At 63.7% G+C, this 112,467-nt stretch carries 109 protein-coding genes, 3 tRNA genes and 2 pseudogenes; 45 read left to right on the top strand and 69 right to left on the bottom strand.

Annotation, left to right across the window (positions count from 1 at the left end; genetic code table 11):
- Positions 1-272: 272 nt before the first annotated feature.
- The 4 genes from CDQ92_RS06520 to CDQ92_RS06535 all read right to left on the bottom strand — a co-directional run bounded on the left by CDQ92_RS06520 (position 273) and on the right by CDQ92_RS06535 (position 2,250).
- A complete protein-coding gene (locus tag CDQ92_RS06520; RefSeq protein WP_088440631.1) occupies positions 273-581 on the bottom strand; it encodes a type II toxin -antitoxin system TacA 1-like antitoxin in 309 nt (102 codons plus the stop codon).
- A 425-nt stretch (positions 582-1,006) separates the two neighbouring features.
- On the bottom strand, positions 1,007-1,366 hold the full coding sequence (locus CDQ92_RS06525; RefSeq protein WP_088440632.1) for a VOC family protein: 360 nt from the start codon (positions 1,364-1,366) through the stop codon (positions 1,007-1,009).
- A complete protein-coding gene (locus tag CDQ92_RS06530; RefSeq protein WP_088440633.1) occupies positions 1,356-1,904 on the bottom strand; it encodes an XRE family transcriptional regulator in 549 nt (182 codons plus the stop codon). The genes CDQ92_RS06525 and CDQ92_RS06530 overlap by 11 nt, the downstream gene beginning before the upstream one ends.
- Before the next feature lie 142 nt (positions 1,905-2,046).
- Positions 2,047-2,250, bottom strand: coding sequence for a hypothetical protein (locus CDQ92_RS06535; RefSeq protein ID WP_144035692.1), 204 nt, complete (start codon positions 2,248-2,250; stop codon positions 2,047-2,049).
- Between the two features lie 287 nt (positions 2,251-2,537).
- On the opposite strand from CDQ92_RS06535, the gene CDQ92_RS20745 reads away from it, so the two are divergent.
- On the top strand, positions 2,538-2,792 hold the full coding sequence (locus CDQ92_RS20745; RefSeq protein ID WP_144035693.1) for a hypothetical protein: 255 nt from the start codon (positions 2,538-2,540) through the stop codon (positions 2,790-2,792).
- A gap of 368 nt (positions 2,793-3,160) precedes the next feature.
- Here the strand turns inward: CDQ92_RS20745 and CDQ92_RS06540 are convergent, their stop codons facing one another.
- The 6 genes from CDQ92_RS06540 to CDQ92_RS06565 all read right to left on the bottom strand — a co-directional run bounded on the left by CDQ92_RS06540 (position 3,161) and on the right by CDQ92_RS06565 (position 11,533).
- A complete protein-coding gene (locus CDQ92_RS06540) occupies positions 3,161-4,366 on the bottom strand; it encodes an acetyl-CoA acetyltransferase (protein ID WP_088440635.1) in 1,206 nt (401 codons plus the stop codon).
- Positions 4,367-4,379: 13 nt separating this feature from the next.
- A complete protein-coding gene (locus CDQ92_RS06545) occupies positions 4,380-5,819 on the bottom strand; it encodes a 3-oxoacyl-[acyl-carrier-protein] synthase III C-terminal domain-containing protein (RefSeq protein WP_088440636.1) in 1,440 nt (479 codons plus the stop codon).
- Entirely contained in the window at positions 5,816-6,652 is an 837-nt protein-coding gene (locus CDQ92_RS06550; protein ID WP_088440637.1) for a MaoC family dehydratase, read from the bottom strand. The genes CDQ92_RS06545 and CDQ92_RS06550 overlap by 4 nt, the downstream gene beginning before the upstream one ends.
- Positions 6,652-7,566 carry an SDR family NAD(P)-dependent oxidoreductase gene (locus CDQ92_RS06555; RefSeq protein ID WP_088440638.1) on the bottom strand — a complete coding sequence of 305 codons (915 nt, stop codon included), beginning with the start codon at positions 7,564-7,566 and terminating at the stop codon, positions 6,652-6,654. The genes CDQ92_RS06550 and CDQ92_RS06555 overlap by 1 nt, the downstream gene beginning before the upstream one ends.
- 81 nt (positions 7,567-7,647) lie before the next feature.
- Positions 7,648-8,958, bottom strand: a complete 1,311-nt coding sequence (locus CDQ92_RS06560; RefSeq protein ID WP_088440639.1) for an acyl-CoA dehydrogenase family protein — start codon at positions 8,956-8,958, stop codon at positions 7,648-7,650.
- A 91-nt stretch (positions 8,959-9,049) separates the two neighbouring features.
- Positions 9,050-11,533 (bottom strand): TonB-dependent receptor, encoded by a 2,484-nt coding sequence (locus CDQ92_RS06565; RefSeq protein ID WP_158213774.1) that lies wholly within the window; start codon positions 11,531-11,533, stop codon positions 9,050-9,052.
- 138 nt (positions 11,534-11,671) lie between these two features.
- On the opposite strand from CDQ92_RS06565, the gene CDQ92_RS06570 reads away from it, so the two are divergent.
- Positions 11,672-12,151, top strand: a complete 480-nt coding sequence (locus CDQ92_RS06570) for a DUF4286 family protein (protein ID WP_088440641.1) — start codon at positions 11,672-11,674, stop codon at positions 12,149-12,151.
- A 53-nt stretch (positions 12,152-12,204) separates the two neighbouring features.
- Here CDQ92_RS06570 and CDQ92_RS06575 read toward each other — a convergent pair whose 3' ends face one another.
- The 6 genes from CDQ92_RS06575 to CDQ92_RS06600 form a co-directional block, all read right to left on the bottom strand.
- Positions 12,205-13,299 carry a zinc-dependent alcohol dehydrogenase gene (locus CDQ92_RS06575; protein ID WP_088440642.1) on the bottom strand — a complete coding sequence of 365 codons (1,095 nt, stop codon included), beginning with the start codon at positions 13,297-13,299 and terminating at the stop codon, positions 12,205-12,207.
- Between the two features lie 31 nt (positions 13,300-13,330).
- Positions 13,331-14,944, bottom strand: a complete 1,614-nt coding sequence (locus CDQ92_RS06580) for an AMP-binding protein (RefSeq protein WP_088440643.1) — start codon at positions 14,942-14,944, stop codon at positions 13,331-13,333.
- Between the two features lie 174 nt (positions 14,945-15,118).
- Positions 15,119-16,414, bottom strand: coding sequence for an amidohydrolase family protein (locus tag CDQ92_RS06585; protein WP_088440644.1), 1,296 nt, complete (start codon positions 16,412-16,414; stop codon positions 15,119-15,121).
- Between the two features lie 32 nt (positions 16,415-16,446).
- Positions 16,447-17,217 (bottom strand): DUF2889 domain-containing protein, encoded by a 771-nt coding sequence (locus CDQ92_RS06590; RefSeq protein WP_158213775.1) that lies wholly within the window; start codon positions 17,215-17,217, stop codon positions 16,447-16,449.
- A 306-nt stretch (positions 17,218-17,523) separates the two neighbouring features.
- Complete coding sequence (locus CDQ92_RS06595) at positions 17,524-18,204, bottom strand: TetR/AcrR family transcriptional regulator (RefSeq protein ID WP_088440646.1); 681 nt, start codon at positions 18,202-18,204, stop codon at positions 17,524-17,526.
- A gap of 176 nt (positions 18,205-18,380) precedes the next feature.
- A complete protein-coding gene (locus tag CDQ92_RS06600) occupies positions 18,381-20,618 on the bottom strand; it encodes a CoA transferase (protein WP_088440647.1) in 2,238 nt (745 codons plus the stop codon).
- A 569-nt stretch (positions 20,619-21,187) separates the two neighbouring features.
- Here CDQ92_RS06600 and CDQ92_RS06605 point away from each other — a divergent pair.
- The 3 genes from CDQ92_RS06605 (at position 21,188) to CDQ92_RS06615 (ending at position 24,082) form a co-directional block, all read left to right on the top strand.
- Positions 21,188-22,117 (top strand): acyl-CoA thioesterase, encoded by a 930-nt coding sequence (locus CDQ92_RS06605; protein ID WP_158213776.1) that lies wholly within the window; start codon positions 21,188-21,190, stop codon positions 22,115-22,117.
- A gap of 24 nt (positions 22,118-22,141) precedes the next feature.
- Positions 22,142-22,981, top strand: a complete 840-nt coding sequence (locus tag CDQ92_RS06610; RefSeq protein WP_088440649.1) for an NAD(P)-dependent oxidoreductase — start codon at positions 22,142-22,144, stop codon at positions 22,979-22,981.
- Positions 22,982-23,101: 120 nt separating this feature from the next.
- Positions 23,102-24,082: an NAD(P)H-dependent flavin oxidoreductase gene (locus CDQ92_RS06615; RefSeq protein WP_088440650.1), complete on the top strand. Its 981-nt coding sequence runs from the start codon at positions 23,102-23,104 to the stop codon at positions 24,080-24,082.
- Positions 24,083-24,129: 47 nt separating this feature from the next.
- On the opposite strand, the gene CDQ92_RS06620 is transcribed toward CDQ92_RS06615, so the two are convergent.
- Both CDQ92_RS06620 and CDQ92_RS06625 read right to left on the bottom strand, forming a co-directional pair.
- Positions 24,130-24,990, bottom strand: coding sequence for an SDR family NAD(P)-dependent oxidoreductase (locus CDQ92_RS06620; protein ID WP_088440651.1), 861 nt, complete (start codon positions 24,988-24,990; stop codon positions 24,130-24,132).
- Positions 24,987-25,460, bottom strand: coding sequence for a nuclear transport factor 2 family protein (locus CDQ92_RS06625; RefSeq protein ID WP_158213777.1), 474 nt, complete (start codon positions 25,458-25,460; stop codon positions 24,987-24,989). Before CDQ92_RS06625 ends, CDQ92_RS06620 begins: the two co-directional genes overlap by 4 nt.
- A 178-nt stretch (positions 25,461-25,638) precedes the next feature.
- Here CDQ92_RS06625 and CDQ92_RS06630 point away from each other — a divergent pair, with 178 nt between their 5' ends.
- On the top strand, positions 25,639-26,478 hold the full coding sequence (locus CDQ92_RS06630; RefSeq protein ID WP_158213778.1) for an SDR family NAD(P)-dependent oxidoreductase: 840 nt from the start codon (positions 25,639-25,641) through the stop codon (positions 26,476-26,478).
- A gap of 62 nt (positions 26,479-26,540) precedes the next feature.
- Here CDQ92_RS06630 and CDQ92_RS06635 read toward each other — a convergent pair whose 3' ends face one another.
- Together CDQ92_RS06635 and CDQ92_RS06640 are read right to left on the bottom strand one after the other, a co-directional pair.
- Positions 26,541-27,569, bottom strand: coding sequence for an acyl-CoA dehydrogenase family protein (locus tag CDQ92_RS06635; protein WP_088440654.1), 1,029 nt, complete (start codon positions 27,567-27,569; stop codon positions 26,541-26,543).
- Positions 27,570-27,580: 11 nt separating this feature from the next.
- On the bottom strand, positions 27,581-28,735 hold the full coding sequence (locus tag CDQ92_RS06640) for an acyl-CoA dehydrogenase family protein (RefSeq protein WP_088440655.1): 1,155 nt from the start codon (positions 28,733-28,735) through the stop codon (positions 27,581-27,583).
- A gap of 166 nt (positions 28,736-28,901) precedes the next feature.
- Between CDQ92_RS06640 and CDQ92_RS06645 the strand changes: the two genes are divergently transcribed.
- Positions 28,902-29,783 carry an SDR family NAD(P)-dependent oxidoreductase gene (locus CDQ92_RS06645; protein WP_088441435.1) on the top strand — a complete coding sequence of 294 codons (882 nt, stop codon included), beginning with the start codon at positions 28,902-28,904 and terminating at the stop codon, positions 29,781-29,783.
- On the opposite strand, the gene CDQ92_RS06650 is transcribed toward CDQ92_RS06645, so the two are convergent.
- Positions 29,780-31,378, bottom strand: a complete 1,599-nt coding sequence (locus tag CDQ92_RS06650) for an AMP-binding protein (protein WP_088440656.1) — start codon at positions 31,376-31,378, stop codon at positions 29,780-29,782. The two genes, CDQ92_RS06645 and CDQ92_RS06650, sit on opposite strands and share 4 nt — an antisense overlap.
- Before the next feature lie 173 nt (positions 31,379-31,551).
- On the opposite strand from CDQ92_RS06650, the gene CDQ92_RS06655 reads away from it, so the two are divergent.
- Positions 31,552-33,207 carry an MFS transporter gene (locus CDQ92_RS06655; RefSeq protein ID WP_229667534.1) on the top strand — a complete coding sequence of 552 codons (1,656 nt, stop codon included), beginning with the start codon at positions 31,552-31,554 and terminating at the stop codon, positions 33,205-33,207.
- A gap of 15 nt (positions 33,208-33,222) precedes the next feature.
- On the opposite strand, the gene CDQ92_RS06660 is transcribed toward CDQ92_RS06655, so the two are convergent.
- The 7 genes from CDQ92_RS06660 to CDQ92_RS06690 are packed head-to-tail and all read right to left on the bottom strand — an operon-like array spanning position 33,223 to position 40,919.
- Positions 33,223-34,092, bottom strand: a complete 870-nt coding sequence (locus CDQ92_RS06660) for an SDR family oxidoreductase (RefSeq protein ID WP_088440658.1) — start codon at positions 34,090-34,092, stop codon at positions 33,223-33,225.
- A 4-nt stretch (positions 34,093-34,096) separates the two neighbouring features.
- On the bottom strand, positions 34,097-34,876 hold the full coding sequence (locus CDQ92_RS06665) for an enoyl-CoA hydratase/isomerase family protein (RefSeq protein ID WP_088440659.1): 780 nt from the start codon (positions 34,874-34,876) through the stop codon (positions 34,097-34,099).
- A gap of 21 nt (positions 34,877-34,897) precedes the next feature.
- Positions 34,898-35,797: an SDR family NAD(P)-dependent oxidoreductase gene (locus CDQ92_RS06670; RefSeq protein ID WP_088440660.1), complete on the bottom strand. Its 900-nt coding sequence runs from the start codon at positions 35,795-35,797 to the stop codon at positions 34,898-34,900.
- Positions 35,798-35,812: 15 nt separating this feature from the next.
- Complete coding sequence (locus CDQ92_RS06675) at positions 35,813-37,090, bottom strand: FAS1-like dehydratase domain-containing protein (protein ID WP_088440661.1); 1,278 nt, start codon at positions 37,088-37,090, stop codon at positions 35,813-35,815.
- Positions 37,091-37,140: 50 nt separating this feature from the next.
- The gene (locus CDQ92_RS06680) at positions 37,141-38,655 is read right to left on the bottom strand and encodes a class I adenylate-forming enzyme family protein (RefSeq protein WP_088440662.1); all 1,515 of its coding nucleotides are present in this window, start codon (positions 38,653-38,655) and stop codon (positions 37,141-37,143) included.
- A gap of 18 nt (positions 38,656-38,673) precedes the next feature.
- The gene (locus CDQ92_RS06685) at positions 38,674-39,726 is read right to left on the bottom strand and encodes an acyl-CoA dehydrogenase family protein (RefSeq protein ID WP_158213779.1); all 1,053 of its coding nucleotides are present in this window, start codon (positions 39,724-39,726) and stop codon (positions 38,674-38,676) included.
- A 5-nt stretch (positions 39,727-39,731) separates the two neighbouring features.
- Positions 39,732-40,919 (bottom strand): acyl-CoA dehydrogenase family protein, encoded by a 1,188-nt coding sequence (locus tag CDQ92_RS06690; RefSeq protein ID WP_088440664.1) that lies wholly within the window; start codon positions 40,917-40,919, stop codon positions 39,732-39,734.
- Between the two features lie 245 nt (positions 40,920-41,164).
- On the opposite strand from CDQ92_RS06690, the gene CDQ92_RS06695 reads away from it, so the two are divergent.
- The 3 genes from CDQ92_RS06695 to CDQ92_RS06705 are packed head-to-tail and all read left to right on the top strand — an operon-like array spanning position 41,165 to position 45,084.
- Positions 41,165-43,480 (top strand): acyl-CoA dehydrogenase family protein, encoded by a 2,316-nt coding sequence (locus CDQ92_RS06695; protein WP_088440665.1) that lies wholly within the window; start codon positions 41,165-41,167, stop codon positions 43,478-43,480.
- 17 nt (positions 43,481-43,497) lie between these two features.
- Positions 43,498-43,932, top strand: a complete 435-nt coding sequence (locus CDQ92_RS06700; RefSeq protein ID WP_088440666.1) for a Zn-ribbon domain-containing OB-fold protein — start codon at positions 43,498-43,500, stop codon at positions 43,930-43,932.
- A gap of 15 nt (positions 43,933-43,947) precedes the next feature.
- A complete protein-coding gene (locus tag CDQ92_RS06705) occupies positions 43,948-45,084 on the top strand; it encodes a thiolase family protein (RefSeq protein ID WP_088440667.1) in 1,137 nt (378 codons plus the stop codon).
- Positions 45,085-45,093: 9 nt separating this feature from the next.
- Here the strand turns inward: CDQ92_RS06705 and CDQ92_RS06710 are convergent, their stop codons facing one another.
- Positions 45,094-45,879 carry an enoyl-CoA hydratase/isomerase family protein gene (locus CDQ92_RS06710; RefSeq protein WP_088440668.1) on the bottom strand — a complete coding sequence of 262 codons (786 nt, stop codon included), beginning with the start codon at positions 45,877-45,879 and terminating at the stop codon, positions 45,094-45,096.
- 186 nt (positions 45,880-46,065) lie between these two features.
- On the opposite strand from CDQ92_RS06710, the gene CDQ92_RS06715 reads away from it, so the two are divergent.
- Genes CDQ92_RS06715 through CDQ92_RS06725 form a run of 3 tightly spaced genes read left to right on the top strand, consistent with a single transcriptional unit; the run spans position 46,066 to position 48,541 of the window.
- Complete coding sequence (locus tag CDQ92_RS06715; RefSeq protein WP_088440669.1) at positions 46,066-46,923, top strand: MaoC/PaaZ C-terminal domain-containing protein; 858 nt, start codon at positions 46,066-46,068, stop codon at positions 46,921-46,923.
- Positions 46,920-47,768: an SDR family oxidoreductase gene (locus CDQ92_RS06720; protein WP_088440670.1), complete on the top strand. Its 849-nt coding sequence runs from the start codon at positions 46,920-46,922 to the stop codon at positions 47,766-47,768. Before CDQ92_RS06715 ends, CDQ92_RS06720 begins: the two co-directional genes overlap by 4 nt.
- Positions 47,769-47,770: 2 nt before the next feature.
- Positions 47,771-48,541, top strand: coding sequence for an SDR family oxidoreductase (locus tag CDQ92_RS06725; protein ID WP_158213780.1), 771 nt, complete (start codon positions 47,771-47,773; stop codon positions 48,539-48,541).
- Here the strand turns inward: CDQ92_RS06725 and CDQ92_RS06730 are convergent.
- Both CDQ92_RS06730 and CDQ92_RS06735 read right to left on the bottom strand, forming a co-directional pair.
- Positions 48,504-49,430 (bottom strand): alpha/beta fold hydrolase, encoded by a 927-nt coding sequence (locus CDQ92_RS06730; RefSeq protein ID WP_158213781.1) that lies wholly within the window; start codon positions 49,428-49,430, stop codon positions 48,504-48,506. The two genes, CDQ92_RS06725 and CDQ92_RS06730, sit on opposite strands and share 38 nt — an antisense overlap.
- Positions 49,427-50,395, bottom strand: coding sequence for a LysR family transcriptional regulator (locus tag CDQ92_RS06735; RefSeq protein ID WP_158213782.1), 969 nt, complete (start codon positions 50,393-50,395; stop codon positions 49,427-49,429). The genes CDQ92_RS06730 and CDQ92_RS06735 overlap by 4 nt, the downstream gene beginning before the upstream one ends.
- 150 nt (positions 50,396-50,545) lie before the next feature.
- Between CDQ92_RS06735 and CDQ92_RS06740 the strand changes: the two genes are divergently transcribed.
- Positions 50,546-51,382 (top strand): enoyl-CoA hydratase/isomerase family protein, encoded by an 837-nt coding sequence (locus CDQ92_RS06740; RefSeq protein WP_201792035.1) that lies wholly within the window; start codon positions 50,546-50,548, stop codon positions 51,380-51,382.
- A 21-nt stretch (positions 51,383-51,403) separates the two neighbouring features.
- Here the strand turns inward: CDQ92_RS06740 and CDQ92_RS06745 are convergent, their stop codons facing one another.
- Together CDQ92_RS06745 and CDQ92_RS06750 are read right to left on the bottom strand one after the other, a co-directional pair.
- Positions 51,404-52,201 carry a crotonase/enoyl-CoA hydratase family protein gene (locus CDQ92_RS06745; protein ID WP_088440674.1) on the bottom strand — a complete coding sequence of 266 codons (798 nt, stop codon included), beginning with the start codon at positions 52,199-52,201 and terminating at the stop codon, positions 51,404-51,406.
- A 31-nt stretch (positions 52,202-52,232) separates the two neighbouring features.
- On the bottom strand, positions 52,233-53,027 hold the full coding sequence (locus CDQ92_RS06750) for an enoyl-CoA hydratase/isomerase family protein (protein ID WP_158213783.1): 795 nt from the start codon (positions 53,025-53,027) through the stop codon (positions 52,233-52,235).
- 188 nt (positions 53,028-53,215) lie between these two features.
- On the opposite strand from CDQ92_RS06750, the gene CDQ92_RS06755 reads away from it, so the two are divergent.
- The gene (locus CDQ92_RS06755; protein ID WP_088440676.1) at positions 53,216-54,316 is read left to right on the top strand and encodes an acyl-CoA dehydrogenase family protein; all 1,101 of its coding nucleotides are present in this window, start codon (positions 53,216-53,218) and stop codon (positions 54,314-54,316) included.
- A complete protein-coding gene (locus tag CDQ92_RS06760) occupies positions 54,313-55,521 on the top strand; it encodes an acyl-CoA dehydrogenase family protein (RefSeq protein WP_088440677.1) in 1,209 nt (402 codons plus the stop codon). The genes CDQ92_RS06755 and CDQ92_RS06760 overlap by 4 nt, the downstream gene beginning before the upstream one ends.
- A gap of 58 nt (positions 55,522-55,579) precedes the next feature.
- Here CDQ92_RS06760 and CDQ92_RS06765 read toward each other — a convergent pair whose 3' ends face one another.
- The 3 genes from CDQ92_RS06765 to CDQ92_RS06775 are packed head-to-tail and all read right to left on the bottom strand — an operon-like array spanning position 55,580 to position 58,495.
- Complete coding sequence (locus CDQ92_RS06765) at positions 55,580-56,908, bottom strand: MFS transporter (protein ID WP_158213784.1); 1,329 nt, start codon at positions 56,906-56,908, stop codon at positions 55,580-55,582.
- A gap of 20 nt (positions 56,909-56,928) precedes the next feature.
- Positions 56,929-58,107: a thiolase family protein gene (locus CDQ92_RS06770; RefSeq protein WP_088440679.1), complete on the bottom strand. Its 1,179-nt coding sequence runs from the start codon at positions 58,105-58,107 to the stop codon at positions 56,929-56,931.
- Between the two features lie 4 nt (positions 58,108-58,111).
- Positions 58,112-58,495, bottom strand: coding sequence for a Zn-ribbon domain-containing OB-fold protein (locus CDQ92_RS06775; protein ID WP_088440680.1), 384 nt, complete (start codon positions 58,493-58,495; stop codon positions 58,112-58,114).
- 585 nt (positions 58,496-59,080) lie between these two features.
- Between CDQ92_RS06775 and CDQ92_RS06785 the strand changes: the two genes are divergently transcribed.
- On the top strand, positions 59,081-59,692 hold the full coding sequence (locus tag CDQ92_RS06785) for an SOS response-associated peptidase family protein (protein WP_088440682.1): 612 nt from the start codon (positions 59,081-59,083) through the stop codon (positions 59,690-59,692).
- Positions 59,693-60,132: 440 nt separating this feature from the next.
- On the opposite strand, the gene CDQ92_RS21415 is transcribed toward CDQ92_RS06785, so the two are convergent.
- From CDQ92_RS21415 to CDQ92_RS06805, 4 genes are all read right to left on the bottom strand, one after another.
- Positions 60,133-60,381 carry a hypothetical protein gene (locus tag CDQ92_RS21415; RefSeq protein WP_088440683.1) on the bottom strand — a complete coding sequence of 83 codons (249 nt, stop codon included), beginning with the start codon at positions 60,379-60,381 and terminating at the stop codon, positions 60,133-60,135.
- A 261-nt stretch (positions 60,382-60,642) separates the two neighbouring features.
- Positions 60,643-61,887 (bottom strand): tyrosine-type recombinase/integrase, encoded by a 1,245-nt coding sequence (locus tag CDQ92_RS06795; RefSeq protein ID WP_088440684.1) that lies wholly within the window; start codon positions 61,885-61,887, stop codon positions 60,643-60,645.
- 201 nt (positions 61,888-62,088) lie between these two features.
- Positions 62,089-62,162, bottom strand: a tRNA-Gly gene (locus tag CDQ92_RS06800).
- Between the two features lie 120 nt (positions 62,163-62,282).
- Positions 62,283-63,533 (bottom strand): ISNCY family transposase, encoded by a 1,251-nt coding sequence (locus tag CDQ92_RS06805; RefSeq protein ID WP_201792036.1) that lies wholly within the window; start codon positions 63,531-63,533, stop codon positions 62,283-62,285.
- Positions 63,534-63,675: 142 nt separating this feature from the next.
- On the opposite strand from CDQ92_RS06805, the gene dinB reads away from it, so the two are divergent.
- Entirely contained in the window at positions 63,676-64,806 is a 1,131-nt protein-coding gene (gene dinB, locus CDQ92_RS06810) for a DNA polymerase IV (protein ID WP_088440685.1), read from the top strand.
- Here dinB and CDQ92_RS06815 read toward each other — a convergent pair.
- Both CDQ92_RS06815 and CDQ92_RS06820 read right to left on the bottom strand, forming a co-directional pair.
- On the bottom strand, positions 64,799-65,290 hold the full coding sequence (locus CDQ92_RS06815; protein WP_144035697.1) for a hypothetical protein: 492 nt from the start codon (positions 65,288-65,290) through the stop codon (positions 64,799-64,801). The two genes, dinB and CDQ92_RS06815, sit on opposite strands and share 8 nt — an antisense overlap.
- Positions 65,291-65,332: 42 nt before the next feature.
- Positions 65,333-66,931, bottom strand: a complete 1,599-nt coding sequence (locus CDQ92_RS06820) for a peptide chain release factor 3 (protein ID WP_088440687.1) — start codon at positions 66,929-66,931, stop codon at positions 65,333-65,335.
- Positions 66,932-67,008: 77 nt separating this feature from the next.
- On the opposite strand from CDQ92_RS06820, the gene CDQ92_RS06825 reads away from it, so the two are divergent.
- Positions 67,009-67,647: a hypothetical protein gene (locus tag CDQ92_RS06825; protein WP_144035698.1), complete on the top strand. Its 639-nt coding sequence runs from the start codon at positions 67,009-67,011 to the stop codon at positions 67,645-67,647.
- Positions 67,648-67,833: 186 nt separating this feature from the next.
- Here the strand turns inward: CDQ92_RS06825 and CDQ92_RS06830 are convergent, their stop codons facing one another.
- The 3 genes from CDQ92_RS06830 to serB are packed head-to-tail and all read right to left on the bottom strand — an operon-like array spanning position 67,834 to position 69,465.
- Entirely contained in the window at positions 67,834-68,184 is a 351-nt protein-coding gene (locus CDQ92_RS06830; protein ID WP_088440689.1) for a DUF2200 domain-containing protein, read from the bottom strand.
- Positions 68,185-68,233: 49 nt separating this feature from the next.
- Positions 68,234-68,560, bottom strand: a complete 327-nt coding sequence (locus CDQ92_RS06835) for a low molecular weight protein tyrosine phosphatase family protein (protein WP_088441437.1) — start codon at positions 68,558-68,560, stop codon at positions 68,234-68,236.
- Between the two features lie 20 nt (positions 68,561-68,580).
- Positions 68,581-69,465, bottom strand: coding sequence for a phosphoserine phosphatase SerB (gene serB, locus CDQ92_RS06840; RefSeq protein ID WP_088440690.1), 885 nt, complete (start codon positions 69,463-69,465; stop codon positions 68,581-68,583).
- On the opposite strand from serB, the gene miaA reads away from it, so the two are divergent.
- From miaA to CDQ92_RS06875, 7 genes are all read left to right on the top strand, one after another.
- Entirely contained in the window at positions 69,464-70,423 is a 960-nt protein-coding gene (gene miaA / locus CDQ92_RS06845; protein ID WP_088440691.1) for a tRNA (adenosine(37)-N6)-dimethylallyltransferase MiaA, read from the top strand. The two genes, serB and miaA, sit on opposite strands and share 2 nt — an antisense overlap.
- A 74-nt stretch (positions 70,424-70,497) precedes the next feature.
- Positions 70,498-72,252, top strand: coding sequence for an acetolactate synthase 3 large subunit (locus tag CDQ92_RS06850; RefSeq protein ID WP_169714548.1), 1,755 nt, complete (start codon positions 70,498-70,500; stop codon positions 72,250-72,252).
- A gap of 4 nt (positions 72,253-72,256) precedes the next feature.
- On the top strand, positions 72,257-72,772 hold the full coding sequence (gene ilvN / locus CDQ92_RS06855) for an acetolactate synthase small subunit (RefSeq protein WP_088440693.1): 516 nt from the start codon (positions 72,257-72,259) through the stop codon (positions 72,770-72,772).
- A 103-nt stretch (positions 72,773-72,875) separates the two neighbouring features.
- Entirely contained in the window at positions 72,876-73,910 is a 1,035-nt protein-coding gene (gene ilvC / locus CDQ92_RS06860) for a ketol-acid reductoisomerase (protein WP_088440694.1), read from the top strand.
- A 99-nt stretch (positions 73,911-74,009) separates the two neighbouring features.
- Entirely contained in the window at positions 74,010-75,143 is a 1,134-nt protein-coding gene (locus CDQ92_RS06865) for an 8-amino-7-oxononanoate synthase (RefSeq protein WP_088440695.1), read from the top strand.
- The gene (gene bioD, locus CDQ92_RS06870) at positions 75,140-75,937 is read left to right on the top strand and encodes an ATP-dependent dethiobiotin synthetase BioD (protein ID WP_088440696.1); all 798 of its coding nucleotides are present in this window, start codon (positions 75,140-75,142) and stop codon (positions 75,935-75,937) included. Before CDQ92_RS06865 ends, bioD begins: the two co-directional genes overlap by 4 nt.
- A gap of 169 nt (positions 75,938-76,106) precedes the next feature.
- A complete protein-coding gene (locus CDQ92_RS06875; protein ID WP_088440697.1) occupies positions 76,107-77,366 on the top strand; it encodes an adenosylmethionine--8-amino-7-oxononanoate transaminase in 1,260 nt (419 codons plus the stop codon).
- Here CDQ92_RS06875 and CDQ92_RS06880 read toward each other — a convergent pair.
- A complete protein-coding gene (locus CDQ92_RS06880) occupies positions 77,363-77,671 on the bottom strand; it encodes a polyhydroxyalkanoic acid system family protein (RefSeq protein WP_088440698.1) in 309 nt (102 codons plus the stop codon). The genes CDQ92_RS06875 and CDQ92_RS06880 overlap by 4 nt on opposite strands.
- A 138-nt stretch (positions 77,672-77,809) precedes the next feature.
- On the opposite strand from CDQ92_RS06880, the gene CDQ92_RS06885 reads away from it, so the two are divergent.
- From CDQ92_RS06885 to CDQ92_RS06900, 4 genes are all read left to right on the top strand, one after another.
- Positions 77,810-78,214: a hypothetical protein gene (locus CDQ92_RS06885; protein WP_088440699.1), complete on the top strand. Its 405-nt coding sequence runs from the start codon at positions 77,810-77,812 to the stop codon at positions 78,212-78,214.
- A gap of 97 nt (positions 78,215-78,311) precedes the next feature.
- A complete protein-coding gene (locus CDQ92_RS06890) occupies positions 78,312-78,956 on the top strand; it encodes a YceI family protein (RefSeq protein WP_088440700.1) in 645 nt (214 codons plus the stop codon).
- 97 nt (positions 78,957-79,053) lie between these two features.
- On the top strand, positions 79,054-79,422 hold the full coding sequence (locus CDQ92_RS06895) for a hypothetical protein (protein WP_088440701.1): 369 nt from the start codon (positions 79,054-79,056) through the stop codon (positions 79,420-79,422).
- Positions 79,423-79,558: 136 nt separating this feature from the next.
- Complete coding sequence (locus tag CDQ92_RS06900) at positions 79,559-80,044, top strand: rhodanese-like domain-containing protein (protein WP_088440702.1); 486 nt, start codon at positions 79,559-79,561, stop codon at positions 80,042-80,044.
- Between the two features lie 36 nt (positions 80,045-80,080).
- On the opposite strand, the gene CDQ92_RS06905 is transcribed toward CDQ92_RS06900, so the two are convergent.
- Positions 80,081-80,746: an ISAs1 family transposase gene (locus CDQ92_RS06905; RefSeq protein ID WP_201792047.1), complete on the bottom strand. Its 666-nt coding sequence runs from the start codon at positions 80,744-80,746 to the stop codon at positions 80,081-80,083.
- Positions 80,747-80,803: 57 nt separating this feature from the next.
- On the opposite strand from CDQ92_RS06905, the gene CDQ92_RS06910 reads away from it, so the two are divergent.
- On the top strand, positions 80,804-82,027 hold the full coding sequence (locus tag CDQ92_RS06910) for an IS256 family transposase (protein WP_088439555.1): 1,224 nt from the start codon (positions 80,804-80,806) through the stop codon (positions 82,025-82,027).
- A gap of 41 nt (positions 82,028-82,068) precedes the next feature.
- Here the strand turns inward: CDQ92_RS06910 and CDQ92_RS06915 are convergent.
- A pseudogene (locus tag CDQ92_RS06915) lies at positions 82,069-82,557 on the bottom strand (ISAs1 family transposase); the annotation flags it as partial.
- Positions 82,558-82,826: 269 nt separating this feature from the next.
- Here CDQ92_RS06915 and leuA point away from each other — a divergent pair.
- Both leuA and CDQ92_RS06925 read left to right on the top strand, forming a co-directional pair.
- Complete coding sequence (gene leuA / locus CDQ92_RS06920; protein WP_088440703.1) at positions 82,827-84,491, top strand: 2-isopropylmalate synthase; 1,665 nt, start codon at positions 82,827-82,829, stop codon at positions 84,489-84,491.
- Between the two features lie 7 nt (positions 84,492-84,498).
- Positions 84,499-85,038, top strand: coding sequence for a GNAT family N-acetyltransferase (locus CDQ92_RS06925; protein WP_088440704.1), 540 nt, complete (start codon positions 84,499-84,501; stop codon positions 85,036-85,038).
- Between the two features lie 203 nt (positions 85,039-85,241).
- Here the strand turns inward: CDQ92_RS06925 and CDQ92_RS06930 are convergent, their stop codons facing one another.
- Together CDQ92_RS06930 and CDQ92_RS06935 are read right to left on the bottom strand one after the other, a co-directional pair.
- Positions 85,242-85,817, bottom strand: coding sequence for a hypothetical protein (locus CDQ92_RS06930; RefSeq protein ID WP_088440705.1), 576 nt, complete (start codon positions 85,815-85,817; stop codon positions 85,242-85,244).
- A gap of 251 nt (positions 85,818-86,068) precedes the next feature.
- Positions 86,069-86,395 carry a hypothetical protein gene (locus CDQ92_RS06935; protein WP_144035699.1) on the bottom strand — a complete coding sequence of 109 codons (327 nt, stop codon included), beginning with the start codon at positions 86,393-86,395 and terminating at the stop codon, positions 86,069-86,071.
- A 406-nt stretch (positions 86,396-86,801) separates the two neighbouring features.
- Here CDQ92_RS06935 and CDQ92_RS21425 point away from each other — a divergent pair, with 406 nt between their 5' ends.
- On the top strand, positions 86,802-87,161 hold the full coding sequence (locus tag CDQ92_RS21425; RefSeq protein ID WP_088440708.1) for an antitoxin Xre/MbcA/ParS toxin-binding domain-containing protein: 360 nt from the start codon (positions 86,802-86,804) through the stop codon (positions 87,159-87,161).
- Positions 87,158-87,391 (top strand): hypothetical protein, encoded by a 234-nt coding sequence (locus tag CDQ92_RS06950; RefSeq protein ID WP_088440709.1) that lies wholly within the window; start codon positions 87,158-87,160, stop codon positions 87,389-87,391. The genes CDQ92_RS21425 and CDQ92_RS06950 overlap by 4 nt, the downstream gene beginning before the upstream one ends.
- Here CDQ92_RS06950 and CDQ92_RS06955 read toward each other — a convergent pair.
- The 3 genes and pseudogenes from CDQ92_RS06955 to CDQ92_RS06965 form a co-directional block, all read right to left on the bottom strand.
- The gene (locus CDQ92_RS06955; protein ID WP_088440710.1) at positions 87,388-88,644 is read right to left on the bottom strand and encodes an RNA polymerase sigma factor; all 1,257 of its coding nucleotides are present in this window, start codon (positions 88,642-88,644) and stop codon (positions 87,388-87,390) included. The genes CDQ92_RS06950 and CDQ92_RS06955 overlap by 4 nt on opposite strands.
- Before the next feature lie 112 nt (positions 88,645-88,756).
- Positions 88,757-89,116: pseudogene (locus tag CDQ92_RS06960) on the bottom strand (YciI family protein); the annotation flags it as partial.
- A 126-nt stretch (positions 89,117-89,242) separates the two neighbouring features.
- Positions 89,243-90,256: a GlxA family transcriptional regulator gene (locus CDQ92_RS06965; protein ID WP_229667189.1), complete on the bottom strand. Its 1,014-nt coding sequence runs from the start codon at positions 90,254-90,256 to the stop codon at positions 89,243-89,245.
- 126 nt (positions 90,257-90,382) lie between these two features.
- Between CDQ92_RS06965 and CDQ92_RS06970 the strand changes: the two genes are divergently transcribed.
- The 4 genes from CDQ92_RS06970 (at position 90,383) to CDQ92_RS06985 (ending at position 93,651) form a co-directional block, all read left to right on the top strand.
- Positions 90,383-91,210, top strand: coding sequence for an alpha/beta fold hydrolase (locus tag CDQ92_RS06970; RefSeq protein ID WP_088440712.1), 828 nt, complete (start codon positions 90,383-90,385; stop codon positions 91,208-91,210).
- Between the two features lie 57 nt (positions 91,211-91,267).
- Entirely contained in the window at positions 91,268-92,044 is a 777-nt protein-coding gene (locus CDQ92_RS06975) for an SDR family NAD(P)-dependent oxidoreductase (RefSeq protein WP_088440713.1), read from the top strand.
- Between the two features lie 12 nt (positions 92,045-92,056).
- Entirely contained in the window at positions 92,057-92,554 is a 498-nt protein-coding gene (locus tag CDQ92_RS06980) for a hypothetical protein (protein WP_088440714.1), read from the top strand.
- 125 nt (positions 92,555-92,679) lie between these two features.
- Positions 92,680-93,651, top strand: coding sequence for an NAD(P)H-dependent flavin oxidoreductase (locus tag CDQ92_RS06985; protein ID WP_088440715.1), 972 nt, complete (start codon positions 92,680-92,682; stop codon positions 93,649-93,651).
- 134 nt (positions 93,652-93,785) lie between these two features.
- Here CDQ92_RS06985 and CDQ92_RS06990 read toward each other — a convergent pair whose 3' ends face one another.
- The 11 genes from CDQ92_RS06990 to CDQ92_RS07035 form a co-directional block, all read right to left on the bottom strand.
- Entirely contained in the window at positions 93,786-95,747 is a 1,962-nt protein-coding gene (locus CDQ92_RS06990) for a potassium transporter Kup (RefSeq protein ID WP_088440716.1), read from the bottom strand.
- Positions 95,748-95,791: 44 nt separating this feature from the next.
- A complete protein-coding gene (locus CDQ92_RS06995) occupies positions 95,792-96,442 on the bottom strand; it encodes a tetratricopeptide repeat protein (RefSeq protein WP_088440717.1) in 651 nt (216 codons plus the stop codon).
- Complete coding sequence (locus tag CDQ92_RS07000; protein ID WP_088440718.1) at positions 96,439-96,864, bottom strand: cytochrome c-type biogenesis protein; 426 nt, start codon at positions 96,862-96,864, stop codon at positions 96,439-96,441. Before CDQ92_RS07000 ends, CDQ92_RS06995 begins: the two co-directional genes overlap by 4 nt.
- Before the next feature lie 5 nt (positions 96,865-96,869).
- Entirely contained in the window at positions 96,870-97,400 is a 531-nt protein-coding gene (locus CDQ92_RS07005) for a DsbE family thiol:disulfide interchange protein (protein WP_088440719.1), read from the bottom strand.
- Positions 97,397-99,367: a heme lyase CcmF/NrfE family subunit gene (locus tag CDQ92_RS07010; protein WP_088441439.1), complete on the bottom strand. Its 1,971-nt coding sequence runs from the start codon at positions 99,365-99,367 to the stop codon at positions 97,397-97,399. Before CDQ92_RS07010 ends, CDQ92_RS07005 begins: the two co-directional genes overlap by 4 nt.
- A gap of 97 nt (positions 99,368-99,464) precedes the next feature.
- Positions 99,465-99,899, bottom strand: coding sequence for a cytochrome c maturation protein CcmE (ccmE, locus tag CDQ92_RS07015; protein WP_088440720.1), 435 nt, complete (start codon positions 99,897-99,899; stop codon positions 99,465-99,467).
- Positions 99,896-100,051, bottom strand: a complete 156-nt coding sequence (locus CDQ92_RS21350; RefSeq protein WP_169714546.1) for a hypothetical protein — start codon at positions 100,049-100,051, stop codon at positions 99,896-99,898. Before CDQ92_RS21350 ends, ccmE begins: the two co-directional genes overlap by 4 nt.
- A gap of 2 nt (positions 100,052-100,053) precedes the next feature.
- Positions 100,054-100,800, bottom strand: a complete 747-nt coding sequence (gene ccmC, locus CDQ92_RS07020; RefSeq protein ID WP_088440721.1) for a heme ABC transporter permease CcmC — start codon at positions 100,798-100,800, stop codon at positions 100,054-100,056.
- Between the two features lie 120 nt (positions 100,801-100,920).
- Entirely contained in the window at positions 100,921-101,274 is a 354-nt protein-coding gene (locus CDQ92_RS07025; RefSeq protein WP_088440722.1) for a YbaN family protein, read from the bottom strand.
- A gap of 173 nt (positions 101,275-101,447) precedes the next feature.
- Complete coding sequence (locus tag CDQ92_RS07030) at positions 101,448-102,497, bottom strand: Glu/Leu/Phe/Val family dehydrogenase (protein ID WP_088440723.1); 1,050 nt, start codon at positions 102,495-102,497, stop codon at positions 101,448-101,450.
- 107 nt (positions 102,498-102,604) lie between these two features.
- Positions 102,605-102,681, bottom strand: a tRNA-His gene (locus tag CDQ92_RS07035).
- Positions 102,682-102,793: 112 nt separating this feature from the next.
- Here CDQ92_RS07035 and CDQ92_RS07040 point away from each other — a divergent pair.
- Positions 102,794-103,474: a 2OG-Fe(II) oxygenase gene (locus CDQ92_RS07040; RefSeq protein WP_229667188.1), complete on the top strand. Its 681-nt coding sequence runs from the start codon at positions 102,794-102,796 to the stop codon at positions 103,472-103,474.
- Positions 103,475-103,524: 50 nt separating this feature from the next.
- Here the strand turns inward: CDQ92_RS07040 and CDQ92_RS07045 are convergent, their stop codons facing one another.
- Positions 103,525-104,271 (bottom strand): SIMPL domain-containing protein, encoded by a 747-nt coding sequence (locus tag CDQ92_RS07045; RefSeq protein ID WP_088440724.1) that lies wholly within the window; start codon positions 104,269-104,271, stop codon positions 103,525-103,527.
- 135 nt (positions 104,272-104,406) lie between these two features.
- Here CDQ92_RS07045 and CDQ92_RS07050 point away from each other — a divergent pair, with 135 nt between their 5' ends.
- Positions 104,407-106,182, top strand: coding sequence for an ABC-F family ATP-binding cassette domain-containing protein (locus CDQ92_RS07050; RefSeq protein ID WP_088440725.1), 1,776 nt, complete (start codon positions 104,407-104,409; stop codon positions 106,180-106,182).
- A 118-nt stretch (positions 106,183-106,300) separates the two neighbouring features.
- Here CDQ92_RS07050 and CDQ92_RS21945 read toward each other — a convergent pair whose 3' ends face one another.
- The gene (locus CDQ92_RS21945) at positions 106,301-106,405 is read right to left on the bottom strand and encodes a DUF6456 domain-containing protein (RefSeq protein ID WP_308423599.1); all 105 of its coding nucleotides are present in this window, start codon (positions 106,403-106,405) and stop codon (positions 106,301-106,303) included.
- Between the two features lie 242 nt (positions 106,406-106,647).
- Here CDQ92_RS21945 and CDQ92_RS07060 point away from each other — a divergent pair, with 242 nt between their 5' ends.
- The gene (locus tag CDQ92_RS07060) at positions 106,648-107,208 is read left to right on the top strand and encodes a helix-turn-helix domain-containing protein (RefSeq protein ID WP_088440726.1); all 561 of its coding nucleotides are present in this window, start codon (positions 106,648-106,650) and stop codon (positions 107,206-107,208) included.
- 107 nt (positions 107,209-107,315) lie between these two features.
- Positions 107,316-108,482: a glycosyltransferase gene (locus tag CDQ92_RS07065; protein ID WP_088440727.1), complete on the top strand. Its 1,167-nt coding sequence runs from the start codon at positions 107,316-107,318 to the stop codon at positions 108,480-108,482.
- Here the strand turns inward: CDQ92_RS07065 and secF are convergent.
- From secF to yajC, 3 genes are read right to left on the bottom strand one after another with little or no spacing between them, the layout of a single operon-like run.
- Positions 108,479-109,459 carry a protein translocase subunit SecF gene (gene secF / locus CDQ92_RS07070; RefSeq protein WP_088440728.1) on the bottom strand — a complete coding sequence of 327 codons (981 nt, stop codon included), beginning with the start codon at positions 109,457-109,459 and terminating at the stop codon, positions 108,479-108,481. The two genes, CDQ92_RS07065 and secF, sit on opposite strands and share 4 nt — an antisense overlap.
- 15 nt (positions 109,460-109,474) lie before the next feature.
- Positions 109,475-111,088 carry a protein translocase subunit SecD gene (gene secD / locus CDQ92_RS07075; RefSeq protein WP_088440729.1) on the bottom strand — a complete coding sequence of 538 codons (1,614 nt, stop codon included), beginning with the start codon at positions 111,086-111,088 and terminating at the stop codon, positions 109,475-109,477.
- A gap of 54 nt (positions 111,089-111,142) precedes the next feature.
- Positions 111,143-111,454, bottom strand: a complete 312-nt coding sequence (yajC, locus tag CDQ92_RS07080) for a preprotein translocase subunit YajC (RefSeq protein ID WP_229667187.1) — start codon at positions 111,452-111,454, stop codon at positions 111,143-111,145.
- Between the two features lie 289 nt (positions 111,455-111,743).
- On the opposite strand from yajC, the gene CDQ92_RS07085 reads away from it, so the two are divergent.
- Positions 111,744-111,820, top strand: a tRNA-Pro gene (locus CDQ92_RS07085).
- Positions 111,821-112,467 lie beyond the last annotated feature (647 nt).

Genomic DNA, 112,467 nt, shown 5'->3' on the forward strand with positions numbered 1-112,467 from the left:
ATATCGGGCGTCCCGGTCCATGGCCCAGTTACCCCACCGCACCGGCCTCATATCCGGTTCCTGTTCGTCAGCTCCGAGCTTTGCCTCCGGCTTCCTCCCCACCTCGCCTCGCGACGACGCAGTTGCCCTTGGCTAGCGGTTCCGTTCAGCCGGCCCGCAGAGGACTTGCACCTCCAACATCAACGCCATGCCTGGCACACCAGGAACAGGCGCTGCGGTCACGCAACGCCTTTTCGAACTTGGCCATCGTAGTGGTCGGCAGATCGGCCGCCCTATTCGGCATCCCTGAAGATATCCTTCGTGACCTTCGCCGCACGCGTAAGATTGGGCACCTTCTTGCCCGGAGCCTCGATCGCAGCCCTGAAAGCCTCGAATGTCTCAACCGGCAAACTCGACAGGGTCATGCGCTGCTTGACTTCCTGCGCACGAATGATGGCAGCCTGGCGAATAAAGTCTGCCTCCTGAAGGCCAGTCGCTGCAGCAGCCGCCCTGATCCGCTCCTCGTCGGCGCGGTGCATCCGCACTTCCTTCCGCGCCTCCATCTTACCCGGCGTCGAGGCGACTGATTCCAGTGCAAACATGCCAATTCCATTCCGTTAATTATGGACGGTCAATCGCCGTACATATCAATTGGATTAGAGCGCCGGATACGCGATCCAAAATAGCTTTCACCAGGCATCCGTTTTCTTGAACTCTCCAGTGGTCAAATACTCACCGCGAGGCCGCTATTCGACGATGATAACTTGATCGACATTGCGGCTCGAAAAGCCGCTTCAGGCTGGCACAGCCAACGAAGGTCGACCGGACAACCTTCACCATATGGTTTCTTGGTCGGCGATACTTTCACAGGTTTACTTCATTCTCCCATCCTAGCGAGCATTTCGAACGCTTCGGCTGGCGCTACACTGAGGAAACGACCTTTTTTGATCCGCTCGACACAAGTTCGCGTTGTTCGATTACCCTTCACCCTGCTCGACATGGGCACAGCCGCATGGGCGCGTACTCGCTATCGAGCCGTCGACTCCAATTCGGTCAGATCGATGATATGGCCTTCGGGATCTTCGATGGTAGCGCAGCGACCCCATTGCGTCATTCGTGGTCCGCGCACTAGGCGGCCGGCTCCGCCGGCGAGCGCCCGGCAGTGTTCATCGAGCTCGGCAACGGCGAACCCGAGCCTGAGCCCTCCCGTATGCGCGCTCTTTTCACTGCATGGATAGATTTCCAGAACGGCGCGTCCCGTATCGGACGCCATGTGAACCGGACCCGAGCCATGTTTCTCCGCTACGAAGCGTAGTCCGAACTGGGCGTAAAAGGCCGCGAGACCTTTCGGATCATGCGCGCGAAGAACGAGAAGATTAAGCTGCATGCCGCACTCTCGCAATCCGGCGCACAGGATCGACTGGTTCGATCGGCGCTTCAAAGGATGCAAAACGGGCGCGCAATTCCAACGTCCCTCCCATTGCTGCGAGGAAGTCCATCAATGTGCTGATCTTCATGTCCGCGCCATTTTCGATCTTGGATATGCGCGCCTGATCGAGATTCAGTGCTTTGGCCACATCATCCTGGGTTTCGCCAAGAAGATGTCGGAGTTCTTTCAGTCCGAGCGCATGAAATTTCGCATCCTTCCGCCATTGCGCAGCCAATTGCAGAACCCGCGCCCCGGCCTCGGCCGCCTTTCGATAGATTTCCTGCGGCCGCCCGCCAAAGCCGTTCTCGCGAACATAAAGTCCAAAGCCTAGCGATTTCTGCCAAAGGACATTGCTATGCATTCCATCGATCTCGAGATCGATCCACCATTCGCCTTCCGGTTTTGAAGGAGCATCGACCTCAACCGCGGCAGCGGCCTCGGATCGAAGCGCGTCAATAAATTCGACAATGTCCTTGGGAAGAGCTGGGTGGGTCATAGCTCGATACTCCTCTGGCCGCTGTCAGCCTTGTCCAACAGAATGTTGTTCTTCAAATCGCAGATCAGGATCCCCCGCTGTCGCTGATGAAGCTATTATGCCCCTTGCTGCGATAGCGCCGCAGATCCGCCCGCCCAGGAACCTAGCGCTCGGCGTCCGTCCGCGGCGGATACATACGCCCGTCGTCAAAGGGGTAGCCGGCGTCGAATGCGATGCCCGAAAGTTCGTCCTCGACCTCGATCAGGACGCGGCCGAGAAGCGCAAAGGCCTCGTCCGCCGATCCGCACGCCGGTGCCGCCAGTAAGCGACGGAAAAATTCGTCAAGGCGTTGGGCTATCGATTTCATGTTAAAAACGACATATGTCATTTATGACATGCTTGCAAGGGCATTGAGACGTCCACTATACCGTGGTCAGGGGGATCAGAGGACTATATTTCATCTTAGCGTGGACTCTCGACAATATGATCGCCGAAACAACCGGGCACCTTTTTCATTTCTCCAAGTACGCGAAGCTGGCACGTTCGGTACGGCCTCGCTAGCGCGATTAGGCCGCTATCGTCGGGAAATTGAGAGGAAAACGATCGCAGTCCGCCCTTCTCCATGACTGCAATCGACGATTTGCAGAATTCCGATTGATCGCTAGCAACTGTGTCCATGCCAATTTTTCGGCAAATCGTCATGGACTTGGCTTCATTCCGCAACGCCCGGGCCTCTCTACAAATTTATCGGAGCAGTGTTTTATGAGGAGATTATGCGTCGCGGCTTCCGCAATGGCTTTGGCACTTCCTTGTGATGCGACCGCTCAGGCGTTCGGTGTCGATCTCGGCGAGAATATTCAAAAACTTGAAACCAAAGTTATAGCGCCGGATGCCATCGGAAAAAGATAGGCAATACACCGCATTTTTCTGCGGCTTTCAAAGACAATGTCGGACGATGTCGGATGAAATCTTGGAGCGGGTAGCGGGAATCCAAGGTTTTCGTTAGCCTTTGGGTTTATTTAGCTTTATTTTTCCTACCCGATGGCGTGGCCCCCAAACTGGCCCCCACCTGCTTTCGTGTCACGGGTTCGGTTCCCAAAGTGGGAATGCTTGACCGACGCAATTCGCAATCTGCCGCGCACAGCATCCTAGATTCTGTAAGGATTCTTATCAAGTTAGAATTCCAAAACCTTTCGCTCCTCAACAAACGCCGTCGGCTCGCGTAAGCGCCTTCCGCTCCATGCCCGCGAAGTCTTTTTTCCTTTTTGCCATCGCACCTAGGCGTCAGCCCGGCCGATGATCGCGATCGACGACACATTCTGGTTCGGCATCCCGCCGAGATTGTGGCTGAGCGCGAACACCGGGCTGTCCTGTCGCTGCCGCTCGCCGGCGCGGCCCAGTATTTGGAGGTAATTCTCGTAGATCATCCGCAGTCCCGACGCGCCGATCGGGTGGCCGAAGCATTTCAGCCCGCCGTCGATCTGGCATGGGATGGGGCCGTCGGCGTCGTAAAAGCCGTCGAGCACGTCGCGCCAGCCTTCGCCTTCCTTGGAGATGTGCAGATCCTCCATCGTCACCAACTCGGTGACCGAGAAACAGTCATGCACCTCGATCAGGCTCAGCTGCGCGCGCGGATCGGTGATCCCCGCCTCGTCATAGGCCTTGGTCGCGGCGACGCGCGTGGTGTGGAAATAGCTGCCGTTCCACCCCTGCGCCTGCATTTCCCAGCCGTTCGACGTCGCGAGCTGGAGTGCCTTGACCGTGACGATGTCGGTTTTGCCGAGCGCGCGCGCGATTTCGGGCGTGGTGACGATCGCGCACGCCGCGCCGTCGCTGACGCCGCAGCAGTCGAACAGCCCCAGCGGTTCGGCGATCATCGGCGCGTTCAGCACCTGATCCATCGTCACCGCCTTTTGCAGATGCGCCTTGGGATTTTTCGCGCCATTGGCGTGGCTCTTGACCGAAACATGCGCCATCGCGCGCTTCAGGTCGTCCTTGCCGACGCCGTGGACGCCGCGATAGGCGCTCGCAAGCTGGGCGAAATTGCCCGGCGCCGACCCCGTGATGCCGACCATGTCGTGCGTCGTCCCGCGCGTGCGGACCGGCAGCCCGCCATAGCCGGTGTCCTTGAGCTTCTCCGCCCCCATCGCGAGCGCGATATCGCACGCGCCCGAGGCGACCGCATAGACCGCGCCGCGAAAGCTCTCGGTCCCGCTCGCGCAATAATTCTCGACCTTGGTGACGCCGATGTCGGGCAGGCGCAGCGCCACCGCGAGCGGGATGCCGCTCGGCCCGATATTCTGCGCGTCGAATGCGGCGCCGAGCCACGCGGCGTCGATCTGGCTCGCCTCGATCCCGGCGTCGGCCATCGCCTCCTCATAGGCCTCGAGCATCAGCTGATCCTCGTCCTTGTCCCAGCGTTCGCCGAACTTGGCACAGCCCATGCCCAGAATGGCGACCTTGTCGCGGATACCCTTGGCCATCTTCAATCTCCTGTCAGAAAGCCGGCGCGGCCTTCCAGAAATACCGCCGGAAACCGCGATTCTCGTCGAACGCCTTGATGCGGAACATCATCCGCAGATCGGCGCCGACATCCAGCGCGTCACCCGCGAAATCGGTGAATTCGGTCATCATCCGTCCGCCGCCGACAAAGTCGATATTGCCATAATAGCTCGGCGGGTCTGGCGAATAGGTCAGCGCGTCGGCGGTCCAGGTCATCACCTTCGCCGGCACCTCGGCGAGTGGATAATCCTCCTGCGTGCCGACGGTATGGTCGTTGGCGTTGACGCTCACCTCGCTCTTCGGGAACTGCACCGTCCCGGTCTTGGCGCAGCGCCCGCCGACGAGGCCGAGCACCGCCTTGCGATTGCGCCACAATGCGGTCAGCGCGGTCTTGCTGTCATGCTCGGCGCGCGCGCCGCGCTCGAGCTGGAGCAACCCGCGATGGAAGAGATATTTGGCGTAATTGTTCGACTCGATCCGCCGCGCCAGCCAGCCCGACACGCCGAGCCGCGGCTTCACCGATCCAATCGCGGCGGTGACCTCGAACAACAGCAGGTCGCAGCCTTGGCCGAAGCTCGCGAGCAGGATGCGTTCGCCCGCCTGGGCGCTTTCGAGCGCCGCCGCCAGCATCACCAGCGCATGCGCCGCGCCGGCATGCCCCAGGGTCGCGCCGAGCGAATCGGCGACCGCTCCCTCGCCGATGCCGGCCTTCTTGGCGAGCATTTCGGGCACGCCCCTGACCGCGACGGGGACGAGGAAATCGTCGATCGCTCCGCCCTCGAGGCCGGCCTTCTCAAGCAGCGCCGCGATCGCGGGGTTCATGATCCGCGCGAAGCCCTCGTCGCGGACCCAGCGCGCTTCCCAGTCATAGTCGTGCGCCTCGCCCGTCTCGCGAAAATGGTCGACGAAGTCCATCGTGACGCTGTGGCTCGCGATCAGCGTCGCGATCGGCGTGCCGGTGCCGACGATCACCGCCGCGGCGGCATCGCCGCTCGTCATCTCGCGCTCGGACGCAGGCTTGGGCGTCGCGATTTCCGCCGCCGTCACCAGCGTCGTCTCGTTCCCGCCAAGCGCCGCGAGCAGCGCCGAGGTTGCCGCGCGCTGCGATCCCGCAATATCGATCGCGCCGACCGCGTCGGGCAGGTTCAGCGCCTCCTTGACGATGCCGGCATTCTGGCGGTCGGCAAACGGGAGCGTGGTCGAGGCGATGGCGACGCGCTGCACGCTCGCGCGGTCGATGCCCTGGAGCGCATCGCGCGCGGCCTCGAGCGCCATGGTGACGCTGTCCTCGTCCCAATTGGCAACCGCCTTTTCCCCCTTGGCAAGCCCGCGCAGGCCGCCGGCGAACCAGCTGTTCGTCGCATGGATCGCGCTGCGCTGCAGCCGGGTGATCGGCACATAGGCGCCGAAGGACAGGATTCCGAACTCGCTCATGCCGTCTCCGCATAGCCGTTAGTGAAGATAATCTTGTCGCGCTCGACGACGCGGGCGCGGAAGGCGAGCTTGCCATCCTGTTCGTCCCAGATCGAGGTCTCGATCGTCTCGCCGGGATAGACCGGCGACGAAAAACGACCGTCGAGCCGTTTGAGGCGCACCGGGTCATTGCCGCAGCGCGCGGCGAGCAGCGCCCGCCCGATCACGCCATAGGTCGCGAGTCCGTGCAGGATCGGCGCGTCGAAGCCGCCGGCTTTGGCGACATCGGGGTCGATGTGCAGCGGGTTCAGGTCGCCCGACAGCCGATAAATTTGCGCCTGGTTCGCCGCGGTGGTCAGCGTCACGACATCATCGGGTGTCCGGTCGGGAATGGCGTGCGGCACGGGCGCACCCTCCGCCGATCCGCCAAAGCCGCCGTCGCCGCGCAGGAAGGTCATCGCGCGCGATGTCGCCAGATGCACGCCCGCGCCGTCGTGGATCTCGCGCGTCACCATCGCGAGCGCACCCTTGTCGGCGCCCTTGTCATAGAGCGCTTCGATGCGGGTCGAGCCGACGATCTCGCCCGCGACCGGCAGGGCTGCGTGGAGGATCGTCGATTGCTCGCCGTGCAATATCTTCTGCCAGTTCGCGCCCAGCGCCGGGTCGCGCCAGATGAAGCCGGGATAACCGAGCGTCACCGCCATCGTCGGCAGCGCCTGCAGCCGTTCCTCGAACAGGAAGTCGAGTTCGCTCGCCCCGATGCCGAGCGCGTAGAGGATCGTATCGCGCGGGGTCAGCACCTGCCGCGTGACGATCGGCGGCATCGAGAGCAGCTTGTCGGGGTCGATCGCCATCAGATCGGGTCGTAGCCGAAGACGTCCCCCGACCGCTCGGCCGGGTTCGCAAAGCTCCCCCGGAACGCCGGCAGCATCTCCTCGGCGATCGCCTGCGCGGTCCAGCCCTCGTTCTTCTGCATCGAGCGGATCGGCCGCGGTTTCGAAAACAGGAAAATCTCGTTCTTGCGCACCCCGAAGACCTGGTTCGACACCTCCTGCGACGCGTCGCTCGCCAGGAAGGCCACGAGCGGCGCGATCTTGTCGGCGGTCATCGTCTTCATGCGCTCGATGCGCAGCGCCTCGGCCTCGTTGGTCGCGGGGATCGTCGCGATCAACCGGCTCCACGCGAAGGGCGCGATGCAGTTCGAGCGCACCCCGGCGCGCGCCATGTCGAGCGCGATCGACTGCGAAAGCCCGACGATGCCCAGCTTCGCCGCCGAATAATTTGCCTGGCCGAAATTGCCGATCAGCCCACTCGTCGAGGTAAAGTGGATGAAGCTGCCCGACTGCTGGTCGCGAAAGTACGGCGTCGCCGCCTTCGACACGTTGAAGCAGCCGTTGAGGTGGACGTCGATCACCGCGTTCCAATCCTCATGGCTCATCTTGTGCCAGATGCGGTCGCGCAGGATGCCGGCATTGTTCACCACCGCGTCGATGCGGCCGAAGCTCTGCACCGCATCCTCGATGATGCTCGCCGCGCCCTTGGGGTCCGAGACGCTGGCGCCGTTTGCCAGCGCCTTGCCGCCGGCGGCCTTGATGTCGTTCACGGTTTCCTGCGCGGGGGAGATGTCGGCGCCTTCGCCGTCGGCGCTGCCGCCTAGATCGTTGACGACGACCGATGCGCCTTCCTTGGCGCACAGCAGCGCGATCTCGCGGCCGACGCCGCGCCCCGCCCCGGTCACCGCGACCACCCGTTCGCTCAACAAACCCATCACTCATCGCTCCTTATTCGGACCATCGAAGACCAGCTCGCGATGATCAGGCCAAACTGGCGGGGTGCGTCGTCCCACCGTCTACTTCCAGAGATAATTTTCGGACGAGGGGTTAAGATGGGCAAACCGGCTTCGGACCTCGTTCAGCGGCAAGACGTCTGCCACGCCCCCGGTTCTCGAAGCGTCCACTTGGAGCTGCCGCTTAATTTCCAGGCGCGCGATTTGGTTGCGATGCACCTCGTCGGGCCCGTCCGCCAACCGCAGCAGACGCGCATTGGCATAGGCGGCCGTCAGCAAATGGTCATTACTCGTCCCACCGCCGCCAAACATCTGGATCGCCCAATCGACGATCGTGCAGGCCGCATTGGGCGCCGCAACCTTGATCATCGCGATTTCAGCTTTCGCTTCCTTGTTGCCGACCGTGTCCATCAGATGGGCCGCGCGCAAAGTCAGGAGCCGCGTCTGTTCGATCAGGATACGTGCGTCGGCGATCCTCTCGAGCGTCACGCCCTGCTGCGCCAGGGGCATCCCGAACGGCACGCGAACCGTAGCGCGCCGACACATGCGCTCCAATATGCGCTCGCACATTCCGATCAGGCGCATGCAGTGGTGAATACGGCCTGGCCCGAGCCGCCCTTGCGCGATCTCGAATCCTCGGCCTTCGCCAAGCAGAATATTGTCGGCAGGGACGCGGACATTGTCGAATACGACCTCGGCCGCGCGGTCGGGTACGCCGTAAAAGCCGAAAACCGGCAACGGACGAACGACATCTACGCCGGGCGCCGATTTGGGGACGAGGATCATCGATTGCTGGCGATGGCGGTCGGCGCCCTCGGGATCGGTCTTGCCCATGAAAATGATGATTTCGCAGCGCGGGTCGGTCGCGCCAGTCGTGTACCATTTACGCCCGTTTATTATATAATCATCGCCATCTCGTATGATCGAACTGCCGATATTGGTCGCGTCCGACGACGCGACTGCCGGTTCGGTCATCGCGAAGGAGGACCGGATTTCTCCGGCCATCAACGGCGCCAGCCAGCGCGCCTTTTGAGCCTCGGTTCCGTAGCGAAGGATCGTTTCCATGTTGCCCGTATCGGGGGCGGAGCAATTGAAAACTTCCGGCGCCATGAGCGAGCGCCCCATGACTTCACAAAGCGACGCATATTCGAGATTGCCGAGCGGGACGCCCGTATCCCCTGCCCCGTGCCAGAGATTCCATAAGCCTTGGCGGCGCGCGACGAGCTTGAGTTCCTCGATAATCGGAAAGACCGCCCACGGCCCCAGCGTCTCGGACTGCCGGTAAAATTCGGCCTCGCTGGGGTAGATGTGGGTGGCCATGAAATCCTCAAGATCGGATTTCAGCGCGCGGACACGGTCAGACATCTCGTACATTAAAATTCCTCAGCGGGGGCTCGTCGGGCGATATAAAAAAGGGCGGCTGCCCATCGCCAGCCGCCCTCAGTCAAGCCCCCTGGCTTAAAGCTTACTTGCCACCGAACGCGATCCGCACTTCGACCCCGACAGTCCGCGGCTCGCCGAGAAACGCGAGGTTGTATCCAAGGCTGCCATCGAAATCGAGCGCGTTGGTCCGATAGGTTTTGTCGAGAAGATTCTTGCCCCACAGCGCGATCTCCACGTTCGGCTCGCTGTTCAGCGAATAGGCGAGGCGTCCTTCGAGAAGGCCGTAGGCCTTCTGGCTTGTCGTCGCCTGATCCAAGGCCTGGCCGCGAAAAAACACATCGTCTTGCCACCGCCAAGCCGCGTAAAGGCTGAGATCTCCATTACCGAGCGGAGTACTGTATTTTCCGCTAACGGTATATTGCCACTCGGGCACCGGAAACGGCTCGTTGGAACGGTCGTTACCATTCGCCTCCACGAAGCGGGTATATTCGGTATGCGTCCAGGCGCCGCTCGCGTTGAGGGTCAACTCCGGGGTCGGCTGCCACGTGAGTTCGGCCTCGCCTCCGTAGATTTTTCCCTTGGCCGCGTTGTTGATCACGGTCACGATCGTGTTGTTGACGACGATCAGGCTGCTCTTTTGGATATCGCTGTAGTCAGTGTAATAGCCTGCCAGGTTGAGCCGCACCTTGCGGTCGAAGAGGTCTCCCTTGAAGCCGATTTCATAGTCAGTTGCGGTCTCGGGATCGAACGCAATATAGGGGTTGGCGCCGCCGCTGCTACCGCCGCGCACATTAAAGCCTCCGCCGCGGAAGCTGCTCGAGGTCTTGGCGTAAAGCAGAATGTCCGGCGTTGCCTGCCAGTCGATACTTGCAAGGTAGGAAGGCTTCTTCGAGCTAAGATCGAAGGGCGCAGAGCAAATCGCCGGGTCGGGCCGGACAACGATCGGCACCACGCATCCAAGCGCGTTGGCGCTGCGGATGTCTACGTCTTGGGTAACCTTGGTGTAGCGGAAACCACCGGTGACCTTGAGCGTGTCGGTGAGCGCGTAATTCGCTTGCGCAAATCCTGCATAGCTTTCGTTGGTGACGTAATAGTTCGCAAAGCTCGGGCTCGCAGGATTGATCAATCCGAGTTGCTTTGTCTGGCTTCCCTCCCACCCATGTTCGTGGCTGTAAAAACCGCCGGCGATGAGTTCGAGATTGCCGATGCTGGCAAGAAGCTGCACTTCCTGCGTGAACTGGTCCGAATAGACGAAATTACGCGGCCGCACGATTTCGAACCGCGACTGATCATAGTCCTGCTGGTCGTTTCGCGCCGTGTTGCGATAACCGGTGATTGAACGAAGCGTCACATCACCAAGGTCGAGGCTGACATCTCCCGAGAAGCCGTAAATTTCAAGATAAGCAAATACCCGCTCGACGCCTTTGGTGTCGTATCGATTTCCAGCCGGGAACATGTCAGCCTGGAGAAGATTATAAGCGGTTGTATAATTCGCTACGGTCCGGGTTAGCCCGAGTTGTGCGACCGCCTGATTAAGCGCCGAAGCAAGACCGTTGAGCGGCGCTCCCGATGGGCTGAACGCGAGCGGATTGAGGCGCGTTACGCGCGAAACCGAGCCGTTCGAGGTCAGCTTGCTATAATCGGCGGTCAAAAAGACACTGAGATTCTCGGTCGGCTCGGCGAGAACAGACAGCCGGGCGGCGCGGTCATATTGGTCGCCTAGCTTCTGGCCGATCGCATTGCGGCCATAGCCGTCCTTGGTGGCGATCTGGCCGGCAAAGCGGACACCGAGTACGCCATCGATGAGCGGCGCGCCCACCGCGGCCGTCAGTTGCATTGTGCCGAGATTGCCCGCCGAGCCCTGGAAATAACCACCAGCCTCCGACAAGTCGGGCCGTTTTGTCCGGAGCAATAGTGCGCCGCCGGTGGTATTCTTGCCGAACAGCGTGCCCTGCGGTCCTTTAAGAACCTGTACCTGATCGACATCGAGAAAAGCCGAACGCAAGCCGATCTGGCGCGGTAGATTGATTTCGTTGAGATAGACCGCCACCGACGGATCGGTCACCAGAAGTGAATCCGCCTGCGTCTGGCCACGTATCGCGATATTCGCCGTGCTCGGACCGCCATTCCCGGTCGTGATCGACATGGCCGGCGCGAGCCCCTGCAGATCCTTGATGCCGCGAACCGACGAATCCGTCAGCTGCTCGGTGCCCACCACGGTTATCGCAAGTGGAACCTTCTGTACACTTTCCGAAACGCGCCGCGCCGTAACGACAATATCTTCGACGCCTCCGCTCTGGGGCCGATCGTCGGTCGCAGCATCCTGCGTCGCTGGCTCCTGCCCGTCCGCCTGAAAGGCGAAACCGGGCGTCGAAACCGACAGCGCCGAGACCGACGCTGCAAGCAGCAACAATTTGGATGTTCTCATGATCCTCTCCTCCCAGATTATATTTATTTCCGGGTTGCAGTTTAAAGCTTTTCGTCGGCGGCCAGTCCTGACTGGATACGGGCCTTTGTGTTCGCCGCTGCCTCCCATTGGCCGGAATAATCCCGGCACCAGCGTCATATATTGAATGACCGTCACAATCACAAACGCCGATACGGCTCCATTTATGCGCTTCGTTCCGCGCAATTGCGCAGACCGCATTGATCGACAGCAGGCTCGCTGCCTCAGGGCATTGATTGCGATCCTCTTTCACTTAAAATGTACGCGCTGCTCGCCAAGAGCCTCCAGCAAGGCAAAAGAGATGGGATCGCATCTGCTTTCGAGATGCGACCCTTCAAGCGCAGCTCGGCATCGGATCGGCGAGTCGCCACTGCAAGGATAGATCTCATGACGAAACAACTCTTCATGATCATTACCGAGGCACCCTCCGCTGAAGAAGAAGCGGCCTTCGAAACATGGTACGTCGATCGCCACATGCCTGACGTTCTCGCGGTACCCGGCTTCACGGCAGCGCAGCGCTTCAGGCTCGCGCCCGGGCCGGACGAAGACAATGCACCAGCAAGATTCCTGACGATCTACGAAATGGAAACCGACGATCGGGCGGCGGTCATGGCCGAAGTGCGTCGCCGCGCGGGCACTCCAAAAATGCCGCTTTATCCCGGTGAACGGAAATCTCCTGCGGCGACAATGTTTGCCGAAGCCGTTACGGCCCGGATGGCGGCGCCAGAGCGGGAGTAGCCGTTGCGATCAATCGACCGCGACCGGCACAAATGCACGATGAGGATAGCCCGTCAGGCTTGGGCTAGAATGCTGACATGCAAGGCACGTTCGCCCGGAATTTCACCTGCAAGCGTCTTGATTCCCCGCTCGAGCAGATCGATCGGAAGGCTGTGCGTGTGCATGAGGCCCAGTGGCAAGCGCCCGCTTTCGATAACCCGGATTGCCTGTTGGGTTGCCCAATGACCCGAGGCAAGAACGCCGATCATCCTGATCTGCTTCATCATCAGCGTGTCGAGCGGAAACCCGTCCATGAGGCGTGAATCCTTAAGGCCGCTCAAGACAATCCGCCCCTTGTTACGCACCGCCTTGATCGCGTCGAGCACGGGTTCGAAGACATAGGGCGTCGTGTCGCATACGAGATCGACGCCGCGCCCGTTGGTAAGCTCGGCAATGCGGCCCGGTATATCTTCGTCCTCCGCGATCATCGTCACGGTCGCCCCGAGCTGGCGGGCGATGTCGAGCTTGAACGCGTCCGAGCGCAATCCCGTCACGATGATTTGCGATGCGCCCGCCTCGACCGCAGCGACGACGCACGCAAGCCCGCGTTGACCGCTGCCCAGAATGAGGACCGTCTCGCCGACTTGCAGTTCGCCATGCGCGAGGAGCCAGTCATAGCCTGCCGCGAGCGGGTTGAAGAGCAGTGCGTCTTCGATCGAGAGGCTGTCCGAAACGGGATATAATTTCGTGCGCGGCACGATCTCCATATATTGTGCGAAACCACCCCATAGGCCGCTGCGCTCGTGCAGCGATCGAAATCCATAATAGAAGCTGTCGATGCATTTGGAGTCGGCCATGCAACCGCTGCATGTCCCGCAGGGCGCGATGCCATGGACCGCGACGCGGTCCCCTTCTTTCAGGCCCCAGCGGCGCACGCCTTCGACATCGATCTTCGCAATACGGCCAACCGTCTCATGCCCCGGAATCACCGGATATGACATGATACCCGCGCGCGCCGTTCCGCCATGATACTGCTTGATGTCGCTGCCGCACATGCCGCAGCCTTCGACGGCGAGGATCGCTCCGCCAGGAGGCGGATCGACGGGAACATCGAGTTCGCGGATCTCGATATTGTTGTCGCCCACGAGGACGGCTGCCTTGGCCTTCAATGCCTGTCCCCTTCCTGCCACCGTGTCTCGCTCACCGCTTGGCGAGCTCGAAGCCTGCGTCTTCGCGATCCCAAGTCGCAGGAGTCCGGCCCTCGTCGCGCAACTGATATTTAAGAACGCGCCCGACGGGATTGCGAGGCAATTCGTCGCGAAACTCGATATAACGCGGCACCGCAAAATAGGGGACCCGGTCCGCGCACCAAGAGCACATCTCCGCCTCGGTCATCTTGCTTTCGCCATTAAGAACGATCGTGGCTTTCACATCGTCCTCGGCGCTTTCGGACAAGACCGAGTGGATTGCGACATCGACGATATCGGGGTGGCCGCGAAACGCCCGTTCGAGTTCGAAGCTCGAAATATTCTCGCCGCGTCGACGCAGATAATCCTTCTTGCGGTCGACAAAATAGAAATAGCCGTCTTCGTCGATCGAGCCGATGTCCCCGCTGTGGAGCCAGAGATTCTTCATGATCCGAAGGGTCTCTTCGGGCCGTCCCCAATAACCCTCGAACATGACGTGCGGATAGCGGGGACGAATGATGATCTCGCCGGGCGTTCCGACCGGCACGTCATTGTCTTCGTCATCGACGATCCGAACTTCGAAGCTTGGATCAACCTTGCCCGAAGAACCGGGCTTGGGAAAATCGTCGTCGTGCAAGCTTGTAACCGGACTCGCTTCGGTCAAACCGTAAACATTGCTCCCGGTGACCTTGACGCCGAAGCGCGTCCGCCACTTCTCACGGACTTCTGGCGGGAAGGGAGAGCCACGAATGGCTCGGAGTTGTCCAAAGCACCGCTTCTGCGCCTCATTGTCGGGCGCATCGGCGACGAATGCGAGCATCGATCCCAGCAGATTCGCCAGCGTTGCCCCGCTGCGTTCGATTTCGGGCCAGAAGTTGCTGACCGAAAAGCGGGGGTAAAGGACGCCGCGGCTGAACGTCATCGCCGACGCCAAGACCGTCGCGGCTAGCGCATTGAGGTGAAAGAGGGGCAGCGGCGACCAGCTGATGTCGTCCTTGGTGCGCTTGCCGTTGATGACGGCGTTGCGTGAAAGATTGCACACATAATTGTGACTGATAATGCAGCCCTTCGAGGGCCCGGTCGTACCGCCAGTGTAGATCAGCATCGAGATATCCGAATATTTGTTCGGATCGGCTACGGGATCTTCGCTTCCGAGAATGTCGTCGAAGCGCTTGAGGTTCAATCCTTCGGCCGCGAGCGGCGCGTCGCCCCGCTGGATGACGGTGTGGACCAGCGGCAGCTCGTCTTTGATTAGGGCAAGGCGATCGGCATAATCCGGCTCGACAAACACCACTTCAACACCGGCATCGGCGAATTGATGGCGCAGATACTCGCCCTTGTACGCGGCGTTTACCGGAACATAGACGGCGCCGATCTTGTTCGCTGCGAACCAAATCAAAATCGCCTCGACGCTCGTGTCGAGAAGCGTACCGACCCGGTCACCCTGCTTGACCCCGAGAGCGAGCAGACCATTGGCGAGACGGGTCGACGCAGAATCGATATCGGCATAGCTATATTGGATGCCGCTGAAATCGAGGAAAATGCGCTCTGGCGCCTCCTTAACCGCGGCGGCGAGAACGCCGGTCACCGTTTGCTGGGGGGGCTTGATCGGATCTGGGTGGGTCATTTCTCATTTCCTGCGGGCGTGCGATTAATCGCTTCTGCCTAGCGTCAGCCCGGTGCCGACAACATGGCGACACCTTTGGCTTTGCGACGCTATTTCACATAAATCGCCGCGATCGGGGTGGAGGAGAGCCATTCGGACTTCACGAGCCCGCCCCCGATCGCGGCTAAAGACTGTTCAGACGGTTGACAGCATCTTCTGCACGTCGCCCGACGTGATCGGCTTGCCGGGCTCCCACTTGGGAGCAAGGCCGCCAAGCGAGGCCTGTTCGGACGTATCGACGCCCTTGGCGGCCGCCTGGGCGCGCAATGCGCCGACCGTGCAATTTTCGCGCCCAAGCAGCGGAAATGGATCATAGCTGTAGAAGTGCATCGCATTGCCGTGCGTGATCTTGTCGATCTCGTCCTTCGAAAAATCCTTCACCCCGCGCCAGACTTCCTCGGGCGATAGCGGCCACACGCAATCTGAATGCGGGTAGTCGCATTCCCACGCGATATTATCGATGCCGATCGCGTGGCGGTTCACCAGACCAAAATTATCCTCGATAAAACAGGTCAAGAAATGGCGCCGGAAAATTTCGGTGGGCGTCAGCCCGCCGAGGTTAAGGTTCGTCCACGCGCTATGCTGCCTTACCGTAGTCTCCGCGCGCTCGAGGAAGTAGGGAACCCAGCCGATGCTGCCTTCCGACAGCGCAATCTTGAGATCGGGAAAGTCCTTCCAGAAAGACGCAAAGAGCCAGTCTGCCGCGCTGTTGGCGATCGAGATCGGCATCGAGGTGATCCACGAGCTGATTGGCGACAGGTCCGACGCGTGAGCCGCATGAGACCCGGTTCCGATATGAGCCGACAGAACGACCTTGTTATCGTTGCACAGCTCCCACAACGGCCGCCATTGCTCGTCGTGCAGGCTCGGCAGGCCGATCATTGCCGGATTGTCTGGAAAACTGCACGAATGCACGCCGAGCGCGATCATCCGCTTCATTTCGGCAAGCGTCAGGTCGATGTCCCAAAGCGGCAAAAGCGCGAGCGGAATCATGCGGCCGGGATAGGGCCCGCACCAATCCTGGACATGCCAATCATTATAGGCCTGGATCGTGGCGAGCGCGAGGCCCTTGTCGTTCTGCTTCAGAAACCGGACGCCGGCAAACCCCGGAAACTGGGGGAAGTTGATCGATCCGAGCACGCCATTCGCGTCCATATCGTCGATGCGCGCATGAATATCATACGTGCCCGCGCGCAGATGGTCGAACGACATGGGTTCCATCCCATATTCTTCCTTCGGACGGCCGACCACGGCGTTGAGTCCGAGGCCGGAGTTTTTCTTGCCCTCGATCACCCAAGCCTGACCATGTTCGGTCGTGACGACCTGCGGCTCCTGGCCCTTATATTTTGGCGAAATGTGCCGAACGAACATGTCGGGGGGTTCACAGACATGGTCGTCTACGCTCACGAGAATCATTTCGTCGATTTTCATCGGTGCCTCTCCACTTGTTTGAACATGGTCTATCAGATTTGTGACGGGTCGTCACTATCTAGCGTTGCAGTTGGCGACGAACCGAAATCTTCCGCGTCTTCAAAGGCAAGCCAACCGTCGTCGCCGGCCGTGAGTTGATGAGGTCGATCCGAGTGATCGCGCGACGTGCCCTTCTCACGGGTCGCCAGCGAGGCCCGCTCGGGTTGCTGGACCCAGCAACCGCCGCGGGCGACCGCATGCGGCTGCCGATCGAGTTCTTCGGTGCGGCCGCGCCCACCGGAAATGAATATCGCGCGCCGCAAAACCAATGCGGCCTCGGCATCGTCGGTATTGAGGCTCGTCCCTGCCCAAGCAGTGAACCCGCGGCCCAGCATCTGCCCACGATATGCGTCGGGGGCTTCAATGACGCCGTCCTGAAAAGCCCAGCGCAGGACCGTCTCGCCATCGCGCCGCAGGGTAGCCCGCCGCTGCTCGACCGCGGCGCCGTCCTCCACGAAAGCATGATAATGCCTCGCGCTGCCACCGCGCGCCGCAAGCGCGATCGCAAGCGTGGCGAGGTCGAACTGGTGCGTGCATTGCAGCAGCGCGTCGTGAATCCTGAAGAACTGCGTGGTATCGCGTAGAAGGCGCTGACCTACTAGCTCATCAAGACGGCCCCCGGCAGCGCCACAGAGGGAAAAGGGCTGCCGTAGCGCCGTCGCCTCGACATTGGTGACCCGGGCGCCATCATGGCGGATCAACACCCGGAAATGATGAAAATCGTCTTCCAGGGCACCGCGAACCTCACCATCGATGGCGTGCAATCGGATGATCCGATGGAGCCCCGCAGGGGGAGCCGACGCAGCTTTCGTCGGCGCAGCGCCTTGCGAGTCGGAGGAACGGCCGGTGGTCATGACCATGCAATAGGCGCCGGGCAGCTTGCGATGAAGCTCCGCGCCGGGGGGATTGTCTCGCCCCACGACGCTCACAAAGCATAAGTACGGTGGGTCGGTCCCATGCCAACCCGGATGCAAAGCGCGGGAGGCAGCGTCGCCGAGGCCTGTCGCAACGACGGCGTCCGGCCGCGCGCCTCAGCTATGCGTTCGCGTCCCGGCGGCGGGAGACGGCGGCTAGACTTTGCCCTTCCCCAAGAGCTGGCAGATCAGGAAAACCTCCGCGTCGATCAGCCGTTTGCGAGACATATCGGGCGATGCGTGGCGAAAGCGGATGAACGAAGCAAGCCGCTCCATCGAGCCCGACACGACCGATGCAATCGCGAGCGGCGGAGTTCGCGCGCTCAAGTCCTCGCCGCGCATCTCCTCGATTTTTTCGGCCAGCGCGAACAGAAGCGGACCCAGCATCTTGCCGCGCGCGTCCCTGAACCGCGCTTCGCCCTCGTCGGCAGCGAGGTTGCGGATTCGCAAGAGAGCGTAATATTTATCCCAAAATGCGAGATATTCGTGCACCAATTCGCGGACGCTCGTCTCGAGACGTTCCAGTGTAATGCCCCGAGCGTAAGCACCAAGGTCGGGCATCTCTGCAGTGGCCTCTTCGAGCAAGGCGAGCACCACCTCATCGACGTCGGCGAAATAAATATAGAAAGTAGAGGGGGCGACACCGGCCAGGGTCGTCAGTTCGGACACTGTAATCATGCGGAGCGACTTCTGTTCGATCAGGCGGGCAGCCGCAGCACATAGGCGCGAGCGCGTGATCTCCGACTTCGCGCGCTTCGATCGAGCAGCATTCGCCCGGCGTACCGGCACGCCGTCGGGTTTGCGCGGCTTTTTTTCAGTCAAGGCTTCGCTGGACACGATTCATTTTCCCTGTTTTGCACCGGTCCGGCTTCGACGCAAACCGCCCGCTCGCGCTGCTGACCGCGTTTCTCTGCGATAAGGGTCGCAGGCCGTGACGGACTTCACATGAGGCCCTAATATATATCTCCGCGCAATGGCAAATTCGCGTCCCGGTCGAGCGGAGGGCGCGCCTCCTAGCGCGCGCCATCATGCACCACCCCCGCGCGAACCAGCTTGGCGGTTTCGTCCGCCAGCCCGATTTCGTCGAGCACCGATACGCTATGTTCGCCAACGTCGGGTGGCGGCAGCGCTCCCGTCGCCGGGCGCGCACCGAAATGCAGAAAGGCACCCGGCATCTCCAGACGACCGAGCCTTCCGTGCTGATAGGATTGAACAAGTCCGAGGCGTCGATTGTCGCGATCATCGAAAAAGGCGTCGCGATGATCGGTATGGGCAGCGACCGCGAAGGCGCCTGCCGCGTTTGCCATTGCGATCACGGCCGTGGTCGACTGAGCTGACAGGATTGGTTCCAACGCTTCGGCATTTGCGGCGCCCGCCAAGAGGCACAGTCGGTCAAATACTCCGGCACCTTCGGCGACGAGCGCTATCCAGCCGTCTTTCACGGCATAAAGCCGGCGTTCGGGTCCAACACCAAGCTGGCGCGCGTCGAGACGACGGAAAGGCGACAGTGTTCCGTCATCGAGAACGATCGTCTCGCTGACCGTCAGGATGCTGGCTCCGAGCAACGAGCCCGCGGCCACCTGTCCCTCGCCGGTCCGGTCGCGGTGATAAAGCGCGAGGGACATCGCAAGCGCCGACGCCAAGGCGGCTTGATGATCCATCATACCGAAGCGGTGCCACATAGGCGGATTGCCCTCGCCCGCACCCTCGAACTCCCATCCCGATTGCGCCTGGAAGAGCTGGTCGTAACCCGGCCAGTCCTTGCGCGGGCCGACAGGCCCATAGGAACTCACATGGCAGAAAATGAGATCGGGCCGGATGGCCATCACCTGGTCACTGGCGAGCCCGATCCGCCGGGCGGCGGGCATGCGGATATTGTGATGGACGATATCCGCCCACCGAACGAGACGTTCGACAACATTGGCCGCGTCCGGAGACTTCAGATCGAGCGCGAGCGACCGCTTTCCTCGCTGCGCGCCGAGAAAGGCCCCCTCCACGCGGCGCATCACGTCACCCCCGGTTCCCTCGACCTTGATGATGTCGGCACCCAGATCGCCCAGAATCATCGGTGCCAGCGGACCTGCGACGAACGAACCGAAGTCGACAATATGAACGCCCTCGAGCGGGAGACAATCGGCCGCACGCTCGCGGCGTGGCGCGGGCACGTCATCCCAGATCGAAATCGGTGTCGTCCCAAACGCCGGTGCAGCCGACTGCACGCGCATCGGTGGTTCGACGCTGCATGGCACACCTGGTTGCTGTGTCCTCCCGAGGTCCGGGTCCTCGACGTCGATGACATATCCGTTCGCGATTGCCTGTTCGTCGCGGTAAATGGCTCCCATCGGCACGTCGGCCTGCACCGGAATATCCGATGCCCACAGATCGGCCAGCCATTCAGCGCTCGGACGAGTCTTGAACACATGGGCGTTGGCACCCCAATTGATGCACGTATGATTGCTCGGCCATCCCCGGTTAAGGTCTTCGATGCGCGCCGGCCCAAGGGCATCGAGCGCAGCGCGCATCAGCGGGGCGTCGTCTGGCGGCGACTTGACGTGGATCCATACGCCGTCGCTACATTCGAATTGCGGGGAGATCATGGCTTTGCCCATGCTGTCGACAAGGGCCTGCGTCGCATGCTCCGCCCTGCGCCAGAGCATCGCCGCCGGTAAAAGCGCGCCCTGCACCAGGCTGGTCGACACGGATCCCGCGCCGCCGCCCCTCCCCGCCTGGATCAGGCGCGCCACGACGCCGATGGCCGCGAGATAGGCCGCGCCCCAGCTGCCCAGAGGGAAGCGGAGATAGATAGGGCCCTCGCGGATCCCGCGCTGCTCGTCCATCAACCCCGATTCTGCGAGCACAAGCGTGTCGTCGACGGGACGATCGGCGAGTGGATGGTCTGCGGGCCAGCTTCCGATCGACGCGTGTATAAGATGCGGATGCTGCCGCGCCATGCTCGCCTCGTCCAACCCGGCGCCGCGCTGACGATCCGCAGACCAGTCGGTCAGAACGACGTCGGCCGCCCTGAGCAAGCGACCGAGCGACCTGCGCGCCTCCTCCCCCTCGATGGCCAGTCCAACGCTTTTCTTGCTGCGATTCCACACTGCGAACGAGGCAGAGCCGCGCGCGCCGGCGTCAGCTTCGACTTTGATCACCTCGGCCCCTGCTTCTGCCAGCAGGAGACCGGTCACCGAGAGCGCATGTCCTCCGGCAATCTCGACGATGCGAATTCCGCCTAAAATACCCTCGCCCATAGGCACCCTTTCCATTGGTCTCGGTGAGTGCTGATATTATTGAAGGAGTATCACAAATGTGGCGACGTGGAAGACGCATTTCGTCGCCGCCGGCAGCACACAATGCCGAATTGCCTGCGTTGGACCGCGAAGATTGCAGCGCACATGGCGATCGAACGCGGGTCGCAACCCCTCGCCGGGTGGATTTTCGGCGAGGCACGCGAAACGCCGCGCGCCTGGCCAGGCATCATGAATGCGATGCATGGTCGCGCATTAGGCGCCATATAGCGCGACGCTTTTTTCAAGATTTGTTGGAAATGTTCATGTCGAAGGTCGCTAGCAGGCGTCCACATCGGCCGCTCGGAAACGGTCGATCCTTCCGGTCAGTCGCGAGCGGTCATGGCGCGGCGGGTCAGCTCCTCCACGCCTGGCTTCGGCACCATCTGTCGCCAAATCTTCCCGGCGATTGTCCGATTGATGCGAGCCGCGCAACGCCGGCTAGGGATTTGGCCTAATCGATATACGTGCACTCACGCCGCGGGGCGAGCATGGTGGCCCCCACCCCTCCACCGATACGATATGGACGGCCGATGACAAACCTGGATCGAAACCTGGCGCGTGAACACCCGAACGAGGCTCGCGGCGGATCTGCGACCGCGGAAGACAGCGACACCCTGACCGCGCTGATCCGGTCGCTAACATTGGTCGAGACCGGCACCGACCGGTTTCAGACCGCGCTCCCCGTTGAAAAGTGGCAACGCCTGTTCGGCGGTGAGATTTTCGCGCAGGCCCTGACGGCTGCATCGCACACCGTTGCCGCCGATCGCATACCCCATTCGATCCATGGTCATTTTCTGCGTCCCGGCCGGCCGGAAGTCCCCATCGCGTTTCGCGTCGAACGCGACAGGGATGGCGCCAGCTTCTCGTCGCGCAGAGTCGCCGCGTACCAGGAGGAGGTTCTGGTCTTTACGCTTGGCGCTTCCTTTCATCCCGCCGAAGCCGGTTTTGCCCACCAGGAAGACATGCCGGATGTCGCACCGCCGGAACACCTCCGCAGCGAGGAAGACATCCGGCGCGAACAGGCGGGCGCCATGATCGGCGCGGTTCGCGAATTCGCCCTGCGCAGCATGCCTATCGAACTCAGGCCCGTGACGCCGCGCGATTTCGTCTCGCCAGTGCCGCAACCGGCCATCCAGCATTTCTGGTTCAAGCCCAAGTCGAGCGTGCCGGACAATGGCCTGCTTCGCCGCGCCGTGCTCGCCTATGTGTCCGACATGATGTTGCTCAGCACGGCCCTGCTCCCGCACGGCACTCATTGGTCCACCACCCGGATCCAGAATGCCAGCCTCAATCACAGCCTCTGGCTTCATGCGCAGCCCGATTTCAGCGACTGGATGCTTTATTCGCTGGATAGCCCCTGGGCAGGCGGCGGCCGCGCTTTGTGCCGCGGAAGCATATTTGATCGCGCAGGCAAACTGGTTGCGAGCGTGGCCCAGGAAGGGCTGCTCCGCCTGCGCTGAACCGACTTAAGAGGGAGAGATAGGATGGGACAAAAGCCGACAGCGGGGTTCATCGGCCTGGGCGATCAGGGAACGCCGATCGCACGCCGGATCGTTGAAGCCGGATACCCCCTCACGATCTGGGCACGGCGCGAAGCCAGCACCGCCCTATTGTCCGATACGGCGGCGAAAGTCGCGGCGACGCCTGCAGCGCTCGCCGCAGACTGCGACATTATCGGCATTTGCGTCGTCAACGACAGGGATGTGGAGCAGGTTACGATCGAATCTGGGCTGCTGGATGCGATGCGTCCGGGTTCGGTGCTGGCGATTCATTCCACCCTGCTGCCCGAGACGGTGATCGGGCTCGACAAGGCTGCGCGAGCGCGCGGAGTACATGTCCTCGACGCTCCGGTCAGCGGCGGCCACAACGGCGCAAAGGCCGGGACGATGACGGTGATGGTTGGGGGGACGAGCGATGCGCTCGATATTGCCCGGCCGGTCTTCAATAGCTTCGCGCGCCTCGTCGCCCATCTTGGACCCGTTGGATCGGGGCAGCTGATCAAGCTGCTCAACAACAATCTGGCTTACGCCAATGTCGTCGCCAGCATCGACGCCCTCGAACTCGCCGAGCAGCTCGGCATGGATCGCGAAGTCGCTATCGAGGTCATCAAACTCAGCTCCGGCGCGAGCAATGGCCTCGCCATCCTCGCGGACCCGCGAACGTTTCGCAAAATCAGCGGCCCCGGCAGCAACATGCCGAAGGATGTTCATCATCTCGCCGCAGTGGCCGAAGCGATCGGGTTAGGAGACGCACCTCTGCTCGCACTGTCTCGGACGGCGCAATCAAAGATCGCCGAGCTTGCTGCCCGGCTGAGCGACGCCTGAGAGCGCCGCGAAACCAACCATATTCCGGTCGATGAGACCGTCGCCGGCAGCGGCTCCCGGTCCGGCTCCTCCCCGTCAACAAACAGTCCCGGGATCGGCCGGGGCCAGAATGGAACACTCATGGCTTTCAAGACACGCATCACCGAAATGCTGGGTATCGAGCATCCGATCGTTCAGGGCGGCATGCAAAGCGTGGGCTATGCCGAGCTGGCAAGCGCGGTGTCGAACGCCGGCGGGCTGGGCATATTGACGGCGCTGACGCAGCCCTCTCCCACGGCACTCCGCGACGAGATCGAACGCTGCCGCGCGATGACCGACAAGCCGTTCGGGGTGAACATGACCGTTTTCCCGACGATCAACGCCCCAGATTACAAGGCCTATGCGCAGGCGATCATCGACGGCGGGGTCAAGATCGTCGAGACCGCGGGAACGCCAGCGGTGCGCGAAATCTGGGAGATGCTGAAGCCGCACGGGGTCACCATCCTCCACAAATGCACCGCGGTCCGGCACGGGCTGTCGGCCGAGCGGGCGGGCTGCGACATCATCTCGATCGACGGTTTCGAATGCGCCGGACACCCCGGCGAGGACGATATTCCGGGCCTGATCCTGATCCCCGCGGCTGCTGACAAGGTGAAAATCCCGATGCTCGCTTCGGGCGGCATCGGCGACGGGCGCGGCCTCGTCGCGGCGTTGGCGCTGGGCGCCGAAGGCATCAACATGGGCACCCGCTTTTGCGCCACCGCCGAGGCGCCGATTCACGACAATGTGAAGCAGGCCTATGTCGACAACGACGAGCACGGCAGCTTCCTGATCTTCCGCAGTTTCAAGAACACCGCCCGCGTCGGCAGGAGCCCGGTCAGCGAAGAGGTCGTGCGCCGGCTATCGCAACCCGACGCCCAGTTCAGCGACGTGCAGGAACTGGTCGCGGGCGCCGCCGGGCGCGAATTGTTGCAGACCGGCGATCTTTCGAAGGGCGTATTCTGGGCCGGCATGGTTCAAGGCCTGATTCACGACATTCCGACCTGCGAACAATTGATCGACCGGATCATCGCCGACGCCGAGGCGATCGTCGATCAGCGGCTGGCATCGCTTCGCGCGTAAAACGCCGCTTCCGCTGACGGGTCGGCGTGACCGCCGAATGTTCGCCGTCAGTCGCGCGCCTGCCCTTGAATTTGGGTCCATTGACGCGACGGGGTGCGCTGCCATCCCGCGGCGGCGGCGGTGCCGCCGTCGACCGGCAGGTTGATGCCCGTGATATATCGCGCCATCGAAGAGCATAAAAAGGCGACCGCATCTCCGCATTCGATATCGTCGCCTTCGCGTCCGAGCGGTATCAGGCGGTTCATTGCGTCCTGGGCGTCAGGACTGCGCTGAACCCAAGTCGAAGGGTCGACAGGACCGCTGCGATTGCCGCGGCCACCGGGGGTGATCGTGTGATCGGGCGACACCGTGTTGACCCGGATCGCGTCATCCGAGAGCTCTAGTGCCATCGACTGGGTGAAGTTGATCATCGCGGCCTTGCACGCCGCATAGACGGCATAGCCCGGCGCAGCGCGCGTAGCTTCGATCGAGGAAATTCCGACGATCGATCCGCCGCGGCCGCCTCTTACCATGACCGGAATCACGGCCGACGTCGCGGCGAGGAAGCTGACGAAATTGATGTCGATATGCCGGCGCCAACTGCGCTCGCCTTGATCGGCAAACATCTTCTTTGCGACCCCGCCGACATTGTTCACTAAAATGTCGATGCGGCCGAACTCGGCGTCAGCGTCGGCGACCATCGCGGCAATCCTGGCCGTATCCATCATGTCGGTCGTGACGCCCAACGCCTTCCGGCCGCGCTCGCGAACGCGCTCGCAAACCTCTGCGTTACGCTCCGGCAAGATGTCGGCAATGACAAGATCGGCGCCAAAGTCCGCGAGCCGGAGCGCGCAAGCACGCCCTATTCCGCCGCCGCCGCCCGTGACGATAGCAACCTGGCCGGTCAGATCGATCCCGGTCTCGGTCATGAGGTAGGTAGCCCGGTCAGCGGCAGGAACGCCGGCAGCGGACCGAAGCCCTGCGGCGGATGGGGAAGCTCCCAGCGCAGCGGCGCATCGACGGTTCGCTTGGCAAAACGCCAGCCGACCGCAGTTCGGACCATTTCGTCCTGATAGACACCGAAGATCATTTCGAAAGTGCCGCCTGTCGGCCGCTTGATCTCGCTGAACCACCATCGCGCCGTTGCGCGGTCGCCATCGATCTCCACAACGCCCGAATGGGTAAGCTGCATCAGAAACTCGCGTTCGACCTCGACGAGACGTTTGAAGCGCTTGCGCAGCTTCCCGATACCTTGAAGGGGCGCGCCCGCGGCTGGCGAGTGCAGGATGCCGTCTTCGGAATAGACCGCCGCCATGGCCTCGCCATCGCGGCGATTGACCGCATCGGTATAGGCCGCGGCAAGGCTGCGGATCGCCATTTCATCTTCGGCTGCATTCACGGCCCTCATCTCCTTTGCTCGCTCCTTGGCTGGTCTCATTTTGCGGCGAGCGGCGATCTATTTCCATCGCCGCATTGAGGGGAAAGTCGTCGCCGTTCGCGCAAGCCGCCCCTTTCCGGTCGATCGTGGCTGCGCCGACTGTCCAATCAGGAAAATGAAGATTCACAGGGAGATTCGCGTGAGCAACGACAAGTTCGACTTGACGGGCAAGGTCGCCATCATTGTCGGCGGAACGCAGGGCATGGGCCTGAATATTGCCGAGATGTTCGCCGCGAGCGGTGCCAGGATCATGATCTGCAGCCGCACGGCAGCCGACACCGAGGCGGTATCGAAATCGCTCAACGAGCGGTTCGGCAATGGCGACGAGATCGCCGCCGGCTGCGCTGCCGACATGACGATCAAGGACCAGCTCCAAACTGTCGTCGACAGAACCGTGGCCAAATTCGGGAAGGTGACCACGCTGGTCGCGTCACCCACGGTGCGCCCCTTCTTCGGCTCGTCGCTCGACACGCCGGATGAAGAACTCGATGCGCAATATCTTTATGTTTTCAAAAGCAGGTTCTGGATCGCGAGCATGTGCATCCGCGAGATGCGCAAGAGCGGCGGCGGGTCGATCATCTTCATCGGCTCGGGATCGGCTTTCGAGGCGACGTCCGAGCGTTCGGTCTATTCGTGTATCCGTGCCGCGGAGGCAAAGCTGATCCAGAATTTTGCAGCCGAGTTCGGGCAGGAGAATATCCGCGCCAACATCATCTCGCCCGGGCTCATCGATTCGAGCGGGGCGCAGGCCTTGTTTCAGGATCCCGCCGTCACCAGGGCTTTTACGGAGCGACTGCCGATGAAGCGCGCAGGTACGACGCGCGAGATCGCCTCGGTCGCGACTTTCCTGGCGAGCGAAGCAAGCTCCTTCACCACCGGCGCTATCGTCCCGGTCGATGGCGGACGTAACCTGCACGCCCAGCCAAACAAGCTCACCGACCAGTTCGCGCCCGAAAAAGATGCCCGCCACCGCGGCTGATTTCAGATGAGCAGAGCACTTGCAGACAGCGCGGGGCGGACGCCGAAGGCGCCCGTCCCGTTTTAAATCACGGCATCGGCGCCGATGAACTGCCCTTTCTGGACGCGCTGATCGCCACCGATAAAATCTATCAGATGGGCGCGCTTGACGAACAGATGCGCCTCTACTTCGGCGGTGAAGCCAATCGCTCCATGCACCTGGATTCCGGTCGCGCCATTTTTGAGCGCCGCATCGACGGCGACGATGCGCGAAGCGAGCGCATGAAAGCGCGATTCGTCGCTGTTCTTAGACAGGATGACCGAAGCAAAGGATACCTGGCAGGACGCGACTTCGGCGGCAATCGCCATGTCGGCGCACTTATGCTTGATCGCCTGGAACGAGCCGATCGGTTTGCCGAATTGCTCGCGCACCTTCGCATAGTCCACCGCGCCGGCGAGCGCCGCTTCCGCAACCCCGGTAGCATAGGCCGCGATGAGCAGATTGGCGCGCGCATGATCGATGCCGTCCTTGACCGACGACCAACTCAGCGGCTTGCCACTCTCTAGTGCAGCGCGCATCAGCCGCATGTGGCTGTCCATGCTGAGCCGCTCGCTCTGGCCCATAAATTCGTCGCGCCGGAACAAGGCGATCGCGTCGCTGGTCAGCAACACAATGAAGTCGGCCTCGTTTGCCTCGATCAGGTGGAACTCGCCGGAGAAAATACCATCATCACCGGCGACGGTGCCCCGCGGCGTCGCGAGACCCACCGCACTGGTTCCCGCCATGATCGCCGCGGCAATGTCGGGCATCGTGCGCGCAGCAAGATGCGCGCCAAGCGTCGCGCCCAGAACGCCGACCGATACGAGCGCGCGGCCGAATTCGATGTAGGTCAGCGCCTCTTCGACCGCGCTCAGACCGAGGCCGCCGCCTTCCTCGGGCACGCCGAGCCCCAGAATTCCGAGCTCGGCCATTTTCGGCCAGAGCGCGGCATCGGGATTGCCGATCTGCCCGAACTTGTCCGGGCGCAGCCTTTCGAGCGGGGCGCTGGCCGCCAGAAAGCCGCGGACCATATCGACAATTTGCTGTTGTTCTTCGGTAGGAAGCAAGTTCATGATAAAAGACCTTATCGCGGCAGGCCGAGCACGCGCTCGCCGATGATGTTGCGCTGGATTTCCGACGTGCCGGCGGCAATCGTGTTGCTGTAGGTCCGCAGATAGGGGCGGATCCAGGGATCGTCTTCGGGCAATTCGATCGAATCGGGGCCGATGATGTCGAGCGCGATACGGCGGATCCGCTGCTGCAGCTGACTGAAGAAGGCGCGTGCCAGCGATACCTCGGAGCCCGGCGGCGCGATCGCCGCGCGGGAGGCGATGCGGTAGGTCATCGCGCGCACTGCCGTCACCTCGGCGCGGAGCTGCGCCAGTCGCTGCCCGATGTCGTCATTCTCGAGCGCGCTGGCACCAAGGCGTTGCCGCGCCATGTCGACGAGCCGCTCGACGACTGCGCCGTAACGGATGTTTTCGAGCATACCCGCAGTGCCGCGCTCGAATCCGAGGGTGGACATCGCAACATTCCAGCCGTCGTTCACCTCGCCCACCACGTTCGACAGCGGAATCCGCACATCGGTGTAGAAAACCTGGTTGAAATGGTGGTGCCCCGGTGCTGTCATGATCAGGATCGGGCGTAGCTCGATGCCGGGCGTCTGCATGTCGCAAATGACCCAGCTGATTCCCTTGTGCTTGGGCGCCGCCGGGTCGGTGCGAACAAGCAGTTCCTGCCAGTCGGCCAGGTGCGCCGAACTCGTCCAGATTTTCGATCCGTTGACGACCAGTTCGTCGCCGACGATTTCCGCCCGGCATTTCAGCCCGCCAAGATCGGAGCCGTTGTTGGGCTCCGAAAATCCCTGGCACCAGGCGACTTCGCCGCTCAATATTTTCGGAAGATGATATGACTTCTGCTCGTCGGTGCCGCGCGCCATGATCGTCGGAGCGGCATGATTGCATCCGACGAAGAGCAGTTCGGCGTTGGGCCCGCCGGCCTTGGCATATTCTTCGTACCAGATGAGCTGGTGGGTGAGCGACAATCCGCGCCCACCATATTCGACCGGCCACGATACCCCGGCCCAGCCGCCCTCGAATTGCTTGCGCTGCCAGCCAAGGTCGAACTCGCGCATTCCCGGGCCATCGGGTGGCCGGACCTCGCGGGGGATATTCGCATCGAGCCATTCGCGCGCTTCGGCTCGGAAAATCTCGTCCTCGGCCGTATAGTCAAGATTCATTCTGCCTCGTCCCGTCCTGATCCGTGCGCCAGCGCACAGTCTTTCCTAACGCAATTGCGTCCCGGCAATTATGCGAAGTTCGACCGCCGCGATGCACCTTGGCAATAACCAATCGCGCGATAGGCATTATGCCCTCCGGCAAGACAGGCTGGACAAGGAGAGCGCCATGGGTTTGCTGGATGGCAAAGTTGCGATCGTAACCGGAGCGGGCGGCGGGCTCGGGCGAGCCTATGCGCTGCTGATGTCGCGCGAGGGTGCGAAGATCGTGGTCAATGATTATGGCGTCCCGTCGGCAGGCGGCGACCCGGTGTCGGACAGCGCGAACGAAGCGGTCCGGGAGATTGTTGCAGCGGGCGGTGAGGCGGTCGCGAATGCCGCGGATGTCGGGACAATCGCGGGCGGCCTTTCGATCTTCGAGACCGCTATGTCCGCATTCGGCCGCGCCGACATCCTCGTCAACAATGCCGGAATCCTTCGGGACCGGACGCTGATCAAGATGGACGAGGCGGACTGGGACGATGTGATGCACGTTCACCTCAAGGGCACCTTTTGCGTGACCAAGCCGATATTTGCTTGGATGCGGGAAAATGGCGGTGGCGTCGTCGTCAACACGACATCAACCTCGGGTCTTTCGGGCAAGTTCGGGCAGGGAAATTATGGCGCCGCCAAGGGCGGGGTCTGGGGTTTTTCGAACACCTTGGCACTTGAAGGTCAAAAATACGGCATCCGTGTCTGGACGCTCGCGCCCGCCGCCAATACCCGGCTGACCGAGGCCGTCACCGATGACGCCTACAAGGCGGTCTATACGACCGACAGGGTCGCCGCTGTCGTGCTTTACATGGTCAGTTCGCTGTCGGGCGACCAGACGGGCAAGACCATCGTCGCGGGCGGCGGCATCGTCCGCGAAGTGCGGCTCGAGCGTGGGCCCGCGCTCCTTCCCGAAGCCGATTTCTCGGCGCACACGATGGCCGAAGCGGTTGAGAAGGGCCTCGTCATGTTGCCGCGCGACGAGGGATCGCCCAGCCTGATGCGGCCTGACCGAGCCTAGGACAACGCCGCGCGCAGGTCCCGGCGCAGCTCCGCCTTCCTGATCTTGCCCGCGGGGGTCCGCGGAAGATCCCGCGCGAAGATCACGCGCTCCGGCGTCTTCTGCCGCGCCGCACCAAACGCCTGGAAGGCTGCATCGATGGCCGCCCGATCGAGCGCAAGGCCGTCATCGACAATCAAATAGGCGCAAACGCGTTCGCCAAGGCGGTCATCGGGATAACCGACGGCGGCAGCCTCACGAACGCCGGGAATCCGGAGCAGCAAGTCCTCGACCTCGCGCGAGGAAATATTCTCGCCGCCGCGAATGATGATATCCTTTTTGCGATCGGTAATGGCGAGCAGACCCGCTGCATCGAGGCGGCCAATGTCGCCCGACAGGAACCAGCAGCCGGGAAGCCACGCGCCGGCGTCGATGGCGGGATCGCTATAGCCAAGAAACATATCGGGGCCGCGCGTCGCCACTTCCCCTTCCGTACCGGTTTCAACGTCATTGCCATCGTCGTCGACGATGCGAAGCTCGACGCCGGGGCGCAATCGGCCATCGGTCGTCATGCGGACGTACAGCGGATCGCCGTCCGCACCCTGCGTGACGGTTGGATGCTCGCTCATCCCGTAACGTCGGAACATGTGAATCCCGGCCGCTTCCGCGCGCGCTACCAGCGATTCGGGAACGGTCGCGCCGCCCGTACCGCAAGCGCGCAGCGATCCCATGTCGCAGCCAAGCGCCTCAGCGGCATCGAGCAGTGCGAGATAGTGAAATGGCGTCCCCGCCGTGTGGGTGATGCGCTCCGAGCCAACATAGCGTGCCGCCGCGTCGGCATCATAGGTTTCGAACAATATGGTTCGCCGCGCCGCTGCGGCATGCGCGAGGACGCCAAGCGCGCCCGCCACATGGCCCGCCGGATAAGGCGACATCACGCGGCTGGCGGGGTCATTGTCGGGATAGCTTTGCCAGACTTCGGCCAATAAGCTGTTGGCGCTGTGGAGCACACCCTTGGGGTCGGCAGTCGTTCCCGACGTATATACCATGAAGGCCGGATCGTCGGCAGCCACTCCGGGCCAATTGTCCGTGGCCGCAAGTCCCTCGAAATCGTCCCAGCGCATATAGTCGCCAGCATCGCCGTCGCCTACGACGACAACGGCTTTGAGGTCGGGTAATTGTCCGCTGTCCCGCACGTTCTGGACGCAATCGGTTTGCCTCCACCGATTGGGTATGAAAAGTATTTTCGCGCGTGCGTCACGCAACACGAACCCGAGTTCGTGCGGTCCGTAGATCGTTACAATGGGAAGAATGACGCAGCCGAGTGCCGCCGCAGCCTGGTAGACGAGCGCAGTCTCGATCGAATTGGGCAACTGCATCGCTACGACGTCGCCGGCCGTCAGACCGAGGCCATGCAGGGCACCGGCAAGCGCGCGCCCGCGCTTACGCAACTGGCCGAGTGAAATCGAGCGAGGCCCGCGGGCGGCGTGGACGGTCAGAAGGACCTCGGGATGGCCGCTGGCTGCGGCCTCGAAGGCTTGGTCGAGCGTCTGGTCGCGCCAGTGGCCGTCGGCTCGCCAACGGGCTTGCAAGTCTTTGTCAGCGCGCAATTGCATGACGCTTCGTTATCGAGGGCCGACCGCGGTGACTATGGCCTAGTTTCGCCGATCAAGCCCGTAAACACATAGGATTTTTGCTCGCCCAGTTGGCAGGCTTTTACCGTCGACAGGACGGACTGCGGGACCGGCACCGCATGGGTCGCCCTCGTCGCAAGAGAATGGATGCCGGCATGATCTCCACCGAAATGATCGAACCGCTGAAGCAAGGCCTTTTCCGCCGTATCTGGACTGCTAGCCTGTTATCGAACACCGGACGAATGATCCAGGGTGTCGGGGCGGGCTGGGCGATGGTCGAAATGAACGGCACGCCCGAGCAAGTGGCGCTGGTCCAGACAGCGCTCACTTTGCCGATCACCCTTTTTGCCCTGCCCGCGGGCGCGATTGCCGATATTTACGACCGGCGTCTCGTCATCCTCTTCGCGATCATTGCCTCGCTTGTCGGCTCGATCCTTTTGTCGATCGCGGTGTTTGGGGGCCATGTCGGCCCCGCCAGTCTTCTTCTGTTCACCTTTCTCGTCGGCAGCGGAATGGCCCTGTTCGGCCCTTCGTGGCAGGCGTCAGTCGGCGAGCAAGTCACCCCCGCGCTGCTTCCCAGCGCGATTGCGTTGAACAGCGTCAGCTTCAACATAGCGCGCAGCTTCGGCCCTGCGGTTGGCGGTGTCATCGTCGCTTGGGCCGGGGTCGCCGCGGCCTTCATCGCCGCCGCCGTCTGCTACCTGCCGTTGATCGTGGTGATGATCCTGTGGAAGCGCGCCCGGGAGATCCCGCGGCTGCCGCCCGAACGGCTGGTCGAGGCCACGATCGCGGGGCTTCGCTATGTCCTGCACTCGCCCCGGATCCGCACTCCGTTATGGCGAACATTTTCGGCGGCCTTTGCCGGAACTGCGATCGCCGCCCTGCTTCCGCTTATCGCTCGCGACATTTTGCACGGAGACTCCCGGATCTTCGGATTGCTGCTAGGCGCCTTCGGCGTCGGGGCTGTGCTAGGCGGCCTCGCGCTCGCATCGCTGCGCGCCAAATTATCCACCGAAGCGGTGATGAGACTTTGCAGTTTTGGCGTGGCAGCAATGGCCGTCGTGGTCGGCAGCAGCCGGTCCGAACTCATCACCTCGCTCGCGCTCGCGGTGGCGGGCGCCGGCTGGCTGATTTCGGTCGCGATCTGCAATATCAGTATCCAGCTGACCGCGCCGCGGTGGGTCGCCGGTCGAACGCTCGCGACCTTTCAGGCCGCAACGGCCGGCGGAATCGCGCTGGGTGGTTGGGCCTGGGGTCGGGCTGCCACCGAGATCGGGCTTTCGGGCGCGCTTTACGCCTCGGCGGCGCTTCTCGTCGCCGTAGCGCTAATTCTTGGACGATGGATGCCAATGCCGGTGGTCAAGGTGGAAGACAAGGAAATGTCAGCCCAGCGCAAGGAGCTGTCGGCGAGGCTTGCCCTCACCCCGCGCAGTGGCCCGATCGCGGTCGAGATCGACTATCGCGTCGCCCCCGAAAAGGCGCGTCGCTTTTACATCTTGGTCCAGCAGTTGCAGCGTAGCCGCAAGCGCAACGGCGCCCGCTCCTGTTCGGTGGCACGCGATATTCGCGATCCCTGGATCTGGCGCGAACGCTACGTCTGCGCGACCTGGCTCGATTTCCTGCGCCAGCGCGATCGACCGACCGTCAAAGAAGCTCAGATCCAGCAGGAGGTCGCCGCCTTGCATGAGGGCCCTGGCCCGATCCGCGCGACCATCATGCTCGAACGCCCGATCGGATCGGTTCGCTGGAAAGAGGCAACCCCCGATCATGGCCTCCTGCCCGTCGAACCATCAGGCGTATCGACACCCTGACGCAGGAAGCGGGCGTCAGTCCTGAGGGCGCTGCCGTGCCCATTCGCGCACGGGGACGAAGTCGGGTGCGCTCGACGCGCGGTGACGCAACCAGTTTGCGCCGTCGACGACGAGGGTATGGCCGGTAATGTAAGACGCATAAGGCGAGCAAAGGAAAACGGCCGACCAGGCAAGTTCCTGCAATCTGCCGACGCGTCCCGCGGGCATCTGCTTCGACCGCTTGTCCTCGCCGGACCAGTCGCCCTTCATATGCGCGGCGGTATCGTCATGCGGAAAATAGCCGGGAGCGAGCGTATTGATCCGCACGCCGTCGATCGCCCATTCGACGCCGAGCGTCTGGGTGAGGTTGGTGACCGCGGCTTTCGCCGCGGCCGAATGCGCCGACCCAGGGCCGCCTGTCCAAGCGAATGTCGCGCCGATGTTCAGGATGGCGCCGGAGCCCCCTGCGGCCAGCCGGCGACGATGCAGCTCCTGGGAACAGAAAAAGGTACCGTCGAGAACGATCTGTGTAACCGCCCGCCACCCATTCGGCGTAATGTCCTCGGCGGGTGCCATGAAGCGGCCGGCGGCGTTGTTGATCAGAATCGTAACCGGACCGAGCGACGCCTCGATTTCGTCGAACGCGCGCGTCACCTGTTCGGGATCCCGGATGTCGAGTGCCACACCGATCGCGGTGCCGCCAAGCGCCTCGATCGCCGCGACGCCCGCCGCCCGATGCTCCTCCTTCCGGCTCGCGATCGCAATGCGGCCGCCGTGGCGCGCGAACATCTGTGCCATCGCCTTGCCGAGCCCCGTACCGCCGCCAGTGACGAGGATGACATCGTCTTTGAATGTGTCGGGGGGCATAAACGGATGATCGACCGCAAAGGGTTCGGCAAGCGCCATCAGGTCAAAGTCCTTTGAAAACGGGATCGCGCTTTTCGTTCCGCGCCGCGCGCGCTTCCTGGCGATCCTCGGTCTTGTACAGCGCCGATATGGCGACGAGTTCCTCGCGAATGCCGCGGCGAATCTGGTCGCCGTGGACGCCGTCGATCAGCTGCTTGGCCATGGCGACATGAATCGGCGGGCGCGCGGCGATCTTGCTCGCGATCTCGAGCGCGCGTGAATCGAGATCGGCGTCATCAACGACGAAATCGACCATGCCCCAGGCCAGCGCCTGCGCGGCGTCGATGCGTTCGCCCGTCATCAAGAGATATTTGGCGCGTGAGGGCCCCGCAACCGCGGCGGTGATCACCGAGCCGCCGCCGTCGGTGATGATCCCATGATCGATTTCGGGGAGCGAGAATTGCGCCGTCGCGGACGCGACGCGAATATCGCACTGCAGCGCCAGTTCGCAGCCGCCACCGATCGCATAACCGCGGATCGCGGCCACGAACGGCTTCTGACTGTCGAGTATCTGGAATTTGCGCTTCTGGCTCTTGCTGACATGCGCAAAATCGCTGACGCCGGGTGCGCGGACGCCGAGCGCCGCGGTATCACGACCGGTGCAAAACGATTTACCTTCGCCTCGCAGCAAAATGGCGCGGACCGCGGGATCGTCCTGCGCAGCGGAGATCGCTTCGCCAAAGGCGGCGCTCATCGCATTGTCCATTGCATTATGGCGATCGGGACGGTTGAGCGTGATCACCGCTACCGCCTCTGTGACATCGATTCCTATGCTGTCAGTCATCGGCCGTCTTTCCTGAATAAATCATCCCGTGATGTTTCGCATGATCGTACTGATATCGCCAGCGCTCCGCGGCTCGCTGTAGGTCGATGCGTCGGAAACCTTGTCCCAGTTGGCGAGGATCGTTTCAGCCGTCGCGTCTGGCGAGACCCAACCTTCGGTGACGCCGATCATCACCCGCGAATACCAGCCCGCGCCCGCCATATAGATTTCACCATTCGTCGGGCATTGGGCGTGCGCGAGTGCGACCGCGATGGGCGCAACCTTGCCCGGTCCCTTGGGCGCATCGTCGTCGACGGGTGCCCCCGTCAGGCGGGTTCCGGCGATCGGCGCCAGCGCATTGACCTTGATGCCGGCCTTCTCGCCTTCGATCCGCAAGGTGCGCATGAGACCGACCAGGCCCATTTTCGCGGCTCCGTAGCTCGCCTGGCCGAAATTGCCGAGCAATCCGGAAGCCGAGGTCGTCAACAGGATTCGACCGCCCCTCCCGCCTTCTTTCATCGCGTTGAAGGCCGGTTGCGCGACGAAAAAGCCGCCGCCCCACAAATGGACGTCAATCACCGAACGGGCTTCGTCGAAATCGAGCTTCGCGTAGCTGCGATCGCGCAGGATGCCCGCGTTCGAGATCAGGGCATCGAGCCGGCCCCATTTGTCGAGCGCTGCCGCGACGATGGCCTTCCCGCCCGCAGGCGTCGCGACACTATCGAAGCTTGCCACCGCCTCGCCGCCCTGGGCCTCAATTTCCGCAACCACGCGCGCCGCGGCTGAAGCGTCGGACCCCTGCCCGTCGGTCGATCCGCCAAGATCGTTGACGACCAGCTTTGCCCCGCGCGCGGCGAGTTCGAGCGCGTAGGCACGCCCGAGGCCGCTGCCGGCGCCCGTCACAACGACGACTTCGTCGTCAAATCGCAGTCTATCAACCATTCCCTGCCCCCTATGTTAGCCAGCCGCCTTGCGCGCTGCGGCTTCCGCCATCATGTTTGCACCGCGCCGCACGAGCTCGATCGGCGCCTCGGGCAGGATCACTGCACCATATTCGCGCGAAGGGAGCAGTATCTTCGCCTTACCGCGCGTGGTGATGTCGCCGCGTTGGTTCGTGGCTTCCAGTACGATCTCAACCGTGGGACGGCCGTTTTCGACCGACTTGCCTGTCACGCTACCGCCGATGATGTGGAAATCCCCGACGAAATTGAACTGGCGCAGCTCGACGCCATAGCTTTCGATCCAGCCATCGTCGCCCATCCAGTTGGTCAGGAGATGCGTCAGCCAGGCAAAACGCATGATCGCATAATCATATCCGCCAGGCAGGCCGAGGTCCTGCGCGCGGCTGTCGTCCCAGTGCACGCGCTGTTGTGGCTGGGGCACCCCCCAGGCATCGGGTGTGTAAAAGGGCGCGATCTTGCCGCGCGCTCGCCAGCCATAACGCAGAGGGCCAATGTCATATCCGTCGGCCATGCCCGTGGCTATATGGCGGCAGATCAGGTCGACCATCGACAACGGACCCTTCGCAACCGGGGTCAGCGCCTCGCCGACTTCGACGTCTTCGAAATAGCGGATGGTGGCGCCGCGCCGCTGTTCGGCGGCATAAACCTCGTCGATCCGCGCTATGTCGTCGGGCGTATAGGTGTGCCGCGCAACGTCGGCATATTTGCCCTTTTCCTTCGACCCCTTGCGCTCGGCATTGACGAGCGAATGTTCGCGCGTCGCCAGCGGCGCCCCCGCGGCGTCGACATAGAGCGAGCGGTAGCTGTCGATGACCGAGCGGCCTCCCGAAAAACTTGATTGCTTCACTTGAATGTCAGAGGTGACATATTCCTCATAGGCGGTGTCGCCTGGGAAGATCGGCTTGAAGAAGGTCCAGGTCGTCGAAGCCAGATATTTGCCGATCCCGCGGAAAAGGCCGCGGAACAGCGCCTTGTGCTCGGGCGAATAGGACGGGCACTCATTGATACCCATTGTCTGGATGAACAACGGATGCGCCACGGGACCACGCCAACGCGTATTCTTTGCATAGTCTGGGTCGTGCCACAGCGGATTGTCATCACCGACGAGACCGAAGGCGAAATGCCGCATGCCGTCGGTCGTCGCGGTCTCGTTGAACGCCTTCACGAAGCGGCGCTGGGGAATGCCAATCTGGGCAGTGGCCCTCTCGATGTCTTCGTCGCTGATCGTCGAATCGATATCGCGCGGAGTATCGGCCTGCGTCTGAGTTTCCATTGATGTCCCTTATCCAAATGCCGGTGATGTAGCCGCCCGCTGTCGGCCGGTCAGAAGTGATACTTGTCTTGGAAGAGCGCGCGTAGCGCGGGCCGGTCGACCTTCATCGAAAGCGTCCGCGGCAAGGCGTCGACCAGCTCGATCGACGTTGGAACCATATAGGCCGGCATCTGCGAGCGAACGAAATCCTTGAGATCCTGCTCGCTCGTTTGCGCCCCCTCGACGATCTCGACCACCGCGATCGGGACCTGGCCGAGCCGGCTGTCCCTGACCGCAAGGATGCCCGCCTCGCGCACCGCGTCGTGCTGACGCAGCGTCTCCGCGACCTTCTCCGGCAGAATCTTGAATCCGCCCCGGTTGATGGCTTCGTCCGCGCGGCCGTGAATCCAGAGGAAATCGTCGGTATCGAAGGATGCAAGATCGGTCGTCTTGATAAAGTCGGGGCCGATCCGCGGTGATTTGAGATTGAGGATTCCGATCTGACCGCGCTCCAGCTCTTCGCCCGTCTCGACGTCGGTAATCTTGACCTGCATGTCGGGACGCAGGGTGCCCGCAGCGCCGCGCTTCGATTCGCCATAGAGTTTATGGTCAGCAAGTGACCACCCGGCGATACCTCCCATGAATTCGGAGGCGCTATATTCGGTGAGAACCGGAATCCCGTAAGCCTCTTCGAATGCGCGTTGCGTCTCGGGATCGAGCGGTGCGGTCCCCGCGCGGATAACGAGCAGGCTCTTGATCTTTTCGGGCGCAACGCCCTGCTCGAGGACCATCGTGATCATGGAGGGCACCAGATTGGCCGCCTTGACCTGACCGCGCTCGACCGCATCGGCCCAGCGCTGGACGTCGAACTTGTCGAACAGTTCGACCGGACGCGCCTGATTGAGCGCCAGAAGCGCGCCCCAAAGCCCCCCCGAATGCGAGAATGTCGTCAACAAGATTCCAGGTGATCGCTTGACCTTGAGCGGCTCGGCCTGCTTGTCTTTTTCCGATCGAGCTCCGAGTTCCAGCGCTTTTTGAAAGGTCGCCGCGGGCACCTGAATTCGCTTGGGCTCGCCCGTCGTCCCGCTGGTCAGACGCTCGACGATCGCATCGTCGAGCTTTCGGAATGGGCCACTCCCGACCGTATCACCGTCCGCGAGCAGGCGCGCCGCCGGGACAGCCTGGGCATCGATCGTGACGCCGACTCCGCCTGTATCTGCGAGGGCCTCACGAACTTCAGGGTGAAAATCCTGGGCGACCCCGACGCTGGCCGCCATCCCGAGCGCACGAAGCTGCTCGGCAATCTTCTGCACCGGTTGGTGCGGATTGACAGGCGATACCGTATATCCGCCCTTGATCAGTCCGATCAGGGCCCCAAGAAGGGCCGGATCGTTGCGGGCGATCCAGCCAATCGACGAGCCCTCTGGAACGCCTGCGGCTGCCAGGCACTCAAGGATGCCGTCCGCCACCAGCCCGAGTTGCCCCCAGCTCGTCTGTGTGCCTTGATAACGCACCGCGACGCTTTCGGGCTCTAGCGTCGGCAAGCTCCCGAAGTGGGCGGCAATCTGTTCGGCGATGGTCGTCATTCAAATGTCCCTTCCTGATTATCCGGCCAGTCCGTCGACAGGCGACGATCGCTCCGCATCAGACGACGGCGCGTTCGCGGCGAGCATGCGCCGCTTCTGGTAGGTGGCATCGCCGCCGAAGCGGTCGAGAAAATGCGCACGTTTGACGAAAAGATGCGCGTGATGTTCACCGGTGAATCCATAGGCGCCATGGTTCTGGATATTGACGGCGGCGTTCCTGAAGGCCGCATCGCTTGCCAGGATTTTGGCTGCGATCGCCTGGAAATCGGCGTCCGGACCTTCGGCTTGATCGGTCAATGCGGCAAAGATCGTGCTGTTCCATGCCACTGATGCTCGCGTCAGCATGTCGGCGCAGCGGTGTTTGACTGCCTGGAAGGCGCCAATCGGTTGCTGGAACTGCTCTCGGACCTTCGCATATCCGACCGAGTCATCGAGCGCCGCCTCCGCAAGCCCTGTCAGATAGGCCGACACGAGCAACTGCGCACGCCGCCACAAGCCGTTCGCGGCAGGTACCCGGAGCGGCGGCATGATGTCCTTTACCGCGACGCGTGTCAGCGTCAGCGTGCTGTCAATCGAGTCCATATTCTGCGCGCCGTGCCAGCTGTCGCGGTGCGCGAGAGCGAGGCCACCCTCACTCCACAGCAATGCCCATTCTGCACCCTCGGCATCGGCAAGATGATATTTGCCGGCAAAATGTGTCGCGGCAGGAGCGAAGGCGAGCGCGGGCGCTACGGGCGTCCCGCCGCGCATCATTGCTTCGGCGTGACTGCGGTCGCCAGCGAAATGCGCAACATGCACGCCGATCATCGTCGCGACGACTGCCGGTGACACGAGAAACCTCCCGCATTCGCGCGCAACCAGCACCTCTTCGACCAACGAATAGCCGACGCCGCCGCTGGCTTCGGCAAGGCCGAGGCCGAACACGCCAAGCTCGCCGAATTGCGTGAAGACGGCGCGGTCAGCGTTCGGGACGGGGGTCGGGCGCGGCACGAAGCGATCGTAAGGCAGGGCGTCGGCCAGAAGGTTTTGGACCGAGTCGACAATTTGCCGTTGTTCGGAAGAGATTTCCATGTCGATCATGGCCGCGGCGCCCGCGGCAAGCCGAGCACGCGCTCTGCAATGATGTTTCTCTGCACGTCGGACGTGCCGCCTCCGATCGAAGCCGCGTAGGACCGCAGATAGGGCGTCGTAAGACCAGCGTCCGACGACAGCTCGAGCGCTTCCGGCCCGAGCAGGTCGACCCCGAGCCGACGCAGTCGCTGTGATGCCTCGGAGAAGAAGAGCTTCACCAGCGAGCCCTCAGGTCCGGGATTGGCGTTCGCCGCGCGCGAAACGGTAGCGTAGGTCATGGCCCGGACGCCGGCCATTTCGGCGCGGGACATGGCGAGACGCGACGCGAAATCGCCATCGTCGATCGCGGGCGAGAGACCGTCGAGACCGCAGCGACCACGCGCCATCGCGATCAGCCTTTCTACAAGTTCGCTGTTCTGGATCTGGTCGGCGACAAATCCGGTGCCCCGCTCGAAACCGAGCGTTGCGTTCGCTACGTTCCAGCCATCGTTAACTTCGCCGACGACATTGGCGAGCGGGATGCGAACATCGTTGTAGAAAACCTGGCAGAAGTGAAAATCATTCGGTCCGACCATGGTCAGGATAGGCCGCAGCTCGATTCCGGGCGTGTCCATCGGGCAAATGACCCAGCTTATCCCGCTGTGTTTTCGGCTCCCGGCTTCGGTCCGGCACAATAGTTCCTGGTAGTCGGCAATCGCGGCATAGCTGGTCCAGATTTTGGCGCCATTTACGACCAGCTCGTCGCCGTCGATTTCGGCGCGCGTGCCCAGCGCGGCGAGGTCCGATCCCGCTCCCGGCTCCGAAAATCCCTGGCACCAGACGGTATCGCCTCGGAGGATCCGCGGCAGGTGGAAGGCTTGTTGTTCAGGCGTCCCGCGCGCAATGAGGGTCGGCCCGGCGTGGCTGAGACCGACGAAGCAGGACCCGGCCCGCGGTGCGCCCGCCCGGGCATATTCCTCGTGCCAGATGAGCTGTTCGATCAGGCTCACGCCGCGGCCGCCATATTCGCTGGGCCAGGAGATACCAGCCCAGCCCGCCTCGAACTGTTTGCGCTGCCATTCTAGGTCGAACTCGCGAATATCGAGGGCACGGTCGCTGTGGATCGGCCGCTCGCCAGCGGGGACATTGGCGCGCAGCCAGCACCGTGCCTCGGCGCGAAACGCCATTTCCTCGCTGGTGAATTCAATCTGCATCTAGACCTCGGCCCTCATCATTCAGCCGACGATGGCCGAGTGCGGGCGCCGAGGACCAATGTCTTTCGTGCCGCCAAACCGGTCGTTTTCCCATCAAGCCGGACGAACGGCAGATTCCCGGCAAAAAAGACCCCCGCATCGCCTTTTATGTCATTCGGGGGCCGACGGTCTTCGAGTTCGACTTGGACGCACGCGCAAAGCTTCGACAACGCTGCGGCCATATTGCGACACCGCTAGGAATTATCATGCTTACACCCGACCAAGAAGAGATCAGCCATATCCTCGGCCGCCTCCTCAGCACGCGCGACGCGGCGCGTCACGCGGCCGAAGGAGGCCCTCCGATCGACGGAGCCCTTTGGTCCAACCTCGCGGAGCTGGGATTTTTAGGGATCGTGCTTCCAGGAGCGCACGGCGGCGTCGAAATGAGCCTCGCCGAGGAAGTCATCGCAGCCGAAGCGCTGGGACGGATCGTCGCCCCGATCCCGAGCACATCGGTCTTTGCCGCAGCTCATGTTCTTGCTTCCTCGATGACTCCGCAAGCCACGTCGCTCGGCCAAGCGCTTGCCGCCGGTGAAATTGTCGTCGGTGCCGGCCTCTCTGCGGCGGACGGCGCTGCCGTTGAGCTCACGGTCTCGCCGACCGAAGGCCGCGAGGAATGGACCATCAGCGGTACCATCGCCGATATGGTCGACGGCGCCGCGATCGAGGTCGCTCTCATGCCCGTAAACGGGCGCTGGTGGAGCGTCGACCTCTCGCTTGGCGGGATAACCCGGACCGAGATAGCGAGCCTTGACCCAACGCGCCGGCTAGCGCGCGTCGAATTCGACGGTGCCCGCGCCGAGGCTGTCTCGGATTTCCCGATCCGGCGGCTGACGGCAATCGTGCAGACGCTGATTGCCGCAGAAGCGCTCGGCGTTGCCCAAGCGGCCCTCGACATGACGCGCGACTATGCGCTCCAGCGTGAGCAATTCGGTCAGCCGATCGGTCGCTTCCAGGCCGTGAAGCAGAAACTTGCCGACTGCCTGATCGCGGTCGAAGGTGCGCGCTCGGCGCTATGGGGCGCCGTCCGATCGATCAACGACGGCGTTCCCGATTTCGACGCGGCACGACTCGCAAAGGCGCAGGCGACCCGCGCGGCTACCTGGGTCGCTGGCGAAGCCGTCCAGATGCACGGGGCGATCGGTTGTACGTGGGAACATGATCTGCATTTGTTGATGCGCCGCGCAAAACATTGCAACCTGACCTTCGGCAGTTTTACGCAGAATCTGCGGGTTCTGGGCGAGACTGCGCTCGAGGCAGCCAATTCGGGTGCACGATCGCGCGCTGACCAGTTCGCGGGCATGGATCTCGGCTTCATTCCCTCGAGCGAAGACGAAGCCTTTATCGAACCGTTTCGCGCGTGGCTCGACGAACATGTGAGCGCCGAGCGCGCCAAGACTCTCAAACGGGCGGGGATGGCTGAACGCCGGGCCTGGCAAGGGGAGCTGGCCGACGCCGGCTGGGCAGGCCTTCATTGGTCGAAATCCGCGGGCGGCCGCGAGGCCAGCTTTACCCAGCAAGTGCTCTACTATGCCGAATTGACCCGGCGCGGCCTGCCTCCGCTCCCCGGAAACCGCGGGTTAATGCTCGTCGGCCCGACACTGATCGCGCACGGCTCCGAACGGCAGAAACTGCTGTTGGCGCCGACACGGCGGGCCGACATCTTGTGGGCAGGCGGTTTTTCGGAACGCGGTGCAGGGTCCGATCTCGCATCGCTGCGGACCCGCGGAGAGGTCGATGGCGACGAGTTGGTGATCAACGGTCACAAGATCTGGACGAGCCAGGCGCAGATTGCCGACTGGATGTATGCACTCATCCGTACCGGGCCACTGCATCCCAAGCATGCGGGCATCAGCGTCGTACTGATCCCGATGGACAGCGACGGCATCGAGGTTCGCCCGATCCGCCGGAACAACGGTGATTATCATTTCAACGAAGTCTTTTTCGACAATGTGCGGGTGCCGCTCGACAATATCGTGGGATCGATGAACGACGGGTGGCGGATCAACCGCACGACGATGGTGGGCGAACATCTCACCAACTTCCTGGGCTCGCAAGCGGCGCAGGCCGAGACGGTCGCCCGCGTGGCACGCACGATCGCCGAGCGCGAAGCGCAGCGCGGCATCGATCACGACCTGCGCGCACGTTTTGCGTCCGCCTGGGCGACAACCCAGATCGTCAAGCTGCACGGCCTGCGCAACGTCGCGCGCTTTACTGCGGGCGACAATCCAGGTGCAGAGGGGTCCATCTCGAAGCTGGTCGGGCAGGAGAATGAGAAGGAATTGTTCGAGTTGATGGTCGACGCTCAGGGAGCCGCAGGACTCGAAGAAACGCGCTGGACGCGTGCCTGGCTTTCGACACGCGCCTCGACGATCGGTGGCGGGACGAGCGAGATCCACCGCAACAAGCTGGCCGAGCGCGTGCTCGGTATGCCCCGCGATCCCTGGGCCGATGACGACGCCCCGGCCCCGCAGACCACCGATGCGCCGGTCGATCTTCGCCCGGCCGCTGCCGACAATTGAAAAAATGGAGCCATGCCATGACCGACACCCCTCTCCCCTCGCCGCTCCCCGCAGCTTCCTACATTCAACTCGATGGTCCCGAGCCGCGCCTGTCGTTCCTGAAATGCAGATCATGCGGCACGATGTTTCTCGAACCCGAGCGGCTCGCTTGCGCGCGATGCGGGTCGCGCGACGGCTTTGACGCGCACGAGCCCCGATATGAAGGCACGCTTCACAGCTACTCGATCGTCCATCGCAGCTTTCCAGGCACCGCCGTCCCGTTCATCTCGGCCGTCGTTGATATCGACGACGGCCCGTCGCTGAAGGGCAATCTGCGGGGCGTCCCTTTCGATGCGGACCAGATCGACGGCGCAATGCGCGTTCGGATCGTCTTTGACGACGCACTGGGCCGCCGGGATGCGGACGGCAACGCCTATATCAGCCATTTTTTCGAGCCGCTCGCGGCCGACTGACGAAGGGTCAATATCATGAACGATGTCTATATTACCGGGATCGAAATGATTGCTTTCGGTCGCTATCCCCACCGAACGCCGGCTTCGCTTGGCGCCGAGGCCGTCCTTGGCGCACTCGATGATGCCGGGATCACCGTTCATGACATTCAGACCGCTTATTGCGGCTGCGTGTTCCAAACGATGGTCGGCCAGAAGATTTTCCAGCAGATCGGTCAGACCGGTATTCCGATCGCCAATGTATCGAACGCGTGCGCAACCGGGGCTACGGCAGTGCGCGAGGCGTGGATGGCGGTGCGAACGGGCGATTATGATATCGCACTGGCGGTGGGGGTCGAGCAGATGACCGGAATGGGAATGCTCGGCGCGGCGCGGCAGTCGGCGATTCCGATTGAAGGCCTGATGGGATCGACCTCGATGCCCGCGACCTTTGCCGAGGCGGGACGCGAATATGCGGCCAAATATGGCACCAGCTTCGCGCAGTTCGCCAAGGTATCGGTGAAGAACCATCATCACGCGACGATGAATCCGAAGGCGGTGCTCCGCAAGGAAACGCCGCTCGAGATGGTGATGGAGGCCGAAATGATCGCCTATCCCAACACCAAGCTGATGTGCTCGATCAACGTCGACGGGGCCGCGGCGGTGGTCCTGATGTCCGGCAAGAAGGTTCGCGAGCTCGGCTTGATGGACCGCGCGATCCGCATCCGCGCGTCGGCCCTCGCGTCGGATCCGTGGCAGCAACGCAATCCCCAGATGCCCGACATCAACACCGCGACCCAGCTTGCAGCAGCGCGCGCGTATGAGATGGCCGGGATCGACGCCAAGGACCTGGACCTCGTGGAGTTACACGACTGCTTCGCCACTGCCGAATTGCTGCATTATGAGAATCTGCAGCTTTGCGGCGCCGGCGAGGCCAATGACATGATCGACAGCGGGGCTACTGCGCTCGGCGGGCGTATACCGGTCAACGTCTCTGGAGGTCTCTTGTCGAAGGGGCATCCGATCGGTGCCACGGGTGTCGCCAATCTCTATGAGTTGAGCCTGCATCTGCGCGGCGACGCCGGGGCGCGGCAAGTCGAAGGCGCCCGCATGGGTCTCGCCCATGTCGTCGGACTGGGGACCTGTTCGGCGGTTCATATTCTCGAAAAAGCGTAAGAAGCCCGGTCAGTAGCCAACGAAGACCGCAGGTCGTCCTTCGCGGCGCGCAGCCAGCGCCTCCTTGGCGTCCTGCGTCTTCGTGCAACGGACCATCGCGGTGGCTTCGCGTTCGATCATCTCGTCGAGGCTGGCGTGCGAGGCCGCAGCGATATTGCGCTTCATCAGGCGCAGCGTCACGGGCGGCATTGCGGCAAGCTCGTTCGCCATTCGCATTCCCTCGGCGAGCAGATCGCCGGACGGCATGACGCGATTGACCAAGCCTAGTTGGAGAGCCCGGTCCATCGCAATTTTTTCGCTCAGAAACATCAATTCCGCGGCAATTGCGGGCCCGACGAGCCGCGTCAGGAAATAGGTGCAACCGAAATCGCCCGAAAGCGCGAGCCGGACATAAGCGGTCGTCATCATCGCGTCGCTTGCAGCAATGCGCATGTCGCACGCGAGCGCAAGCGCGAGACCGGCGCCCGCCGCCGCCCCGTTGACGATCGCCAGCGTCGGCTTCGGCATCAAGTGCAGCAGCCTTACCGTCTCGGCATGGTGCACCATCGCGTCGACGCGCTGTTCCTGGCTCTTCGGACCGGTATCGCGCGCGGCGCCCGACCGTGTGTCGCCACCAGCGCAAAAGGCTCGGCCTGCCCCGGTCACGACAACGCATCCGACACTCTCGTCTAGCGCAACATCGGCAACCGCAGCGTTCAGCGCATCGTGAAGATCGCCGCTCAGCGCGTTGAGGCTGTCGGGCCTATTGAGCTTGAGGACCGCTACCCGCCCTTCCCGCTTTATATTCAGCACCATGTCGGCTTCCCTTCTTCCCTACCGGTCAAGCGACTAGAGAGCATCTTGGCGGACAGCTTTAGTGTCTGTTCGGAAGCAAGGAGACGACTATTCGCATATGTTCGGGCGACACACTTGTGGACCGCCCAAGGACCGGCAGCGATAATGATGGGCCATCGCAATTGACCCCGAGACGAGGAGGCCGACATGCCCATTCAATATCCCGCAGTGCTCAAGGAAACGAGTTCCGGCGGGCGAAAGGCCTGGGGCGCAAATGACGCGATTCTTTATGCACTCGGTCTTGGCATGGCGTCGGATCCCCTCGACCGGAACGAATTGCCCTTCGTCCATGAGGTCGATCAGAAGGTCATGCCAACGCTGGCTGCCGTTCTCTCGCGCGGTCTCGGAGTCACCGTGGCGCAGCTGGGTTTCGATTACCGTTATTCGGTGCATGGCGAGCAGGCGATCCTCTGGCACCGGCCGATCCCGCCGCAGGGCGAGATTACAGGCGAGGGCCGTGTCGTGGCGGTCTACGACAAGGGTGACAAGGGAGCCGTCTGCGTCACCGAGACCAGCTTGCGCGACGGGGCAACGGGCGACCTGCTGGCGACGGTTCGCGTCACCTCCTTTGCCCGTGCCGACGGCCATTGCGGCGCGCCGAGTGAGGGCGCTCCTGACCCGCACAAGGTTCCGGACCGCGCACCCGACCTCAGCCTGCGCTACGCAACGCGCCCCGACCTCGCTTTGATCTACCGGCTGAGCGGTGACATGAATCCACTGCACATCGATCCCGACGCCGCCCGGCGCGCCGGATTCGACCGCCCCATCCTGCATGGCCTGTGTACCTACGGCATCGCCTGCCGCGCGGTTATCGAAGGCTTTGCCGGATGGGATCCCGAACGGCTCGCGAGCCTCGCGGCCCGCTTTTCGGCGCCGGTCTTCCCCGGCGATGCGCTCGTCATCGACCTGTGGCGGGACGGCGATGTCATTTCTTTCGAGGCGCAAGTTCCCGATCGCGGCGTGACGGTTCTCAAGAACGGGCGCGCCGAACTGCGCGGCACATGAGTTTTTCCGAGCCGCCGGCTGCGGCAGACCCGATGCTGCCGGCAGACATGTTCGCAGGCCAGGTCGCGCTGATTACCGGCGGCGGCAGCGGCACCGGGTTGGCGATGGCCGAGGCGTTCGCCCGCTGCGGCGCAACCGTCGCGCTTGTAGGCCGCGACATCGAGAGGCTGACGCAAGTCTCGGAGCGTCTGGGCAGACAGGGCCTCTCCGCGGTGCCCATAGCCCTCGACGTAAGGGAACCCGAGAGGGTTTGCGACGGGTTTGAACGGGTCGAACAGACCGTGGGGCCGATTACGATCCTCGCAAACAATGCCGGCGCGAACTTCCCGCTCCTCGCCGAACGTATCAGCCCGAATGCCTGGCGCGCGGTTACCCGGATCGCTCTCGACGGCACCTTCTTCTGCTGCCAGGAATTTTTTCGCCGGCTGGACGGCAGGCCCGGCGCGATCGTCAACAATCTGGCGAGCTACGTCTGGCTGGGATTGCCCGGCGACGCGCATGCGGCCGCGGCGAAGGCGGGTCAGATGAACCTGACGCTCACACTCGCGGCCGAGTGGGGCCGGCTCGGCGTGCGTGTCAACGGTCTGGTAATCGGTAATTATCCGCATGCCGGCATCCCGGGATACGACCCGGACAAGGCGGGGCCGCGCGCGATTTCGATACCCGCGCGACGCCCGCTGCGCGCACAGGAAATCGGCCGCGCCGCGGCGTTTCTGTGTTCGCCCTACGCTCGCCATATCACGGGCACGAATCTCGTGATCGACGGCGGCGACTGGCTGCGGCGGGACGTTTTGAAGCCCGTTTTTGTCTCGCCCTGCGACCGCGAAAATCTCTGGATGGGATGAGGATGACCGGTTACCGCCCCTACCCCGTCCCCGACGGCAGCTTTGCCGGACAGACGATCCTGCTGACCGATGGCGACGACCCGGTCTCGCGCGGACTCGCGGCTGCATTCGCAGCGCTTGGCGGAGATGTCTTCGTCGCCGCCGAAGGCGAGACCGCGGTTTCGGCATTCGACAGGTTTGAACGGCCCATAGATATATTGGTGAACTGCCGGTGGCAGAGGACGCTTGGCCCAGCCGAGGACATGCCCCCGGCGCAAGCACAGAGCGAGATGCACCAACTTTTCGGAACCGCGTTCGATTATTCGACCGAGTTCGCCCGCCGTCGGCAAAGAGCGCAGCTTGGCGGTTCGATCCTGATGCTTACCGAGACCGCCGACCTTGGCATGCCGGGTTTGTCGGTATCGGCCGCCGCCTCGGCCGCGATACAGAATCTCGCGCGCAGCCTGGCGGTCGAATGGGCCGCCGATAATATTCGGTGCAATGTCGTCGCATGCGGGATGATAGAAGGGCGCGACGACCCGGCTTTTGCATTGGCAGCGCAGCGCGGGATCGCCCCCGGCGACACCGTGCCCACCGGACAGATCGGGACGGTCGCCGATGTCGTTGCGGCAGCACTCTATCTTTGCTCGGCCTATGGCGCCTATTTTTCCGGGTCGACGATGACGATCGACGGGGGAGAGAATTTGCGCCATTCGCTCGGCGGGCCGCCCTTCTCGGCACCCCGCACGCGCATGCTCAACCGCCAGCCCCGAGAAGTGCGCGCACGGCAGTGACAAAGGCGAGTGGCTGGTCGAGCATAAGATGATGACCGGCATCGGGGATCGTCACAAAGCGCGTTCCCGGCGGCGCCACCGCGCGTGTTGCGGCCATCACCTCATCCGGCACCAGCGACGACCGGTCGCCCCATAGAAAATCGAGCGGGCATTGCGCTGCCGCGATCACGTCGCCCGAGTGGCCGCTGAACGGGACGCCGCGGCTGCGATCAGCATCGGGGTCAAAACACCAGTGCCAGCGGTCGTCCCGGAGGACGAGCGAACGCCGCGCGATGAAGGCCAGCAGATAGTCATTGTCGCACCGCTGTTCGGGTCGCAGGCGGAACCGCGCCGCGCCTTCGTCGAGACTGGTGTAGCCGGGATTGGTCCAGGGCTTCCGATTGTCGAACGGGTCTTCGCGCGGCGGCCGCGCGCCATTGTCGGCTACGATCAACCGGCCGAAGCGCGCGCCATCTGGGTTCGCTGCGACTTTCAACGCGATAGCGCTGCCAAAGGAATGCGCGACGATCGACGGTCGTACCGTCCCCTCGAACAATCCGGTCGCCTCGGCCCCGGCCAGGAGCTCCGCCAGATGAACCTCCGGCGGGTAACTTTTCCGCCATCCCGATCGTCCCATGCCCGACCAGGAAATCGCCCCCACCCGCCAGTCGGAGGCAAAGAATGGCGCGATGAAACGCCACCAGTCGGCGTGACCGCCATTTCCGTGGAGAAACAGGAGGCCGGGTTTCCCCCGCTCTCCCCAGGCGAGGGTTTCGATCGCCGTTCCCGACACCTCGCACGTTCCCCGTTCGGGCGCTACGGCGAGCGCGGAAGCAAACCACCCCGGACCTTCATCGAGAGTAGGACTGTCGGGCGATAGGCGCAACGCTTCGGCCTGTGCGGTGGTCAAGCGACCAGGGCATGTTGCATCGCGAAGTCGACCGAATTGTCTGCCGGCTTCGATAGCGGCGGCGACTGAACGTCGAATTCCGCCGCAACCCGCTCGGCTGTCTGCCAGAAATGGTCGAGCAGGCCGCGCGCGGGCTCCTCGCGGCGCACCAACGCATATTTCGCGACCGGCACTTCGCCTTCGATATCGAGATGAACGAAATCCGCGAGCGCGCCCTGCTCGCTGTGCGGCCAGCCGACCGTCAGTACCGCAAGCGACCGGTCGCGGGCATAGAAGGGAACAGCGGTTTCTCCCTCGCTGACGATCATCGGCCGCGCGCCGGCGTCGAAAAACGGCTTGTAAAGCATGTCCCAACGCTCGGGATTGAGCCGCGGGTTAGTCACCGGAATTTCGCGGCCTGCGAGGGCGCTCATCGGAACCTTGCCAAGGCCCGCAAGCGGATCGCCCGGCGGAACGAGCAGGCTCACCGGGCTCGAATAGAGGATCAGCGTCTCCAGACCGGGAAATTCGCACGGCTGACCAACGAGCGCGACATCGATCAGCCGCTTTTGCAGCTTCGAAATCAGCCGTGCACTGTAATTGCTCACGATATCGATCGTGACGCGCGGGTGCCGGGATTGATAGGTCTCGATCGCAAGCTTTCGCGCTGGAACCCAGAAAGTGTAGGGATTGACGCCGAGGACAAGCGTCTGGCTGTGCATGCGCATCAGGTCGCGCGACGACTGACGACATTGCTCGGCGGCTTCGGCAAGATCATGTGCCGAGGCAAAAAGCGCCTCGCCCTCGTCTGTGAGACTCACCCGTCGCGTGCTGCGGACAAAGAGCGGAAATCCCATCTGGGCTTCGAGCTGCTGGATCTGGCGCGACAGCCATGGTTGATCGACGTTGAGCCGCCGCGCGGCTTTGCTGAACGACATTTCCTCGGCGACAACCGAGAAGCGGATCAACCGATCGAGATTGGACATCCGTTCACCTCTCCACATGTTACCCCGTTATCGGGACCTCTATTTGTGACGACCCTACACAAAACTCTTTGCCGGTTCAATCGCGAAGCGCCGCCTATGCGAGATTCGATACCGCCCATGCGATATTCGTCTTGGTAAAATCATTGAGATATGCTGCAATATCGGCGCCAAATCGGGAGTGTGAGACGAATGGCCTATAAGACCGTATTGCTTGATATCGCTGACCATATTGCGACGATCACTCTCAATCGCCCGGAGGCGTACAACAGCTTCACGCGCGATATGACGAACGAATTTGTCGAGATCTGGAAACGCCTGCGCGAGGATGATGATGTACGCGTGATCATTCTTCGTGCCGCGCCGAGCCCCGCATTCTGTACCGGTGCCGACACGAAAGGCGGACCTGGCATCACGCCTTATCGCACCCCCGAGTCGCGACTGAAGCCCTGGTCGCTAGACGACCCGGCCGAGTCGCTCGGCGCAAAGAGCAACAAGGTCTGGAAGCCGCTCATCGTCGCGGTTTCGGGGATGTGCGCCGGCGGCGCCTTCTACTTTCTCAACGAGGCCGACATCATCATCTGCAGCGAGGAATCGACCTTCTTCGATCCGCACGTCAATTTCGGCATGGTATCGGCGTGCGAGCCGGTCGGCGCGATGGCGCGCATGCCCCTCTCGGAAGTGCAGCGCATGGTGCTTCTCGGAAATCACGAACGTATCAGCGCCGAGACGGCACTTCGCATCAGCCTGGTGACTGAGGTCCTCCCCGCCGACCAGCTATGGGAGCGAGCACGCCATCTTGCCGCGCTCATCGCCGAGAAACATCCGGTGGCCATCGAAGGATCGGTGCGCGCAATGTGGGAAGCTCTGAGCCTTCCGCACCGCGAAGCCATGGAGAATGCGTTGAAATATACGCAGATCGGCAATCCCATCTCCACGGCCACCGTCGACCGCAAGACGGCGCCCAAAGCGAAATGGTGGCTGCGCTGAGCCGACGGTCTGCCACCAGGCTCAGCTCCCGCTGAAATTCGGCGACCGCTTCTCGAGAAGCGCCGCAACTCCCTCCTTGTGGTCTTTCGTGAGATGGCTCACCGACTGCATCACCGCGGCCAACTCGAGCGCCGTGTCATATGTGATCGTCTGCCCCTGGCGCAGCATCGATTTCGTCATGCGCAGGGCGTGCGGCGGCATTGCCGCGATTTTCCCGGCCAGCGCGAGCGCCTCGTCCATGAGCGTTTCGTGCGGAACGACGCGGCTGACGAGACCCCATTCGCATGCTGTCTCGGCATCGATCGTATCGCCGGTAAAGAAGAGCTCCGCCGCCCGGCTCATGCCGATCGTGCGGGGAAGAAGCCAGGTTCCGCCGTCGCCGGGGACAAGTCCGAGTTTCAGGAAGGTCACGCCAAATTTGGCCTTGTCGGAAGCGAGGCGCACGTCGGCCATGCAGGCGACATCACAGCCCAGGCCGATCGCGGGGCCGTTGACCGCGGCGATCAACGGCATGTCGAGCCCGAAAAACGCACGCGCCGCGCGATGGATATTGCTGCGATAGCCCTCGCGGATCTGGACGGCACCCCCCGAAAAATTGCCGGTCCCCTCGCGCATCGCTTTCACGTCACCGCCCGCCGAAAAGCATTTTCCGCTTCCCGTGAGGATAGCGCAACGCACCGCCGGGTCGGCGTTGATCTCGGCGCATGCCGCTGCGATCGCGTCGCCGTCGCCGAGCGCGCCCAACGCGTTCATCGTTTCGGGCCTGTCGAGGATCAGCACGGCGATCGCGCCGTGCCTTTCGGTCTTGATGATCGCCATGAAAGTCTCCTTTGCCTGCGCAAGGGGCAGGTCAGCTGCTGCGTGTTTCAAATTCCCCGGCGGTGAGGGCCGCGTCGATGCCCGCCATCGCCATATGCGAGGCCTCGAGATCCAATATGGCGTCGAGGTTCGTGCTTTCAGCCGCGTGGAGCGCCTCCTTGGCGTAGCGGTAGGCGCGAGCAGACCCATTGGCGAGGGACCGCGACATCGCTTCGACCGTTCCCGCGAGAGCGTCGTCCTCGACCACCTCGTCGACGAGCCCGAATTCCTTGGCCGCGGCCGATTCGAAGCGTTCGCTCAAGAGATAAAGGCGCCTTGCCTTGCCCGCGCCGAGAATGCGCGACCAGAACCAGGTCCCGCCCATGTCGCCCGACAGCCCGACCTTGACGAACGCCGAGGTCAACACTGCCGAGCGGGCCGCGATGCGGATATCGCAGGCACCCGCGAGGCTCAGTCCGGCGCCGGCACATGCGCCGTTGACCATTGCGATCGTCGGTTTGCCCATGAGATGCAGCGTGCGCGCGATGCGTGCATGGCGGCGCAGATAATCGATCCTGCGCTCGATCCACGCGCCCGCCGACGCGGCGGCGGACTCAGACGATCCGGCCTTGAGGTCGCGTCCGGCACAAAAGGCGCGTCCAGCACCGGTCAATACCACGCAGCGAACGTCAGGATCGATGGCCACCCGCTCGACGATCGGCGCCAGCGCATCGTAAAGTTCCGGCGTCACCGCGTTCAAACGGTCGGGCCGGTTGAGTATGATCCAGGAGACGCCATCTGCGCTTCGCTCGGTCACCGTGGGCGCGGTCGTCTCGGCAAGGGTCATCGGCATTTCCGTTTCAGGTCAGATTCCGCTCCCCATAAACGAGCTCGCGCCAAATCAGCCATGCGAGGTCGCGCGGCTGGTCTGCGATCTTCCCCTATGAACTCGGCGCCCGCTCTGTGCTCAATTGGCCCTATGCCCCGCGCCCGATGTCCGGGCGAAGGGCGATTGACTTCATTCGGGGAGCCATTGTGTCTGTTTTGTTAGACGAAGCGCAGCTTCAGATCGCCGACGAGGCGCAGCGGTTAGTGAGCGCGCATTATTCGGGCGAGAGACTGAAGGGCTATTTGCTCGAGCGCGGGGCGTTTGATCGCGAACTGTGGGAACGGTTCGGCGCGCAGGGCTGGACGGCTATCTGCTATCCCGAGGCGTTCGGGGGTCTCGATCTCGGGCTGCTTGAACTTGGCTTGGTCGCTGAAGCTTGCGGCGGGGCGGTTACCGGCGTCGCGGCGCTCACCTCCTCCTTCGCGATGGGACAATCGCTGCTGTACTTCGGGAGCGAGGAGCAGAAGGCCGACTGGCTGCCGCAACTGGCCGCTGGCAGCGTTATCGGCGTGGTAGCCTTTGCCGAGGGCCAGGACATGCTTCCGCGTGCACCTCGCCTACGCCTCGAGGCTGGGCGGCTGTCGGGTTCGAAGCCGGCGGTTGTGGCGGGCGGCATCGCCGACGGCGCCGTCGTGCTTGCGCTGGGTGCTGACGGCCCTGTGCTCGCGCTCGTCGATCTGTCGCAGCGCGGGGTCTCGCGAACGCTCCTCGACACGTTCGACAACAGCCGGTGCACGGCCGATCTCGTCTTCGACGACGTCGAGGCGCACGAACTTCCAGGCAGCATTGATGCGCTGGCGGCCGCGCGCGCTATCTTGCGCCTCCAAGCGGTCATCATCGGGTTCGAGCAAGTAGGCGGCGCGCAAAAAATGCTTACGACGGCGCGCGACTACGCACTGACACGGCGCGCGTTCGGTCAGCCGATCGGCGCGTTCCAGTCGGTCAAGCACCGCATCGCCGAAGATTATGTGCTTGTCGAACTCGCGCGCGCCAACGCCATTCACGCGGCCTCCCGTTCCGGCGAGTCCGATTTCGGCCTTTACGCCGCTGCTGCGCGGATCTCGGCGACCGAGGCCTATGACGGAGTGTCGCGCGACGCCGTCCAAGTGCATGGCGGAATCGGCGTCACTTGGGAAGCCGATCTCCATCTTCATCAGCGGCGCGCACGAACCCTCGCCGTCGAAGCGGGGCCGCTCATCTTCTGGGAAGACGAGGTGATCACCGAACTGCAAGGAGCGGCACAATGACCGATCTCACCGCCTATCGCAGCGCCGCGCGTGCTTGGATCGAAGGCAAGATAGCCGAATTCGGGCGCGAAGCCAGGCGCGGCCTGACCCCCGCCGAGGATCTAGCGCTCGGCAGGCGCTATCTCGCCGCCAAATATGAGGCGGGTTATAGCGGGATTTCCTGGCCCCGCGAGAATGGCGGCCAAGGCCTCAGTCCGACCGAGAAGCTGGCTTTCGATCGCGAGGAAATCCTTCACGGCTTTCCGACCGAATATTTCAGCATCAGCCTCGGGATGCCCGTCCCGATCATGTTGCGTTATCTTCCCGACGGCTGGAAACAGGAGCGTGCGATCGCGGCGCTGCGCGGCGACGAAATCTGGTGCCAGCTCTTTTCAGAACCCGCCGCGGGCTCGGATCTGGCCGCGCTGCGCACCCGCGCGGTCCAGGATCCCGATAACGGAGACTGGATCCTCAACGGCCAGAAGCTCTGGACAAGCTGGGCGCATCTTGCCGATTATGGCGTGATCGTCGCGCGATCGGATCCGAACGTCGCGAAGCATCGCGGCCTGACCTATTTCTGGGTCGACATGAAGGCGCCGGGGGTCACCGTCCGCCCCGTGACGCTCGCCGCCGGCGATGCGCACGTCAACGAGGTCTATTTCGATGACGTGCGAATTCCCGACGCGCAGCGCCTTGGTCCCGTCGGCGGCGGCTTCGGCGTCGCGATGGAAACGCTTATCATCGAGCGCTATTCCGCGACCGATCCCGCCGCCAACGGCCCGTCGATCGCGCGCGCGCTCGCCGATGCGACGCGCATGACTCGCGACGGACGCCCGCTGATCGAGGATGGCCGGGTCCGCGAGCGTATTGCGCGCAATTTTGCGACCCAAGCCGCGCTGGCCTCGATCCATCGCCGCGCCCTGCTTTCGCTCGAGGCCGGCACGCAACCGGGGTCTGAAGGCGCGATCCACAAACTTGTGTCGGTACGGAACCGGCAACGGCTGTCGGAATTCATGATCGATATCGAGGGGGTATCAGGGGTGCGGTGGAACGAGCAGGCGACCCGCAAGGACGATTGGGCGACCTCGTGGCTGACGGCACCGACCGGCCGCATTGCCGGCGGGGCCGACGAGATGCTGCTTAACACGATCGCCGAGCGCATTCTGGGATTGCCGCAGGACCACCGCCCCGACAAGGGTGTTCCGTTCAACGAAATCCCAGGCTGACCGGCGAGGCGTTTGCCGCTCGAACATGGCCGCGCCTTCCCGGCGCGGCCTTTTTTTCTTAGGCGGCGGGCTGCGCCGCGGTGTCCGGGGACTCGCCATCCCCGCGGCGCCCGTAGAGCATGCGCGAGGCAATCGCGAGGAAGAGAACGACCGGAATGAACACCAGCAGACCGGTGGCAAGCGCGTAGCGGATCATGACGCCGCCGCCGTAGAAGTCCGACAGCATGCCGACCATCACCGGGCCGAGGCCGAAGCCGATCAGGACGCTGGTGAATTGCACGATCGACGTCATCGTGCCGCGCATATGCGGAGGGGTCTCGTTCAAAAGGGTCGAATAGGCGGGAGGCGGATAGCCGCTGCGCAAGAACTCGCCGAGGCCATATCCCAGGACCGCCAGCGCGAGCACGGGCGAGAAAAGCATCATATAACCAGAAAACAGCGCCACGATTGCCGAAATCCACACGAGCCGCAAAGGCCACGCCGGGTTGCGAGCCAGTAGCGTATCGCCGAGCTTGCCGTAGACGGCAGGCGCGACTACGCCGCCCAGGCCGCCGAAGATTCCGATCAGAAGGCCAACTTCGGACAACGACAGGCCGTGGACGCGGACAAAGAACGAAGCGGCCCAGGATCCCAGCGAAATACTGATGAGCCCGAGCAGCGAACAGCCGGCGATCAGGAATATCAGAGCCGGCTTGTGCCAGATGAACCGGAGCACATCGACGAACCGGGCTTTCGCCAAAGGCGCGGTCGAACCGTCGGCCTCCGCCTCCTCCATCTCGCCGCGCCGCGGCTCATCGACGGTAAAGAACAGCAAGAGCGCCGCGAATATGCCGGGCGCGCCTGCAACGAAAAGCGCGGTCCGCCAGCCATGATGTTCGGCCAGATATCCGCCCGCAGCCGCAGCGACGACTGCGCCCAGATTGGCACTGACGTAGAACATCCCGATTGCGAGACCGCGTCCGCGCGCCGGAAACATGTCCATCAACATCGGAAGTGCCGCCGGCGCAGCGCCGGCCTCGGCCGCGCCGACACCGGTACGTGTAACCACGAGGTGCCAGAAGTCGCGGGCAAATCCGCCGAGCGCGGTGCAGATACTCCAGACGAACACGATGACCGCCAGGAAGTTGCGGCGATTCACCCGGTCGCTGAAATATCCCATTGGCAGGACAAAAATCGCGAGTGAAATGCCGTAGGCCACACCGGTAAACAGGCCGAGCTGGGCATCGGACAGGTTGAATTCGGCCCGGATCGGTTCGGTCAGGATCGAGGGCATCGACCGATCGACCGCGTGGCACATATAAATGAGCATGAGGACGCCGACCGCATACCAGCGGTAGGCGCGGCTTCGAGCGTAGCGGCTCGGGGTTAGCGCGTCGCCGTCCGGCATAAGTATCCCATCTTTTTCCATCAATCGCGCACGATCAAAAGCGCCGAGCCGAAGACACCGCCGCCAGCACTGCACACCGCCACCTTCGCATCGGCGACCTGGCGATCGCCGGCCTCGCCGCGCAACTGGCGCACGGCTTCGACCAAGTGATTGAAGGCATGGAGCCGCCCTTCCGACAACTGCCCCCCGTTCGTGTTGAGCGGGAGGACGCCGTCCAGCGCGATACGCTGGCCGCCTTCGAGAAAGTCGCCGGTCGCGCCCGGCTTCGTGATGCCCAAGGCCTCAAGCCACAATACCGTCAGCCAGCTGAAGCCGTCGTAGAGATGGGCGCTCGTCAAGTCCGCCGGCGTGAGGTCGGTCCGCGACCAGAGCATCTTGGCAGCGTCGCTCATCGCCATGTTCGGAAAGTCGCTACGCTGAAACCAGGAGAAATGATCGTGAAGCGCCGTCCCGACCGCCTCGAAGCGGACGGTGGGACGCGACGAAGCCGGGATCGCGTCGGCCCGCGAAATGACGACCGCGGCCGCACCGTCGATTGGAACGTCGCAGTCATAAATGCAAAACGGCGTCGTTATCATGCGCGCGTCGAAATATTCGTCGAGCGTGATCGGCTCGCGGTAAACCGCGTTCGGATTGAGCGCGGCATTTTTGCGCTGGTTGATCGCGATCATCGCCAGCTGTTCTCGCTTGAGGCCGGTCTGTCGCATGTGGAGATCGGCGTGCAGCGCGATCCATGTCGCGGCCGAGGGCGCAAAATAGGGAGTGGTCCATTGATTAAACCCCTCGGGCGTCGGCAGATTGCCGTCGGCATAGGCCTTACCGTACATCGGAACCCAGCGCTCGCCCTCGGCACGGTAGCAGAGCACATGATTGCAATAGCCCGCCGCAATGGCGCCGATCGCATTGGCGATGCTGGCAAACTGGCCTGGCCCCATACCCGCCTCGAACCAGTTCAGCTTCAGCCCGAGCGAGTTCTTGATGTCGACGGGACTGGCGGCTGACGATCCGTGGCCGACATGCACCGCGGCATGCGGCCAGCAAGCGATCCCGTCGATATCGCCGATTTCGAGACCAGCGTCGGCGATGGCGTTGCGGCATGCATCTACCGCCAAATTGAAGGGGTAGACTTCAGGCTTGCGGTACATCTTCGACATGCCGGCGCCCGAGATCACGCAATTCTTCTCGAAATATCTGGTCATATTCTCAGACCGGCCGAAACAGCGGAACAAAGATGTCGCCATGCTGCTCGAAATGCACGGAGACGCGCAGCCCCGGCACGATGCTGTCCACGGACTCTCCAAACATGTTGGTCAGCAGGCGGACCGGTCCCTTTTCGTCGAGTTCGACGAGCGCAACGATATATGGCACCGGAACATGGGGGAACCAGGGTTGATGGTTGATCGTCGACGACAACACTTTCCCAAAACCGGAGACAGGAGCCGGCGCGACATTTGCCGAAAGGCACGCGCTGCAGCAGGATTGATAAGGATGGAAATACAGGCTGCAATCGCCGCATTTCATGATGTGCAGCACGCCATCGGCACCGCCGCACCAGAAATAGCCGTTCATGTCGTTGATCGCGGGCAAGGGTCGGGCAAGCAATGCAGTTTCTGTTGTCACGGCGGCCCTCTTGTCCGTTGCACTCCCGACCAGTGGCGGATCAAACCGTCGCCTTGCATGGTCGCTCGCTGCAAGACATAGGCCAAGGCGTCTTCGAGAAACAATGTCGCAACCACCCAAAGTTGGACCAGACCCGCATCAATAGAGTGCTTGGCGCCGCTGCGAGATCGGTCGGCGGCCGCTCGCGTGATGGCAAAACGCTCCCTTGGCTGCGAGACCCTGCGCCGCTTTTGCGACCCCGGGAACTGACCTTATCCAGCCATTCCACGCCTGTTCGCCGTAGCCTCAGTTTGCCCGTTGGAAATCCCAGAGGGGCTTTCCCTGCTTGCCGCCCTCGCCAGCCACATTGTCCTGGGTCCCGGCGCCGAAGAAGAGAAAAAGGCCCGCTGGAAGAGCTTCAAATTAGTGACCGTTGCGCTCGAACGGTGCAGCCGATCCGTATTTCGCGGATTCGTCCGGCAACATCGGATCGCCCGGACAAGCCGCAACCGCGGCTAACGGCCTCTTGCCACCGGCGCATAAGATCGGCCAAAAATACGTGAGGAGACTCGCATGCCCAGCCTCTATCGCTGCAGGACATCGCTCGGCGAGGTCGCCGCGCTGTTCGCCGCCACGCCTCCTCCCCGCGCCGACTGGTCGGCCGAACTCTGGCCCGGGCGCACCGGACTCGTCATTCGCCGCGACGGCGAGGAGCGCCGGATCGAGGCAATGCGGTGGGGCGCCAACCTTCCCGAAGGCGCCGCCGATTTCCCACGCCATCGTCGCCCTGCCCTGTGGTTCCGCCAATTGTGGCCTGCGCACGCGCACTTGCTCGCGCCCGAGGCGCGCTGCCTGATCATCGTCGAGGATTTCGCACTGCCCGACGGTCCCGAGGGCGCGCGCACGCGCACTTGGTACGGCTTCGACGACCCGCCACTATTCGCATGGGCGGGTGTGTGGACCGCCAGCGCGGGCGGCGCCGGCTATGCCGGCTTCCTCGTGCCCGGCGGCGCGCCCGCACCAGCTGCGTCCACCATGCCCGCGATCGTTCTCCCCGAAGACTATGACGCCTGGCTTGGCGGTGATATGCGCATCGCTGGCCGCATCGCGCGGCAGCAACGCGCGCACGATGCCATGTATCGCGAACCGACCGAAGCGCCGTGGGGCGCCGACCGCACGCCGTGAGGCTCGCGCCGGCAACGGCGGCTGGCCTCCAAGTGACATCAAAATCGCGCGCCGATCGTCAGCTCCGCTCGAAAAGCCGCTTCAGGCTCGCGTAGCGGATGAAGGTCGAGCGACCGACCTTCACCACATCGATTTCGCCCTCCGCAATAAGCTCATGTCTTCGGGATCGAGCGTGCGCCGGAGCCAGGCGCGCACGTCGGCCTCGTGGGGAAGTATCTCCTTCCCCACCCATGCCATAATCTTTGCGCGCTTCTCCCGGTTCACGACATGCGTCTTCGCGCCTCCATTCAGAAGTACGATGCACGAGGGGAGATTTTCCGTTTTGTTTTAGCGAATTATTTTTCTGTGTGGGCAACATAGCATGGTCGCGGCCCTTTCGGATTGCTTGTCGGCAAATAAAAAAGGGCGGAATGACCCGCCCTTTTTCGCATTGTTAGACCTTAGCGGTTCGGATCGGCCGCCGGTTCGTCGCTCGCGGGTTTTTCCGCAGGTTCCGCCGCCGGTTCGGCAGCGGGTTCAGCGGCAGGCTCGGGTGCCGGTTCCGCCGCGGGCCCGGCAGGCTCTGCCTTCGGCTCCGAAACAGGTTCGGCCTTTTCCGTATCGGTCGGCTGTTCGGTCGTCTGCGCGGCGACCATGGGCGAGAAGGCGAAGGCGGCAGCAGCGACGATCGGAAAAACAATTTTACGCATTGGAGAATGATCCCTTGTGATTGTTGGGTCTGAAGAACCAGGGGGGCTCAGGCCCGGAAGGATGCGAACGGGCGATCCCTCCTGTGCGGCGCGCGTTCAGAAGTACGATGCACAAGCGGAGGTCTTCCGTTTTGTTTTAGCAAAACTTTTTTCGCAGCTTTACCGACCGATATCGCATGAAGGCGGCGTCATTGGTCGATAAAGCGAGGAGATCGAGCAAATCCGATTGGACAACCATTCGTTCTCCATATCTGGTCGGGATCATCTATACTGGATGCCCTCAAGCCGAGTGGATGGGGTTCGGGATTGAGCCTCCTTCCGCAAACCATCGAGATAGTCGCTCCACCATTGCGCCATTTTCAAGCGTTCTTTCCAGTGGGCGCCGCGATGATAGGCCGCGCGAACCTTGTCGGCACCGCCATGGGCCAGCGCCCGCTCGATCGCATCCGGCGACCATAACCCGGATTCATTGAGCAGCGTGCTTGCCATCGCCCTGAAGCCATGACCCGTCATTTCATCGCTCGAATAGCCGAGCCGACGCAGCGCGGCATTGAGCGTATTATCCGACATGGGGCGCTTCCGGGTACGGATCGAAGGAAACGCATAGCCGCTCGTCCCCGAAAGCGATTGCAGCGAACGGAACAGTGCGACCGCCTGGCCCGACAGCGGAACATGGTGCGGCTTCCGCATCTTCGTCTTTTCCGCGGGGATGGTCCACAATGCTGAGGCGAGATCGATTTCTCCCCATTGGGCTTGGCGCAATTCGCCAGGACGAACGAAGACATGCGGTGAGATCTGCAATGCGAGCTTGGTGACGCCATGACCGTCATAGCCGTCGATCGCGACAAGCAGTTCGCCAGCCTTTGCGGGATCAGTGATCGCGCCATAGTGCGTCACCTTCGGTGAAATAAGCGCGCCCCGCAAATCCCGCGTCGGGTCAGATGTCAGACGCACCGTGGCGACCGCATACCGAAACACGCTGCTGGCAAGTTGCAACGTCCGCCGTGCGCTTTCGAGATTTCCCTTGTCCTCCATTTTGCGCACAGCAGCGAGAACGTCCGCAGGTCCGATTTCGGCGACCGGAACGCGGCCGATCGAAATGGCAAGTTGCGAAAGCAGATATTCGCTTCGCGTCGCGGTGGAGGTTGCCCAGGCATTCTCACCATCACGTCGCCGCTTGCGGCAATATTCTTCGGCGATTGCGCCGAAGGTATTATTCGCTTCAATTCGCGAGCGCGCCTTTTCGCGTTGCTTTTCGAGCGAGGGGTCTTTGCCATCCGCGAGCAACCTGCGCGCCTCGTCGCGGCGGCGGCGGGCGTCGCTCAAGCTCACATCCGGATAAACGCCTAGCGCGAACTTCTTTTCGCGGCCGTTGATACGATATTTGAGCCGCCACAATTTCCCGCCGCTCGGCTGAACCAGCAGAAACAGTCCGAGCGAATCACCCATCTTAAATGGTTTCTCGCGCGGCTTAGCGTTGCGGATGACGACATCAGAAAGTGGCATTATTTCATGGGCCTTTCCTCCAAGTGGCCCCCACGGTGGGGGCCACTCGAATTCGTCCCCGATGACGAGGCCCCCGAAGTGGCCCCCAGACATGCTCGGCTGCCACCGGATAACGCCGGATGCCATCGGAAAAAGAAAGGCAACATACCGCAGTTTTCTGCGGTTTTCAAAGACAATGTCGGACGATGTCGGATGAAATCTTGGAGCGGGTAGCGGGAATCGAACCCGCCTAGCTAGCTTGGAAGGCTAGAGCATTACCACTATGCTATACCCGCTCACCAAGGTCGGCGGCGATTGCCATTTTGCCCCTTCGTCGTCAAGTCCGCGTTGCGTGCGCCATGTCGAGCGCGAATGAAGATGTCCGATTAATTGACACGACATATGTCCGATTGGTTTCATAGCGCGAGTGCAGCCTGCGGAGGGCTGGCGGAGGCGTAGCCGGAGCCGGTCCGGAGCGGGCTGCACTCGCGCGGATCGATTTGAACCTCGTCCTGGAGGGTGCCGTCGGGGCGATAGCCGCCGATTTTGCGCGGGCCGTGGAAGATGGCCAGGCAGTCATCGGGGTAGTGATGCACCCGGACGCGCATTTTGACATAGTGATGGCGAAAGGGGCTGGGCGGGATCTGCAAGATCATTCCCATGTAGCGCACGGTGTTATCGGCCCCCACCTGCCGGTCTTCCTGGACGCACAGGATATTGTCGATGTCGTAGCCGGGGATGGCTACGAAGGCCGACGCCTCCATCTCGGGCGCAACCGCGAACTGCGCGTTGTGACGGGGAAGATAGACCTCGGTGAGATAGTGGTTCGCCGCTGCCATATCGGCGATGCCCGCCAGCTTCAGCTCGTTGACCAACCGCCCCTGCAAGGTGCCGAATGCCCGCTCCGAACGCCCGCGCGCCTCGGGCGAATAGGCCGCGATATGATCGATGCCGAGTTGGCGGAGCGCTCGCCCAACCTCGGTCGGGCGCGACTTGTCGACCTTGCCGCCCGCTTCGGGCGTGAAGAAATAATGGCTGCCCCGGTCGGTGTACAAAGAGCAGAAGAGCCCGTGTTTTGCGATCGTCTCATGGATGCCGCGCAGGCTCGAGTTGGTCCCTTCCTGCTTGCAGAAGAACGCCGAGGTGATCTCGCTCGTCGCATCATCGAGCGTCACCACCAGGTCCGCATAGCCCTCGCCATACCAGCAGTGCGTGCTCGCGTCCTGATGGATCATCATCCCCCGCATCGGCTTGCGCGGGCGCTTGAGACGGTGCGTTCCACCACGCTTGACGGGCCTCACCAGGCCCGCACTCAACAGCGCCAGACGCGTCCAGGTATAGCCCCGGCGCAGGCTGTGATCGCGCCGCGCCAGCTCGTGAAAATGACGCATGTTAAATCCCGCATATCGATCTCGGTAAAGCTGCGTGAGCTCCTCGACTTCTGCATCCGCCGCCCGCTGCCGCGATACCTGCCCAACGCGGCGATCCCGCAATCCAGCAAACCCGTCCTCGTCATACCGGCTGCGCAGCCGCAGAAAATGACGTGGGCTACAACCCAGGATCATCGCCGCATCCGAACAACTCAGTCGCCCAGCCTCAACCGCAAGGTAAAGCTCCTCAAAGCGCTCCATCCGTATCGCCTCCGTCAATGCCCGATTGCGCCGCATCTGATGACTCCCTTCGCTCGGAGATCATCCAGACACCAAAATCGGACATATGACGCGTCAACTCATCGGACATACCTCGTGCGCACGACACCGCGTTGCGTGCGCCATTGAGAACATCATGGCAACATGCTAGGTTGCTCGCGTGAATCATGTCGCCGACCTCGCCCCCGACACGCCAGCGGACGCTCCCGTCCGCAAGATCATCCATGTTGACATGGACGCCTTTTACGCATCGGTCGAACAGCGCGACGATCCTTCGCTGCGCGGCAAGCCCGTTGCTGTAGGCGGATCGTCGCGGCGAGGAGTGGTCGCCGCGGCCAGCTATGAGGCGCGCAAGTTCGGGGTGCGTTCGGCCATGCCAAGCATCACGGCCAAGCGCCAATGCCCCGACCTCATATTCGTCCCGCCGCGTTTCGACGCCTATCGCGAGGTTTCGCACCAGATCCGGGCGATTTTCCACGACTATGCCGACGAGGTCGAACCGCTGTCGCTCGACGAGGCCTATCTCGACGTCAGCGCCGATAAGGCCGGGCTGGGCAGCGCGACCGCGACCGCCAAGCTGATTCGCCGCCGCATCCGCGACGAAACCGGCCTCACCGCCTCAGCTGGGGTTTCGTACAACAAGTTCATAGCCAAGCTGGCGTCGGACCAGAACAAGCCCGACGGGCTGACCGTTATTCCGCCAGGCAAGGGCGCCGTATTTGTCCAGACCCTGTCGATCCGCCGTTTTCACGGCATCGGCCCCGTGACGTCGGCCAAGATGGAGGGGCTCGGCGTGTTTTCGGGTGCCGATCTCGCGGGCAAAGACCCGCTGTGGCTCGCTGAGAACTTTGGCAATAGCGCCGAATGGCTATTCAACCTCGCGCGTGGCATCGACCATCGCCGCGTCAAATCCGACCGCCCGCTCAAATCGCTCGGCGGCGAGCGGACGTTTTTCAATGACCTCATCACCGAGACCGAGATCCTCGAGGCGCTCGCGCATGTCTGCGCCGTGGTGTGGGACCGCGCCGCCAAAAAGGGCGCGCGCGGGCGGACCGTGACGCTGAAACTGCGCTACGCCGATTTCAAAACGATCACGCGAGCGAAATCGGTGCCGGCGCCGATCCTCGACGGCGCATCGCTGCTGGCGGCGGGCGAAGCGATACTGGCGCCGCTCCTGCCGACCGAGCAGGGAATCCGCCTGCTGGGGCTTACGCTGAGCAAATTCGAAGGCGAGGAAGAAGACGCGTCGGACGCGTCGCCGACGTCCACCGACCTGCTCAGCCTTATTTAGCCGCCGCGGGCGCATGGCGCCTGATCGCGGCCTGCATCTTGGGCGATAGCGTCTGCAAGGCACAGCGGATGAGCGGTTCATCCAACACCTGGATCTCCTCGCGAAACGGCGCACCGACGCGATAGAGCGCGCGATCGGTGCCCGTCGCCTTGACCCGAAAATAGCCTGCACCATCATAGCCGTCGAACTGCATCTGGGTGAAACCGCCCTCCACCACCCGCGTCTGCGTGATCGGGCGCAATTCGGCGGCGGGGCCAAGATTACCGTTCGGCCCATAAAAATAGAGCGAGCCCCACCGCGTTCCGTCAAAGACATAACCATAGCGAACCGTCGCGCATTTCTGGTTATCGTTGGTCCACAAGCCCTTGGCGATCGGCAATTTTATGGCCAGCTGCGCCATCGCAGGAACACAGCTGGCGATCGCCGCCAGCGTCAGCATCACTATCCGCATCGTCATCCTCCCATCGGCCCGAAGCGGCGTCATGGTGGCGGACTTGGCGCGCGCGATCAACCCGGCATGGGCAGGCTATTCAGCCAATGCCCCCAACCGCCGTTCTTTGGTCGCGGTGAAGCGGATGTCGGGATTGCGCTGGGTGATATAGCCCACTTCCCACCCGTCCTTGGCCATGAACACCGGCGCGCCGTCGCGGTCGGTGGCGCTGGCGCCGCGATGTTCGGACTGGAACGCCTTCAGCTTTGCCGGGTCGTCGCTGGCGATCCAGCGCGCGGTTTCCCACGGCGACTGTTCCAGCTTCGCCTCGACCTTATATTCGGCGTCGAGGCGGCTGATCAGGACTTCAAGCTGCAACTGACCGACCACGCCAACGATCATGTTCGCGCCGATTTCGGGATAAAAGACCTGGATGATCCCCTCCTCGGCCATGTCGTCGAGCGCCTTGCGCAGTTTCTTGGTCTGGGTCGGATCGACCAGCGCGACGCGGCGCAGCAATTCGGGTGCGAAATTGGGCAGCCCGGTGATCGTGATGTCGGTGCGTTCGGACAGCGTGTCGCCGACGCGCAGCGTGCCGTGGTTGGGAATGCCGATGATGTCGCCGGGAAAGGCTTCCTCGGCCATTTCGCGGTCCTGCGCCAGGAACAGCATCGGGCGGCTGATCGCGATCGCCTTGCCTGTGCCGCCCTGCATCAAGCGCATCCCGCGCTCGAACTTGCCCGAGCACAGCCGCATGAAAGCAATGCGGTCGCGGTGCGCGGGGTTCATATTTGCCTGCACCTTGAAGACGAAGCCGGTGACGGCGGCGTCGGCCGGATCGACCGGCGCAGGCTCGGCGGGTTGCGGCTGCGGACCGGGGGCGTGGTTGGCCAGCGCGGCGAGCAGGTCGATGACGCCAAATTCCTTCAGCGCCGAGCCGAAATAGACCGGGGTCAGGTCACCATTACGGTAAGCCGCGGCGTCGAAATCGGCGTAGCAGGCCGACGCCAGCTCGGTCTCTTCCTTCAGGTGCGCCAGCGCATCGGCGCTGATCTCGGCTGCCAGCGCCGGATCGCCGAGCCCTGCCACCTTGGCGCGGTGGCCTTCGTACATCCGCGACGCATCGCCGCCCGGTTTCATGATCGCGGGATCGACCAGATCGTAAATCCCCTCGAACTGCCCGCCCATGCCCGCGGGCCAGTTCATCGGACAAACGTCGAGGGCGAGCCGGTCGGCAACCTCGTCGAGCAGCTCAAACGGCGGCAGGCCTTCGCGATCGACCTTGTTGATGAAGGTGATGATCGGCACCGATCGCAGGCGGCACACCTCGAACAATTTCAGCGTCTGCGGCTCGATGCCCTTCGCGGCGTCGATGACCATCACCGCGCTGTCGACCGCGGTCAGGGTACGATAGGTATCCTCGCTGAAATCCTCGTGCCCCGGGGTGTCGAGCAGGTTGAAGACCAGCCCCGCATGCTCGAATGTCATGACCGACGAGGTGACCGAAATCCCGCGCTGCTGTTCGATCTTCATCCAGTCGGATCGCGCGCGCCGCGCGGCCCCGCGCGCCTTCACCTCGCCCGCGATATGGATCGCGCCGCCAGCGACGAGCAATTTCTCGGTCAGCGTCGTTTTACCCGCATCGGGATGCGAGATAATGGCAAAGGTGCGGCGATCGGGATGCGTCTGGGACATGTCGCGGGCGGTTAGCAGGTGGCGCCAGATGTGGAAAGGGCTGGCATGCGCGCCACTGCCGACGCATGAAGGATGCCATGCGAACCCTTCTCCTCGCCGCCGCGCTGATCGCCGCCCCCGCCGCGGCGCAGGACTCGCCCTTGGTCGGCGAGTATAGCCTGGCCGAAGGCCCCGACGTCGGTGGTGGGCTGTTGATCCGCGGCGACGGCCGCTTCCAATATATGCTTGCGGCGGGCGCGCTCGACGAACGCGCCGAAGGGCGATGGGAAGCGCGGGGCGACACGATCTGCCTCACCACCGACCCAAAGCCGGTGTCGCCGACCATGGAGAAAGGCGCGCTGATCGAGGTCGAGGGCAGCATCCCCACCCTGCTCGTCACCTGGCCCAACGGCAGAGGCATCCCCGGCGTCGATTTCACCATCGGATTCGACCGCGGCGACCCGATCGAGGATTACACCCAGACTGACGGCTGGACGATGCCCGATGACGACAACCGCATTCCACGCTGGGTCGAATTGCGTGAAGCGATTTACGATATCACCGCGCCGCGGTTCGAACTGACCGAAGCCGACGGCGGCAAGCTGCGCGCGATCATTGTCCCCAACGATATCGGCGTGGTCGATTTCGACGGGGCGTGCCTGGAAAAGACCGACCGCGGCGCCACGCTGCGCCGCGTCGAGGGCGAGATGCGGTTCGTAAAGCTGGACCCGGAATAGCGGCTTGTAGCCCTCTGCCAGCTCGGCGTCCTACCCCAGCACCCAGTCCCGCAGCGGATGCGCCCTGCTGCGGCGTCATAGCCGTCATCGTCGGAACCGGCCCGCTGGTCATCTGATGCGGCGACGGCTTATTCTTACATGCCTGTCGGCGAGCAAAGGGGGCCGGTCCATTAAGCGCCAGCGCCGCTACCCCCGCAAAATCTTCTCCATCTTCTTCCCCCGCGCCAATTCGTCGATCAGCTTGTCGAGATAACGCAGCTCGCGCATCAGCGGTTCTTCGATATTCTCGACGCGGATGCCGCAGACAACCCCGGTGATCAGTGACCGCGCCGGGTTCAGCTGCGGGGCCTGCGCGAAGAAATCTTCGAAATTCGTTCCCTGCGCCAGCTCACCCTCAAGCTGCTGCTGGCTATACCCCGTCAACCAGCGGAAAATATCGTCGACCTCCGCCTTCGTCCGCCCCTTCTTCTCCGCCTTGGCAATATAATGCGGGTACACGCTCGCGACGCTGATCGAAAAGATGCGGTGTTTGGTCATGGAGTCCTCCCATTCGGGTCTAATGCGGATCCGCTGCGCGTCTCGAAATCTACATAGGCAGATATCGGGACATTTTGACCTTCAAAAGCTGGACCAGTGCCTCATCCATAAATTCATAGTCGTCCGGAATGTCGAGGCAGATTACGCGCGCGTCCTTCAGCGCGGTCCGATATCGCTTCTGGAGCTTGTTGCGATGCGCCTTTTCCATCACGAAAATCATGTCCGCCCAGCGAACAACTTCGGATGTCAGCGGATTCTCCGCATCATTGTTGGTGCCCGCCGATGCCGTTTCCACTCCCGGATGATCGGCGAATATCTGCTCGGCCGTCGGGCTGCGCAGCTTGTTCTGGCTGCACACGAACAGGATGTTGGTCACCTTCGCCAAGCACCCCTGCCCTACCCCAGCACCCAGCTCCGCCGCGGATAGCCCTGCGCCCACAGCAGCGCGGTCAAATCATGGTGCCGCACCACCGCCGCCGCGGCCTCGCCCGCCGCCGGGTGCGGATAATAACCCACCCCCAGCCCGGCCGACGTAATCATCGGAATATCATTCGCGCCGTCACCCACCGCCAGCGTGGCGGCGAGCGGCAGGCCATATTTCGCCGCCTCGGCCTTCAAGGTCTCCAGCTTCGCCGCGCTGTCGACGATCGGCTCGATCACCTTCCCCGTCAGCTTGCCGTCGCGAATCTCCAGCTCGTTCGCCAGCACCTTGTCGAACCCGATCGCTTCGCCGACCGGCCCCGCGAACGGCATGAAGCCGCCCGACACCAGCACCGAATGGGCGCCATGCGCCTTCATCGTCTGCACCAACGTGCGCGCGCCGCGGGTCAGCTTCACCCGCTCCATCCGGCATTCGACCAATGTCGCTCCGGGCATCCCCGCCAGCAATCCGACCCGCTCGATCAGCGCAGCGCGGAAATCGAGCTCGCCGCGCATCGCGCGCTCGGTGATCGCCGCAATCTCGGGCTTCAGCCCCGCATAATCCGCCAGTTCGTCGATGCATTCGACGGTGATCATCGTCGAATCCATGTCGGCGATGATCAGCTTTTTGGTGCGGTCGCCCTGCGGCTGGACGATCGTGTCGAGCGATCCATGGTCCATCAACGCCAGTTCCTTGCGCGCGCTCACCAGGCTGCCGTGAAAGACAATATCGGCAGCGTCGCCCTCGTCGAGCCAGTGCGGCGCGCCGACGTCATGACCCGTGGCGTCGAGTCGGTCGATCGCTTCGCGAACCACCTCGTCGGTCAGCTTTCCGGCTGCTATCAGCGTCGCGACGAACATGGCTGCTCCTTCATCCTCTCTCGGCGCACGGCCGCCTGTGGCACTTATCGCCGGACCCACCGCCAGCGGCAAGAGCGCATTGGCGGTGGCGCTCGCAAAAGCTGTCGGGCGCGGCGTCGTAATCAATGCTGACGCGAGCCAGGTCTATGCCGACCTTGCGATCCTCTCGGCGCGTCCGTCCGAAGACGAGATGACGGGCATCCCGCATCACCTCTTCGGCCATATCGACGCCGCCGAGGCCCACAACGCCGCGCGCTGGGCGAGCGAGGCCCGCGCCGCCATCGCCGCCGCGCATGCCGCGGGCGACATCCCGATCCTCGTCGGCGGCACAGGCCTGCATATCCGCACCCTGCTCGACGGCATTTCACCGATCCCCGAGATCGATCCCGATGTTCGCGCCGCGGCGCGCGCCTTGGCCGTCGCCGATGCCCACGCCGCGCTCACCCGCGAAGATCCCGATACCGCCGCCCGCCTCAATCCCGCCGATACCACCCGCATCGCCCGCGCGCTCGAAGTCGTCCGCTCGACCGGCCACCCGCTCGGCCACTGGCACGCCGCGCACACGGGCGGCGTCGGCGATACGATCACGCTCACCCCGCTCATCCTGCTCCCGCCGCGCGCGTGGCTGCGCGATCGCTGCGACCAGCGGCTGGTCCAGATGTTCGAGAGCCGCGCGATCGCCGAGGTCGAAGCGCTGCTCGCCCGCGACCTCGACCCCGATCTTCCCGCGATGCGCGCCATCGGCGTCCCTCAGATTGCGCAATATCTGACCGGCGCGATCGACCGCGGCGAGGCGCTCACTCTCACCCAGGCCGCCACGCGCCAATATGCCAAACGCCAATATACCTGGTTCCGCAACCAGCCTCCAACCGGGTGGCACCCACACATCGAGTCACTAAACAATGATTCTGTTGATGAATTAGCAATTATATTACGTGAAAGGCTGTTGACAGGATAGAATCATATACCTATTGCCCGCAACCCTGTTGCAGCGCACAAGCGCTGCGTTTTTGTGTTGAAAGGAGTTTCGTCGTGACGGAAATGAGCGGTGCCGACATGGTGGTGCAGGCGCTGGTCGACCTTGGCGTCGATACAGTGTTCGGCTATCCGGGCGGCGCGGTGCTTCCGATTTACGACGCGCTCTTCAAGCACCCGACGATCAAGCACATCCTCGTCCGCCACGAACAGGCCGCGACCCATGCCGCCGAAGGCTATGCGCGATCGACCGGCAAACCCGGCGTCGTCCTCGTCACCTCCGGCCCCGGCGCGACCAACGCGGTCACCGGGATCACCGATGCGTTGCTCGACTCCATTCCGATGGTCGTGCTCACCGGGCAGGTGCCGACGACGCTGATCGGCACCGATGCGTTTCAGGAATGCGACACCGTCGGCATCACGCGCCACTGCACCAAGCATAATTATCTGGTGATGGACCCCGACCGGCTCGGACCGATCCTGCACGAGGCCTTTTATATCGCGACCCACGGCCGCCCCGGCCCGGTGGTCATCGACATCCCCAAGAACGTCCAGGTCGCGACCGGCACCTATTCGATCCCCAACCGGATCGACCATAAAAGTTATCGCCCGCAGGTCGATCCCGATGCCGAGGCCATCGCCGCCGCCATCGCGATGATCGCCGCGGCCGAGCGCCCGATCTTCTACACCGGCGGCGGCGTCATCAACGCTGGCCCTGATGCGAGCGCAGCGCTGCGTCAGCTCGTCGCGCTGACGGGCGCGCCGGTCACCTCGACCCTGATGGGGCTCGGCGCCTTCCCCGCCGACGATGACCAATGGCTCGGCATGCTCGGCATGCACGGCACCTATGAAGCCAATATGGCGATGAACCGCGCCGACCTGATCATCGCCGTGGGCGCGCGCTTCGACGACCGCGTCACCGGCCGCCTCGACGCTTTCTCGCCCGATTCCAAAAAGATCCACATCGACATCGATCGCAGCTCGATCAACAAGATCGTCCCCGTCGATCTTGCGGTCGTCGGCGACGCCGGCCGCGCGCTCGATGCGCTGATCGCGGCGTGGGCCGACAAGGGCCACAAAGCCCGCGACCTCGGCGAATGGTGGCGCCGCATCGACGGCTGGCGCGCGACGCGCTGCCTCGACTTTCCCGAGAAGAAAGAGGATGGCGCCGAGATCATGCCGCAGCGCGCGGTCAAGGCCCTGTTCGACGCCACCCGCGGCATGGACCCGATCATCACCACCGAGGTCGGCCAGCACCAGATGTGGGCGGCGCAGCATTTCCATTTCGACAGCCCCAATCGCTGGCTGACCAGCGGCGGGCTCGGCACGATGGGCTATGGCTTCCCCGCCGCGGTCGGCGCCCAGATCGCGCACCCCGATCGCCTCGTCATCTGCATCGCGGGCGAAGCCTCGCTCCAGATGAACATCCAGGAAATGGGCACGGTCAGCCAGTACCGCCTGCCGGTGAAGATCTTCATCCTCAACAATCAGTGGATGGGCATGGTCCGCCAGTGGCAGGAACTGACCTACGAAAGCCGCTATTCAAATAGCTATTCGGACAGCCTGCCCGATTTCGTGAAGCTCGCCGACGCCTATGGCTGGACCGGGCTGCGCATCGACACGCTCGGCGAACTCGCCGACGGCATCCAGACGATGTTGGGCACGCCGGGACCGGTGATCGTCGACTGCCGCGTCGCGCAGCTCGCCAACTGCTTCCCGATGATCCCCTCGGGCGCCGCGCACACCGACATGATCCTCCAGCCGAACGACATCGTCGGCACGATGGACGACGAAGCGAAAGCACTGGTCTAAGCCGATGAAAATCACAACCGAAGCGGGTGAGCGCCATGTGCTCGCCGTCACCGTCGATAACGAGGCGGGCATTCTCGCCAAGATCACCGGGCTGTTCTCGGCGCGGGGCTATAATATCGAAAGCCTGACCGTCGCCGACATCAGCGCCGATCATGCGCTGTCGCGGATTACCATCGTCACCAGCGGCCCGCCCGCCGTGATCGATCAGATCATTGCGCAGCTCGATCGGCTCGTCCCCGTCCATTCGGTGACCGACCTCGCCGACGGCGGCGCGCATGTCGAACGCGAGATCGCGCTGGTCAAGGTCGCGGGCAGCGGCGACAAACGCATCGAGGCGCTGCGCATGGCCGACGTGTTCCGCGCCAAGGTCGTCGACACGACACTCAGCAGCTTCATCTTCGAAATCACCGGGACGAGCGACAAGGTCGACCGCTTCATCGCGCTGATGCGCGAATGCGGGCTGGTCGAAGTCGGCCGCACCGGCGTCGTCGCGATCGCTCGCGGAGCGGAGGCGGTTTAGAGTTTACGTTTAGGGTCTCAACCATCGTCACCCCGGACTTGATCCGGGGTCCATGGATGCCGGATCAAATCCGGCATGACGAAAAAACTACAGGGAAGAAAACATGCAAGTCTATTACGATCGCGACGCCGACCAGGATCTGATCAAGGGCAAGAAGGTCGCCGTCGTCGGCTACGGCAGCCAGGGCCATGCCCATGCGCAGAACCTGCGCGACAGCGGCGTCGCCGACGTCGCGATTGCGCTCCGCGCCGGTTCAGCGACCGCCAAAAAGGCCGAAGCCGCCGGCTTCAAGGTGCTGACCAACAAGGAAGCCGCCGAATGGGCCGACGTCATCATGATCGCCGCCCCCGACGAACTTCAGGCGAAGATCTATGCCGATGATCTCGCCGCCAACATGAAGCCCGGCGCAGCGCTCGCCTTTGCCCACGGCCTCAACATCCACTTCGGCCTGATCGAAGCTCGCCCCGACATCGACGTCTTCATGGTCGCCCCCAAAGGCCCCGGTCACACCGTGCGCAGCGAATATCAAAAGGGCGGCGGCGTGCCCTGCCTGATCGCGGTCGCGCAGGAAGCGACCGGCAATAGCGGCAACGGCTATGCCAAGGCGCTCGCCCTCTCCTATGCCAGTGCCGTCGGCGGGGGCCGCAGCGGCATCATTGAAACAACCTTCAAGGAAGAGTGCGAAACCGACCTCTTTGGCGAACAGGCGGTGCTCTGCGGCGGCATCACCCACCTGATCCAGGCGGGTTTCGAAACGCTGGTCGAGGCGGGCTACGCCCCCGAAATGGCCTATTTCGAATGCCTCCACGAAACCAAGCTGATCGTCGACCTGCTCTATGAAGGCGGCATCGCCAACATGCGCTATTCGATCAGCAACACCGCCGAATATGGCGACATCAAAACCGGCCCGCGCATCATCACCGAAGAAACCAAGAAGGAAATGAAGCGCGTCCTGCAGGACATCCAGTCGGGCCGCTTCGTCAAGGATTTCGTCCTCGACAACCAGGCCGGCCAGCCCGAACTGAAAGCCAGCCGCAAGGCTGCCGCCGCGCATCCGATCGAAAAAGTCGGCGGCGAACTGCGCGCAATGATGCCATGGATCGCCAAGAACCAGCTGGTCGACAAAGCGAAGAACTAAACCTCGTCATTGCGAGGAGCGTAGCGACGAAGCAATCCAGAGCGGGACAAGCCGCCCTGGATTGTTTCGCTCCGCTCGCAATGACGAAGCGAGGAAAAAATGCGGCATCCCTTCGACACCCACCGCGCCGATCTCGACGCGCTCGCGGTTCAAAGCAGCCGCCGTGCGCTCGCCGCGCGCACCGGCCGTGATTTCGCCTCAAACGACTATCTCGGCCTCGCCGATAGCGACACGCTGCGCGCCGCCCTCGCTGCGGGCATCGCGCGCGGCCTGCCCGCCGGATCGGGCGGCTCGCGCCTGCTGCGCGGCAACCACCCCGAACATGAAGCGCTCGAAGCCCACGCCGCGCGCCATTATGGCAGCGAGGCCGCGCTCTACTTCGCCACCGGCTTCGCCGCCAACGCCGCACTCTTCGCTACCCTCCCCCAGCGCGGTGACCTTGTCGTCCACGACGAGCTGATCCACGCCAGCGCGCACGACGGCATGAAGCTCGGCCGCGCCGGGACCGTCGCCGCCGCGCACAACGATGCGCAGGCGTTCGACGATATCATCACCCGCTGGCGCGCCGGCGGCGGCGGCGGCACCGCGTGGATCGCGGTCGAAAGTCTATACAGCATGGACGGCGACCGCGCTCCGCTCGACGCCCTCGCCGCGGTCGCCGACCGCCACGACGCCATTCTGGTGGTGGACGAAGCGCACGCCACCGGCGTCTTCGGCCCCGGCGGCGCCGGCCTCGCCCACGCGCTGCGGCGCCGCGACAACCTCATCACCCTCCACACCTGCGGCAAGGCGCTCGGCTGCGAAGGCGCGCTGCTCTGCGCCCCCGCCATCGCGACCGACTTCATCGTCAACCGCGGCCGCCCTTTCATCTTCTCGACCGCACCCTCGCCGCTCATGGCGTGGCTCGTCCGCCAGGCGATCGAGATTGTCGCGAACGAGCCCGAACGGCAGGCACGCCTGCACGCCGTCATCCGCCACGCCGCCGAACGCCTCGTGCCGCTCGGCATCCCCGCCAGCGGCACCCAGATCCTGCCCGTGATCATCGGCGACAACCAGCGCACGATGCGCATCGCCGGGGCGCTGCAGGGCGCAGGGTTCGACATCCGCGGTATCCGACCGCCGACCGTCCCGCAGGGGACGGCGAGGCTGCGCATCGCGATCACCCTCAACGTCGACGAAGCCGACATCGACAAAATGGCCGACGCGCTCGCGCAAGCGATGGCCGCGGCATGACCCGCTTCGTCGTCACCGGCACCGACACCGGCATCGGCAAGACGATCTTTGCCGCCGCACTCGCAGGCGCGACGGGTGCGCCATATTGGAAGCCGGTCCAGTCGGGCCTCGAGGACGAAACCGACAGCGAGACCGTTGCCCGACTGCTCCCTGTGCAAAGCATGGGGGAGGCGCAGAGGGCGCGCAGCGCCTGCGGGACCGCTAGCGAAGCGAGCGGTGGAGGGGCGACAACCTCGCCCCAAAGCCCCTCCGTCAGTCCTGCGCCCGCGGCGCAGTTTACCCTGAGCGCCTGCAAGGCAGGCGAAGAGGGCTGCCATCTCCCCACGGCTTCGCCGCAAGGAGGATCCATCCTCCCCGAAGCCTATCGCCTGAACACCCCCGCCTCGCCGCATATCGCCGCCGAGATCGACGGCGTAACGATTGACGTTGCTGCACTCGCTCCGCCCCCCGGCGACCTCATCGTCGAAGGCGCCGGCGGCGCGCTGGTCCCGGTCACCCGCACCACGCTCTACGCCGACCTCTTCGCCCGCTGGCAAATCCCCGTCATCATCTGCGCCCGCACCGCGCTCGGCACGATCAACCACAGCTTGATGACGATCGAAGCGCTGCGGGCGCGCGGCGTGCCCATCCACGGCCTCGCCTTCCTCGGCGATGCCGTGGAGGACAGCGAGGCGATCATCTCGCAACTCAGCGGCGTCCGCCGCCTCGGCCGCCTGCCAATCCTCGACGCTCTGACCCCGGATAATCTGGCGGCAGCGTTCAACGCGAACTTCAACGTCGCAGATTTCAACTAACCCGGTCATTTCCGCGAAAGCGGAGATCTAGTTTTTCTTCTTTGCGCCTTTGCGCCTTTGCGTGAGATTTTTTGAGGCTCACGCAAAGGCGCAGAGGCGCGGAGAAAAGGCACGAAGAAAGCTGGCCGCGCGCTTTCGCGGCGGTGGTGAAGGAGTATAGGGAGACGTGATGACAACAAATCCTGCCCCCATCTGGCACCCCTTCACCCAGCACGGCCTCGACGACCCGATTCCGCTGATCGCCCGCGGCGAAGGCGCGCGCCTCTACGATGCCGACGGCAACCACTGGATCGACGCGATTTCCAGCTGGTGGGTGACCACCCACGGCCACGCCCATCCACGCATCATGGCCGCAATCCGCGACCAGTCCGAGAAGCTCGACCAGCTCATCTTCGCCGGCTGGACCCACGAACCCGCCGAGACGCTCGCCGCCGAACTGATCCGCATCACCCCCGACCCGCTCACTCGAGTCTTCTTCTCGGACTCGGGCTCGACCAGCGTCGAGGTCGCGCTCAAAATGGCGCTCGGCTATTGGACGAACGTCGGGCAGGCGCGCAGCAAAATCCTCGTCCTCGAACACAGCTATCATGGCGATACGATCGGTGCGATGTCGGTCGGCGAACGCGGCGTGTTCAACAAGCCTTACGAACCCTTGCTCTTCGACGTCGGCACCATCCCCTTCCCGCACGTGGGCCGCGAGCAGGCAAGCCTCGACGCCCTCGAAGCCGCATGTGCCCAGCTCCCCGCCGCCTTCATCGTCGAACCGCTCATCCTCGGCGCCGGGGGTATGCTCATCTACCCCGCGTGGGTGCTCGCCGAAATACGCGCCATCTGCGCGCGTCACAATGTCCTGTTCATCGCCGACGAGGTGATGACCGGCTGGGGCCGCACCGGCACCCGCTTCGCCTGCGATCAGGCGGGCGTCATCCCCGACATCGTCTGCCTGTCGAAAGGGCTGACCGGCGGCGCGCTCCCGCTTGCGGTGACGCTCTGCATCGAACCGATCTTCGCCGCGCATCTCTCGACCGACCGCAGCAAGGCCTTCTATCATTCCAGCAGCTACACCGCGAACCCCATCGCCTGCGCCGCCGCCAACGCCAATCTCGAAATCTGGCGGGACGAGCCCGTCCAGCAGCGCATCGACACCCTCGCCCACACCCAGGCCGCGCACCTGTCGCTGCTGAGCCACAACCCGCGCGTCGCCAACCCGCGCCGCCTCGGCACCATCGCCGCGCTCGACATCGTCGTGCCGGACTCGGGCTATCTCTCGAACCTCGCGCCGCGCCTCATCGCCTTTTACCGCGACCACGGCGTCCTCCTCCGCCCGCTCGGCAACACGCTGTATGTGATGCCGCCCTATTGCATCACGGCAGAGGATTTAGCGCAGGTGTGGGATGGGATCACGCTGTCCCTCGATCGCCTGTCCTAGCGCTTCTCCAGCAGCAATTTGTCGCCCGCCTGGCGGATGATCCCCTCGATCATCGGCCGCACGAACCCCAGACCGGCGGGCAGATCGAAATCGATGACCAGCGCCGCATCCTCGACCATCGCGGTCGACGCGATGCTATGCCCCATCGCGTGGATCACAAAATCCATCCGGTCTTCATGTTCCCAGCGATGCTCGACCCGCCCCAGTCCGCCAGGGATCAGCTTGACCAGATCGTCGGCCCGCGCGGCCATGCGGCGGCGCACTTCGGCGCGCGGCAGGTCATGGGCAATCCGAACGCTCGGCATACAATCGGCTCCTTCGATCGTCGATGTGGGGCGCGCGGCAAGACGATGCAACGCCCGCTCGGCTCGGCAGTTAGGCTTAGGTTCATCTAGCCCGCCTATCACCGATGGCGGGAGAGGCTTTTGGAGGCACGACGCCCGATGACGAGAAAGCCGCTCTATTTCCTGTTCCCGCTGCTCACCGCGCTCGCTGCGCCCGCCGCTGCGCAGGATGAAAGCCTCGCGCAATCGGCGCAGCCGCCGCAGCGCACCTCGGTCCTCTATACCTTCGGCAACGATCCCTGCCCCGAACCCGTCGGCGACGAGATCATCGTCTGCGCGCAGCAGCCCGAATCCGAGCGCTACCGCGTCCCCAAGGAACTGCGCGAAGAGCTGAAGGAAGACGTCGCCATTGGCGGCGGCAGCTGGGCCTCGACGGTCGAGGGGTATGACAATATCGCCCGCTCCACGCGCCCGAACAGCTGCTCGCCGGTCGGCAGCTACGGCTTCACCGGCTGCGCCTCGGCCGCGCTGCGCGAGTGGTTCGAGGCGCGCCGCGCGCCTTGACGGAACCCGTCGGCGAAACATTGCGTTTCCTGTGGGCGGATTGACGCGGCACCGCCCGCGCGCCTAGCCTGACCGCCCCCAACAGGAGATCCCATTCATGCGCCGTATCGCTCCCCTCGCCGCCCTCGCGCTCGCCGTCGTCGCGGTTCCCGTCGTCATCGCCCAGAACGCCCCCACCGTCCCCGGCGCCCCCGACAAGGCGCGCGTCGCCGCGGGCACCTATGCCGCGGACGCGGGTCACACGATGGTCGTTTGGGAAGTCGATCATTTCGGCTTCAGCAAATATACCGGCATCTTTGGCGACGTCACCGGCACCCTCGTCATCGACCCCGCCAATCCCGCCGCGTCCAAGGTCGATGTCACGATCCCCGTCGCCAAGGTCACCACTGCCAGCAGCGGCCTGACCGGCCATTTGCTCCGTGCAGGCAAGGACGGCGGCAAGCCCGACTTCTTCGGCGCCGCCCCCGCCGACGCCAAATTCGTCTCGACCAGCGTCGTGCTCGACGACGACGGCGACGAGGCCAAGGTCACCGGCAATCTCACCCTCAACGGCGTCACCAAGCCGGTCACCCTCGACGTCGATTTTCACGGCGCCGGGACCAATCCCTATAACAAGAAAGCGACGATCGGTTTCGAGGCCGAGGGCAAGATCCGCCGCAGCGATTTCGGCATCGCCTACGGTATCCCCGCGGTCAGCGACGAGGTCGAACTCGAAATCCACGCCGCGTTCGAAAAACAGTAAGCGCGGCCTCAACACACCCAAATCTGTCACACGCACCGCGTAAAAGCCGGGGCGGGATCTTCACCGGTCCCGCCCCCTTTTGCGAGGAGCCCGTGTGATGAGCGAACTGGTACGCGAAATTGTCGACGTGAACGCCTCCATCGGCGGCGACGAGGAAAATCCGCTGCTGACCGTCGAGGCCGAGGGCCTCATCCCCACCGCGGGCTGGGCCAATGTCCGGCTTGACCCGCATGTCTATAGCACCCCGCCCGAGGACGGCGTCCAGGATTTCGACCTCGTCGGCGATCGCCCCGCGGGCAGCGACGCCGGCAGTGATCGAGGCGCACTGACCCAGATCGAGGCCGCGTGGGAAGGCCCGCTCGCCGACTGGCTGATCGCCGTGCGCGTCCACGCGATCGACAATATGATCGAGGACGAGATTTTCGAGCCGTGGGACGAGGACGACGCGGAGAGCGAAGCCGCCTGACGCTCGCCCCGCCGCGACTTTCCCGGCCCCCTGCCTGCGCCGGATCGCGACCCCCTCGCGGTCCGGCGCCATTTTTCGGTTCATCGCGCAGCCAGCAACCTCGGCCTAACCTCCCTCCATCTTAGGGAGGACCATCATGCGTACCCTGCTGCTCGCCGCTGCGCTTATCGCCGCCCCCGCGCTCGGCCAAACCAACCCCCAGATCGACTATCCCGCCTTCCAGGCGCTCACCGCCAGCGTCGCGCCGCAGCGCGCTACCCGCCTGCTCGCCTTCGCCGCGTTCAAGGCCGAAGCCGCGAAGCCCGATGTCCTGCTCCTCGACGCCCGCTCGGCCAGCGCCTTCCAGCGCGGGCATATCAAGGGCGCGGTCAACCTGCCGCTCACCGATTTCACCGCGGGCAGACTCGCCGCGGTCATCGGCGCCAACCCCGATCGCCCCATCCTCATCTACTGCAACAATAATTTCCGCAACAATGTTGCCCCGGTGCCGGTCAAATCGGTCGCGCTCGCGCTCAATATCCAGACCTTCATCAACCTCGTCGGCTATGGCTATCCCAATGTGTACGAGCTCGCCGATGTCCTCGATTTCAACGACCCCGCGGTCGAGTGGGTGAAGGGATAACGCCCAGCCCACGCAATTTTCCCCAGGGGAATCGCTTCAGATTAACGGTTGTCGTTGAGTGACGAGTGTTTCGAGGTAATCGGGGTCGAGATTGGCTCGTTTTCTGCGGACTTTGAGGCTGTGTTTGTCGTTTGGATTTCGCACCAGGTTCATGGCGATGTGTTTGACGACCGCCATATTCTGGGGTCCTGATCCGGTTCGCAGTCTTGTGAGGTCGTCGTGGAAGACGACGTCGAGCACCCAGTGGAGCCGGTTTTCGATGCCCCAATGGGCGCGGACTGCGGCGGCGAAGGCTTGGGCATCGAGTTTGACAGAAGAGAGGTAATAGCGCCGTTCGGTGCTTTTGCGGCCCTCCCGTTCGACATGGTTTTCGACCATGGCGATCATCGCGAGATGGGGAAAATGGGGTTCATCAGGATAGCGACGGTCGGAAAACAGCCATTGTGTGTTGTGACAGACGCTGTGGCGGCGTTCTTCGATGCGGCCATGATCGGCGTCGGTTGTCGTGTGCGCCGACAGGGTCATATCGGTGGGCGGATCGGCAAAGAACGCCACGACATCGGCAAACAGCGCCGGACGGTTGCCCTTCAGCGCGAGCAAATAATCTCCGCCGCGCGCCACGATGGTCTCGGCAATCGCGGCCTGTGTTCCGATCGCATCGATGGTGACGAGCGCACCGGTCAGTTCCAGCCGTTCGAGCAGGGGACTGTCATGATTTCCGTGTGTGGGCTGGCATAATGGGTAAGAAGGAGTCTCACTATGTCACGACGCAAAGAGCCGGTGATCCCGGCAGATCTTCTGGATCAACTGCTGGCCGGCAGCGACGCAGCTGCAGCGCTGGATCAAGGCGGATTGCTCGATACGCTGAAGAAAGCGCTGGCCGAACGGGCGCTCAATGCCGAGATGGATCATCATCTGGGCGACGATGAGCAGGCTGGCAATAGCCGCAACGGTTACGGCCGCAAGACGGTGACGACGGACACCGGCAAGCTCGAGATCGACGTGCCCCGCGACCGGCATGGCCGCTTCGACCCGCAGTTGATTGCCAAGTATCAGCGCCGTTTTCCGGGGTTTGATGATAAGATCGTGTCGATGTACGCTCGGGGCATGAGCACGCGTGAGATCAGCGGGCACCTGCGCGATCTGTACGGTATCGACGTCTCGCCCGATCTGATCAGCACGGTGACCGATGCGGTCCTCGACGAGGTCGCCACCTGGCAGCAGCGGCCGCTTGACCCGATTTATCCGCTGGTCTTCTTCGACGCGATCCGGGTCAAGATCCGGGATGAAGGCATGGTCCGCAACAAGGCCTTCCATATCGCGCTCGGCGTCCGCGCCGATGGCGGCAAAGAGGTTCTGGGCCTGTGGCTCGAACAGAACGAAGGCGCCAAGTTCTGGCTGCGGGTGATGAACGAACTACGGAACCGCGGCGTCGAAGATATCCTTCTCGCCGTCGTCGACGGCTTGAAGGGCTTCCCTGATGCGATCACCGCGGTGTTCCCGGAGACGATAGTCCAGACCTGTATTGTCCACCTGCTGCGTAACTCCATGGACTTCGTGTCCTGGAAAGACCGCAAGGGGCTGGCAACCGCACTCAAGGAGATTTACCGTGCGACAGATGCCGACGCTGCCGAAAAGGCGCTGACGGCGTTCGAGGCCGGTCCCTGGGGCCAGCGTTATGCCGCTATCGGCCAGAGCTGGCGGCGCGCCTGGAGCGAGGTCATCCCGTTCTTTGCGTTCCCTGACGAAGTGCGCAGGATCGTCTACACAACCAATGCCATCGAGGCGCTTAACTCGAAGCTCAGGCGCGCGGTCCGAGCCAGGGGACACTTCCCAAGCGACGAGGCGGCCACCAAGCTGCTCTATCTGGTCTTGAACCGATCCGAAAAAGAGTGGAAAATGCCGCCACGTGAGTGGAGCATGGCAAAGGCCCAGTTCGCCGTAATCTTCGGCGAGCGCTTTATCAGGGCCATGGCGGCCTAATGTTCAACCGCCAGCCCGCACACGGAAATCATGACAGTCCCTTCGAGCAGCAACGGGATCGCGGTGATCTCGTTGGATTTTGCGTCTACCGCTTCCTGGCCCAGCACCAGCCGCTGGCGCGACGCCCAGGCTGAAACCATGTGCAGCGGCGCGCGGCCTTTGCTCCTCGCGTGACTACGCCGCGACGTCTTGCCGTCAATCGCGATGATATCGGGTGCCTCGTCGCGCAGCGCCTCGACCCAGGTCGCAAAGCAGGTTTTGAACAGCTCGGGATCAAGCCCGTTAATGACATCATTAAGGGTGTCGTGGGCTGGTATCCCGTGCGCAAACGGCAGAAAACGGCGCAGAAAATCGAGCCGGTGCTGTCCCCACAGCCTGATCTCGACAAAATCTTCCATCCCCGAAAGCGTCGCGCAAAGCACCAAAAGCAAGACCTCGCGAAGCGGATACAAAACCCGCCACTGCTCCCGGTGATCACGAAGCGCAGAAAAATGATCGAGTATCGAACGCGACGATGGCAATCCAGACATCAATGGCTCCCAGCATATGGAGCATCGTCTGAATCATAACACTTCAATCAACACCAGTCCGTTCATCTGAAGCGATTGCCCTGCAATTTTCCCACTCCCCCCTTGTCAAGCGCGACATTTTGCATCACTAGGGCGCCATGCACGGCAACGCCCTTCTTCTTCTGCGACTTACACGCCCTTGGGCGTGACACTGGCTGCGCGTTAGTCGCGGCCACCCGCTCAAGGGTCCGATCGACATCATCGCAACCGACCAGCAGAAGACCAATCCCATGACCATGCTCCGCGACCCTTCGGTCAAGTACAGCGCCTTCCCACAAGTTCCCTTGGCGAACCGCGAATGGCCCACCCGCGTCACCACCGCCGCGCCGATCTGGCTGTCCACCGACATGCGCGACGGCAATCAGGCGCTCATCGACCCGATGGATGCCGAGAAAAAGGCGCGCTTCTTCGACCTCCTCTGCCGCATCGGCCTGAAAGAGATCGAGGTCGGCTTCCCCAGTGCCGGCGCGACCGAGTTCGACTTCATCTCCGGCCTCGTCCAGCAGGGCCGCATCCCCGACGACGTCACCCCGCAGGTGCTCACCCAAAGCCGCGCCGACCTCATCCGCACCAGCTTCGAAAGCCTCGCCGGCGCGAAAACCGCGATCGTCCACGTCTATAACGCGGTCAGCCCCGCCTGGCGCCGCATCGTGTTCGGCATGGAGATGCCCGAGATCAAGGCGATCGCGATCGAGGGCGCCAAGCAGCTGCGCGACAACGCCGCGCGCCTCCCCGGCACCGACTGGCGCTTCCAGTACAGCCCCGAAACCTTCTCGACCGCCGAACTCGATTTCAGCATCGAGTGCTGCGCTGCGGTGATGGACATCCTGCAACCCACCACCGACAAGCCGATCATCCTCAACCTGCCCGCCACGGTCGAGGCATCGACGGCGAACATCTACGCCGACCAGATTGAGTATTTCTGCAAGAACCTGCCCGGCCGCGACCGCGCGATCATCTCCCTCCACACCCACAACGACCGCGGCACCGGCGTCGCCGCCGCCGAGCTCGGCCTGCTCGCGGGCGCCGACCGCGTCGAGGGCTGCCTGTTCGGCAATGGCGAGCGCACCGGCAACAGCTGCCTCGTCACCATCGCGCTCAACATGTACACGCAGGGGGTCGACCCCGGGCTCGACTTCTCGAACATCGACGAAGTCATCGCGACGGTCGAATATTGCAACCAGCTCCCCGTCCACCCGCGCCACCCCTATGGCGGCGAGTTGGTCTATACCGCCTTCTCGGGCAGCCATCAGGACGCAATCAAGAAAGGCTTCGCCGCGCGCGAGCGCCAGAATGACGAACGTTGGGAAGTCCCTTACCTGCCCATCGACCCCGCCGACCTCGGCCGCAGTTACGAAGCGGTGATCCGCGTCAACAGCCAGTCGGGCAAGGGTGGTGTTGCCTGGGTGCTCGAACAGGACAAGGGGCTGAAACTGCCCAAGAAAATGCAGGCCAGCTTCAGCCACGTGGTGCAGGCGCTGGCGGACGAAACCAGCCGCGAGCTGACCGCCGACGACATCTGGGGCGCGTTCGAAACTGCGTATCTCAAGGTCGAGGACAAGAGATTCCAGCTCGTCGACTGGTCCGAAAGCCACGCCGGAGCCGACCGCATCTTCGCTGGCAAGCTCACCATCGACGGCGCCCCGCGCAGCGTCAGCGGCCGCGGCAACGGCCTGATGAGCAGCGTCATCGCCGCGCTCGCCGAGTCCGGCGGCCCGGTCATGGACATCGTCGATTACAGCGAGCACGCAATCGGCCAGGGCAGCACCGCGCAAGCCGCTGCCTATGTCGAATGCCGCACCCCCGACGGCAAAAGCGTCTTCGGCTGCGGCCTCGACACCGACGTCGCGACCGCCAGCGTGCGCGCGATCCTGAGCGCCGCCAACGGCGCCTGACCGCGCGATGCCGCTCTGCCACCGCCTCGCGCAGCCGTCGGACCTCGACGCGCTGCGCGCGGTGATGGCGCTCGCGATCGCCGAACTGCAAAAGGGCTTCCTCGACGACGCACAGATCGCCGCCAGCCACGCCGTCATGGGCCTCGACACCCAGCTGATCGCCGACGGCACCTATTTCGTCATCGAGGCCGATGGTCAGATCGCGGGCTGCGGCGGCTGGTCGCACCGCGCGACACTCTACGGCGGCGACCACGCCGCCGCCCTGCGCGACCCCGCCCTGCTCAGCCCCACCACCGACGCCGCCCGCATCCGCGCTATGTACACCCACCCCGATTTCGCAAGGCAGGGCGTCGGTCGCATGGTAATGGCGCTCTGCGAAGCCGCCGCGCAGCAGGCCGGCTTCACCCGCACCGAGCTGATGGCCACGCTATCGGGCGAACCCCTTTACCGCGCCAGCGGCTACATCCCCATCGAACGGGTAAACGCGCCCGGCCCCAACGGCGCGAGCGTCCCCCTGATCCGCATGGGCAAGCAGCTAGGCGGCTAGCCGATCCGCGCTGTAGCCAAAGGCCATGGGGAGGTGGCAGTGTCCTTCGACTGCCTTGCAGGCGCTCAGGGTAAACTGCGCCGCAGGCGCAGGACTGACGAAGGGCCAAAAGCGCAACGCCGCCGCCCTGCCACCAGCCATTGGGCGGACCCTCTCAGCGGCGAACGGGGCCTAGGCCCGCGTTCGCGCGCCCCGACCGAAGATCAATTCGCTGGCGCCGCCGCAGCCTTCGATTGCGCAACCGCCGTCGCAAACTGCTGCGCCGAAAGCGTCGTCGCCAGCCCGGCGTTCGATACGAACAGCACCGATCGCGGCACCGTCACATCCCCCGCGCCGGTGGTCAGCAGCGCGCTGTCCGCCGCGACCGCCTTCACCTGACCGAGCACCGCGCTGCCGCCCGCGCTGCGCACATCGGCGCCGACCTTCAACGCAGCGCCGACCGCGGCGTCATTTTCCTTTGCGGCCTGCGCCACCGATGCGAGCAGCTTTGCCTTGGTCACATTGAGCGCCGGACCCTTGGGCGTCTGGACAAAGGCGTTGGCGGGAACGACGATGCCGCGATCGCCGACCGCCACCGCAACCTTGCCGCCTTCGACCTGCGCGATCTTGCCCACCACCTCGCCCGCCGAGTCATGGACATTGGTGCCGGGGGTGAGCGACGCAGTCGGGGCGGGCGCAGGGGTCGGCGCCGGATTGGCCTGCACCGCCAGCGCGGGACCGGCATAAACCACCGCGCCCGCAAGGCACAGTGATGCGATAAAGCCGAACGGCTTTTTCATGGCTTGTCTCCTGTCGATGGGTGAAATCCCACCATAGACAGCGCCCCGCCGGTCTGGCCAACGCGGGGTTGCCGAACCGAGGCCCCGACAGGACAAGCCGAGCCCCCAAGCGGTCCCTCCCTGTGACCGAAGGTCATGGGGGGTAGTCCGAAGGACTGACGGAGAAGCCTTTAGCGCAACGTCGCCGCCAATGACGCTGGGGGCGATCAGCAGGCCATCGCTTTCGGGCGACAGCGCATGACGGGCTGACCCTAATCGGCGACCCAATAATCGTGGGCGCCGCCGGGTTCATGGCCGCGGCGACAGATCACCGCGCCATCGACGAGCAATTCGGCCCAATCGCCGATCGGCTCGCGCGCGATCATCGCCAGCGCCGCCGCGACGTCGGCCGCCTCGAACGCCACGCGCTTTCCCATCCCCAACCACGCGTCGCGGTATCGCAGAATGTACGTGGTCAGGGATTCTGTGGTCGCAGGGACGGCGCCGGGCGGCGCGTCGCCGCTGGGCGCATCGGCGCGCGGCAGGCAATCGCAGCCACCATCGGCGGCGCCGCGCTGCAAGGATCGGGGAATCTTCATGGGAGAGTACCTTCGTTGGGGGAACCGAAGGGGCAGTGCCGCTGGTCAGTCCGGCGATGACCGCCGCCGGGGGCGAAAGATTTTAGTCGGCGATATGTCTCCTCGTCCGAAAAACGCCCGAACCATGCGCGCCGTGCAAATGGGTCGGGCACGACATCTGGAACAGTATGAAAATCGACGCCTTTTCATTGCCATGGGTCGCCGGGGCGATTGGCCGCCATTCGACGAGTGGCAAGGGGCCATCGACGAACGGTCCGAGCGCCGACGATGGCCGGGGTGCCGCCGCCATCTTACAATCGGCGATTGGCGTTCCCATATCATCCCGATCGCGGTTCCGATTTTTCCTTAGGCCGCCGCGGCTGAGAGACCTGCGCGCTCCCGCTTACCCGAACAGGAGCCGCGCCCGATGAACAGCCGAGCCAAACCCGTCAATCCGCCCGTCCGCAAGGCGCCCGCCCCCGCTGCGCCTGCCAAACCAGCCAGCACCGACGCTGCCGACGACGCGGCGCCCGCCCGCGCGCGCACCAACAACTATTTCCGCAAGAACCGGACCCCGCTTGCCCGCGACGATGCCAAGCGACAGGGCGACATCAGCCAGCTCGCCTTCCTGACCATGGGCGGGCGCGACGCGGCGGTCGACTTCCTCAACAGCGAAAATGCCGCGCTCGGCGGCCGCCCGCTCGCGCTCGCCACCGCCAGCGCCGAGGGGTTTGAACAGGTCGCCGCCGCGATCCGGGCCATGGCGCCGGGCGCCGCCACGTCATGAGCCGCGCGATGAACGTCACGCTGCCCGAGGCCGAAGTAACCGCGCTGTGCAAAAGCGCGGGGGTCATCATCAGCGCGATCGAGCCCCTGCCCGACGGCGGCACCCGCCTGGTCTGTGTCTCGCCCGACGGCGCCGACAAGATGCGCAAGAAACTGAAGAAAAGCCTGATCGACGGCGCCGTCACCCGGCACCGCTTCTACCGCGCCCCGGGGTCAGAAGGGGGCTATTAACAGTCGGCGGCGCGTCGCAGCAGATAGTCGCGTTCGCGGTCATTGCCGGCCAGCGCCGCCGCGGCTTCGAACTGCGCCTTCGCCTCGGCGCGGCGCCCGGCGCGGAACAGGAAGTCGCCGCGCGCGGCGGGCAACGGCGCATAGTGGCGAAGCGCCGCTGCGTCGGCGATCGCATCGACCAGCGCCAGCCCGGCGTCGGGGCCGAACGCCATGCTGTGCGCGACCGCGCGGTTCAGCTCGACCACCGGCGACGGCATCACCTGCCGCAACCGGTCGTACAGCGCGGCGATCCGCCGCCAGTCGGTGTCCTCGGCCCGCCGCGCCCGGGCGTGGCACGCCGCGAGCGCCGCCTGCAACGCATAAGACCCGTCGGCGCCGCCTAGCGCCTCGACCCGCGCCAGCGCATTCAGCCCGCGGCGGATCAGCAGCTGGTCCCAGCGCGCCCGGTTCTGCTCGGTCAACGGCACGAACTGGCCGTCGGGCCCGGCGCGCGCCGCCAGCCGCGACGCCTGTATTTCCATCAGCGCCAGCAGCCCCAGCACCTCGGGCTGCTCGGGCATCAGCCCGGCCAGGATGCGCCCCAGCCGCTGCGCCTCACCGCAGAGCGGCGGCCGCACCAGCGACAGCCCCGCAGTCGCGGCATAGCCCTCGTTGAAGATCAGATAGACGACCTCGAGCACCGACGGCAGCCGCACCGCCAGCTCGGCGCCTCGCGGCACCGCGAACGCGACCCCGGCTTTCCCAATCGCCTTCTTGGCCCGGGTGATCCGCGCCGCAATCGCCGCCTCGTTCGACAGGAACGCCCGGGCAATTTCCTCTACCGTCAGTCCGCCGACCAGCCGCAGCGTCAGCGCGGCGCGCCCCTCGGGTCCGATTACCGGGTGGCACGCGGCAAAGATCAGCCCGAGCAGTTCGTCGCCCAGCGGATCGTCCAGCGCAGCCTCAAGGGCGTCGGCACTCATGCCCTGCTCCTCGTCCAGTTCGCGAGCGATCTCGGCATGTTTGCGCTCCCGCATCTGGGCGTGCCGGATGCCGTCGATGGCGCGCCGCTTCGCCGCGGCCATCAACCAGGCGCCGGGATTGGCGGGAACGCCGCTGGAGGGCCATTCGGTCATTGCGACAAGCAGCGCATCCTGCGCCAGCTCCTCGGCTCGGTCGACATCGCGGGTCAGCCGCGCCAGCCCGGCAATCAGCCTGGCCCGCTCAATGCGGAAAACCGCCTCGGTCGCCCGGAGGGTGGGGTCCGCCGCCATGCGCTACGGTGCGCGGCGCATGGCGGGGCGGACGAGGGGTTTAGCGGTTCGCAAGCTTCTCGCCCACGCCGTCGTGGATCGCCGCGGCTTCGTCGGGGATCACATCGACGAAATCCTCCATTTCATAGAAGGGACGAATCTCGATCTCGCTGGGGCCGAACATCGGGTTGGGGCAGCGCTTCACCCATTCGACCGCCTCGTCCATGTCCTTCACTTCCCAGATCCAGTATCCGGCGACCAGTTCGCGCGTTTCGGCGAAAGGTCCGTCGATGACGGTGCGGCCGGGACCGTCGAACGCGACCCGCTTGCCGAACGAAGAGGGCTTCAGCCCATCGCCGGCGACCAGCACGCCGGCATTGACCAGTTCCTCGTTGAACTTGCCCATGTCGATGAACATCTGGCTCAGCTCAGCCGACGGCTGCATGCCCTGTTCGCTGTCCTCGGTCGCTTTTACGAACACCATCACACGCATTTTCTGTCTCCTGCAAAACCGGACCAATATCGGCCTCGTATCGTCACGACGAACGAGCTTTATCGAAATCGACACATGAACGAAAAAAATTCTGCGGGCGATTATCCGGCGCGTAGGTGCCGCAGATCAGGCGGCGTCGGCCAGCGACCCGGGGGTCGCAAAACGCTGGCGATATTCATGCGGTGACAGTCCGATGATGCGGTGGAACAATTTGCGGAACGCTGCTGCATCCTCATATCCGACGCCCCAGGCGATCTGGTCGACGGTGCGACGGGTGAATTCCAGCAGTTCGCGCGCCTTACCGACGCGCAAATGCTGAACATATTCGACCGGGGTCATGCCGGTGGCGGCCTTGAACCGCCGTTGGAACGTCCGCTCCTCCATCCCGGCCTCGCTCGCCATGGCGGGGACGGCGACCGGGCCCACCCCGCGCGCCTGCAGCCAGTGCTGGACGCGCAGGATGGCCTCGTCGCCATGGGTCAGTTTCGGGGAAAAGCTGGCATAATTCTTCTGCTCGCGGCCATTGGGATCGATCAACAGAAAGCGCGCCGTCTCCATCATCACCGTCGGCCCCAGCAACCGCTCGACGATCCGGAGGCCGAGGTCGGTCCACGCCATCAGGCCGCCCGCGGTGACGATGTCGCCATCGTCGATCACCATCCGGTCGGCTTCCAGCCGCACGTCGGGGAAGCGCTTGCGAAACTGCTCGGCAAAGAACCAGTGCGTCGTCGCCGGTCGCCCCGCGAGCAGCCCGGTCGCCGCCAAAGCAAAGGCGCCGCCGCAATTCGAGGCCAGCACCGTGCCCTGCGCATGCCGGTCGAGCAGCCAGCGGGCATAGGGTTCGACTTCGCCGGGTTCGAGCAGCTTGTGCAAACTGCCGGGCGCAATCAGCACCGCGGGCGTATTGGCTGGGGGCTGATCGGGGTGACTGTCGTAACATCGCGCCAGACCGCCGCCGCCCTGCAGCCGCCAATGGCTCACGCGGATCGGCACGCGGTCGTGCTGGACTGCAAAGCGCCCGGCGATGTCGAACAGGTCGGTGATGCCGTGCACCATCCCCATCTGGCAGTCGGGATAAGTCATCAACCCGACCTCGATCAGCGGCATCGTCGTCGCGTCGGGCATCTTCAGCTTGGGCATAATGGCTCCTTTGTCGGATTTGACCCGCATATTGTCGTATCCGCCAATCCCGCGCAACCCCGGTGCGGCCTAAATCCATGTCATCGGGACGGACACCGCCCCCCCTAAATCGAAAGGAACCACGCCATGACCACGATCACCACCCAGGACGGCACGCACATCTTCTACAAGGACTGGGGTCCGAAGGATGGCCAGCCGATCATCTTCTCGCACGGCTGGCCGCTGAGCGCCGACGCCTGGGACGCCCAGCTGGTTTACTTCGCCAATCAGGGTTTCCGCACCATTGCCCACGACCGCCGAAGCCATGGCCGTTCGGATCAGGTCTGGAACAACAATACCATGGACCAGTACGCCGACGACCTTGCCGAACTGATCGAACAGCTCGACCTGAAGGACGTCATCCTCGTCGGCCACTCGACCGGCGGCGGCGAAGTCACCCGCTATATCGGTCGGCATGGCACGGCGCGGGTCGCCAAGATCGCGCTGATCGGCGCGGTGCCGCCGCTGATGCTCAAGACAGAAGCCAATCCGGGCGGGCTGCCGATCGACGCCTTCGACGGCATCCGCAAGGGCACCTTCGACAACCGGCCGCAGTTCTTCAAGGATCTGACCATCCCCTTCTATGGCTATAACCGCGACGGCGCGGCGATCAGCGAAGCACTGCGCGACGATTTTGTCCGGCAGGGCATGATGGGCGGGCTCAAGGGCCAGCTCGACAGCATCCGCGCCTTTTCGGAAAGCGACTTCAACGAAGACCTGAAGCAATTCGATGTCCCGACGCTCGTCCTCCACGGTGACGACGACCAGATCGTTCCCGTCGATGCCTCGGCCCGCGCCACGGTGAAGATCGTCAAACAGGCGGTGCTGAAAATCTATGAAGGCGCTGACCATGGCCTGACCGTCACCCACCAGGACCGGTTCAACGCCGATCTTCTCGATTTCATCAACAGCTGATACACGGAGGCGCGGTCCAGCCGGATCGCGCCTCCTCCTTTATCAAGGAGAAACGCCGTGACCAAGCAAAGCTTCCTCATCACTGGCGCATCGGACGGCATCGGCGCCGTCTATGCCGACCGCCTCGCCCGCCGCGGGCATGATCTGATCCTCGTCGCGCGCCGCGCCGACAAACTTGCGGCTCTTGCCGACCAGCTGCGCAGCGATACCGGCGTATCCGTCGACATCATCGCCGCCGATCTCGCCAAACCCGACGATCTTGCCCGCGTAGAGGCGCGCCTGCGGACCGATGAGACGATCACCGGCCTGATCAACAACGCCGGGATCGCGGGCGAGACCAGCTTTGTCGAAGCCGACCCCGCTTTTCTCGGCGGCATGATCGACCTCAACATCGTTGCGGTGACGCGCCTCTCGGCCGCGATCGCCCCGCGGCTGGCCGCCAAGGGCGCAGGCGCGATCGTCAACATCACCTCGGTCACCGCGCTGATGCCCGACAGCTTCACGGCGGTTTACCCGGCCAGCAAGGCCTATGTCCTCGCCTTTACCGAAGCGCTGCAGGTCGAACTCGGTGCGAAGGGCGTGCGCATTCAGGCGGTGGTGCCCGGCATCACCCGCACCCCGATCTGGGACGAGGCACAGCTTGCCAACATCCCTGCCGAGATGGTGATGGACGTCAACGACATGGTCGACGCGGCCCTCGCGGGTTTCGACCAAGGCGAGACGGTCACCATCCCCGCACTGCCCGACATGGCCGACTACGACGTTTATATCGCGGCTCGTTCGGCGCTGCGTCCCAACCTGTCGCTGGCGCGCCCTGCGCCGCGGTATCTGTAAAGGAGCGGTGCCATGATCCTCGGTCTGACCATAGCGCAATTCACCGCGCTCCATGTCGCGATCAGCCTGATCGCCATCGCTGCCGGCCTGATCGCCCTCCCCGCCTTCGCGCGCGGCCGTATCCTGCCCCGCACGACCGGCGTCTTCCTGTGGACGACGCTGCTCACCAGCCTGACCGGCTTCCTGTTTCCGATCGTCGCCTTCACCCCGGCGCTCGGCTTCGGAATCCTCTCGACGCTAATCCTCGTCGCGACCTTTTGGGCCTGGTACGGCCGCAAGCTCGCTGGCAGCGCCGCCGCCATCTACGCGGTCACCGCCACTCTCGCGCTCTATCTCAACATGTTCGTGCTGGTGGTGCAGAGCTTCTTGAAAGTGCCGGCGCTCAACGCGCTGGCCCCGAATGGAACCGAACCGCCTTTCGCCGTCGCTCAAGCCATGCTTTTGATCGCGCTGGTCGGCCTCGGCTATCTGGCGTTCACGGCGGCGCGGCGCCGGACCGCCGCCGCCTGATCACAAACAAATCCAACGGCAAGGGCGGCTTCGGTCGCCCTTGTCGTTTCAACACCGCCGCCCCCTCTTGCACGACCTTCCGTTTACGTTAAGGTCAGTTTCAAACTGCTACCGGAGAGTGATTCATGGCCCTTCCCCCGATTTTCGACCGCCTGCGCCTGCCCGTCATCGGGTCGCCCCTGTTCATCGTGTCGGGGCCGGAACTGGTCATCGCGCAGTGCAAGGCGGGCGTCGTCGGCAGCTTTCCGGCGCTCAACGCGCGGCCGCAGACCTTGCTCGACGAATGGCTGCACCAGATCACCGAAGAGCTCGCCGCGTGGGACCGGGCCAATCCCGACCGGCTGTCGGCGCCCTATGCGGTCAACCAGATCGTCCATAAATCGAACGACCGGCTCGAACAGGACATCACGACCTGCGCCAAATGGAAAGTCCCGATCACCATCACCTCGCTGGGCGCGCGCGAGGAACTCAATCAGGCGGTGCATAGCTGGGGCGGCATCACGCTCCACGACGTCATCGACGACCGCTTTGCGCGTAAAGCGGTTGAAAAGGGCGCCGACGGGCTGATCCCCGTCGCCGCCGGAGCAGGGGGCCACGCCGGGCGCCAGTCGCCCTTCGCACTGGTGCAGGAAATCCGTGAATGGTTCGACGGCCCCGTGGCGCTGTCGGGGGCGATCGGCCATGGCCGGTCGGTGCTCGCCGCACAGGCATGCGGCGCCGACCTCGCCTATATCGGCAGCGCCTTTATCGCCACCGCCGAAGCCAATGCCGATCAGGCGTATAAGGACGGCATCGTCGAGGGTCGCGCGGGCGACATCGTCTATTCGAACCTGTTTACCGGCGTCCACGGCAATTACCTCCGCCAATCGATCGTCGCCGCGGGGATGGACCCCGACAATCTGCCCGAAGGCGACCTCAAGACGATGAACTTCGGTTCGGGCGGCAACACCAAGGTCAAGGCGTGGAAGGACATCTGGGGATCGGGTCAGGGCATCGGCCCGGTCAGGGCGGTGCGCCCGGTCGCTGAATTCGTCGCCGAGCTCGAGGCGCAATATCTTGCGGCGCGCCGCGAGCTGGACGCGAAGGTCAGGCTATAGCGCTGCCGGACAACCGCGCGATCGCGTCGTCCATCACCGGCCAACCTCCATCGCCTCGCGCTGACATCGCAAGATGGGCGACAATGTTCAAACGCATAGTCGCAAATGACGCGGGGTTAATCTCGCCGTCGGCCTCAGATCGCGACCTGGCTGCCCAGCTCGACGACGCGGTTGGTCGGGAGGCGGAAATATTCCATCGCGCTTTCCGAGTTGCGCAGCATCCACGCGAACAGCTTTTCGCGCCAGATCGGCATCCCGGGCTTGCTCGCCGCGATCAGAGTCTGGCGTGACAGGAAAAAGCTGGTTTCCAGCATCTTGAACTCGCCGCCACAGCTCGTCACGCGCTTCAGCGCATCGGGCACGTCGACCGGCTGCATGAAACCGTAATTCAGGATCAGGCGGTGGAACCCCTGCCCCAAATCCTCGAGCGCACAATGGTTCTCCTCGCGCACGAACGGAACGTCGGCGACCTTGATCGTCAGCAGAATGATCCGCTGGTGCAGAACCTTGTTGTGCTTGAGGTTATGGAGCAGCGCGTGCGGCACGCCGTCGCTGCTCGACGTCATGAACACCGCGGTGCCCAGCACGCGCGTCGCGCTGTTTGCGGCCGATTTGACGAAAACAGGGATCGGCATCGCCCCCTCGGCCATTTCCTGCTGCATCAGCTTGCGCCCGCGCGACCAGGTGGTCAACATCGTGAAAATGACGAGCCCGATCACCAGCGGCACCCAGCCACCGTCGGGCACCTTGATCAGATTGGCGCCGAAATAGGCGATGTCGACGATGAAGAACACCGCCAGCACCGGAAGTGCTTTCCACGCCGGCCACTTCCACAAGGTGAAAAGCACGACCGACAGCAGGCAGGTATCGATGAACATCGCGCCGGTCACCGCGATGCCATAGGCGGCGGCCAGATTGCTCGACGAACCGAACCCGAGGACGAGGATGATCACCATCACCATCAAACCCCAGTTGACGACCGGAATATAAATCTGCCCCGCCGCCGATGCGCTGGTATGCTCGACACGAAGGCGCGGCATGAAACCCAGCTGGATCGCCTGCTGCGTCAGCGAGAAGGCGCCGGTGATCACCGCCTGGCTGGCGATGATCGCGGCAAGCAGCGCCAGCACGACAACGGGAATGCGCCATCCGTCGGGCATCATCAGGAAAAAGGGATCGCGGATCAATTCGGCGGCGGGCGCGGCCTCGGCGGCCAGGACCATCGCCCCCTGCCCCATATAATTCAGCATCAGCGCAGGCAGCACGAAGAACATCCAGCTCAGCCCGATGGGCGCGCGCCCGAAATGGCCCATATCGGTGTAAAGCGCTTCCGCCCCCGTCACCGCAAGCACTACTGCGCCCAGCGCGATGAAGGCAGTAAAGCCGTCGGTAATGAAAAAACGCAGCGCGTTCACCGGATTGAGCGTCTCGACGATGATCCATGGATTATCGACGATGTGGATCAGCCCGAGCACCGAAAGCATCAGGAAATAGGCAAGCATGATCGGGCCGAACAGCGCGCCAACCTTGGCCGTGCCGCGCGACTGGATCATGAACAATCCAATCAGGATGGTGAGCGCGATCGGCACCACATACGGCGCAAACCTGCCCTCGATGTGATTCAAACCCTCTGTCGCGGACAGCACCGACATCGCCGGCGTAATCATGCTGTCGCCATAGAACAGCGCGGTGGCAAACACACCAAGCAAGATGATCGGCCAGGTCCAGCGCTTCTCGCCCGACGAACGGCTGATCAGCGCCAGCAAGGCCAGACTGCCGCCCTCGCCCTTATTGTCGGCTTTCATGATCGTCAGCACATATTTGATCGTGACGACCAACGTCATCGACCAAAAGACCAGGCTCAGCACACCATAGATATGCAGCCGGTCGGCTTCGATGCCATAATGACCCGAGAAAGTTTCGCGAAACGCGTAAAGCGGGCTTGTGCCGATGTCGCCGAACACGACGCCAATCGCACCGACCGCAAGCTTCAGCTTGCCGTCTCCGGTGTGGCCATGGCCATAATGGCCGGTATTGGCGGCACTCGGCGCGACGCTTTCGGCGCCGCTCGCGCTATTATGCGACTCAGCAGTCATCGCGAGCCATTAGACGAGCCCGCACGATTGGAATAGCGTCCATATCAGGGGGTTTGTCCCGTCGCGGGCAACGGCTGGGGCCCCAATGCCTGCCGTAGTTGGGCAAGCCGCATTTCGAGGTCCGGCCGCCACGGCGCGTCGGGGGGACTGCGCTCCAGCAACTGGCTCCACACCGCTTCAGCGCCCTTCAGATCGCCGCCCTGCGCCAGCGCCAGACCCGCGAAAAAGGGCGGTGCGGGGTGAGTGGGATCACGCCGCGCCGCTTCATCGAAGGCCAGCGCCGCCGCAGGCGACATCATCCCGCCGCCATGCGCGGTCAGCGCATTGCCCAGTCCGACCCACAGATCGACATTGTCGGGATAGCGCTCCAGCCCCTTTTCCAGCGTCTGCGCCGCGAGTTCCGTCTTGCCGGTGCGCGCAAAGCCATCGGACATGCCCAGCCATTGCGCCGCCGGACCAAAGCGTTCGGCCATGCCCTGTCGCTGGTCGGTGATCGCGTCGCCAAATCCCGCGGGTTCCTCGGGCGCCGCCACCGGCTTGCCGGGCAGCGATGGGCTGCCCTGCAGCGCGTAACCCGCGAGCCCCAGCATGACCGCGGCGCCCGCCAGCGGCCGCGCCGCAGCGGGCAGCTTGCCCAACCAGAAAATCGCGGCGATCGTCAGCAGCGCCGCCAGCATGACCCACAGCCAGATCATGCGCTATCCTCCGCATCGTCACTCGCGCCGCGGCGAAACCGTCCGAACGCCAGCCAGCCGCCGAGCAGCAGGAACAGCAGCGGCCCCAGCCACAGAAACGCGGTTGCGCCGTCGAACGGCGGATCATAGCTGACCCAATTGCCGTATCGCGCCACCAGCCACGCCTTGATTTCGTCGGGGCTTTCGCCCGCGGCGATCTTGCTCCGCACCTCGTGCCGCATATCGCCCGCCAGCGGCGCATCGCTGTCGGCGATCGACTGGCCCTGACAGACGAGGCAGCGCAATTCCTCCATCAGAGCCTTTGCGCGCGCCTCTTTCGCCGGGTCGCGCAGCTGTTCATAGGCGTAGGGCGCGGGCGGCAGGCGGTCCTGCGCGGCCAGCGGCGCGGCGAACGCGCCCAGCAAACCAAGCAGGACGAGCATCAGCCTCACTTCATCGCCTCTAGCTTGGCGACGATTTCGGGCACCTGCTCGGCCAGAATCACGCCCTGGATCTGCTCGCGAATAACGCCCTTGCCATCGATCAGGAATGTCTCCGGCACCCCTGACGATCCGAGCGCGATCTGGACGCTGCTCTGCATGTCCGATCCGATCCGGTCGAACGGATTGCCATATTCGCGCAGGAACATCGCGACATCCTCAGGCCGGTCGCGGATCGCAATGCCGTCGATCGGCACGCCTGCCGCCTTCAAGGCCTCCAGTTGCGGCGCCTCGGCGCGGCACGGAATGCACCAGCTTGCGAACACATTGACCAGCCTCGGCTTGCCGTCGGCGAGCTGGCTGCTCTTCAGCCCCGCCACCCCCGCGGTCGCGGGCGGCAGGTCGAACAACGGCATCGGCTTGTCGATCCACTGCGACTGGATCAGCGTCTCGGCGGGCGTCACCAGCCGATAGATGAAAGCGCCGAACAGCAACCCCATGATCGCCAGCGGCACAAAAAGAACCCAGCGGTTGGTCATGGCGCAAAGCGCTCCTGTGATTTGCGGTGACGCCGCGCGCGCCAGATGGCCAGCAACTGCGCCCGGCCGAGCATCGACAGCGTCGCGCCCAGCGCGATCAATCCGCCGCCAAGCCAGATCCACCACACCAGCGGCTTCCACCACAGGCGGATCTGATAACGGTCTGCAATGCCGTCATCGCTCGTCACCGGCTGTCCTAGCACCGCATACAGCTGCCCGCCCGGCCGCGTCAGCAGCGCCGCTTCGTTGGTCTCGGTCGGCGCGGTCCCCATCAAGCCGGGGAAGGTGCGCGCCTCGGGCCGCATCGTAAAGGATTGGCCGCCCGACGTCGTCGCGACCAGCGTGCCTTCAATCGAGGTAAAATTCGGCCCCGCCACCGGCTTCACGCCGACAAATTTCACGGCGAAATCGCCGACCTTGATGACATCGCCGGGCGCCGCGGCGACCAGCCGTTCCTTGATGAAGGCGCTTTCGGCGCCCATCCCCGCCAGACACACCGCGACTCCAAAATGCGCGACCACCATGCCCCAGGTCGGTAGCGGCGTGCGGCGGAGGTTCCGGCCCCACAGCGGTGCGAGGCTGGCGACTGCAACGACGCCCGCGACGGTCATCCCGAGCAACGGCAGGATGCCGACCTTGCCGCCGAACAAGATCAGCGCGAATAGCACCGCCGCCCCGGCGAAGATCGCCAGCGGCAGGCGCGACCACAGCTTCTTGCCGTCGTCCTTGCGCCAGCCAAGCAGCGGTCCCGCCACCATCACGAGGCACAAGATCAGCGCTAGCGGCCCCGCAACGCGGTTGTAATAGGGCGGCCCGACCGAAATCTTCTCGCCCATTGCCTCGGCGACGATCGGATACAGCGTGCCGAGCAGGACGAGCGCGAGGATCGTCGTCAGCAACAGATTGTTGATCACCAGCGCGCCTTCGCGGCTGAGCAGCGCGAACTTCTTCCCCTCGGCCACGCTGCCCGCGCGTAGCGCAAACAGCGTCAGCGCGCCGCCAATATAGATCGCCATCAGCACGAGCAAAAATGTCCCGCGCTCGGGATCGACCGCGAAACTATGGACACTCGTCAGCAACCCCGACCGCACGATGAAGGTGCCGACCATAGACATCGAAAAGCCGATGACGGCCAGCATCACCGTCCACGCGCGCAGCGCATTGCGGGTCGCCGTCACTGCGACCGAATGCAGCAAAGCCGCGCCTGCCAGCCAGGGAATCAGCGAGACATTCTCGACTGGATCCCAGAACCACCAGCCGCCCCAGCCAAGCTCATAATAGGCCCAGTAACTGCCCGCGGTGATCCCGATGGTCAGGAAGATCCAGCTGAACAACACCCACGGCCGCATCGCCCGCGCGAACGCCGGCCCGATCTCGCGCGTGATGAGCGCGCCGACGGCAAAGCTGAACGCGACCGACAGCCCGACATAACCGACGTAAAGCGTCGGCGGATGGAAGGCGAGGCCGATGTCCTGGAGCAGCGGGTTGAGCCCCTGCCCGTCGGGCGGTGCGACCGGCAACCGATTGAACGGGTTCGATGAAAAGATCAGAAAAGCAAAGAAGCCAAGGCCGAGCGCCGCCTGCGCGCTCAAGGTCGCAATCAGCGTATCCTCGCGCAGCCGCTTTTCGAACAGCGCGATCAGCGCCCCTGACAGCGTCAGGATCGTCAGCCACAACAGCATCGACCCTTCGTGATTGCCCCACGTCCCGGCGATCTTGAAGATCATCGGTTTCAGACTGTTGCTGTTGCGCGCGACCAGCTCGACCGACATGTCGGACCGCACGAACAGCGCGATCAGCAGGCCGAACGCGGTGGCGGTGAGCACCCCCTGGGCAACACTCGCCGGGCGAACCAGCGCCGCCAGATCCTTCTGCCCGCCGCGCAGATACAGCGCCCCTGCGACAAGCGACAGGCAGGCGAGCGCCGCGGCGATCCAGAGCAGCGCAAGGCCGAGTTCGGCGATCATATAACCGTCGCCCCCGCGCAGCCGGGGGCCGCTGGCAGGTTGGCGCAAGGCCTCTTGCGGCCCCCAACTGCGCGGGGGCGGCGGTTATTCTTCAGCATCACGCCTTCGGCGCCTTCATATTCTTCGGCATGTCACCCATCTGCGGCGGCATATAACGCTCGTCATGCTTTGCCAGGATGCGGTCGGCGACGAAGGTCCCATCGGCGCGCATTCGGCCATCGGCAACCATCCCCGATTCTTCGCCGAAAAGGTCGGGGACAATACCCGTATATTCGACTGGCACCGACGCCTTGCCATCGGTCGCGACGAATCGGATCGTCAAGCCATCGCTCTGCCGCGCGATGCTGCCCGAAGCGACCATGCCGCCCAGCCGCATCGGTTCGCCAACGACCGCCTTGCCGCCCTTGATCTCGACCGGCGTGCGGAAATAAGCGGCTTCGTCACGCAGCGCGCTCGCACCAAGCACGCCCGCGCCCGCAATCCCCGCGACCGCGAACAGCGCGAGCACCAGCCGTTGATGCTTCGCCTTCATTTACGATCCTTGCGCAGCGCGTCGCTGCGTCGCTCGGCATTCACCATCGCGCGCCAACTTGACCACAGCACCGCACCAGTGAGCAGCATCGTCAGCCCGTAAGCCGCCGCCACATAGGCCCACTGGCCGCTGCCGCTGATCACCCCCGTCACGCTCAGTTCCCCTCGTCGTCGGCCAGCCGCCGTAGCCGCGCCCCAACGCGATTGTCGGCGATGATCCGCCGCATCCGCATCACCACAATCGCCCCGAATAGCAGCGAAAAACCCAGTAAGGTCAAGCCCAATGGCCATAGCAGCGCATTGTCGATGCTCGACCCGCGCAATGTGATGCTCGGCCCCTGATGCAGACTGTTCCACCACACCACGCTGCGGTTAATGATCGGGATATTGATCGCCCCGACCAGCGCATAGATCGCCGCGCCGCGCGACAGCGAACCGCCCTGCCGCTGGCCCCCACCACCACTGGCATCGCCATTGGTCAGCGCAATAAAACCCGCGTAGAGGAACAGCAGGACGAGCATCGACGTCATCCGTCCGTCCCATTCCCACCAGGTGCCCCACGTCGGTTTGCCCCAGATCGATCCGGTGGCGAGACACAGCGCGGTGAACAACATCCCCGGCACCGCAATCGCGCGCGCCGCAATGCCCGACAGGGGGTGGCGCCACACCAGCTGGATCAATCCAGCCAGCGCCAGCGATGTCCAGCCACCCATGCCCAGCCACGCGGCGGGGACATGCACATAGAGGATGCGCGCCGTCTCACCCTGCTTGTAATCGCCGGGCACCTGCGTCAGCCCGGCCCATGCGCCCGCCAGCACGAGCAGCAGACCCACACCGAGCAGCCATGGCGTCAGCGGCCTGGCAATTGCCAGAAAACGGGTCGGATTCGCGTAAGCGTGCATCGGTTCGCGTCCTTAGGGGAGCCCGGCACAGGGGTCCAGCAATTTGCCCGATGCGACCCGGTCCGGCCCCTCATGCCACGCGATGCGCGGAGGTCAAGCTTCGCCGTGGTAGAGCGACAATCACCCCTCCGGCCGCGTCCAGATCCAGCTGCCGCCGACCGCCGCAGCGATAATCGGCGCCATCATCCACGGCCACGGCGCAAACAGCAACGCCAGCACGATGCTGAAGGCAAAGGCCATGCTCGCCGCGATCTTCCCCTTGCGGCTGATCGCACCCTTCTCGCGCCAGGCGAGAATATGATGGCCAAATGCCGGGTGGCTCAGCAGCCACGCCTCAAGCTGCGGCGAGGAGCGCGCAAAGCAAAAGGCAGCAAGAATGACGAGCGGAACCGTCGGCAGCAGCGGTACAAACGCCCCGATCGCCCCGACCGCGAGCGACGTCCAGCCGCCGACCAAAAACAAATGCCGCTTCATTGGGGGTGGCTTAGCGGAAATTTAGGGACGCGCCAGCCTTCGCCAAAACGGCGCACCCCAAATCCGTTCGTGCTGAGCTTGTCGAAGCACCGCTTTTCCTCTGACAGCGCCAAAAGGAAGAATTGGCCCTCCGCAGGCACAGGGCGAACGGACGCGAGGAGCCGCGCTTAAACTTACCCCCGCCCGATCAGCTTCTGCGCCATCCGGTCCGCGACCGCCGATGCCGGCGCACCGCTTGCCTTGCTCTCGGCCCAGATTTCGGCCAGCCGCCCAGGGATCAAATGGATACGGCTTTCGACTTCCTCGCGGCTGCCCTGCCCCAGATATTCGAGCGCAACGTTGATGATGCCACCCGCGTTGATCACATAGTCGGGCGCATAGACGATACCGCGATCGTGGATGCGCTGGCCGTCGGCGGCGGTCGACAGCTGGTTGTTGGCGCCGCCCGCGACGATCGGCACGCGCAGTTTCTCGATGCTGCGCTCGGTCAAGATCGCGCCCAGCGCATTGGGGCTCAGCACATCAGCTTCGATTTCCATGATCGCCGCCGAATCAGCCAAGTCAGCGCCCAGTTCCTCGGCCAATTCCTTGGCGCGCGCCAGATTGACGTCAGCGAGGGTCAGCTTCGCGCCTTCGGCCGCCAGTCGCCGCGCGACGCCGCCACCAACGCTGCCGACGCCCTGCACCGCGACATGCACGCCCTTGGCGCTGTCTGTACCCAGCCCCTGCTTGATCGCCGACTTGATGCCCAGAAAGACGCCGAGCGCGGTCAGCGGGCCGGGATCGCCGCCCGCTTCGCCGCTCGCGACGGGAAGCCCGCTGACATGCTTGGTGTGCTTCGAGATCGCGACCATGTCGGCGTCCGACATGCCGACGTCCTCAGCGGTGACATATGCACCGCCCAGCGATTCGACCGCGCGGCCGAACGCCGCGAGCAGTTCGGGGGTTTTTGCCACGCCCTCGTCAGCCAGGATGACGCCCTTGCCGCCGCCCATCGGCAGCCCCGCCATCGCATTTTTATAGCTCATCCCGCGCGACAGGCGCAGCGCGTCGGTGATCGCCGCTGCGCGCTGTGGATAGTGCCAGTAGCGCACGCCGCCCGCGCCGGGGCCAAGGTGCCTCGAGTGGACCGCAATGACCGCGGTCAGCCCGCTGGCGCGATCACGGAACATGTGGACATGCTCATGATCGTCGAAATCGGCAAAATCCCACACTGCGGACATAACAAACCCTCGCGTTAAAAAATTACGTGGAGACGTAATAATCAGACGCACGTGCAGAGTCACGCCGTTTCCACGCCGAAAAACTCTTCGGTCGAAAATAGCGGAAATGGGGCGACCAACGGGGCTCGAACCCGCGACCTCCGGTACCACAAACCGGCGCTCTAACCAACTGAGCTATGATCGCCACATATGCGAAGAGAGCGCAGAAAGCGGCCTCGACAGCGCGCGGCGATAGGCGCGCATCGCCCCGTTCGTCAAGCATTGTTCGCACGCGCTTCCCTGCTAAAAAGCGCGCCATGGCTGCAAATGAATTTGTCGACATGGCGACCTCGGGCGCCGACCGCACCGCGGCGCGGCTCGCCGCGGTCCCCGGCATCCGCCGCGCGCCGACGCCCAAGCTCGAACAATATATGCTGCCGGGCTTTCTCGACGCTGAAACCTGTGCCGGGTTGATGGCGCAGATCGACCGCGAGGTCCGTCCCTCAACCATCGCAGATCCCAATGGCGACGAAGCGTTTCGTACCAGCACGACGTGCGACCTCGATCACCGCGACCCGCTGGTCATCGCGGTCAACAACCGCCTCCACGACCTCACCGGCATTCCGCTCGCATATGGCGAGCCGATGCAGGGCCAGCGCTATGACGTCGGACAGGAGTTCAAGGCGCACACCGATTACTTCGACCCCCACGGCGCCGACTGGGAAACCTATTGCGCGATCCCTGGGCAGCGCAGCTGGACGCTGATGATTTACCTCAACGAACCCGGTGCGGGCGGCGCGACGCGCTTTCTGGCGACCGGCAAGCTGCACCAGCCCGAGCTGGGCAAGCTGCTCGCGTGGAACAATGTCCGCCCCGACGGCAAGACCAACCCCGACACCCTCCACCATGGGATGAAGGTGCGCAAGGGGCGCAAATATATCATCACCAAATGGTTCCGCGAACGACCTTGGCCGTGGGCGGAGGGCGAGTTGGGTTAAACTCGACACGAACGGAACGTGGGAGTCGACGTCAGCCGACTCCCATTAAATTACCGAACCAAGCGATACTGGAAATTCAGCGTCAGCGTATTCGACACGCGACCTGGCTCGACCGGGGTCGCCTTGCCCGCCGCATCCATTGACTGCATCCGCACCATCGGCATCGGCGGGTTCGGGCCAAAGCTGCCGCCCTCGCTGATCGACACCAGCTCGGCGCCGCGGAAACCCGCGAGCCGTGCATAGTCCGCCGCCTTCGCTTCGGCCGCCTTTATAGCGGTACCGCGCGCGCCGACCAGCTGCGCGTCGGGATCCTTCATGCCGAACGACGGTCCGTCGATATTGGTGCCGCCCGCGGCGACCAGCGCATCGAGCAGCGAGCCAATATCGGCGATTTTCGACGTCGTCGCGCGAACGCTGTTGCTCACCTGATAGCCCAGGAAGCGCGGCGGCTGGCCATTGCCCTGATTGTTGTAATCATATTGCGGCGACAGGCTGATGCCGCTGGTCTGGATGTCTTCGGCCTTGATCCCGCGCGCCTTGGCGGCAGCGATCAGCTTGTCCATCGCGGCGGCGTTCAGTCGCATCGCCTCGACCGCGGTCGGCGCGGTTGTCGTCACCCCGGCGCCAACAGTCGCCTGATCGGGGCGCGAGCGCACCTCCTCGCTGACCGAAAAGGCCAAGATCGGTCCCTGCGTCGTTGCTGTGGTCACTGTCGAGCCTCCCTGCTGCGCGAGCGCGGGCGCCGCCGCCATCAAAGCCATTCCGGCGGCCATAACGGCGAACAATTGCTTCGTCATTTCATTCTCCTGTTGGCCGGACCCCCGGCCAGTTGTGAACTCTGGTTCCGTAACGCTGACGGAACAGACCCGTTCCGGCCTTTGCGCGGACGGCGCTTGCATGATGCTGAACGCGCCAGTAGCGAGCCGTTCATAATGGCAGCACCGATTTTATCATACGAAGGCCTCGGCCTCGTCCAGGGCAGCGGCTGGCTGTTCCAGGATCTCGACATCTATGTCGGCGAACGCGACCGGCTGGCGCTAATCGGCCGCAACGGCGCGGGCAAGACCACCTTGCTCAAGCTGCTCGCGGGCCAGATCGATCCCGACAAGGGCAAGCGAGTCATCGTCCCCGGCACCCATGTTGTGATGCTCGAACAGGAACCTGATTTCTCGCCCTTCGCAACGCTGATGGATTTCGCTGTCGCGGCGCCCGATGCGCCCGAAGCCTATGAAGTCGAAGCAATCGCCGACCAACTCGGCATCGACATGAACCGCACTGCCGCCAGCGCCTCGGGCGGCGAACGCCGCCGCGCTGCGCTCGCCCGCGCCCTCGCCCAAAACCCCGACGTCCTGCTGCTCGACGAGCCGACCAACCACCTCGACCTTGCCGCGATCGACTGGCTCGAAAGCTGGCTTGCGCGGTACACCGGGGCGTTCGTTGCGATCAGCCACGACCGGACATTTCTCACGCGCCTGACGCGCCAGACCTTGTGGCTCGACCGCGGCAGCATCCGCCGCAAGGAAATCGGCTTCGGCGGCTTCGAGGAATGGAGCGATGCCGTCGCCGCCGAGGAGGCGCGCGCTGCGCAAAGGCTCGATTCGAAGCTGCGGCTCGAGGCACATTGGCTCGAACGCGGCGTCACCGCGCGCCGCAAGCGTAACCAGGGCCGCCTCGAAAAGCTGAAGGAAATGCGCGCCACCCGCGCCGCGATGATCGGTGGCCCCGGCGTCGCCAAGCTCGGCCTCGCGAACGACGATGTCCGCTCGAAATCGGTGATCGTCGCCGAGAGCGTGTCAAAGAGCTTCGGCGACCGCGTCATCATCAAGGATTTCGATTTCCGCGTCCAGCGCGGCGACCGCATCGGCATCGTCGGCGCCAATGGCGCGGGCAAATCAACCCTGCTCAAGCTGCTGACCGGCGAGATCCAGCCCGACAAGGGCAAGATCACCCTCGCCCCGACGCTCGACGGTATCGTCATCGACCAGCAGCGCAGCCTGATGTCGCCCGACAAGACCGTCCGCGACATCCTCGCCGACGGCGGCGACTGGGTCGAAGTGCGCGGGGTCAAAAAACATATCCAGGGTTATCTCAAGGAATTCCTGTTCGATCCCGGTGTCATGGAAGCCAGCGTCGGCGCGCTCTCGGGCGGCGAACGCTCACGCCTCCTCCTCGCTCGCGAATTCGCTCGCGAATCGAACCTGCTCGTCCTCGACGAGCCGACCAACGACCTCGATCTCGAAACGCTCGACCTCTTGCAGGAAGTTATCGCCGATTACGCCGGGACGGTGCTGCTGGTCAGCCACGACCGCGACTTCCTCGACCGCACCGTCACCGTGACGCTCGGCCTCGACGGAACCGGCAAGGTCGACATTGTCGCCGGCGGCTATGCCGACTGGGAGGCGAAGCGGGTCAAGCCGAACAGCGTCAAAACCAAAGCCTCAACCGCCGCCGCCCCGCCCCCACCGACCGCGCGCAAGAAATTGAGCTACAAGGATCAGCGCGACTATGACCTGCTGCCGGGCCGGATCGAGGCGATCGAAGCCGAGATGGCGGCGGCGGAAACCGAGCTGTCGGACGGCACTTTGTTCACGCGCGACCATGCAAAATTCACCGCGCTGACGGGCAAGCTGGAAAAGCTGCGCGAGGAGAAGGCCGCGGCGGAAGATCGCTGGTTGGAACTGGCCGAAGAGGTTGAAGCACTCCAATAACCGCCGCCCCCGCAAAGGCGGGGGCCGCTAAGGCGTATTCCGGCGCTGCCACCTCCCCAGTATCCCTGCGCGACAGGGAAGATCCCCAGCAATCGGTCGTTCTGACCTTTCACCCCGGTTATCCCAGCCAATAAAACCGCGACAACCGATCCAGCGCCAGCCCCAGCATCAGCTTGCCCGACCGCGCTGGCCAGCCCCTTCTCCGCCCCGGCAATCCCCTCACCCGCCCACATCACCCGCCAGCGAATGTCGGAAAGCCAGGCGATCGGGCTCTCGGCTATGTTGACCGCTTCCTGCCGCATCATCTGCGGGCCGCTTTTGTCAGGATCGATCCGGTTATCGCGATGCAGGCGGGCGGCTAGCTGGCGTGCGGGCATGCCAATATCCTTTGGCCAGAAGACAGGCCTTGACACTGGAATATTTTGTAGGAAAGAAGAACCGATTTGGTTATTTGAAGGTTTTTCGATGATCAACAGCATCCGCGCCGTGCGCCGCGCCAAGGGACTGACGCTCGAGGAGGTCGGCGCGCGCTGCGATCCGCCGACAACCGCGCAGACGATCGGACGTCTCGAAACCGGGACGCGCACGCTGTCGCTCGGCTGGATGAACCGCATTGCCGCGGCGCTGGGGGTCGAAGCCGCCGAGCTGGTGCAATTGCCGCAGGATACCCAGCTGACGATCACCGCGCACCTTGGCGCCGATGGCGCGCAGGCGCCGACGCGGGTCGAACAGGCGCTGACCGCGCGCCCCGGCGAAGACATGGTCGCCGTACGCGTCACCTCATCCATCGGCGATTACCGCGCCGGCGACGAAATCTGGTGCCGCCGGATCGAAGGCGACTGGACCAGCGCGCTCAATCTCGACCTGCTCGTCCCGCGTCCCACCGGGCGCTTTTTCTTCGCGCGCCTGCTCAATGTCGATGGCGAGAAGCTGCACCTGCTGCCGCTCGGCACCGGCGCGCGGCAACAGGTGGTCAGCAACCCGCCCTGGGCCGCAATCGCAGTGCGGCTGATCCGCACGCTCTAGGCCTGTCCGTTCGCCCTGAGCTTGTCGAAGGGCCGTCCTTTCTTTCACCGACGTCAAGGAAAAGCGGTGCTTCGACAAGCTCAGCAAAAACGGGTGAGAGGGCCAGCATGACTCTACTCCGCGTCCTGTCCATCGCCACGCTCTTCCCCGACGCGGCCCGCCCCAACTTTGGCCTGTTCGTCGAAAAGAGCCTGCGGGCGCTCGCCGCGCAGCCGGGGATTGACCTCACCGTCGTTGCGCCGGTCGGCCTGCCGCCCTTCCCGCTCTCGCTGCACCCGCGCTATCGCACGCTTCGCGAACTGCCCGACCGCGAACGTTGGAACGGCCTCACCGTCCACCGCCCGCGCTTCCCGCTAATCCCGCGCATCGGCGCGCGCCTTAACCCGGCGATGGTCGCGCGCGCCGTGCTGTCGGCGGTGTCCGGTCAGACGTTCGACGTCGTCGACGCGCAATTCTTCTACCCCGACGGTCCCGCCGCGATGCGCGTCGCCGCCGCGCTCGGCCTCCCCTTTTCGGTCAAGGCGCGCGGCGCCGATATCAGCCATTTCGGCCATGATCCCGCGACCGCACCGCAGTTGATCGCGGCGGCCGACAAGGCCGCGGGCCTGCTCGCCGTATCGGACGCGATGCGCCGCGACATGACCGCGATCGGCATCGACCCGGCCAAGGTCACCACTCATTACACCGGCATCGACACCGCCCGCTTCTCGCCCGGCGACCGCAAGGTAGCCCGCGCGGCGCTCGGCATCGATTCCTCCCCGATGATCCTGACCGTCGGCGCCCTCATCCCGCGCAAGGGACAGGCGCTCGTGATCGAGGCGCTCGCCGCGCTGCCCGGCGTCCACTATCGGCTCGCCGGCGCGGGCGAAGCCGAAGGCCGCTACCGCGCGCTGGCGCAGCGGCTCGGCGTCGAGGCGCGCGTCCATGTCATGGGGCCGGTCGCCAACGCCGACCTGCCGCAGCTCTATCGCGCTGCCGATGTCGTCGTGATGCCGTCGGTCAGCGAAGGCCTGGCCAATGCCTGGGTGGAGGCGCTCGCCTGCGGCACCCCGATCGTCATCAGCGATGCAGGCGGCGCCGCCGAACTGGTCACCTCGCCCGTCGCGGGGCGGATCGTCACGCGGACGCCCGAAGCCATTGCCGCCGCGGTGCAGGCGATTCTCGCCGACCCGCCCGCGCCGTCAGTCGTCGCCGCCACCCTCGCGGGCCGCTTCGACTGGGACCGCAACGGCCGCGAACTGGCCGAGCATCTGCGCCGCTGCGCGGGTCATTAAACGACCGCGCCGTCGTCCTTGCGCTCGACCCGCTCGCCGCCGGCCATGCCCGCGGTCGTGCGCGGTACAAAGCTGTCGGGGCCGACCTTCAGCCACACCAGGATCGGCGCCGACATATAGATCGACGAATAGGTGCCGATAAAAATGCCGAGCAGCATCGCTGCGGTGAAACCAAAGATCACATCGGGACCAACCCAGAGCAGCACGCCAAGCGCGATCAGCATGGTAAAGCTGGTCATCACGGTGCGCGCCAAGGTCTCGTTCAGGCTGAGGTCGAGAAGCGGGATGATCTCCATCTTGCGATATTTTTTCAGATTTTCGCGAATACGGTCGAACACCACGATCGTATCGTTCAGCGAATAACCGATGATCGTCAGCAACGCCGCGACGATGTTGAGGTCGAATTGCATCTGCGTCAGCGCAAAAAAGCCAAAGGTCAACGCAACGTCGTGGAACAACGCAAACAGCGCCCCGGCCCCGAACTGCCATTCAAAGCGGATCCAGATGTAGATCGAGATCGCCACCATCGCGAGCAACAGGCTGAGCGCGCCGGTCTGCAGCAATTCCTCGGACACTTTGCCCGAAACGGTTTCGACCGACCCGGTGGTGGCGGTGGGAAACGCCGTTTTGATCCCGGCCAACAGCTGCGCGCCGGCGCGATCCGCCGCCGCCTTGTCGCCTTCGGGAAGCGCGGTTCGGATCGACACCGCCTTGTCCGAACCGAATTGCTGGATCGTGGCCTCACCCAGCCCGATCGTCGCAACCTTGCTGCGAATTTCGTCGATCGGTGGCATTGCTTGCGGGAATTCGACGCGGACCGACTGGCCACCGACGAAATCGACCCCGAGGTTAAGCCCGCGCGCCGCGACGAGCGCGATCGACGCCACGATCATCAATATGCTGATCACCATGGCAAGCTTGCGCCATTTCAGGAACTGGATGTTGGTGTCGTCGGGGACGAGTTTCAGCAGACGCATGGTGTCGATCCCTTATCAGATATTCAGCGACGTCGGGCGCGAGTTGCGCAGCCACCCGGCTGCGAACATGCGCGTGACGGTGACGGCGGTAAAGACGCTGGTGATGATGCCGATGGTCAGCACGACGGCAAAACCCTTGATCGGCCCCGACCCGAACCAGAACATCAATCCGGCGGCGATGACGTTGGTGATGTTGGCATCAAAGATCGCCCGGCTCGCCTCGGAATAACCGACGTCAATCGCCTGGAATACCCGTCGGCCGCGCTTCAACTCCTCGCGTATTCGCTCGTTGATCAGCACGTTGGCGTCGACCGCGGCACCAATGGTCAGCACGAACCCGGCAATGCCGGGCAAGGTCAGCGTCGCGTTGAAGGCCGCCATGATTGCGATGATCAGCGCGATATTGAACATCAGCGCGATGTTCGCGTAAATGCCGAACCGGCCATAGACGATGATCATGAACACCAACACGGCGACCGTCGCGATGATCCCCGCGATCGCGCCTTTGCGGATCGAATCGGCGCCCAGTTCAGGGGTTACGGTGCGCTCTTCGACCACCGCCATCTTCACTGGGAGAGCGCCCGAGCGCAGCGAGATCGCCAGCGCATTAGCGCTGGCCACGGTAAAGCTGCCCGAAATCTGAGCACTACCACCCAGGATCGGTTCGTTGATCGACGGCGCCGACAGCACTTTGCCGTCCAGCACCATTGCGAAGCGTTTACCGACATTCTGCGCGGTCACCTTGGCAAAGGTGCTCGACCCTCCCGAATCAAAGCTGATCGATACGACCGGTTCATTTGATTGCGGGTCATAGCTTTGCCGCGCGTTGATGAGCTGTTCGCCGCTGATCATCACTTGACGGCGCAGCACCTCGAACGTCGCGCCGCTGCCTTCGCCCTCGGCGTAGGGAACGATTTCGCTGCCAACCGGCACACGCCCCGCGGCGGCTTCGGCAGGGTCGGCATTGGGGTCGACCATGCGAAATTCCAGCCGCGCGGTCTTGCCGATCAGTTCCTTCAGCGCGGCCGGATCCTGCAACCCGGGCACCTGAACGACAACGCGGTCATTGCCTTGCCGGATGATCGTTGGTTCGCGCGTTCCCAGCGCGTTGACGCGCTTGTCGATGATGTCGCGCGCCGAATCCATTGCGTCAGCAACCGCCTGGGTTTGCCCTGCGCTGGTGGGGGTCATCACGATGCGGGTGGTATCGACGATGTCGATGTTCCAGTCGCGCTGGCCGGTCAACGCTGCGCCCTGGGTCTGGCTGAACAATCGGTCGCGCGCATCGTCAAGCTGCGCCTGATTGCGGACAAGAAAGCTGATTCGTCCGCCATCGGTCGACAGCTCACCGATCGCAATATCATCGTCGGGTCCGCGTTCGCCGTTCATTGCGGCGCGGACGGTCTTTTCCATGCTGGTGAGCTGCGTCGTGCGCAGGTCGTCGATGTCGGCCTCGAGCAGCAAATGGCTGCCCCCGGCAAGATCGAGACCCAGGTTGACCTTCGCCTGCATAAATGACGGCAGGCTGTTGAACGTCTTTTCGGGCAGAAAGCTGGGGATGGAAAAGAGGACGCCCAGCAACAGGATGATGCTGATGCTGATGGTTTTCCAGCGCGGGAAATCGAGCATGATCTGATGGTCCGATAGCATGCGCGGGACGGCGGCGACGCCGACCCCGCCGGGTCAGTCGTTGGCGGGCTTGCCGCCGGGCTGCATCACGTCGGCCAAGGTCGCCTTGACGACCTTGATCTTGACGCCCTGCGCGATTTCGACGTCGGCGTAGTCATCGTCGACGCGCGTCACCTTGCCGACGATCCCGCCGCCGGTCACGACCTGGTCGCGCGGCTTGACCGCGGCAATCTTGGCGCGATGTTCCTTGGCGCGCACCTGCTGCGGACGGATCAGGAAGAACCAGAACACGACAAAGATCAGCAGATAGGGAACCAGCATCAGGAAGCCAGCGGCCCCGCCGCCCGATCCTGCCGCCTGCGTCATAAGCAAGTTGGTCGACATGAATGAAAAACTTTCGATTAGAAATGCTGCCCGATCCCCGCGGAACCTGTGCACAGAATGGCGCGGCGCCTATCACGCAGGGACTCGAGGCGCAACCGTCGCAGCGCGCTCCCCCCTTATGACAAGCGGGCCTGAAATGGGAAGCGTAGCGTCCGGATCAAGGCATGCCGATCGCCGCGTGAACAAAATGCCGCCTTGGGTTCGGAGATATGATGGCCTTGCATAGCCCGCCAAGGCGCGCTAGGGGCCACGCCTGCCCAATCGGGCCGGTCGGGACGTAGCGCAGCCTGGTAGCGCATCACACTGGGGGTGTGGGGGTCGGAGGTTCGAATCCTCTCGTCCCGACCAATTATTTCAATGACTTAACACCACCTACCCGCTGCGAAACGCGGCGCGGGCAGGTTATCGGCAGGCTGCTATTAATGCCGCCAAGGTGGATCAAATCCCCATCGAATCCTTTAGCCTCGTCCCTGCTGCCGCCGGACAAGCCCAGCCGGACACATTGCGCGGGACATCATAGGCTATAACTTCAGCAGTCCGGATTCTAATGGACTTCACAAGGTTGGCGGGCGGACTGCCGTCCATAGTGTCAGGCTGCCAGCGGCGACGACAAGCGCCGGCCCGCAGAACGGCCGCGCGGTACGACCGAGATTTTGATCTGCACATCCCTGTTTAGTCGGTCTAGAATCCGCATCAGCCGGTCGATGGTGAAACGGTCGAGCTGGCCTCCGGGTTTGCCTGCAAGTGTCAACTGCCACGCCGGCGCACGTTGCAATTCGACCCTGAGTTTACCGAGGTTGAGCGTGCGGCTGCGTCCCGAGGCAAAATGGCACCGGAAGCAACGCCGACGATGCTCGAGAAACAGCAGAAAACTGCGGAAAAATCACGGATTATTGGGTGCGGCGCGATGCAAGCGCCCCCCTAAAATATCGTCTGGGGGTGTGGGGGTCAGAGGTTCGAATCCTCTCGTCCCGACCAGCAATTTTCTGTCATCA

Source organism: Sphingopyxis bauzanensis (assembly GCF_002205675.1).
GTDB classification, from domain to species: domain Bacteria; phylum Pseudomonadota; class Alphaproteobacteria; order Sphingomonadales; family Sphingomonadaceae; genus Sphingopyxis; species Sphingopyxis bauzanensis.

Coding starts and splice junctions, on each gene's coding strand:
- CDQ92_RS06520 (WP_088440631.1), bottom strand. CDS start 581: ATGTTTGCACTGGAATCAGTCGCCTCGACGCCGGGTAAGATGGAGGCG.
- CDQ92_RS06525 (WP_088440632.1), bottom strand. CDS start 1,366: ATGCAGCTTAATCTTCTCGTTCTTCGCGCGCATGATCCGAAAGGTCTC.
- CDQ92_RS06530 (WP_088440633.1), bottom strand. CDS start 1,904: ATGACCCACCCAGCTCTTCCCAAGGACATTGTCGAATTTATTGACGCG.
- CDQ92_RS06535 (WP_144035692.1), bottom strand. CDS start 2,250: ATGAAATCGATAGCCCAACGCCTTGACGAATTTTTCCGTCGCTTACTG.
- CDQ92_RS06540 (WP_088440635.1), bottom strand. CDS start 4,366: ATGGCCAAGGGTATCCGCGACAAGGTCGCCATTCTGGGCATGGGCTGT.
- CDQ92_RS06545 (WP_088440636.1), bottom strand. CDS start 5,819: ATGAGCGAGTTCGGAATCCTGTCCTTCGGCGCCTATGTGCCGATCACC.
- CDQ92_RS06550 (WP_088440637.1), bottom strand. CDS start 6,652: ATGGCGATCGACCCCGACAAGCTGCTCTCGATGCCGCCGATCGTCACG.
- CDQ92_RS06555 (WP_088440638.1), bottom strand. CDS start 7,566: ATGGGTTTGTTGAGCGAACGGGTGGTCGCGGTGACCGGGGCGGGGCGC.
- CDQ92_RS06560 (WP_088440639.1), bottom strand. CDS start 8,958: ATGTACGAGATGTCTGACCGTGTCCGCGCGCTGAAATCCGATCTTGAG.
- CDQ92_RS06565 (WP_158213774.1), bottom strand. CDS start 11,533: ATGACGCTGGTGCCGGGATTATTCCGGCCAATGGGAGGCAGCGGCGAA.
- CDQ92_RS06570 (WP_088440641.1), top strand. CDS start 11,672: ATGTACGCGCTGCTCGCCAAGAGCCTCCAGCAAGGCAAAAGAGATGGG.
- CDQ92_RS06580 (WP_088440643.1), bottom strand. CDS start 14,944: ATGACCCACCCAGATCCGATCAAGCCCCCCCAGCAAACGGTGACCGGC.
- CDQ92_RS06585 (WP_088440644.1), bottom strand. CDS start 16,414: ATGAAAATCGACGAAATGATTCTCGTGAGCGTAGACGACCATGTCTGT.
- CDQ92_RS06600 (WP_088440647.1), bottom strand. CDS start 20,618: ATGGGCGAGGGTATTTTAGGCGGAATTCGCATCGTCGAGATTGCCGGA.
- CDQ92_RS06605 (WP_158213776.1), top strand. CDS start 21,188: ATGACAAACCTGGATCGAAACCTGGCGCGTGAACACCCGAACGAGGCT.
- CDQ92_RS06610 (WP_088440649.1), top strand. CDS start 22,142: ATGGGACAAAAGCCGACAGCGGGGTTCATCGGCCTGGGCGATCAGGGA.
- CDQ92_RS06615 (WP_088440650.1), top strand. CDS start 23,102: ATGGCTTTCAAGACACGCATCACCGAAATGCTGGGTATCGAGCATCCG.
- CDQ92_RS06620 (WP_088440651.1), bottom strand. CDS start 24,990: ATGACCGAGACCGGGATCGATCTGACCGGCCAGGTTGCTATCGTCACG.
- CDQ92_RS06635 (WP_088440654.1), bottom strand. CDS start 27,569: ATGAACTTGCTTCCTACCGAAGAACAACAGCAAATTGTCGATATGGTC.
- CDQ92_RS06640 (WP_088440655.1), bottom strand. CDS start 28,735: ATGAATCTTGACTATACGGCCGAGGACGAGATTTTCCGAGCCGAAGCG.
- CDQ92_RS06645 (WP_088441435.1), top strand. CDS start 28,902: ATGGGTTTGCTGGATGGCAAAGTTGCGATCGTAACCGGAGCGGGCGGC.
- CDQ92_RS06650 (WP_088440656.1), bottom strand. CDS start 31,378: ATGCAATTGCGCGCTGACAAAGACTTGCAAGCCCGTTGGCGAGCCGAC.
- CDQ92_RS06655 (WP_229667534.1), top strand. CDS start 31,552: ATGATCTCCACCGAAATGATCGAACCGCTGAAGCAAGGCCTTTTCCGC.
- CDQ92_RS06660 (WP_088440658.1), bottom strand. CDS start 34,092: ATGGCGCTTGCCGAACCCTTTGCGGTCGATCATCCGTTTATGCCCCCC.
- CDQ92_RS06665 (WP_088440659.1), bottom strand. CDS start 34,876: ATGACTGACAGCATAGGAATCGATGTCACAGAGGCGGTAGCGGTGATC.
- CDQ92_RS06670 (WP_088440660.1), bottom strand. CDS start 35,797: ATGGTTGATAGACTGCGATTTGACGACGAAGTCGTCGTTGTGACGGGC.
- CDQ92_RS06675 (WP_088440661.1), bottom strand. CDS start 37,090: ATGGAAACTCAGACGCAGGCCGATACTCCGCGCGATATCGATTCGACG.
- CDQ92_RS06680 (WP_088440662.1), bottom strand. CDS start 38,655: ATGACGACCATCGCCGAACAGATTGCCGCCCACTTCGGGAGCTTGCCG.
- CDQ92_RS06685 (WP_158213779.1), bottom strand. CDS start 39,726: ATGGAAATCTCTTCCGAACAACGGCAAATTGTCGACTCGGTCCAAAAC.
- CDQ92_RS06690 (WP_088440664.1), bottom strand. CDS start 40,919: ATGCAGATTGAATTCACCAGCGAGGAAATGGCGTTTCGCGCCGAGGCA.
- CDQ92_RS06695 (WP_088440665.1), top strand. CDS start 41,165: ATGCTTACACCCGACCAAGAAGAGATCAGCCATATCCTCGGCCGCCTC.
- CDQ92_RS06700 (WP_088440666.1), top strand. CDS start 43,498: ATGACCGACACCCCTCTCCCCTCGCCGCTCCCCGCAGCTTCCTACATT.
- CDQ92_RS06705 (WP_088440667.1), top strand. CDS start 43,948: ATGAACGATGTCTATATTACCGGGATCGAAATGATTGCTTTCGGTCGC.
- CDQ92_RS06710 (WP_088440668.1), bottom strand. CDS start 45,879: ATGGTGCTGAATATAAAGCGGGAAGGGCGGGTAGCGGTCCTCAAGCTC.
- CDQ92_RS06715 (WP_088440669.1), top strand. CDS start 46,066: ATGCCCATTCAATATCCCGCAGTGCTCAAGGAAACGAGTTCCGGCGGG.
- CDQ92_RS06720 (WP_088440670.1), top strand. CDS start 46,920: ATGAGTTTTTCCGAGCCGCCGGCTGCGGCAGACCCGATGCTGCCGGCA.
- CDQ92_RS06725 (WP_158213780.1), top strand. CDS start 47,771: ATGACCGGTTACCGCCCCTACCCCGTCCCCGACGGCAGCTTTGCCGGA.
- CDQ92_RS06735 (WP_158213782.1), bottom strand. CDS start 50,395: ATGTCCAATCTCGATCGGTTGATCCGCTTCTCGGTTGTCGCCGAGGAA.
- CDQ92_RS06740 (WP_201792035.1), top strand. CDS start 50,546: ATGCTGCAATATCGGCGCCAAATCGGGAGTGTGAGACGAATGGCCTAT.
- CDQ92_RS06745 (WP_088440674.1), bottom strand. CDS start 52,201: ATGGCGATCATCAAGACCGAAAGGCACGGCGCGATCGCCGTGCTGATC.
- CDQ92_RS06750 (WP_158213783.1), bottom strand. CDS start 53,027: ATGACCCTTGCCGAGACGACCGCGCCCACGGTGACCGAGCGAAGCGCA.
- CDQ92_RS06760 (WP_088440677.1), top strand. CDS start 54,313: ATGACCGATCTCACCGCCTATCGCAGCGCCGCGCGTGCTTGGATCGAA.
- CDQ92_RS06765 (WP_158213784.1), bottom strand. CDS start 56,908: ATGCCGGACGGCGACGCGCTAACCCCGAGCCGCTACGCTCGAAGCCGC.
- CDQ92_RS06770 (WP_088440679.1), bottom strand. CDS start 58,107: ATGACCAGATATTTCGAGAAGAATTGCGTGATCTCGGGCGCCGGCATG.
- CDQ92_RS06785 (WP_088440682.1), top strand. CDS start 59,081: ATGCCCAGCCTCTATCGCTGCAGGACATCGCTCGGCGAGGTCGCCGCG.
- CDQ92_RS21415 (WP_088440683.1), bottom strand. CDS start 60,381: ATGCGTAAAATTGTTTTTCCGATCGTCGCTGCTGCCGCCTTCGCCTTC.
- CDQ92_RS06795 (WP_088440684.1), bottom strand. CDS start 61,887: ATGCCACTTTCTGATGTCGTCATCCGCAACGCTAAGCCGCGCGAGAAA.
- CDQ92_RS06805 (WP_201792036.1), bottom strand. CDS start 63,533: ATGCGGCGCAATCGGGCATTGACGGAGGCGATACGGATGGAGCGCTTT.
- CDQ92_RS06815 (WP_144035697.1), bottom strand. CDS start 65,290: ATGACGCCGCTTCGGGCCGATGGGAGGATGACGATGCGGATAGTGATG.
- CDQ92_RS06820 (WP_088440687.1), bottom strand. CDS start 66,931: ATGTCCCAGACGCATCCCGATCGCCGCACCTTTGCCATTATCTCGCAT.
- CDQ92_RS06825 (WP_144035698.1), top strand. CDS start 67,009: ATGCGAACCCTTCTCCTCGCCGCCGCGCTGATCGCCGCCCCCGCCGCG.
- CDQ92_RS06830 (WP_088440689.1), bottom strand. CDS start 68,184: ATGACCAAACACCGCATCTTTTCGATCAGCGTCGCGAGCGTGTACCCG.
- miaA (WP_088440691.1), top strand. CDS start 69,464: ATGGCTGCTCCTTCATCCTCTCTCGGCGCACGGCCGCCTGTGGCACTT.
- serB (WP_088440690.1), bottom strand. CDS start 69,465: ATGTTCGTCGCGACGCTGATAGCAGCCGGAAAGCTGACCGACGAGGTG.
- ilvN (WP_088440693.1), top strand. CDS start 72,257: ATGAAAATCACAACCGAAGCGGGTGAGCGCCATGTGCTCGCCGTCACC.
- ilvC (WP_088440694.1), top strand. CDS start 72,876: ATGCAAGTCTATTACGATCGCGACGCCGACCAGGATCTGATCAAGGGC.
- CDQ92_RS06865 (WP_088440695.1), top strand. CDS start 74,010: ATGCGGCATCCCTTCGACACCCACCGCGCCGATCTCGACGCGCTCGCG.
- bioD (WP_088440696.1), top strand. CDS start 75,140: ATGACCCGCTTCGTCGTCACCGGCACCGACACCGGCATCGGCAAGACG.
- CDQ92_RS06875 (WP_088440697.1), top strand. CDS start 76,107: ATGACAACAAATCCTGCCCCCATCTGGCACCCCTTCACCCAGCACGGC.
- CDQ92_RS06880 (WP_088440698.1), bottom strand. CDS start 77,671: ATGCCGAGCGTTCGGATTGCCCATGACCTGCCGCGCGCCGAAGTGCGC.
- CDQ92_RS06885 (WP_088440699.1), top strand. CDS start 77,810: ATGACGAGAAAGCCGCTCTATTTCCTGTTCCCGCTGCTCACCGCGCTC.
- CDQ92_RS06890 (WP_088440700.1), top strand. CDS start 78,312: ATGCGCCGTATCGCTCCCCTCGCCGCCCTCGCGCTCGCCGTCGTCGCG.
- CDQ92_RS06895 (WP_088440701.1), top strand. CDS start 79,054: ATGAGCGAACTGGTACGCGAAATTGTCGACGTGAACGCCTCCATCGGC.
- CDQ92_RS06900 (WP_088440702.1), top strand. CDS start 79,559: ATGCGTACCCTGCTGCTCGCCGCTGCGCTTATCGCCGCCCCCGCGCTC.
- CDQ92_RS06910 (WP_088439555.1), top strand. CDS start 80,804: ATGTCACGACGCAAAGAGCCGGTGATCCCGGCAGATCTTCTGGATCAA.
- leuA (WP_088440703.1), top strand. CDS start 82,827: ATGACCATGCTCCGCGACCCTTCGGTCAAGTACAGCGCCTTCCCACAA.
- CDQ92_RS06925 (WP_088440704.1), top strand. CDS start 84,499: ATGCCGCTCTGCCACCGCCTCGCGCAGCCGTCGGACCTCGACGCGCTG.
- CDQ92_RS06930 (WP_088440705.1), bottom strand. CDS start 85,817: ATGAAAAAGCCGTTCGGCTTTATCGCATCACTGTGCCTTGCGGGCGCG.
- CDQ92_RS06935 (WP_144035699.1), bottom strand. CDS start 86,395: ATGAAGATTCCCCGATCCTTGCAGCGCGGCGCCGCCGATGGTGGCTGC.
- CDQ92_RS21425 (WP_088440708.1), top strand. CDS start 86,802: ATGAACAGCCGAGCCAAACCCGTCAATCCGCCCGTCCGCAAGGCGCCC.
- CDQ92_RS06950 (WP_088440709.1), top strand. CDS start 87,158: ATGAGCCGCGCGATGAACGTCACGCTGCCCGAGGCCGAAGTAACCGCG.
- CDQ92_RS06955 (WP_088440710.1), bottom strand. CDS start 88,644: ATGGCGGCGGACCCCACCCTCCGGGCGACCGAGGCGGTTTTCCGCATT.
- CDQ92_RS06965 (WP_229667189.1), bottom strand. CDS start 90,256: ATGCCCAAGCTGAAGATGCCCGACGCGACGACGATGCCGCTGATCGAG.
- CDQ92_RS06970 (WP_088440712.1), top strand. CDS start 90,383: ATGACCACGATCACCACCCAGGACGGCACGCACATCTTCTACAAGGAC.
- CDQ92_RS06980 (WP_088440714.1), top strand. CDS start 92,057: ATGATCCTCGGTCTGACCATAGCGCAATTCACCGCGCTCCATGTCGCG.
- CDQ92_RS06985 (WP_088440715.1), top strand. CDS start 92,680: ATGGCCCTTCCCCCGATTTTCGACCGCCTGCGCCTGCCCGTCATCGGG.
- CDQ92_RS06990 (WP_088440716.1), bottom strand. CDS start 95,747: ATGACTGCTGAGTCGCATAATAGCGCGAGCGGCGCCGAAAGCGTCGCG.
- CDQ92_RS06995 (WP_088440717.1), bottom strand. CDS start 96,442: ATGATCTGGCTGTGGGTCATGCTGGCGGCGCTGCTGACGATCGCCGCG.
- CDQ92_RS07000 (WP_088440718.1), bottom strand. CDS start 96,864: ATGCTCGTCCTGCTTGGTTTGCTGGGCGCGTTCGCCGCGCCGCTGGCC.
- CDQ92_RS07005 (WP_088440719.1), bottom strand. CDS start 97,400: ATGACCAACCGCTGGGTTCTTTTTGTGCCGCTGGCGATCATGGGGTTG.
- CDQ92_RS07010 (WP_088441439.1), bottom strand. CDS start 99,367: ATGATCGCCGAACTCGGCCTTGCGCTGCTCTGGATCGCCGCGGCGCTC.
- ccmE (WP_088440720.1), bottom strand. CDS start 99,899: ATGAAGGCGAAGCATCAACGGCTGGTGCTCGCGCTGTTCGCGGTCGCG.
- ccmC (WP_088440721.1), bottom strand. CDS start 100,800: ATGCACGCTTACGCGAATCCGACCCGTTTTCTGGCAATTGCCAGGCCG.
- CDQ92_RS07025 (WP_088440722.1), bottom strand. CDS start 101,274: ATGAAGCGGCATTTGTTTTTGGTCGGCGGCTGGACGTCGCTCGCGGTC.
- CDQ92_RS07030 (WP_088440723.1), bottom strand. CDS start 102,497: ATGTCCGCAGTGTGGGATTTTGCCGATTTCGACGATCATGAGCATGTC.
- CDQ92_RS07040 (WP_229667188.1), top strand. CDS start 102,794: ATGGCTGCAAATGAATTTGTCGACATGGCGACCTCGGGCGCCGACCGC.
- CDQ92_RS07045 (WP_088440724.1), bottom strand. CDS start 104,271: ATGACGAAGCAATTGTTCGCCGTTATGGCCGCCGGAATGGCTTTGATG.
- CDQ92_RS07050 (WP_088440725.1), top strand. CDS start 104,407: ATGGCAGCACCGATTTTATCATACGAAGGCCTCGGCCTCGTCCAGGGC.
- CDQ92_RS07060 (WP_088440726.1), top strand. CDS start 106,648: ATGATCAACAGCATCCGCGCCGTGCGCCGCGCCAAGGGACTGACGCTC.
- CDQ92_RS07065 (WP_088440727.1), top strand. CDS start 107,316: ATGACTCTACTCCGCGTCCTGTCCATCGCCACGCTCTTCCCCGACGCG.
- secF (WP_088440728.1), bottom strand. CDS start 109,459: ATGCGTCTGCTGAAACTCGTCCCCGACGACACCAACATCCAGTTCCTG.
- secD (WP_088440729.1), bottom strand. CDS start 111,088: ATGCTCGATTTCCCGCGCTGGAAAACCATCAGCATCAGCATCATCCTG.
- yajC (WP_229667187.1), bottom strand. CDS start 111,454: ATGACGCAGGCGGCAGGATCGGGCGGCGGGGCCGCTGGCTTCCTGATG.